Here is a 107,493-nt window from a genome sequence, read left to right on the forward strand (position 1 = left end):
AAGCTTCCTGCTCCGCCGACAACGAACAGACGAGTATCCGGCTTATTCCGCAACGCCTTAATCAGCACATTCCCCGCTTCCACATATTGCTCTTCTTGTCCGATCGGAGCTGCGAATGCGTTAACGACCACATCAAAGCCTTCAAGATCCGCTGTCGTTAATTGAAAGATGTCCTTTTCGATGTAAGCAGTGTCCTTCTCCGCGAGCTTGGACGCATCCCTTACAATCGCAGTAACCTGATGACCTCTTTGCTTTGCTTCTCCCAAAATACGACTTCCAGCCTTTCCGTTCGCTCCAATAACCGCAATCTTTGCCATGTTCTTTATCCTCCTGGGTTTAAATTAATTAATGGGATGAATTACTCATTTCAGAACCACCAGCTCAATCCCGTTGCCGAATGGATCCTTGAGCGCTGCTCCTTGCTGACCTTCAAGCTTTGCAAATGCTATTCCCTCCGCTTCCAGGCGGTTCAGGATTTCCTGCAATGAAGCTTCCTCCGGGATGAGAATGGAATAATATCTTAATCCTGCTGCTTGCTCCGGAGCCGGCGGGGCTCCCTTGCCTGCCCAGGTATTGAGACCAATATGATGATGATATCCGCCTGCGGAAATAAACAGGGCTGCATCTCCATAAGTTGTGATTCGGTCAAATCCAATGATATCGCAGTAGAAATGCTCGGCTATATGTAAATCACCGACATGCAGATGGATATGCCCGATCTTGGTGCCCGCGGGCATGCCTTGCCAGCTAATCCCCTCGGAGATCGCCATGAGGCCGCTGACATCCACCGGATCCGTGGTCATGATGATCCCTCCGTGTTCGTCTCTCTTCCAGGTATCCCTTGGGCGATCCGCATAAATTTCAATCCCGTTGCCGTCAGGATCATCAAGATACAAAGCCTCGCTGACAAGATGATCGCCTTGACCAACCGGAATCTGATGACGGATCAAATTCCGCAGAGCTATACCCAGCGACTGGCGATCCGGCAGTAGAATCGCAAAATGGTATAAGCCTGAGGTTCTGCGGTTGCGCTGCTTCTGGAAGAGTTGATTCTCCTCCAGAACCACCAACGGATGCACGCCGTCGGCACTCAATTCAGCAATAGCTCCCTCCTGGCGAACCAGCTTGAGACCGATCACTTCTTGATAAAATCGGAGCGAGGTTTCCATGTTGCTAATTTTTAATTGTACAAGTCCTATTTCAGATCGAGGATGGATCCTGTTCATCTTTCGCCCTTCCTTTCGAGCTTCTTTTTAATTGTAACTATTTTGGTTACATTTACTTGTAACAAGTATAGTTACAGATAAAGCGCGTTGTCAAGCAAAATTTCAAAGGACCAAAAAAAGCCCCCTTGGCGGGGACTTTATTTAATCTGCTCCGGTGCGTGCTGGTCATCATCGCAGGCAACATGATTCAGCTTGCCGACAATCTCCTCCAGACTCACCTTCGCCAAGGTCTGCTCCATGGCATGCTGAGCAGCGGAAAATACCGGCTCGATGGATTCCTGTATATGCTTGCCAACCGGACAGTTGGGATTCGGCTTCTCATGAATCGCGAACAGAGCATCCTCTTCGACGACTTCAACAGCACGATAAATATCCAGCAGTGTAAGCTCGGAGACGGAACGAGCCAGCCGCGTTCCTGCTACACCCGGACGAACCTGAACAATACCCGCTTTATTTAGCATGCCCAGAATCCGACGGATCACTACAGGATTCGTGTTAACGCTGCTTGCAATATAATCGGAGGTATTTACTCCGTCCTTATTTAGTTCCAGCAAAGAAAGTGCATGTATGGCTACGGCAAACCGGGAACTGATCGTCATGGTTGACCCTCTTTTCCTTTTTTCGATGTAACTATCATAGTTACAAATGCTCGGAAATGTCAATTCCCTTTGTCACTTCTTCACTGAAATTAGCGTTCAAATAAATTGCCAAGACCGCCTAATACACTGCCTTCATCCTTACTGCCGCGACCATACCGTGCAGAGGACAACACGCGATCCGCAAGGCGGCTGAATGGCAAGGACTGAACCCAGACCTTCCCGGGTCCGCGCAAGGTGGCGAAGAATAGCCCTTCTCCCCCAAACAAGGCTGTCTTCACGCCCTTGACCATCTCGATGTTGTAATCCACCGACGCCGTCATGGCAACGAGACAGCCGGTATCCAGGCGCAGCATCTCTCCCGGTGCGAGCGTCCGCTCCAGCACCAGCCCACCGGAATGAACAAAAGCCAGGCCATCACCCTCAAGCTTCTGCATAATGAAGCCTTCGCCTCCGAAGAATCCTGTTCCTAACCGACGCTGAAATTCGATGCCAAGGGACACGCCTTTGGCCGCGCACAGGAAGGAGTCCTTTTGACAGATAATCTTGCCGCCAAGCATGGAAAGATCCATAGGAATGATTTTTCCGGGATAAGGTGAAGCAAAGGTGACGCTCTGCCGTTGATAGCCTTCATTCGTAAAGACGGTCATGAATAGCCCTTCTCCGGTAATCAGGCGCTTCCCCGCTCCCATCAGCTTCCCCATCAAGCCGCTGCCCTGATTGCTGCCGTCGCCGAAGATCGTCTCCATGCGGATATCCTGATCCATCATCATGAAGCTGCCGGCCTCGGCAACTACGCTCTCTCTTTGATCCAGTTGAATTTCCACGCATTGCATTTCTTCCCCGATAATACGGTAATCGATATCATGTGCCGACACGTTATTTCCTCCCCAAATAAATGAATCTTATGTAATATAGTCGCGCTCCTCAGCTCTCATAACTGTTTCAACATAATTAGCATATGTTCAAGCATTTGCGGTAAGTCCTGAATCACTTCTTCACCGAATCTGCGCATGAAATGAACGGAAATTTCGTTGAGCGGAAGTGCGTCAGTTTGGCCGTATATGGTGGAGATTCGTTGTGTCTGTCCCACATGCCGCCCCCAGATTTCTGTGACCAGCTGTTCAATACGCGGACAATCTGTAACGGGATCTCGAACATATTTGAAGAATACAGGCTGCATATGGCATCCCAGCGTGACAGATCCCAATTCCATAATTTCACCAGCCAAATCTTCTGTATCGGCCCATAATCTGAGCTCTGCCCAAGTGTCCTTCTGCTCCGGCAAGATGAATTTGATCGCGTAGAACCTCGACATGGCAGACAATTCGATTCTGTCCGTCCGGCCTATCACTTGCAATTGTCCCTCAGAGTCCATGTCGTAAACGGCCCCTTCAAGCACAACCTTCAGATTGTCGAATACCGTAGGATCAAACATAAGTCCCTCCTTAAGACTTCAATATTGAAGCGATAACAGGATAAGATATGAGCGGGCGAACCTCGGTAACGGCTTGAACCGCATTCGGATGCTCGCCAAGTAATCCGTTTTGCAAATAGGCTGCGCCAAATCCGCGTTCCTTGGCTCCGTTATAAGTGAATGTAACACAATGCTCGGCCGCGAAGCCGCATACAATTACAAAATCAACGCCCTCCTGCCGAAGTACGTCCTCCAGATTTGTCTTCCAGAAGGCATTCGACCATTCCTTGTGAAGTATTAATTCTCCCCCTGTCAGCTCAATTTCAGGAATAACTGCGAAATCCTCCGAGTCAATTCCACCTTCAACCTCAATGTCTTGAATGACAACAATAGGCTTGCCTGCATCCCGAAACAGACTGGATACATAATTAATATACATGCATACCTCTTCCACCTCGCCCCGTTTCCTTGGGCCAGGAATATGTCCTTCCTGCAAATCAATGATTAATAACGCCGGATTCATATACCAACCTCCTTTCAAATAAATGGATTTTCTATGAAGTTGCTTCTATTATACACGTTTCGGGAAGGACATGGGAACCTGCAAACCAAGCGGGCAGCCCCGAGGATCAGGACGGAGCTGCCAAGGCTGCTTATGGCTTCAGGACTACCTTGATACAACTGTCTTTCTTATCATTGAACATGCTGTAAGCATCCTCAGCCTCATCCAGCGAGAGCCGATGCGTGATAATGTCGGTGGGATCGAGCTTGCCGGATACGATTTGCCGGTAAAGCTCAGGGATGAGATGAATAATAGGAGCCTGTCCAGTCCGGATATTAACATTACGCTCAAATAAATCTCCGAACGGGAACATATTGTATTTCAACCCGTAGACACCGGTTACCTGGATGGTCCCGCCTTTACGCACGACCTGCGCTGCTGTATTAAAGGCTTGAAGAGATCCGCCTTGCAGCATCAATGCGGTCTCCACCTTCTCGGCCACGGATTTCTTGGCATCCAGCCCGACACAGTCAATGACTACGTCGGCACCGCCGCGGGTGATCTCCTTCAGATGCGCTTCAAAATCATCAAATTCCTCAAAATTAAAAATTTCCGCCTTGTTTGTAGCTTTCGCGTGAGCAAGCCGATAATCCAGATGGTCTACGGCAATCACTCGCTTCGCGCCTTTCTGCCAGGCGAATTTCTGCACCATCAGGCCGACGGGGCCGCAGCCCAAAATAATGACCGTATCTCCGGGCTTTACCCCTCCATTTATAACGCTCCAATAGGCAGTCGGAATAACGTCGGAGAGGAACAGCAGCTTCTCATCCTCGATCTCCACCTGCTCAGGAACTACAAAAGGAACGAAATTGCCGAACGGAACTCTAAGCAGCTCAGCCTGTCCTCCTGCATAATCACCATACCTCGTTGAATACCCGAAGTAGCCCCCTGTATCCCGTTCAGGGTTGGCCTGGTCGCACTGGCTTTCCAGTTGGTTTTTGCAGAAGAAGCACTCCCCGCACGCCACGTTGAACGGAATGATGACGCGGTCTCCCTTCTTGATTCGCTCTACGGCGGGACCGACATCAGTCACAACCCCCATCGGCTCATGGCCGATCACATAATCATCGTACATACCGGGAACTTCCCCATTATAAATGTGCAGATCGGATCCGCAAATCGCCGTTGAAGTCACCCGAATGAGAATATCATCCTTTTTCTCCAGCTTGGCATCCGGTACCTCCTTCACCCGAACAGCTCTCTTACCTTGATAGGTTAACGCCTTCATCCAATGTGCTCCCTTCGTCCTTATGGCTTCTTTATCAGGCTTTCCTATTTAACATGAATTACACGGAATCTTTATACGTTGAGCTACTGATTGTACGCGGGCATTATGCCTCTTCAACGCAGCCACTTCAACTCAACCTATATAGAAATACAAGAACAAAAAAGCACCTTGTCCCCTAGAAAGGAGACAAAGTGCTTTTGGCTGGAAATGACATGACTATTCGTATACCGTCATTCCCCGAACTTGCTTGGCCAATTCGATGTATGGCCCTTCGGCAAGATTGTTAAAGGCAAGATGCGTTGCTCGCAAGCTCAACAATCGATCCCCGGGCTGAACGCCGAATTGCTCCCAGGTAGGCAGCGGCAGACGGATGTAATGATCTGAGGCCAGATGCGTCCAGCAAAATACACGCTCTTTAAAACTGGTGATATGGCCGGGAGGCACCTGGAAATTCTGAATTTCCGGAACGGCTGCAAAAACCTTCGCGAGGGGAGAATTATCAATCAGTTCCTTGCATACGACGCTAAACCCTTTTGCCGTATTGCGCCCGGACATCAGAATCACATTGGAATTCGTTCGAATTCCGTATTCCTGCAGGGCCTGATCCGGCAGGTAAAACGATCCGTCGGGCAGTATTTTACTCCAAGCGTAAAAGTACTTTCCGTTTTTGGCGGTGACTGCCATTTCCTATCATCCCCCGAGCATTTTTGATTAACCAATTTATTAGATTAATCATCTCGCAAGGAGTGGAACTGGTGATATGATTTTCCTCACCCAAAAAGAGGTTGCGGAAAAGTTTTAGGACTATAGACTGAGCTCTTCTGTTTTCGAATCCATATAAATCCGGTAGATTTTCACGATCACAATTTTTGCGACCATATAGGTCGGAATCGCCAGGATCATGCCGAGAATCCCTGCAAAATCACCTGCAATCAAGAGCAGAATGATCGTAGTCAGAGGATGAATATTAATTGTCTTTCCATAAATGTAAGGCGAAACTAGATTGCCTTCGATCTGCTGGGCTGCTACGACAATGATAATCACCCCGATCACCATGGTCGGTGATACCGTAAAGGCCACGATAACGCAAGGGATTGCTCCCAGCAAAGCCCCGAAATAAGGAATGAAGCTGAATAAGGCTCCCACGATAGCAAGCAGAAGCGGATACGGAAGTCCGATGATCCAAAATCCGACAAAGCTCATGATGGCGAGCACGATGGCGCTTATCATTCTTCCTGCAATAAATCCTTTTAGCATGCCGTCAATTTCGCTAAGTACGGATTGAGCTTCACTGCGGTATGTCTTGGGAACCGTCCGCAACAGCGCCGGTCTGACGCGTTGGTCTTCCTTCAGCATATAATAAAGCATGATCGGTACCGTACCCACCACAATGAAGAAATCATTCAGGAAGGTGACTACATGAGATACATATCCGCTTGCTTGCTTTAGGCCTTGATTGACGTACTCGGTTACCTTTTCCATCAACTGCGTGTTCTCGGTTTGCAGCATGGACATCAATCGATTGTCCCGAATTGCATTGAACTGCGCTTCCAGGCTCGTGACCAGCTTCGGAATATTGTTGCCAAAGTCGATGATCTGCTTCTGGAGAGGCGGCCAGACCAGAATCAGGAACAACGCAACCAAGCCGGCAAACAGGAGATAAATCAACAGGATCGAAAGCATCCGGTTAAGCTTTCTAGCCTCAAGGAACTGAACGATCGGCCTTAGCAAATAGTATAGAAATCCTGAGATCGTGAATGGCACAATCAGAATTTGTACCAGTGTCTCCAGCGGATTAAAAATGAATTTCACTTTGTGAATCAAATAAATGATGGTGAGAATCATAATGGTGCCAAGGGCTCTTCTGTAAAAAGGCTTATCCATCATAGGCATCCTCCCCCTTCACAATTTCCTATGTATTGACCGGCTACGCTCCGAGCGCGGCCTGGGCTGCATCCAGCAGCGCATCAAACCAGTCATCATCCTCTTCGAGTGCGGCATCGACCTCCATAAATTGCGCCTCTAATCCGGATTCATGGGCATAATGAAGGCTGTAGTCCCACTCCTTCCCCCTCTTGCTGAAGAAGGTGATCTCGTAGGCCGCTTTGTGTCCTTCAACCTCAAAGACGGTTTTACCCAAAAATGCTCCTTCGGAATCTTTATGCATGGAGGCTTCCACAATATTAAATTTCATCGGCGCAAACTCCCTTTCTGCGTTTTTGTAGGAAATTGATTTCTTCTACAGTCAAGTTCCACTATAATGGGTGATATTATCGTATCATTTTTTGCGTATATAGCAACAACATGTATGAGGTGAATCTTCTTTGGCTAAAACCATCCCAAAGTCCGGTGCGCTGACTCCGGCGAAAGTATTATCTTACGGCTTCGGCATCATCATTATTCTGGGCACCTTCTTGCTGTCGCTCGGCCCCGCGTCTGCTGACGGCAAGCCGATGGGCTTGATCGATGCCCTGTTTATGGCTACCTCCGCGACCTGTGTCACAGGTCTTGCTGTCGTGGACACCGGCACTCATTTTTCCCTCTTCGGCCAGGTTGTACTGCTGCTCCTGGTCCAAATCGGCGGACTGGGCTTCATGGTCATCGGTACTTTGATCGCGCTCGCCTTCAACCGCCGCATCTCGCTCCGGGACCGGCTGGTGCTCCAGGAGGCAATGAACCATAACTCAATGGAGAATCTCATGACCCTGCTTCGCCGGGTGATTCAGTATTCGCTTGTTATCGAGGTCATCGGAGCCCTTCTGCTCGCTGCTCGCTGGGCGGTCGATATGCCGCTTGGACAGGCTCTCTATTTCGGGTTGTTCCACAGCATTTCTATCTTTAATAATGCGGGCTTCGATCTGTTCGGCTCAGTCCACGGAAAATTCAGCGGCCTGGCTGAATATGCAGGCGATCCCTATGTCAATATCGTTGTCATGGTGCTGATCTTTCTCGGCGGGATTGGCTTTATTGTGATTTCAGACCTGCTGCACTATCGCCATACCCGAAAGCTGACCTTGCACTCCAAGGTCGTCCTTAGTATGTCCGGCATCCTGGTTGTTGCAGGCGCCTTGCTGATCCTGTTGCTGGAAATGAAAAATCCGGCTACACTGCAATCCGAAACCTTCGGCGACAAGCTGATGAGCTCGTTCTTCCATTCCATCAGCTCCAGATCCGGAGGGGTCACAACTCTGAGCGTTGCGGAAATGGAGCATTCAACCCAATTCTTGCTGATTATCTTAATGTTTATCGGCGCAGCGCCCGGATCAACCGGAGGCGGGATCAAGGTTACGGTTTTCGCAGTGCTGCTCGGGGCCATGTACGCTATGCTGCGCGGGCGTGAGGATATTGTATTTTTCCGGAGAAGACTGTCCAAGGAATCCATCATGCGGGCCATTACCCAGACCTGGCTGGCCTTGATCCTTGTTGTCTTAACGGGAATGGTCCTCTCTACGCTGGAGGATCGCGAATTCTTGCCGCTGCTGTTCGAGACGACGTCAGCCTTCGCGACCGCCGGAATGAGTCTGGACTTGACCCCGCGTCTAACGGATATCAGCAAGGTGATCCTTTGCATCGTTATGTTTCTGGGCCGTATCGGACCTGTTACACTGGCATATGCGATCACGCCAAAATCCGAAAAGGAGCTGTACAGGTATCCGGAGGGGAAAATAACCATCGGTTAATTGGAACAAGCTTCTGAATCGTAGTATGATAGTAAAAAACTATTCCATTAGTTGTGGAGGAGACGAACCCATGTCCAATTTTCAAGACAAGCTGCAAAAATACGCCGATCTGGCAGTCCGAATCGGTGTAAATGTCCAACCCGGTCAAAATCTGATCGTGGTTGCAACAGTTGATTCAGCCGAGCTGGTGCGCCTGATCGTGAAGCAAGCATATGAAGCCGGAGCAAGATTCGTTAAGGTGAACTGGACGGATGATACCGTAACGCGTCTCCGTTATGAGAAGGCTGCTGATGAGTCTTTCCTTGATGATCCGAAATGGTACGCAGGCGAAATGCTTGAATATGTTGAGAATGGCGCTGCCGTACTTCATGTCATCTCTTCCGACCCGGATTTGTTGACAGGTATTGATCCGCAGCGGATTACGAATCACCAGAAGACCTACGGCAAGGCGATGAGCAAATACCGCGAGCTGCAAATGGCGGACAAATTCAGCTGGTCCATCGTGGCAGTACCTTCCAAGAGCTGGGCAGCCAAGGTGTTCCCTGAGCTTCCGGAGAATGAGCAAGTCAACGCCCTGTGGGAAGCGATCTTCAAGACCGTGCGTATCGATCAGCCTGATCCGGTTGCCGCCTGGAAAGAGCATATCGCCAACCTCACGCAAAAATCAGAGTATCTCAATAGCAAAAAGTATAAGAAGCTTCATTACATAGCTCCGGGTACGGATCTTACGATCGAGCTTCCAAAAGGACATCTGTGGGTTGCTGCCGAAAGCTTGAACGCACAAGGCAACACCTTCCTGGCCAATCTTCCGACCGAGGAAGTGTTCACCGCTCCGCTGAAGACCGGTGTGAACGGAACTGTGTCCAGCACGAAGCCGCTTAGCTATAACGGCAATATTATCGACGAGTTCCAGCTGACCTTCAAGGACGGACGGATTGTTGACTATTCCGCCAAGGTAGGAGAAGCAACGCTGAAGCAGCTGGTTGAACTGGATGAAGGCTCCCATTATCTTGGCGAGGTTGCCCTGGTTCCTCATGGTTCGCCAATTTCCCAATCGGGCATTTTGTTCTATAATACCTTGTTTGATGAAAATGCCTCGAACCATCTGGCGATCGGAAATGCTTATGCCTTCAACCTGGAAGGCGGCAAATCGATGACCCGCGAGGAATTGAACGAGCATGGCCTGAACGCAAGCTTCGCGCATGAGGACTTTATGGTCGGCTCCGCGGAAATGGACATCTACGGCGTCACTGCTGACGGAACGGAAGAGCCTGTATTTGCTAAGGGAAATTGGGCGTTCTAATTGTACGCCAGGCTCAATCCACATGCTTTAAACCTCCATCACCCTGCTGGAATTATCCGGCAGGGTGATTTGCTGCGTGCGTGAACGGGTAACATGTCTGCAAAGGAGGAATGAGCATGACTCATCTTAGCGATTCACAATTGCGCACGCTGGAGCATGCCCTGCTGGAGGAGCAGCGGGAGCTAGAACATCATTTTGATAGCTCCGGCGAAGACTCCCTAACCGATTCGACCGGCGAGCTCTCTGCTTATGACAACCATCCTGCCGATGCGGGCACCGAACTATTTGAACGCAGCCGGGATCTGGCCCTTGCTGATAATCTGAAGCAGCGAATGAGCGAAATCGGAGAAGCATTAGGCCGAATCCGTAAAGGCACATATGGAAACTGCGTCGTCTGCGGTCAAACAATTCCCTATGAACGATTAACTGTCATGCCATATACCGAATTTTGCACAGAGCACGCCCAAAAGGAAGCTGAGGTACAAGGTCTCATATCACGCATTGTGGAGGAAGACCTCATTACTCCCCCGCCCGCCCGTCCGGATGAGATCGGCTGGCAGCATAGCGGACGATTTGATGATGCAGGCGCTTGGCGTACGGTGGAGCGCTTCGGCAATTCCGATTCACCTGCCATGGCGGCACGCCGTAACGCTGGAAATTATGAATCAATGCTGCCGGACGAAGAAGATCCGTCCTGATAATTAATGGCATGAACAAGAAAGGCTGCTTCGTTCCGCAATTCTGCGGACAAAGCAGCCTTCTATTTTCTTAGGCGCCAGCTTCCTCAATCGGTACGAATTGCCGTTTGAGCAGCTTGACGCGTGAGATTCGTTTATGATCAATTTCTTCTACACTGAACAGATGTCCTTCGGATTCCACGGATTGGCCGACAGTTGGAGGTAATACCTCGATTCGCGAATATAGCCAGCCGCCAATGGTATCGTAATCCTCACAATCCAGCTCGAAGCCGAAACGGTCATTGACCGATTCGATTAGCATCAGCCCGTCAATAGAAAATTCATCCTCGCTCACCTGCTCGATGCCAGGACGCTCTTCATCAAATTCATCCTGAATCTCTCCTACGATCTCTTCGACGATGTCCTCCAGGGTCACCATTCCCGAGGTGCCGCCATATTCATCGATCAGGATGGCAATCTGCGTCTTTCCACGCTGCATTCGCTTCATCAGTTCACTGATTTGAGTCGATTCTGGCACCGCCATGATCGGTCTGACCAGGTCACGGTAATCCTGTGTGCTCGAGCGGATCAGATCCTTGATATGAATGAATCCGATAATATGATCCTTATCAACATCACACACGGGATATCTCGTGCGTGTCCCGTCCAGAGCAATCGTCAGGTTTTCTTCCAGTGAATTTTGCGTATAAAGACATATCATTTCCGTGCGGGGAATCATGATTTCTCTTGCGGTGGTAACTCTGAATTCAAAGATGTTGTCGACCAGTGACATTTCGGTACTGTCAATTAGTCCGCTCTCCGAGCTTTCCTTCATCATCACCCGGATTTCTTCCTCAGTATGCAGATGATTCTGTCCTTCCTGCGGTGTGATGCCTACCAACCGAAGCAGCCCGGAAGACAAGCGGTTCAATAGCCAAACGACGGGATACATGATCCGGTAAAATACAAGCATCGGTCTCGCCCACAACAAGGTTATTTTCTCGTATTTTCGGACGGCCAAAGACTTTGGAGCTAATTCTCCAAGCACGATATGTAGAACTGCGATCAAGATAAAGGATATAGCGAGTGAAGTTACATGGGCAGCACGGTCAGTCAATCCGGCAGCCTCAAACACCGGGTCCAGCAGCCCCGCTACTAATGGCTCTCCGAGCCATCCCAAACCAAGTGAGCAAAGCGTAATTCCCAGCTGACAGGCAGATAAGTATCCGTCCAGATGTTGAAGCAGATTTTTAGCAATGACGGCACTTTTGCGTCCTTCTTCGATTAAGGCATCCATTCGGCTGCTTCTGATCTTGACGATGGCGAACTCCGCAGAGACAAAGAAACCATTCAGCAGCACCAATAGCAGCATTAATCCTAATGAAAAAAGACTCGGTAAAGGGTCAGTCAATTTGTTTCCTATTCCCGCCGTAAATTCGGAGAATAGGAGCACCTCCTTCGCGGTATAGAGTGAACAGCACAGGCTCAGCTCCGTAATATGAATATTTATAATTAATTATATTATTATACACTACACAGTCAAACTTTGGTCTATGACAGATAGCCAGGCTTTCGGTCAAAAATAATCCGTTCGGAGGGCGAGTTAGATGGGGCAACGTGTGAAGTGTGCCTAAGCACCCTTCACACGTTGCCCCAGGCATGCAAAATCAATCTTTAAACGGTTTTATCCTATACTGCCGAGCTCTCGCCGTCTATCCTATCTTGTCGTAGGTATGTTGCCGATGGTTCCAGGATATTGATAGACAAGCGGCTGGTCAAAGGTCGCATAATTCAGATTCACCATCAACAGAATAGTCCGTACGCCGGTTGTAGGATCGCTAATAATAATATGGTCTCTACCTGCCGCTTCAAGCACGCCCTTGAATATTTTTGCATTCCATTCCGAATTGTTCTCGTAGGTCATATAAAATGTACCGACTTTGCCCAAATTCAGCCTTAAAATATTCTCGATGTACGATTGTTCATAGGCGGGAATTTGTACCGGTACTACGGTTCCAGAAGTCGTCATTGGACTACCGCTTGGCACTTTAGGCGGCATGGTCTGGGTCTGCTGGGCGGCATAAGGCATGGTTCCGCTCATCATCGGATAGGGACGGAATCCCGTACCTCCTTGTCCGAATGCCCCTTGCTGATACGTTGAATTGAACATGTGGATAAATCCTCCTTCTATTTACTTGAAGTTAGTAGACCTGCGGACAATCCTCCGCAGTAGGAGCGAAGAAGCAGTGGGCTTTAAAGCGTCCGGTGTTTTGCTGATTGTACCATGTAGACGGGCAGTCTCCTGCCGGTCTGAAGAACCATAAGGCATTGGAAGCGGGGCGGATCTTTTCTCCGTTAATAACTCTTCTGGCCAGATCGATGTCGCGCTCCCTAGCGCCTTGATAAAAGTATCCCTTCTGAGTGGCTTCGAATCCGCCCGGAGATTGGAAGACCATGTCTCTCATGCTACGGATGTCCCGGAAATCCAGGCAATTGCCCAGGATCCGGTTTACGCCGACATTACCTACCATCAGCATGCCTTCCAGCCCTTCTCCTTCCGCCTCGGCCCGGATCAATCTGGCTAACAGCTTAACATCTTCTGAGTTCGTTTGAATTACAGCCAAGTTTCTATTCCCTCCTTCCCTTCTTCTCCAGTGATGTATTTTATGTGCGATAGCCCAAGGAGGTGCAACCCAAGAAAGTTATTTAGGGCTTGTCAAGGGGTAATCATTAAATAGGTCGTGAATGCGATTGCAATTTTGAATATTTAGTGTCTATTTCTATGGACGCGCTTACATGAATAGCATATACTAAGATTGTTAAAGCTTGGTGTCCCTTTGCGTTCTATGCCATGTGCACGATCCAATTTGTTTTCAATAACCTTTTAGGAGGTTCTCACATGAAAATCGCAATTATTGGCGGCGGTCTGGCCGGGTTGACTGCAGCGGCATACTTATCCAAAAACCCGGAGACGGAAGGAACCGTATTTGAACGAAGTCCGCAGCTTGGCGGACGGGCCTTTACTTATGAGAAATCCGGATTCACCTTGAACTTTGGCGCTCACGCTGTGTATGGGTTCGACAGACACACCTTGCAAATGATGGGACAGGAGCTTCAGCTTCGATTTGACAGCAAGCAGGTTGACAAGCGGAAGGTTGTCTATGCCAAGAATGGCGTGCTCACCCCTGCCCCGCTTGATTTCGTGAACATTATGAAGACCGATGTGCTTACGGTAAAAGAAAAACTGAGATTTGTTGCCGAGGTTGCGGCGGTAATCGGAAATGTGCATCATCTGAAAAACTATGCCACACTCGGAGAATATCTCGATCAGGCACATTCCTCGGAAGATGTGAAGGAACTATGGGAGCATCTCGTCTGCTCCAACTTCTTCATTACTCCGGAGGATGCCCGCCAGGTTTCCGGCGAGGTCATCGCAGAATATTACCATAATTTATTTCTCTCCAATCGGCCGGTCAATTACATTATTGGCAGCTGGTCCACCATTACAAATCAATTGGCCGACAAGATCCGCAATAATCGCAGATGGGACATTGCGGTGAAGGAAGCTGTCGAAGCTATCGATTATGTAGATGGACAGTTCAGATTAAAGACCAAAACTCGGGAAGAGCTGATCTTTGATCAAGTTATTTTGGCAATGCCTATTCAACAAGCGGGGAAGCTGCTGGACTCTACGCCGTGGGCGGATAAGCTTGCCGCCTATAATGCTAACAGCTGCACAGAGGTTCTCGTATATGACGTCGGCTTCAATCATGTCGTGGCCCGCCCCTTCCACTATATTAGCGATATGGATCATAAAGTCTTTATCAGTGATGTATCGGCTACCGATCACACGGTGGCTCCAGCCGGGGGCCAACTGCTGCAGGGCATCGCTTATTTGAATGATACCTTTGAGGACGAAGAGCAAAAGAAGCGCTATCTGGATGAAAGACTGCAGCAGATGGAGGCGTTGTTCGATACGCATTACCCGGGCTGGCGGGAACACGCTGAAGTGAAGAGAGTATCGAAGAAGGCCATGGTATCCAGCATTAAGAACATTCATTCCAATCAACTCCTTCCTGTACAGCTTCCCGGTACGCCTCTCTTCTTCTGCGGTGACGGCTGTGAAGGCAAGGGCGAGTTGGCCGAACGCTCCTTCTCAAGCGGGCGAGCGGCTGCGCAGCAGATCCTCGCCGAGAGATTACAGCTGCATGCGGTTGCTCAATAGAAAATGAATGCACACAAAAAGAGCTGTTCCCTCGGAACAGCTCTTGATTTTATCCTTAATAGTTAGTAATGCCTGTACTCCTGCATTCCAGTAGTCCGATAAGCCCTTCTCATTCGCTCAAATCCTAGGTATCGCGTTCCCTGGAACGTCAGCTTGCCCTCATCTCCCTCCGAGCACTGCCCGTATTCGTCTCCGCTCACAATGAACTCCAGCCGGTCTCCGCTCTCCACTTCAAAGGTTATAAAGTATTTAGAATCCGTGCGATTCACCGACAGATCAGGATCGTGGCGATGCGACACCTCTGTACGCTTGCCTACAATGAGGGAATGGACACTGAGCATAGGCTTCCGGCTATTGGATACATGACGATGAATGCCGCTGACTGTAGTAATAGCAAGAATCCCGATCAAGACGACGATGAAGATTGGAAAAGCAGAGTTCATTATATCGAACATTTCGACCCACGATTGCATGCTTCCCCTCCTTATCACGCAAGCATATAAGTTAAACTACTGAAATTTATGTTCTAGGGGCAACGTAGCTTTTATAGTTCAACTTATAGCGCTTTTCGGTCATCCTCCCTTTTCATTCTCATATATATGCTCTTAGATCAAAAACTTGTATTCATGTCCCGGCTAAATTATTCAAGTCTTGTCCTGTTTCTTTGTAAAAAAATAACCCTCGCCAGGATGCGCGAAGGTTACGCTGGGTTCTCGTTCTTTTTATGCATAGTATAATTGCAGCAATTCTCTGGTCTCTTCAGCATTCTCTTCCGGCGAAGCACATAGTCCTTGCTCTGCCCAACAAGCCCGGCAAGTCTCTTCAGTCGTGCACAGGTGAGCATCCTCGCAAGTGTAGCAGAATTGCAGGTAGTTGCGGGTAACATTTTCTGGGTTGACTGTTTTCATCATGACTCACTCCTAAAGGTTTTGTATGTGATCGAACTTGCATTTCTCTCATTTCTTCTTACAAGTTAAATATATCAAAAAGTATTTGGAGTGAACGTGATAAATTTCACAAAATGATGAACTTCATGAGAAAAGTCACATTGTATTTTCATTTTAAAGCACCTGCCAGCTGACTCCTCCGTCCATGGTCTGCATAAGCAACGAACGGTTATTATCGCTTTGTCCTACTAGCAGCCAGCCCAATTGAGAATTGAAAAACTGTACCTTAAGAACATTAGGATACTCAAGAACAATTTCGGAAAGCTTGGCACTCTGAGGCAGCAGCGACCAATTTGCTCCGAGATCGGTTGTATGGTAGACCAAGGATCCGTGGAGCGACCACCCTTCTCTACGATTCAGGAAGGTTGTTGCCAAGGCTGATGAATCATCTTGCTGCCAAGGCACGGAGAAAGGCACGAAGCTCCACGAAGCTCCTCCATCCTCGGTGAAGTATCCCTGATATTTAATTGCATCCTCTTTGACACAACCAAAAGGAACCCATCCATTCCGTGTATTGCCGCGGAAAAATTCCGGGGCATCCACGCTAAAGCGCGAACAGGACACAAACTTCGAATGATCAAACCATCCCTCCACTTTACTCCAGTTCACACCGCTGTTTGTCGTTCTGTAAAGAGATGGCTGGCCGGCTTCCAGCACACTTACTAATCCGTGGTTCTTGTCTGTAAAGCTCATTCCGGAAATAACACCTATTTTGGGCAGCTTGTTAAGCCGTGCCGATGCATCTGCCGCAATGATCGGCGTACTCATGATTTTCTTCCAGGTTGCGCCGCTATCTTTGGTTAAATAGACAGCCTTTGCCTCGCTGCTGGATCGATAATCCCCCTCGGTAACAATCCAGCCTTGCTCTTCGTCCAGAAAGAAGACAGCTACAACCCGGGCTACATCCGGCAAAGAAGCCATTTTCCAGACTAGTCCGCCATTATTTGTCCGCAGAATAATAGCCTCACCAGAGTTGATCGTATTCCGAATGATCCATCCTGTGTCCTTGTTCAAGAAGAAGAAATCCTTCCCAAATTCAGGGCTGCTGGAAAATAAGATTGAAGAGGACGGAGAAATGTTGGTCCAGGTTGCGCCATTGTCCTCAGTACGGTATAGACGGAGCTCATTTCGAGTAGCCCCCCATGCCAGCCCGGTCGTCGAGCTTAACAGATGAAAATCTGTGAGCCGGGTCTGGATTTGATACTTCTTGCCATCTGAGAGTTGTTCCGTTTGCATATTTGAATCGATAGATTCAGGATTAACGATCGTGAGCGTCTGTCCCTCTTCCTGAGTATCCTCAATAGAGACAGGGCTGTTCACAGGAAGTGACGGGTTCGCCGAGCAAGCCGCAAGCAGCGTCGCCATAATCAACAAGGCGCTGATGAAGCGTAGACAGCTGTTCATTACGAAATACCTCATTTCCAGTCGGTCAGACTTAGTAGAATCCGTTGCAATCTATTATACCATCCGGGTCACAAACGATCATCCTTGGCAAAATTTACAGGGAAGTGCATCTCTGGCTTATAGACAGCAAAGGAATATCCCTTCTTCTGCAGATAATCAATGATGTCAGGAAGGGCCTTTATGGTCTGAGACTTCTCATGCATTAATATAACTTCGGTATCCCTGCGAACCTGGCGTTTCACTTCCTGAATGATTTTATCCGGCTTGTCCGTATAGCTCCAGTCCTTGGAATCCACGGTCCAATCCCACATTTTGAAGTTGGCTTCTGCCAGACGGTCGCGAATATCCGCGTTCACTCCCGGCTTGCTCCCATAGGGAGCCCGAATCAACCAAGGTGTCGTTCCTGTAAGCTCATTCACCAGTGCCTGCTCCTGTTGATATTCCTTCAAGAACGGCTCCGCCTTTCCACTGTCATAAAGCTTCTTCTTGTTGTGACTCATACTATGAAGTCCGACATAATTTCCCAACTCGATCGTCCGTTTCACGGATTCCTCATGATCCTTCAATTGACTGCCAATCATAAAAAAAGTAGCATGGATTCCCCGCTTCTGCAGCAGATCCACTATCGTATCGGTATATTTACTCGGTCCGTCGTCAAAGGTTAGATAAACCACCTTCTGCTCAGAAACAGCAGATCGGGTGTTTGTATTCTCTGATGAAGCCGAAGCCGGGCTCTTATCTGGGTTTGCAATACTCTTATCCTCGGAGCCGGGTTTAAAGGCTGAATCTTCAGTTGAAATAGCCTCTTCAGCAGAGCTGTCTCGGGGCTCGGACGTTGGGTTTTGGGGTACAGTGACCGGTGAAGTTGCTGCAGGAGGAGTCTGCATTTTTGCCCCTACAGCCGACTTGGATCCATGGATAATTTGATTGGCCGCATAGGCAGACATAACAATCGATATAGACGATAGAATGAGGGCGACAGTGACTAGCGATTTCATCGTTTTGCCTGATTTGTGCTGTGAACGTGATGTGGTGCGGCTTTCGGAAGTAGGACGGTTTGTCATAGCTATATCAAAATCCTCTCTCTATCTGATGTTATAACTAGAATAATATAAAACAGCCCGCTTCGTCCTTACAGAATAGTTACATCTACGGTTACAAAGTTATTACTTCACTAAAAATAACATAAAATATATTATGTTAACTATAAATATTGAATACATGAATTGACTTACTTTCTTGTATTCACAATTTTGCCTATTAACTTCTGTTTCATGTACAATAATCAGAGTAAATAAGTACATAACCGCTCAAGATGCTGAACAACCTAAGAGTGGTTTTGAATCCAGATGTAGGGAGATGATCTGATGAATACGCAATTACGTTCCAGCAGAGTAGTTATTATCGGAACCGGAGCTGTCGGAACGACTACGGCATACACCCTGTTTCTCCGGGAACGTGTATCCGAGCTGGTTCTGATCGATGCGAATAAAGACAAGGCCTTGGGCGAAGCTCTGGATATGAATCATGGACTTCCTTTTACAGGGGGCGTGAAGATTTGGGCTGGGGATTACAGTGATTGCAAGGATGCGGATGTTATTGTGATTGCCGCTGGTGCTTCACAAAAGCCGGGTGAGACTCGCATCGATCTGCTGAAGCGGAACGCTGGAATCTTCGACAGCATTATCAAAAATATCGTGCAATACAATGATCACGGGATTATTCTGGTGGCGACCAATCCGGTTGATATTTTGAGCTATGTGTCCCTGCGCAAGAGCGGCTTCCCCTCCAACCGGGTCATCGGTTCGGGGACCTTGCTGGACAGTGCGCGATTCCGTTATTTGATCGGTCAAAATAAAGGGATTAATCCTCGCAGCATTCATGCGCATATCGTAGGTGAGCATGGAGATTCGGAGCTGCCTCTGTGGAGCCTCGCGAACGTCGCCGGAATCAGTCTGGAATTCTCCGAACAGGACCGCGAGGAAATCTTCAACAATACCAAAAATGCTGCCTATGAAATCATCAATGCCAAGGGAGCAACTTCTTATGCCATTGCGTTGGCACTTGACCGGATTATTACCTCCATCCTGCAGGACGAAGGCTCTGTCCTCAATGTCTCTACCCTGCTAACCGATTACAACGGCGTATCGGATGTCTATCTGGGCGTTCCATGTATCGTTGATGGTTCCGGGGTTAGACAAGTACTCAACCTCGAACTGGGCGATCAAGAGCTAGCGCAATTCCAGGCCTCAGCCAATAAGCTCAAAGATGAAATCAGCAAGCTGGATTTATAAAAGATTGGCGACAAACACTGCTTCCTTGGGGAGAAAGACTTGTCGCCTTTCTTCTTGGTAATTAATTTATGCGATTAATTTCTTTATTTATCTGATTAATTCTTGTGTATAATGCTGATCATTCGGTTATGTCTTCTTCATTCCTCTTTCATTGGTTGACATAACATTTTATATGTTTCCTATATGATTACTAATTTAGCTCAGGCTCCTTCTTTTTACGAATAGAAGAATGATATAATTACGAGTAAAGAATGGCATTGTGGTGACTGAGCTAGATTCGCTGAAATAAGAATCCTGTTCTGAATTTTTCATATGTTGAAATTTTCATTTTTTGCGATTTGAAATTACCTTGCTAAATCAGGGGGCTGCATAGCGTTATGAGTATTCAAAAGATGATCGACCGTAAAAAGCTGGATGAACGGGTTGTGCGAATGCCCGGCTATGTTCAGCAATTTATAGATTACAAGCTGCCTGACCTGTCCCCCTCGACCCTGCTTGAATATGTGCGGGATTACGAGCAATTCTTCGGCTGGCTAATCGCCGAGGGCTTGACGAGTGCTGCTGTGATCGGGGATATTACACTTTATGATCTCGAAGTGCTTCATATGGAGAGCATCGTAGCTTACCGCTTGCATCTAACCACACGGACAGAAGGAACCAATTCAAAAGTCACGGTATCCCGCAAAATGTCCTCCCTTCGCTCGCTGTTTCATTATTTGAGCCAGATTGCCGAAGACGAGAACTTCTATCCGCTGCTAAAGCGGAACATTATGGCCAAGGTGGAAATCAAGCGGATCCATAAGCCGAAGGATACGGCGGCAAAGCTTAAAGGAAAAATACTCGAGGAAGAAGAAATTACGGAATTTATTACCTACATTGCAGAAGGGTATCGCGAGGATATTCAGGATAATAAACAGGCACTTCATGCTTTTGAGCTTAACCGGGAGCGCGATGCCTGCATTGCAAGCCTTATTCTGAATTCCGGACTCCGGGTATCTGAGATCGTCAATTTAAATGTGAATGATTTGGATTTGGCGAATAAGCTGCTCTATGTGTTCCGCAAGGGACATAATGATGAGACCTTCAAAACGCCGGTCTATTTCCGGGAGCAATCCAAGGACGATTTGACTCATTATCTTGCCCTGCGCCACACACGCTACAAGACCCCGAAGCGGGAGAAAGCCCTGTTTGTAACCATTCCGAACGGAAGCAAGGAAGGCAAGCGCATGACCAAACGGGCCATTCAGGCGATGATCATCAAATACGCCAAACGCTTCGGGAAGCCCTATCTTACCGTGCATAAGCTGCGCCATTCCTTTGCCACGGACTATTATCTGCAAAATGATATCTACAAGACAAAGGAACAGCTAGGACATGCATCTACCGAGACAACCGAGGTCTATGCCCATCTGACGGATAAGACCATGTCCGAAGCGATTGAACGCCGGAACTGACAATACTGTATGTTCCAGACGCGGCCCAGTGAGCAATAGCAGAGAACAGCTAAACATAGAGGCAAGTTAGATGAGGCAACGTGTGAAGTGTACTTTCGATCGCTGTTGTTCACGGATTCCTTCAATTGGACTAAGTTCTAACTAGGTTGAAATCCGCTCACAAAGGCGAACGCTCCGCTCTATGCTTCCGGAGTAGCTTTCTTACAGAAAGCTTTTACCTTCACACTTATGCCTGGCTACTTCGCCCTTTCGATTCAGCTACAATCAATGCAGTTGCAGATAGCTACGCCATAAGCTGCACTTCAATCAACATGCCGCCTGTAGCTCCACGCAAGTACGATACTGCTCACGTGTCCGGTATTACGCCCCAACACCATGATGCTCCGGCCTTGCCTTGCACCGAACGCACCTGTCAGATCAGGCTCCGGCCTTACACCTATATTCGCTTCTCCAACTGACATTCCAGTCTCGCTCCGAACTTCGCTTGTCCAATCGCCATACCATTCTCTACTCTGCACTTCACTCGCCTTACTCGATCAACCTGGATCCGGTCATGCTCCAGTGAACTTTTTTACCTTAAATTCTTCATTCAGCGCTCGAATCTAACTTTAGTGAAAAAACTTACCTTAGATCTCCAGTAACTAGCCAAATCTGCGTTTTAGCCAACTTTAAGCGCAAAAATTTCACTATATCCGCCTTACTGCCAGTTTTTCTGAATTTAAAGTAACTTTTTTCACTAAATTGTGTGAATCCGAATTTGCAGTGCGTAATGCATACTTGCTCGAGCATTTTGCAGAATGCGCTACTACAGTCCCTACTCAGTGCTGCAAGATGATACGTATTAGGGCATCCGCCACCTGATATGCCGGATGACGAGGTTGTATGTACATATCGATGGATTCAAGTGCCTGGCCACCGCAGGGAGAACGTGTGTGAGCTACTAAAGTGAAGCACCAATAAAGCTGAACTAAGAGCCTGCGTAATAAGGGCATAAGTGTGAAGGGTTACAAGCTTTCTGTAAGAAAGCTACTTCGAAAGCATTAAGCGAAAGTGGTCGCCTTTGTGAGCGGATTTCTACCCTACTATTTCAATCAAAGAAATCCGCGAACAACAGCGATCGTAAGCACACTTCACACGTTGCCCCCTGCGCTTACGCAGGTCTTTATATCGCTGCACATTTGCAGGAAACTACGGCAAGTGGAGCGTTAGATTAGCCCGCGACTCCCGGAAGCAGCAGAACTTTAATCCGTTCCCCGGATTGAACCCCTTCGGTTGTCGGCGGAATCACGAGCAAGGCATTGCTATCCTTGATCGTAATCATCACACTGGATTCATCAAGCGCAGCCGGGTAAGCCCGCAGCCGGGCTCCTTCCACAGCGATGCGTCCCCGAACAAACCGCGTGTAGGCATTGATCTTGGGATAATCAGCCGCCAGTGTCGCCTCCACCTCTTTCAGGAAGGGTTGCTCTATCCCCATCATACGGCCAATAGCCGGTCTGACGAACAACTCGAAGCCGACAAAGCAGGCTCCGGGATTGCCTGATAAGGCAAACAAGAGCTTCCCCTGCCTGACCGCGGCTGTCGTTACACTGCCCGGACGCATCATCACCTTGTTGAACAGCATTTCCATCTCATCGCCCAGCACAAGATCGGCCATAATATCGAAGTCACCGACCGAGACGCCGCCTGTGGAAATGACGAGATCGTATTCCTCGATCGCTTCCAGCACTCTGCTTCTCGCCGTGGAAAGATCGTCCGCAATCGCGTTCAGAACAATCGGCTCAGCTCCTGCGTCTTTAATCTGACTTTCAAGCATGTAGGTGTTGCTGTTGCGGATCCGGCCGTCCTGCAGCGGTTCATCAACTGCAAGCAGCTCTGAGCCGGTCGCCATCACGGCTACGCGCGGCTTGCGGATCACGGCGACCTCGGAGATTCCGAACGTAGCCAGCACCGAAATTTCCCCTGCCGAAATGACCTGACCAGCCTCCAGAATCACATCACCTTCGGCAAGCTCCAATCCCACCGGCGTAATATTCGCTCCGGAAGCGATCTCACGCTTCAGCTTCACATAATACCCGGACTCTCCGTCGGTGGCCTCTGTCATTTCAAACATGACTACCGCATCCGCTTCATCCGGCACCTTGGCTCCTGTCATGATTCTTGCAGCAGTTCCGGGAACAAGAGCCACCGAGGGCAGACTGCCGCAAGGGATCTCATCTATCACCTCGAGGTGAACCGGAGTTTGTGCCGAGCAGCCTGCTGTATCGCTGCTAATAATTGCATATCCATCCATGCCCGAGCGGCGGAAATGCGGATACGGATGCGGAGCCTTGACCGTTTCGGCCAACACCCGGCCTTTAGCCTCGGAAAGACTGACGAATTCACTGGTTAATTTTCCGCAGAAGGAAATGACTTTCTCTTGGGCTGCAGCCACCGGCAAGGCCCTCCGCGACATTTTATCCTGTTGATTTTCACCCATGTTGTTCATCTCCGTTTCTTCTCTCTGCCTGCAGCAAATATTGCTCCATTAACTGTTCCGTACGCTTACTGATCTGATCAATTTCAAGCTTGGTCAGATTATCATAGTGAATCCCCATAACAAGGGTAACCGTGCAGTGAAGCTGAGCGGCTGCCCGTTGCGCCAGCTTCACGGTAAGCACATGCTCCTTGTGGCCAGGAACAGCAGCGGTCTGCACGTCCACCCTGCCGTCCGTCCAATAAGCGGTTGAGGCCGCCCCGATATGGACTTCCCCGCCGGTGATCGTCACCAGCAGGTCTCGTCCGAGCGAAGCGGCCTCAAGCTTGATATCTGAAAATGGATCCATCCGCAGTTCCCCCTGTCGACAACCAATCTGCCTCTCATTTTAAAGGATACCGCGGATTTCGTCCAACGACTGGATTCCCTGGTCCTGCATAAAACGTTCCACACCGTCGACCAGGTCAATTCCGGCTCTAATATTAATAAAGTTATAAGTCCCCACTTGAATCACCGCAGCTCCAGCCATAATGAACTCAATGATATCCTCCGGACTGCTGATCCCGCCCATTCCTATGACAGGAATCTCTACCGCCTTGCACACCTGATGGACCATGCGGAGCGCGATCGGTTTGATCGCCGGTCCGGACAGCCCGGCATACAGATTGTTAAAGACGCTGCGGCGCTTGTAAATATCTATCTTCATGGCGGAAAAGGTATTCACCAGGGATATGGCATCCGCTCCCTCTTTTTCGCACATCTCAGCCATGGAGACCAGATCCTCGGCATTCGGAGAGAGCTTAATAATCAGCGGCAGCGTTGTGACCGCGCGAATCTCCCGCACCACCTCTCGGGCAACCTCTGTCTTGATGCCGTACGCCATTCCGCCTGCCTTTACATTCGGACAAGAGATGTTCAGCTCGATCATATCTACTGCAGGCCGTCCTGACCGCTGCCGGGCAATTGCATCCTCTTCAATCAACCGGGCTCCTTCAATGTAATCCTGTAGCGTGTTCCCGCCCAGATTCACGATCCGGGCCAGGTCAAGCGCCTCCCATCGCGGGCATTCCTCCTGGAGAAACGCAGCGACACCCGGATTCTCCAATCCCACACTATTCAGCATGCCGGAAGGCGTCTCGTAGACGCGAAGGCCTGAGTTCCCTTCCTTGGGATGAAGGGTCAGTCCTTTTCCAGAAATACCGCCAAGCCGGTTCAGATCATAGTACGCCCCGTACTCCTTACCGAATCCAAAGGTTCCTGAAGCCATAACGACCGGGTTTTTGGAGGTTACCCCTGCCATCGTGTATGATGTGTTGATCATTCAAAAACAACCTCCTCCGCACGGAATACAGGTCCGTCTGCGCAAGCCTTCTTGTTTTTTTCCTTGCACTTGACGCTGCATACGAGGCAAGCTCCGATCCCGCAAGCCATTCGATTTTCAAGGGATACGTACACATCCGCCGCTGTGCCTGAATCCGCCTGCTTCAGCTGCACAGCCTCAAGCATCTTGTGAGGGCCGCAAGTATAGATCGTATCGTATCGGTTAAAGTCGACCTGGTTCAAAATAATCCCGCCAACATTTGTAATGACCTCGCCTGAAGTTAATGCCTTAAATTCGTCCACCAAATACGCCTCGCGGCTGAAGCCGAGATATACGTCGGCATCCGGCACCTGTTTCAGCGCATAATAAAACGGGGCAATCCCGATTCCCCCGCCAACAAATGCTGTCCGTCCCGCAGGCTTCGAAAATCCATTCCCGAGCGGTCCTTCCAGCGTGATCTCATCCCCTGCCTGCAGCTTCGAGAAGATCGCCGTTCCTTCTCCTGCAACCAGGTACAGAAATTCAATATAGTGATCCTCCACGTTAAATACGCTAAGCGGTCTGGATAGCAGCGGATACATCTCCCATGCCCTTAACATATAGAACTGTCCCATCCGTGCGGCAAAGGAGCCTTCTACGGCAAGACGGTATACACCTTCTGCAATCTGCTCATTATAGATGACTGCTGGCAATGCCCTCTCCCCTCTCTATACATGATGATGCTGAAAATACACTTCTCTATAAGATGCAATTTTTCTAACCGTCAAGTCTGTGACATTTGTCATACTCCGATCAAAATGCTTGTCCTCCGCATACATCTGGCGCATTCAGGACATACCAAGGCATAATGTATGCTTCTGTGAAGGAGGGGTGATGATGCGATCCGGATGGATTAGAATACGGAAGTTTAAGCTATTGATTATTTGTGCGGTATGCATAGGGCTTTCTATGGAGCCTTCCGCAACGCTGGCGGAGCATCAAATGAAACAGCAGCAGCACAGTTCGACGATTCAGAGTCAGGAGTCAACCGCTTGCCAGGCGCAAACCGCAATCAGACAAGATCGCCCAAAGTCATTAAGCGAGCTGCGCCGCAGCTATTCGGAAACCTTCAAGTTTAAAGGCCCTGAGGTTAAGCAAGTGGCCCTCACCTTTGATGATGTGCCTGATCCCCGGTTTACCCCGCAAATCCTGGAGGCGCTTAGCAAGCAGGGCGTGCGCGCGACCTTTTTCGTCGTCGGTCACCGGGTAAAGAAGCATCCGGACCTGCTGCGAAGAATTCACCTTGAGGGACATGTGATCGGCAACCATTCCTACAGCCATCCTCAGTTCAGCAACAAGTCCGTTATCCAGTTCCAGAAGGAAATTCAGCGTACAGAGGATATCATTGCTGAACTTATTGGCTACCGTCCACGGCTGATCCGTCCGCCCTATGGCGAAATCACCGAGAATCAAGTCCGTTGGGCCAAGCAGCATGGCTACAAGCTCGTGAACTGGAATGTAGACTCTCTGGATTGGAAAGGACTTAATAAAGAAAAGGTAAAACAAAACGTGTTGAATGCTGCCGGACCCGGTTCAATTATCCTGATGCACGGCGGCGGCGGAACCGGATCTAATCTGGCCGGCTCCATTGAAGCGCTGCCTGATATTATTCATGAGCTTCAAGCCAAGGGCTATCAATTTGTCACCCTTCCAGAGTTGCTTGATGTATCCCAATCAAAATAAAAGCTGCTTCGGCCAGTCATGCGACAGCCGGAGCAGCTTTTATCTTCATTATTCAAGAATATAGAGCGTAATGTCCTGGAAGCCGAATTGCTTTACGGACTGCTGGCTGCCTGGAATAAAGATATCGATCCGGTTGCCCTTGATGGCACCGCCCTGATCGGATGCTGTAGCGATAAATGCGGCCTTGGGCAGATTAGCGTGACTGTGACCCGTAACCAATACCTTAGTTCCCATCGGAATGACCTTCGGATCAACCGCTATCGTTCCAAGCTCGAGCGGATTTCCAAAATAGTCTACGGCTCCCCACTTCCCGTTCTCGCTTGCAGCAGCTGAATAAGCGGAAGCCTTCACTTGGATTGTCTTTGTATAGTTGAGCGTTTTCCCCCAAGCCTCAACCACATTCTCCGACGAGAATACCTTTAGTGTCGGCTGAACCGTCAGGAACTGATCGGGGCCTTCCGTCCCTGAAGTTGAAAAGGCAGTCAATCCTTCTTCTGCGCCTGGAATGGTTAGCTTCACTCCATTATAGATGTTCTTGGCATCAACTTCAGGATTGGCTTCCATCAGCTTGTCCAGGCTGACATTGTATTGCTTGGCCAGCAGGTAGAAGGTATCGCCATCCTTTGCTGTATGTATCGAATCGGCATACGCCGGCATTCCCTGGAGCATTCCGGCTAAACCTGCGGCAAGGATTATTGTCTTGAAGCTGCGGGACCAAATTCTGTTTTTCCTCATGTTGTTCATTTCCTCCCATAGCATTGCATTGCTGCATTGATTTTGGCTGGTATGAATATATCACAATTTTGTAACCTTGAGTCCATGAAAAACCTGCCAATTCGCCCAACCCCTTGGTGTACAACGATTTTTTTATAGTTTAGGCGCTTGCAAAGGTAACAATTATGTAAAAAGAGGGTGCTCCTATCATCTGAGATGACTTTGGGCATCCTCTGGTCAACTTCCGTTTCATTATAGAACCTTGCTTAAAAACTCCCGGGTACGCGAATGCTTTGGCGCTCCGAATACCTGCTCCGGCGTTCCCTGCTCCAGTAGAACCCCTTGATCCATGAACAGAATCCGGTCTCCTACCTCGCGGGCAAAGCCCATCTCGTGGGTCACGATAACCATCGTCATCCCCTTCTGAGCAAGCTTCTTCATCACATCCAGCACTTCACCGACCATTTCCGGATCCAGGGCTGAAGTAGGCTCATCAAACAGCATCACATGCGGCTCCATCGCGAGCGCACGGGCAATCGCAATACGCTGCTTCTGTCCGCCGGATAACTGGGACGGATAGGCATCGCGTTTGTCCTCCAGCCCGACTGTCCGCAGCAGCTCCATCGCCTGCGCTTCGGCCTTGGCTTTCTCCAGCTTCTTGACACGAATTGGCGCAAGCGTAATATTATCGATCACCTTTTTATGCGGGAACAGGTTGAACTGCTGGAATACCATTCCCATTTTTTCACGTGTCCGATTGATATTATAGCCCTTGGTTGTGATGGATTCACCCTCAAACGTAATCTCGCCGCCGCTCGGCTCCTCCAGCAGATTCAAGCAACGCAGAAGTGTACTCTTACCTGAGCCGCTGGGGCCGATCACAACAACAACCTCGCCCTTACTGATCTCCAGATCGATTCCCTTCAAAATATGGAGCTGTCCGAACTTCTTGTGCAAGCCCTTAACGGTGATCACTGGCCTTCAACCTCCTTTCAAACACGCCCAAAATGCGGGAGAGTGTGAATGTAAGAATAAAGTACATAATTGCGACGACCAGATAAGGCGTCATCCCGTCGTAGGTGATGCCTACCACAGCACCGGATTGGAACATCAGCTCGGTTACACCGATGAAGGAGACAATGGACGACTCCTTAATAATCGTAACAAACTCATTGCCGATCGCCGGCAGTACCGATTTTACGGCTTGCGGGATAATGATGAAGCGCATAGACATCCCCTTCGTCATCCCGAGCGATCTGGCCGCCTCACCTTGTCCTCGGTCTACGCCCTGGATACCCGCACGAAAAATTTCCGCCAAATAGGCTGAGCTGTTCAGCGACAGGGTGATAGCCCCGGATTGTACAGGTGTAAAATTAATGTCGAAGGCGGTCGATAACCCATAGTGGATAATCAATAACTGCACCAGCATCGGGGTGCCCCGCAGAAACTCCACCCAAGCATGTCCTATAAACCGCAGCCACGCCCAAGGAGACATCCTCACCAGCGCCACAACCAGTCCCAGGACAAAGCCGCACAGAACTCCAATCGCCGCTAGCAGGAGCGTATATTGAATCCCGATCAGAAAATAGCTTTTATACTGTATAAATACTGAAAACAACTCCATATAAATATCAGTCCTCCCGTTCTCTTCCCTGCTTCCTACAAAAAAAACGGAAAATAGCGAAGACTGCATCGCTATTTTCCGGAAGGCAGCGCGGTTGATTATTTTTCAGCCAATGCGCTCGCCTCAGCTACGAATTTATCGATCGATCCATCATTGATGAGTCGCTCCAGCGTCTTGTTGACTTGATCGAGCAGCTCTTGATTGCTCTTTTTCACCCCGACCACGTAGCCATCGTCCTCTGTCTCCGGCTTGGCGTCTGTAATCGTGATCCCTTCCACATTCTTGACGAATGCTTCAGCTACCGGACCTTCAAGTACCGCTGCATCCACACGGCCGGATTGAAGCTGCATGATAATGTCATTAATCTTCGCCAGCGAAGTCAGCTTCGCGCCTAGGATGCCTTGGGCAATCTCTTCTTGAATCGAGCTCTTCTGTACACCGATATTCGCGCCTTCCAGCGATTCCATCGTAGCATACTTGTCCTTGTTCTCAGTTAAGGTAACAATCGCTTGCTCAGCCGTATAGTAAATATTGGACAGACCCACTTGCTCCGCTCTGTCCGGGGTCGGGCTTAAGCCCGAGATAACCAGATCCACACGGCCGCTCTCCAGCTCATTCAAGAGAGAATCGAAGTTCATATCCTTAATTTCAAGCTCCTTGCCCAGATCCTTGGCAATTTCCTTGGCGATTTCTACGTCGAATCCGACAATCTCATCTTGACCTTGATCATTTGTAATGTGAAATTCGTAAGGCGGAAAATCCGCGCTCAAGCCGAGCACCAGATTATCGCTCTTCTTCGTTCCGCAAGCCGATAATACGACAGCAGCCATCAATACCGCTGTTAATAACATACCCCATTTTTTCATCTGTCTCTCTCCCGTTCAGCAAAATAATAATGACACTGAGTGAATCACTGGGCTAATTATAAATCAGGATGTATATATATGCAATCACTATTCATACTTTGGTCAATAAATGGTTGGTATTCTAACTAAATATACCAAGATAGCTATCTCATTTGTTTTAAAAATTTTACATTAATATTGAATTTTATTCATGATATACAGTGTTTTTGTGCATAATTGATAAACATACATGCGAAACGATCGGGAATACTGGTTCATAGCAAGCGTATTATGGGTAAAAAGTGCTGAATTAACAACTACGCGCTCTTATAGAGGTTATTCGGAAAGTCGTCTTTTTGAACTCGAGCTATTTATTTTTTACTAGGAGGTGGCCCTATGCTGCTTGAAGCCTTGTATCATGTTCCCCGGGACAAATGGGCCTATGCCTATGATTCTTCGACCATTCACCTGCGAATTAGAACAAAGCGTGATGATGTCGAGCATGTCTATGCCATGACTGGAGATAAGTATAATTGGGACGGTACTTACCATGAGATTGAAATGGAAAAGGCGGCCCACGACCTGATGTTCGATTATTGGGAGGTCGCCGTTAAACCCAAGTTCAAGCGTCTGTCCTACGCCTTCAAATTAACTGCCGGCAGAGAGACCGTCTTTTTGCTCGATACAGGAATACAGCATGAGGCGCCTACACCGCCGGGTGATCACTATGAGTTCCCGTACATTCATGAGGTAGATCTGTTCAAAGTACCGGAATGGGCCAAAAAGGCGATATTCTATCAGATCATGCCAGAGCGCTTCGCGAACGGAGACCCCTCGAATGACCCGGAGAACACAGAAGTCTGGGGCGGTGTTCCCAAAATTGACAACTTTTTCGGCGGGGATTTAAAAGGTGTGCTGGACCATCTGGATGACCTTGTTGCACTTGGTATTAATGCGATTTATTTTACCCCTCTGTTCGTCTCACCCTCCAACCATAAGTACGATACAGTCGATTATAAGCAGGTTGATCCTCACTTCGGAGATAACGCTCTGCTAAAGCAGGTGGTGGAAGCCTGTCACGACAAGGGTATCCGGGTCGTGCTTGACGCCGTGTTCAATCATTGCGGCGAACAGTTCGCTCCCTTCCAGGATGTCATCAAGAACGGGGAAAGCTCCAAATATGCGGACTGGTTCCATATTCATTCCTTCCCTGTTCAGGTTAAAGACGGTGTTCCTACTTACGATACATTCGGCTTCTATGGCAATATGCCAAAATTCAATACTGCCAATCCCGAGGTCAAGGAATATCTGCTTGGCGTTGCCGAGTACTGGATCCGGGAGATCAAGCTGGACGGCTGGCGGCTGGATGTGGCGAATGAGGTGGATCACCACTTCTGGAGAGAGTTCCGCCAGGTGGTCAAGAAGGCCAACCCCGAAGCCTATATTATCGGCGAGGTTTGGAGCGATTCACTGAACTGGTTATTAGGGGATCAGTTTGATTCCGTGATGAATTACCCCTTTGCCGATCAGGTCATGGAATTTTTCAACGGCGGCATGGATGGATACGATTTCTCCAATGAAATGGGCTCGCTGATTATGCGCTATCCGCAGCAGACGAACGAAGTGGTATTCAATATGCTGTGCAGTCATGATACCCCCCGCCTGCTCACCCGAGTCGGCAATGACAAGCGGAAGCTGAAGCTATGCGTCGTGTTCCTGTTTACGTATTACGGGACCCCCTGCATCTTCTATGGAGATGAAATTGGCCTGAATGGCGGCGGAGATCCCGATTGTCGTAAATGCATGGAATGGGATCCGAAGAAGCAAGACCGTGAGCTTTATGATTTCTACCGGATGATGATCGACCTTCGCAAGCGGCATCCTGCATTGCGGCGCGGACGCTTTCGTTTCCTGCAGGCCGCGAAGAATGATCCATGCATCGTGTACGAACGGATCGATGAGCAGATGCACTTTACCATCTGGATGAACAATACCGGCAAACAGCGCATTCTCTCGCACCCGATGGAGACGGAAGACTGGTTCGACGCCTTGACCGGAGACGGCGTTAAGCCAAAGAACGGCACCATGGAAATCGGGCTGGATCCTTACGGCTTCCGCATTCTCTGCCGCAAGCTGAAATAAAGGTCGCTACAGGGACACAAATAGAGGGCTATCCTGGATTATGAATCCGGAGGCCCTCTTTGCGTTTGGTTATGGTGTTTCAGTCAGTCTTGTATAGATCTCCATATATTCTCTTGCCGAGCTGTCCCAGCTATAATCTCCCGCAAATGCGTTGGCTGTAATCCGTTTCCACTCATCGGGCTGATGGTAGAAGGAGACGGCTCGACGAAGCGTATAGAGCAGATCATGCGCGTTGAAGTTCTGGAAGGAAAATCCATCCCCCTCTCCGGAAGCCTCGTTGTAGGGATGGACCGTGTCATTCAGGCCGCCCGTCTCCCGCACAACAGGTATGCTGCCATATCGGAGCGCCAGCAGCTGGCTGATTCCGCATGGCTCAAAGCGCGATGGCATAAGAAACAGATCGCTTCCGGCATAGATCCGGCGGGACAGCTGATCGCTAAAGCGGATCTGCGCCGATAATTTGTCCGGATGGCGTCCGGCAGCCTCTTTGAACCAATCCTCATAAGCTTTGTCTCCGGTCCCCAGCACGACGAACTGCACATCGTCAAAGTGGAGCCATTCATCCATAATCCGGGTGATTAAGTCCAGTCCCTTCGGCTCCACCAGCCGCGTAATCATCCCTACCAACGGAACCTCCGGCTTGACCGGCAGACCGAGCTCTCTCTGCAGGGCCTCTTTATTCTCGCGCTTCTTGGCCAGACTGCTCTGGTAGCGAACCGGAAGAGCGGCATCTGTTGCGGGGTTATACAATTTGACATCAATCCCGTTTACGATGCCCGACAGCCTGTCGCCCAGCGACCTTAACAGGCCGTCCAGACCATAGCCGTAATGAGCTGTGCAAATTTCGCGCGCATAGGTCGGGCTTACGGTGGTTACATGATCGCTGTAGACTAGGCCGGCCTTCATAAAGCTGACATTTCCGTTGTACTCCACTCCCTCTGAAGTGAAATACTTGTCCGGCAGTCCCAGAAGATCGCCAAGAACAATATACGGAAAGATCCCTTGGTACAGCAAATTGTGAATCGTGAATACAGTCCGGATCCGGCTATAATCCTGATTCCACGAGAAATGCTCCTTCAAGAGCAGCGGCACCATCGCCGTGTGCCAGTCATGGCAATGAATCATATCCGGCCAAAAATCCATGATCGGAAGCAAGTCCAGGATCGCACGGTTCAAAAAGGCAAACCGTTCGCCATCATCCCAGTATCCGTAGACCCCATCCCTGCCGAAGTAGGATTCATTATCGAGAAAATAGACAGGAATACCTTCCCATTCCAGCGTTTCCACCCCGCCATATACCCTGCGCCAGCCAACGGCTACTTCACTCGAGCCGAGATGACGCATTTGCTCCTGATAGATCGAGGGAATATCCTTATATTTCGGCATCACGATCCGAACATCATGACCCGCTTGCTTCAATGCTTTGGGCAGCGCCCCAATCACATCAGCCAGACCGCCGGTCTTAATGAATGGAACGACCTCGGCGGCCGCGAACAAGATCTTCATGCTTTCGCCCTCCTTTTTTTAGGTGTCGGCAGGTTGCCCGTTCTCTTCCATACCGTGAAGCTTAATGGAGCAAGCGCAAGCTCCATACTATGCTGCTGCTGATGCCAGGATATCTCTTCGCTGGACTTGGCAACTCTTACCTCACGGCCATGGGCGTCCAGCTCCGGAATCACACTGCTGAAGACTTGCTCATACATTCCCGGCTTGGGCACACCGATACGGTATACGGGACGGGCGACCGGCTGAAAATTAATGATAATCAGCAGGGTGTCCTTTACTCTCTTTCCTTTCCGCAAATAACAAATCACACTCTGGCCGGCATCATCCGGATTAATCCATTCATATCCGTCGCAGCTATGATCAAGCTCCCACAGCGCAGGCTCGCGAAGATAGAACTGATTCAGCGCAGCGGTATATTGCTGGAGTCCATAATGGGAATCATATTCCAGCAGGAACCAGTCCAGCTCCCCTTGGTCCCGCCATTCTATGAATTGACCAAATTCCCCTCCCATAAACACCAGCTTCTTGCCGGGGAAGGTCATTAGATAGCCCAACAGAATGCGCAGCCCCTCAAATTTTTGCTCATAACTGCCAGGCATTTTGTCGAGCAGCGATTTTTTACCGTGAACGACCTCGTCATGGGATAGAGGCAGCGTAAAGTTTTCCGAGTAGGCATACCAGATTGGAAAGGTAAGCAGATTATGGCGCCGGGGCCGCTCAGCAAAGTCCGTCTCCATATAGGCAAGCGTATCGTTCATCCAGCCCATGTTCCATTTGTAATTGAAGCCCAGTCCGCCCTCATGAACCGGCGTTGTTACACCTGGCCAGGAGCTCGACTCCTCCGCCATCATCAGGGTATAGGGATAATGCTGGAATACCGCCTTATTCAAATCCTTGAGGAAGCTGACAGCTTCGAGATTTTCAACGCCTCCATGCTGATTCAGCGCATATTCCCCCTCGCGCTTCTCGAAATCCAGCCTTACCATACTAGTCACCGCATCGACCCGAAGGCCGTCAAAGTGATACAAGTCCAGCCAATACAAGGCACTGGAGATCAGAAATGACCTTACTTCCGGCTTGCCGAAATCAAAGCTCAGCGTTCCCCATCCCGGCTTTTCCGCCTTGGCGGGGTCACTGTACTCGTAAAGCGGGGTCCCGTCAAATCGCCGCAGGCCGTGTGCATCCTTGGTGAAATGTCCGGGCACCCAATCCAGCAATACGCCAATATTCGCCGCATGGCACCGGTCTACAAAGTACATCAGATCCTTCGGCTCACCATAGCGGCTGGTCGGGGCAAAATAACCTGTGGATTGATATCCCCATGACAAATCATAAGGATGCTCCGTAAGGGGCATAATCTCAATATGCGTATAACCCATCTTGACGACATAAGGGATAAGCAGCTCCGCCATTTCGCGGTAGCTGTACAACGATCCGTCTTCTTTTTGTTTCCAGGTCCCGAAATGCAGCTCATATATGTTCACCGGCCGTTGGAACAGATTCCTTCTCTTTCGACGCCAGGCTGCATCTGACCATGCATAGCCTTCTACGCTCTTCACAATGGACGCGGTGGCTGGACGAACTTCAGCATGAAACGCAAACGGATCACTCTTCAATATGCGATTACCGTCTTGATCCGTTATTTCATATTTGTAGATTGTCCCTTCGGTCATGCCTGGGAAAAAGCGGCTCCAGATCCCGGACTCGGAAATCCTTGTGAACCCGCTCTCATGATTTCCTGTCCAACCATACTTATCGCTGGCCAGTGAGACCTGTACCGCATGGGGGGCCCATACCGTAAATCGCACGCCTGATTGTCCTTCTTCCACGGTAAGGTGTGCGCCGAATAACCGGTAGCTTCTATGCAACGTCCCTTCATGAAATAAATAAATATCCCTGTTTGTCAACCGATCACCTGCTTCATGTAATAGTCCCAATTAAATATTTACCCAACTTTAGGGAAAAATGAACCTGAATTTGAAATTGAAAAAAATTAATGTAATATTTTCTTCTGTTTTCCATAATTTTAGTTTCAACAACATTATATCTCGTTTATTTATGTACTACACAGACGAAACCATACGGGAGGGAAACGAAATGAAGAAGAAAGACTGTATTGCAATGCTGCTGGCCGGTGGGGAAGGTAGACGGTTATCGCCGCTTACGTCCAGGCAAGCCAAACCCGCTGTGCCCTTTGGCGGAAATTATCGGATCATCGATTTTCCTCTCAGCAACTGTGTGAATTCTGGAATTGACACCATTGGTGTGCTCACACAATACGAAGCTGAATCCCTGCATGACCATATCGGAGAAGGCGATGCCTGGAATCTTCGCTGCGGCGAGCAGGGTGGCATATCTCTACTGCCATCATACAATGCCGGTGTAGAAGAATATGCAGGAACCGCAGATGCCATCTTTAAAAACCTGGAATTTGTGGATAGCTATGATCCTGAAAATGTACTAATTTTATCCGGTGATCATATTTATCATATGGATTACCGTGAATTGCTGCAATTCCATACCGAATCCAATGCCTCGGCTACCATTTCTGTTATGCCTGTACCTTGGGAGGAGGCCCATCGCTTTGGCGTCATGTCTCTGAATGACAGCAACCAAATTACCGATTTTGTGGAAAAACCGCAAAAGCCGTTGAGTAATATGGCATCCATGGGCATTTATATGTTTAAATGGGATTTCTTGAAGCAGCACTTGCTTGAGGATGCGCTTGATGAGACCTCCAGTCATGACTTCGGGAAGGATATCATTCCGAAAATGCTGTCCAGCGAAAGACCGCTGCATGGGTTCAAATTCCGTGGCTACTGGCGTGATGTCGGTACAGTACAGAGCTTGTGGGATGCCCATATGGACCTCTTAACCAAAAATTCGGACTGGAATATGTTCCGCGAGGAGTGGCCGATGTACACACGCCAGAATCTCACCGAGTCAAGGACCATAAAATCGCGTCCTGTTCAACCGAAGAGCTGCCTTGTCAATGAGGGCTGCAGTCTCGACGGATATGCAGAGCGTTCTGTCCTTTTCGCCGGAAGCGAAATTGGCAAATACTCCCGAATCAAGGACAGCGTTATTATGCCGAATGTAAGAATCGGGCGCAATGTCACGATTGAGCATGCGATAATTGGCGAAGGCGCCGTGATTCATGACGGGGCCATCATTAAAGGTGCCGAGGGTGAAATTGCCGTCATCGCTCCTTTTGAGACCGTTGCCGCCAAGCCGATTATGCGCCCTCAGCCGGCACGTCTCCTGAAAGAGGTTTACGACAAGACCGCACGACTTCGTGCAGAAGGATTATCCTCGTGAGTCCGAATATAAAAGGGTGTCCGTCGACGATATGTTGACAGACACCCTTTTTAGCTATTGACCTTTATACACTTCTATATACATCAGGAGCCATTTGATACAGAATATAGCCCCTTTCCCCGATCGTTCCTTTTCCCTGCGGAACCATGCCAAGCGACTCGTAATAAGGATTCAGCTTGCGGTTTTGATCCCAGCAATCGAACCTTAAGCCCTGCTTGCCTTGTTCCCTGCTGTAACGGGCGGCCCAATAGATCAGCGCCCCGCTGAGCCCTATTCCACGGTACGACGCCCGAACAAGCAGCCGGTGCAGATAATGGAAGCTCTCGTCATTCAGCTCTCCCCAATAATCGGGATCACTGCTTTGCAGCGTGAACATCCCTGCCGGCACATCACCATCCATACACAGAAAAATCTCCCGTTCCCGTAAATAGCTCTGGATCAATTCTTCGGTGAATTGCTGCGGATGCCACTGTTCAATCCCGGCTGCGTTCATCCAGGTAGCCGTCTCCACCAGCAAATCCCTGATCAGAGCCGCATCCTTATCCTCAGCTTGGCCTATCCTAAAATCCATGTGTCCTGCTTGAACACTGCCTGTTACCTTATTTATCTTATTCATGGATGCTTTCTCCTTCGGTCGAAGCGAGGGGTTCTTCGCCGGTCTCTTCCTCCGGCTCAGCCAGCGGGAGCTCCACCAGCACGGTTGTGCCTACACCTAGCTCGCTTTGAAGATCAATATCGCCATGATGCAATTCAACCAGCTGCTGCGTGATCGCAAGGCCCAATCCGGTGCCTCCTCCTTGATGGTTGACCTGGAAGAAGCGGTCCTTCACCTTGTTCAGATGCTCCTCGCTGATCCCGATCCCGGAATCAACGACCTGCACCAGCACGCGATTATCCCCCTTCAAGGATACGACGAGGTGAATCCAGCTATTTTCATGGGAAAACTTGATTGCATTATCGACCAAATTCAGAAATACCTGCTTCAGACGATTCCCGTCCCCCATAACCGTAACCGGCTGCTCCGTTTCATCCTCCAGCTTGATCTGAATCCCCTTCTGCTCGGCCTTGGCCCATACATTCAGCATGGTCTCCTGCAGCAATTCCTTCAGATTCACCCGTGTAATGACCAGCTTCATCTCATTTTGCTGAAGCTTGGAGAAGTCCAGCATCTCCTCGACAAGCCCGATCAGACGATCCGTTTCTTTCGAAATGATGCCGATGCCCAGCCTCGTCTCCTCCGGATCAAAGCCGCCGATTGTCAATGTCTCGCTCCAGCCCTTGATTCCCGTGAGCGGGGTTCTCAGCTCGTGAGAGATCGATGAGATGAAGTCATCCTTGATCTGATTGCTTCGCACGATCTCTTTCGCCATATAGTTCAGGGTCTCTGCCAGTTCGCCAAGCTCATAGGGATATTTCCCCCGGATCCGGATGTCGAACCTCCCCTTCGCCATATGGGCAGACACGGCCCGAATATTATTAATGGGCTTAACAATTGAATTCGCCAGCCCGATGCTAAATAGTGTAACGAGGGCAAGAACCGCCAGACAAACGCCAATCGAAAGCAGCGTCATCTTCATCAGATTAGCATTAATTCGCTCCAGAGAGGTCACGAATCTGACTACAAACCGGTTCTCTCCCCTCTCCATAAGCGGCATGGACACGGCCATGACCATCTCGCCTGTTGAAGGCTGCCGGCCAATCCACTTGCCAACGGAGCCCGAGACGGCCTGAGAGACGTCGCTGGTCTGTACAGCCTTGTCGGCCTGTAATGCGTTGCTGCTGGCCAGCACATCCCCGTTGCGGCTCAGGATCATCAGCTCGGTATTATCCAGCTCGAACGTTTGCAACATTTCCGTGAAATAGCCGGGGTCTCGGTCAGAGCTGATCCGGCCGAATTTCTGGAAGTAGTCGGAGGTCCAGGTGGAGTGGGTATACATATGGTTGTACACCGTATCGTAGTAATATACCCGGATCGCCAGCGAGAAAATAATCTCGACCATGAACAGGGTGACAAACACCACGATGAAATAATGCATTACAATTTGTCGGCCAATGCCTTTTTTGATCATTGTCCCTCGCCTTTCCATTTATAACCGTGACCCCACACGGTCTGCAGAAATGCCGGCTCGGATGGATTATCCTCAATCTTCTGGCGAAGACGGCGAATATTGACATCCACAATCTTCGGATCTCCCATATATTCCTTGCCCCATACATGATCCAGCAGCGAATCCCGGCTCAGCGGTGTATTCTCCTGCTCCAGGAAATATTGGATCAATGAAAACTCAGTCGGCGTCAGCTCAATCAATGCTCCGTTCTTCTTAAACTGCTTGGAGATCAGGTCTAATGTAAACGGACCTGAAGTAAAGGACACCTTCGCACTGCTTTCCCGGTATACATTCACTCTCCGCAGCAGAGACTGAATTCTTGCAATCAGCTCCGTCGGACTGAACGGCTTGCTGACATGATCATCCGCTCCTACAGACAGTGCATATACCTTGTCCTGCTCCTGAACCTTTGCGGTCAGAAAAATAATCCCGATCCGCTCATTCGTCTCACGAATGCGCCGGCATACTTCAAATCCGTCGATTCCCGGCACCATAACGTCAAGAAGCGCTATATCAATATCAGGAATGCTCTGCAGCTTGCTCAGGGCATCGTTGCCTTCCGCCGCTTCAATCACTTCAAATCCGTAGCGCTTCAAGTTAATCACTATGAAGCTGCGAATGGATTCCTCATCCTCCAAGATTAATACTTTGCTCATATACGATCCCTCCCTTAGTTCGTTGAGCCTGTCCGCTTAATTTCTTTTTCTCCCTTGTTCAACTTCACGTCCGTATGGCTCAAGAAGCCGATCACACTATTATTCTCCCTGGACAGCAGCTCCCAGTCCTCTTTGTTCCGCTCCCATTCTGACAAGGAGAAGAAACGGATTTCCGCCACAACCGCACCGTTATCCAGCCTTGTAAACCACAGATGCTCGTTCGCATCCGATTTCGGATCAATCGTTACGGTATCGCGCCATTCGACAGGAAGGCTGAAATAAAATCTTCCTTCAGGGTCCATATACTGCTGCAGGACAAACTTCAACCCGGAGTCCGCATCCCACTGGTAATAAGAGAATAACGGCAGATCATCATAAGGCTTGTCTTCCCAGCCCTTCGGCTTCTCTGATCTCCCCACCTCCAGCATGCCGTCATTGTTAACGTCGCCACTGAAAACCGGGTAATTTTTGAAGGTCGAATCCTGCGAAGGCAGCAGATTTACCCACTTGCCCTCCTGCATCACAAGCATATGCGAATAGGCATAGTGCGAGCCAAACGATGCATCCAGTACAATCCCTTTCAAATCAGGGGTAATATTGCCGCTAACGGCGTTATAGTATTCCTTGATCGGGTCATCCAGCTCAATGTGATCCAGCTCTTTGAAGGTTTCATCGTATTGATATGTCGTCACCACCGCGTTTTGATCCCGCTTGAGTGTAATAACGGTCAGATCCAGCTTGTCATCCTGATTCAGATCGTCAAGCAGGAAATCATAATAAGGCAGGGATAACAGCTTGTTAATCTCTTCTCCGTCATACGTATATACGATGAGTCCCTTCTGCGCGTCCTCTTCTCCACTGGAGAAGCCCGCGATGATATTGGGTCTTCCGTCCCCGGTAATATCCCGGAGCGCAAAGGTCTCGAGCACCTGCCCCTCTCCGTCGAAGGTTGTCTTCGCCGACCAGGTTCCGTTGACATATTCCAGAATCAGCCCATGAATGCGGACAGCCTCATCCGGTGTTTCATAGAACACGATCGCTTCCATGATTCCATCGTTATTGAGGTCAATCGTGCGAATGGAGCTGATATCATTCACATCTCGGGGACGAATTTTCTGAGCGCCCTTGATCTCCGCATTGATTACACTGATCAGGGATTCCTTGTCCGAGGTCAGCTGCGGGGTCTCCATCAGTGATTTGGGATCCTTGATAATATTGCAGCCACTCAGCACAATAAGCAACATACTTCCGGCCAGTATCGTCAGCCAGCCTTTGAACAACCGCTTCACCACATTTCTCATATCAGATCAATCGATCTCTTTTCACTTTCCGTTAACCTCCGGCCGGTTACATCCAGCTCGATTTTTCCGTCCACCAGCCCCCAGATACGAGTGCAGTAGCGCTCGGCGAGCTCGATAGGGAGCGCGGCGATCACGGTTTTCCCTTTATTCTTGCACAATTCCTGCAGCGTCCCCAGCACATTCTCCGCCGATTTCGGGTCCAACCCGATCACCGGTTCATCTGCTGCGATAAAGTCGGCGCCATGCACCAAAGCCCGGCAAATCGCGACACGCTGTCTTTCACCGCCGCTCAGCTTGCCAGCCTTCACATGAGCCTTGTCCAGCAAACCGAATTTTTCCAGCTCATCCATAGCACCCATGTAGTCGTCCGATCTGACCATTCCGGTCATGCGGCGAATCCATGAGGTCTGCCCCACCTGTCCGATCAATACGTTTTTCAGCGCAGATTTTTCAGGGTTTAAAGATGGATTTTGCTCCAGATAAGCACATTTGGAACGGTATTTCTGCGAACCCTTGCCCCCGCCGGAAATTATTTTTTTACCATCCCAGCTATAGTCTCCCCCGGTCCATGGATCGCGCAAAGCCAGGCATCTCAGCAGCGTGCTCTTGCCTCCGCCGCTTGGTCCGACAAGCCCGATCATTTCTCCCTGCTTAAACTGGGTGGTGATTCCGTGCAATACTTCCTTTGTGTTGCCTTCCACACTTAATGTCAAACGCTCGACCTTCATCATAAGTCCGATTCTCCTTTGGTCTGTACAAGCTCTACCTTATAGTTTATTGGAAATAGCCGTGAAAATCCATTACAGCCTATTCATTTTTATGCTTTGATTAAAAAAGACCTGACATAAGAGTAGACAAGCTCTCCATCAAAGGGTGATAATGAATATGAATGCTTGTCCTGTGGGAGGTTAAGTCATGTACTATGACGTGAAAATTGACGTTTCATCGGTGTATGAACTTTTGAGCAGCTTTATCATATACACGACGCGAAAATGGGTAAACAACCTGGATGTAGGCCAGGAGTGGATTGATGAGATTGAATCCCGGCTCAGCAAGGAAGAGCGCACCGCCTTTGCTGAGGCTTCCGAGCTTCCGTTCAGCGACTACGACCTGTTGTATGCTCTTATTCTGGAACGACAGCCGGAAGCTAATGCGGTGCAATTCCTTGATGACTTGGCTGAGTCCACAGAGGAAGCCCTTCTTTTTAAACTGAATTCCTATGTTCTCACTGTGAATAGTAAGGATATTTTGCGGCTTAAAGGGTATGTTCCCCTGCTTCGCATTTGGTATGACCGCTATTTCCGTGAGATTGAACAGCAGTATGAAGCCTTGCTGTTCGAGGATGCCGAAGAGAAGCGCGCGTTATTTCACAAAATGGACCCGGGTGCTCTGGTTGAATATGCATCGGCAGGTCTTGTATTGGAGCCTGGCTTGCCTGTGAACAAGGTTGTGCTTTTACCTTCCATTCATTTTCGGCCGATTAATACTTATTGTTTCTATGAAAGCACACTGGTTATCCAATATCCGCTGGATCTTCCCGAACTTGATGAAGAAGAGCCGCCGATCTGCCTGCTTCGGTTAACAAGAGCGCTCGCGAGCCCGGAACGGCTTCGCCTGCTCAGATACATAGCGGATGAGCCCAAATCCATTTTTGAACTGGCCCAGAGCCTGTCCCAATCCAAGGAATATCTTATGCATCATCTGATGCTGCTCCGTGTTGCGGGGCTGCTGCGGATTCATTTGGTTGAGCGGGATACAGAGAAGTTCACGATCCGTCCGGATGGTGCTTCTGAGCTGCAAATTTTCCTGGAGTCCTATATTCGATTATAATATCCACATACGGATTGATGCATGGAACAAGACAACCTGTCTTAACCCGAAGGAGTGACATTATAATGAGCAAGACACTGACACAACAGATTATATTCGATCTCGACGATACGCTCGTGCATTGCAATATATATTTCGATCAAATCCTGGATGAATTCACGGAGCTGCTGTCCGGTTGGTTCGCCAACACCGGAATTACCGCTGAAGAGATTCGTGCCAAGCAAATCGAGATCGATATTGCCGGCGTTGAACAAATCGGGTTTATCAGTACCCATTTTCCTCAGTCTCTGATCGAGACATACCGCTATTTCTCCCAGCTCCTGGGTCTTGAAGCCGGGGTCGCTCAGGAAGAACAGTTGATGAAGCTCGGAATGAGTGTATACGACCGGGAGATCGAGGCTTATCCGGGAATGACGCAGACGCTAAACCTGCTGCGCAGTCAAGGTCATCAGCTCCATCTTTACACGGGCGGAGAGAGTGTTATTCAGCAGCGCAAAATCGATCAAATGCGGCTGACAGACTATTTCGAGGAACGCATCTATATCCGTCGGCATAAGAACGAGGATGCCCTCGAAGAAATTCTCACTTCGGGTCCCTTCGACCGGAGCCGCACCTGGATGATCGGCAACAGTCTGCGGACAGATATTATGCCTGCCCTGTCGGCTGGGATTCATTCGATTTATATCAAACGCCCGAATGAATGGTCCTTTAACCTGGTCGAACTGAAGCATGACACCAAGTCCGAAATGTACACCATTTCCGCGCTGGAAGAGATTCCATCGGTCATTGCCAACAAATTGTCGTTGTCTTCCTATTCTGGAGTAAAGCACTCCGCCGCCTTCAGCAATTAATACAAAATTTTAGACCTCCTGACTCTTCATGAAGGGTCAAGGAGGTCTCTTATTTTCACTCACTTAGGAATCCGTATTCTGCAGTTCCAATCTGCCGGTGTTCGGATCGTTCAGGACAATTCTTGCTTTGTACGACCGGTCCCCGTCCTTAAAGGCCAACAGCTGCGTCTGCCCCTTCTCCAGCAATGTCTTCAGCATCGCATGGGAGATTTTTTTGCCGGAAAAATCCTTCCAGATAACGAATCCGCAGCCCTGCTTATAATGAGTACAGCCGTAGCCCTTCTTGCCCTCGATCAGCTGCCCGCCGCAGCCCTGCCGCGGGCAGTCCGCGAGCGGCTGCATACTGCCGGAGCCTGAAGAAGAACCCGTCGCTGCTTTCGCTTCGCTTTTCTTTTCCGCTGATGTTCTGCGGCCTCCGCTTCCTGCCGCTTTCCCCCTTGAGCGTCCGGCACCCTTCTCTTCCCCCGGCTCGAACCGGGAGGCCTCCGCTTTCGGCTGAGTTCTAACCTTCTCAATGATGGAGATCGTAAAGCGCTTCACATTATCCATGAACTTCTCACGGGCCGCCTCCCCCTTGGAGATTTGGTGCAGCCTGCGCTCCCACTGGCCGGTCATTTCCGGAGAGGTCAGCAGCTCGACGCCTGCATGCCGGATCAATTCGATCGCTGTCCGCCCCTTTTGCGTGACGGTGATCCGCTTGCCCTGCATCGTGATGTAGCCGACCTTCTTGAGACGCTCGATCGTTGCAGCCCGAGTGGCAGGCGTGCCCAGTCCTGCTTCCTTCATGACCTCGCGCAGCTCCTCATTTTCCAGTTGCTTGCCTGCGCTCTCCATGGCCTTCAGCAACGTCCCTTCGGTGTAAGCCTTAGGAGGCTGAGTCGCCTTCTCCTTTGCTTCAGCAGCGGTACAGATTACCGAAGCTGAGGGATCAACCGCAAATGGCTCGCTGACCAGCTCCTCCGCTTCCTCCTCATCCTCCTGCTTCTTTCCGCGTCCGGAGGATTTCGCACCGCTGTCATCATTCGGCATGCACACCTTCCAGCCAAGAGAGAGCAGTTCCTTCACATTGGTCTTGAACATTTCCGATTCTACCTCGGTCCATACCGTGTGCTGCTTGTACTCGGCCGGCGGGTAGAAGTGGGATAAAAAGCGGCGCACGATCAGATCATAGATTTGCTGCTCCTCCTTACCCAATGCCCCGGCACGGCGAAGTGTCGGCAGAATTGCGTGGTGATCCTCCACCTTGGACGGGTTGCAGACGGATTTGTTACCCGCATGCACAAGAGCAGGCTTTCCTTGCTCGGCGAGCTCCCTGTAGGCTGTTGATTTCAGCATTTGGAGCGCCTTATGCATGCCTTCAATATTTTGCTCATTTACATAGTTCGAGCTGGTACGCGGATAAGTAATGACCTTATGCTTCTCGTAAAGCGCTTGAGCCAAATCCAGCGTTTTCTTGGCGGAGTACCCAAACTTCGCATTTGCATCCCGCTGCAGCAGGGTCAAATCATATAGCTTATAGGGATACTCTCTCGTATCCTTAACCTCATAATCCGTGATTTTCCCCGGTTTGCCGCGGACCTTCTCAGCGATTCCCGCCGCCTTCTCCGCATCGGTTAGACGTTCGCCTTGCCAGGCTCCTGAATACTCGCGGTTATCCTGCTTGAACTCTGCTTTGATCTCGTAGTAAGTCAGCGAGTCAAAGCTCTCAATCTCCCGCTGCCGATCATAGATTAAGGCTAACACAGGCGTCTGCACGCGTCCCACCGATAAAAGCGTCCGGTGCTTGGTCGTAAATGCGCGCGATGCATTCATGCCGACAAGCCAATCGGCTTCACTGCGGGCACTGGCTGCAAGGGTTAAATTTTCGAACTCCCTGCCTTCACGCAGCTCGGCGAAGCCCTTGGCAATACTCTCTGCCGTCAGGTCCGAGATCCACAGACGTTTGACTGGCTGTGTCAGCTTCAGCTGCTGCTGAATCAATGCGAATATGTACTGACCTTCTCTCCCTGCGTCACAGGCATTCACGAGCGCTGAGCATCGTTTGGCCAGCTCGCCGATTATCTTGAGCTGATCCTTGGTGCGCGGGTTCGGAACAATTTTGAATTGCTCAGGAAGGATCGGCAAATCTCCAAAGTTCCATCGTTTGTACTTATCGTCATATGCGTCAGGCTCAGCCAGGCCGAGCAGATGTCCGATGGCCCAAGTTATAATGTACCGCTCGCCCTCCAGATAGGATCGATTATTTTTCGCCTTCGGCTCAATGACCGCCGCAATCGTCCTTCCCATATCCGGCTTTTCGGCAATAACCAGTGTCTTCATGATCTCAAGGCCCCTCTTTCTTGCATTCAAATCCTTGTACGGTCAAGAAAAGGGCCACGCCTCTGGCGCAGCCCTGTAGCTGAATCTATTATATCATATTTTGGAATCAGACGGTAATAGTTGGACTAATGATTCTACTCTGGGGGCAACGTGTGAAGTGTGCTTACGATCGCTGTTGTTCGCGGATTTCTCTGATTGGAATAAGTTCAGGCAAGGGAGAAATCCGCTCACAAAGGCGAACGCTCCGCTTCTTCAGCACACTTCACACTTATGCCTCTCTCCGCAGTCTCATTTAGTTTTTTGACATATCGCTAATGACAGTAATTGAATCAATTTTCCAATTCCACTTACTATAAACAAGGGAGAATAAAAGGCTCCCTGAATATACATTGGTAAGGGTGTAATTATCATTATAATTGGAAATTTCAAAGGTTGCTAAAATGTCTGCTTCATTTATAGTACGGCGGATAGTTTTCAGTGTGACGGTTGGCTCTGGTAAATTATTTTCTTCATTATAGGATAAAAAGTGACTAATACTCTCAGAATAGAAAAATTCATTTTTTGTATAAATATTAATATAGTTGTTGACACTTTTATAAGGAAGGTTATATAAAGATATACCAACAAAAATAAACAAAAAAACAATCAGTATCAATATTATAAACCTTAGTCTCTTCATAAGCGGTACTTCAATCCTTTCTTAATTATAGTGGCACGAATACATTTTGTATTCGTGCCACTATAATTTTTAATATGACATTGTTCCAATAGTACTCCAGTCGTTCCGGTATCCTTCATATGCTAAGTAATCATTGATAGGAACTGAACGGTTTGGCTCAACTCCATATTGATACTGGGTTACTTCTGCAATTTTTGTATTGTCATTAAAATAATGTGAGTATATCCAGTGAATTGGTTTGTAGCTAACTCCACTGGTTTGAGGTATATAGTACATAGTTGAAGCACGTTTTACGCTTCCATCTTTATTATAAGTAATAGTCTCATGTTTCCAGTAAAATTCTTGTTGATATGCTACAAAGTAGCTTTTAAAGCTACCATTATGATAAATCTGTCCAGTCTTTTTAGCAAGTCTAAAGTATGCAGTCGCATCACCTCTACCTTCCAAGCCTCCAATTAAATCGCTAACCATCTCGCTACTGAAGTATCCAATGATATAATTTGATATGAACTTGCCTGACAAAAGAGAAAAGTACTTCTCATAAGTTTTTGCCGCTAAGTTCGAATATAGATTCTTGCTAACTGAGTCGAATTTTGTTTGTTCAACCAAAGGTTCAAAAGTAGTTACAAGTCTGAAGTCTCCCTCTTCATTATTGAATCCCATTGGAGAGATATTACTATTAATTGCTTTATTGCTTGAGATTTGTTCTTGTACTAAACTGGCTTCTTTCGAATCTTTATATTTTACATGGTAATACTCATACTTATTAATAGTTCCGTCTGCTTGCATCTCTTCTTCGGTCTTATAAAGTGTTAATTCCTCAACAATTCTTCCTAAGTATTCCGTATTTATTTTATCTGTACGTTGAAGAGTATTTAAACCATTAACCTCAGAGATCTGTTCTTCAGATAATTTATTAATAAAAACTCCTGGCTCTATTTCATCAAAATCATTTGCACTTGCGCTAACGACTAACATTGGAAAGATTAAAATGAGAGACATTAGAGAAATTGTTATTTTTCTGATCATATCTTACTCCTTTTTCCAAAAATAGTGTATGCTGGCCAGCAATGACTTTAGTATATACCCTTATATATGTAAAATGTGTCGAAAAATATTGTTCGTAAAAATTTAACAAAATAAGGGTTTAGTATAAATATTTTCATTATCATCCTTTTTTATCTTCTTTTTGAATAAATTTGTATTAATCCTTCGGGCACGGGAACAAAATGTGAATCTATGGCTAGCACACGTTATAAATGGATTGGATACCATATGTTACGCCTTTCGTTCAGAAGGACACTTCTGTCAACTAAAAATGAACATCAGGCAATACCTTGTGTAGTTGCTTTCACGAGTAACCCTGCATACCTCTCTCTTTGTTTCATGCCCCAAGAATTGATACGAAGCTATATCAAAACTCATAAGGTTAAATAAATCACCTTATGAGTTTTCTTTTACCCGCTGCACCCTTACGGCACAGCCCTAAATTGTGCAAACCGATACGAGCCTTCAAGATATCTTCATAACCCGTGTCGCGTCTTAGTCGAATTTTGTGAGTGAGTAAGAGATATCCACTTTCTATACAATATGCATTTATTAACTACCATTTGTTGAACAATAAAGTTAGTGTGCCAGGCATAAGTGTGAGGTGTTCTGAAGAAGCGGAGCGTTCGCCTTTGTGAGTAGATTTCTACCTCTAGATGGTTTAAGTTCAATCAAAGAAATCTGCGAACAACAGCGATCGTAAGAACACCTCATACGTTGCCTCCAAATGAACAACCATTAGTTCAACTAACCTTAAAGTAGTTAAGCTAGCAAAGTTGCACCCATCAGATACTTGTCGACCTCCCTGGCTGCTTCGCGGCCTTCGTGAATGGCCCAGACGACGAGGCTCTGCCCGCGTCTCATATCGCCAGCGGCAAACACTTTGTCCACGTTGGTGTTATATTTGCCGTAACGCGCCTTCACATTGCTCCGTCGATCGGTTGCAAGCCCCAACTGCTCGGGCAAGGTCTGCTCCGGTCCGTCGAATCCAATTGCGATCAGTGCCAGCTGAGCCGGGAATACCCGCTCTGTACCCGGAACAGGCTGATAAATCTTCCGTCCGGTCTCATCGACAATCCGCTGAATCTGAATCGTATGCAGCTCCTTCAAATTGCCCTCCTCATCGCCAACGAAACGCGTTGTCATGATCGAGAATTCTCTGGGATCGCTGCCGAATAAAGCCTTGGCTTCCTCTTGGGCATAATCCAGTGTGTAGACATTCGGAAACTGCGGCCATGGATTATTGACCTGATCGCGCTCCAGAGGCGCCATGGCATGGGTGCCAAATTGGGTGATGCTCCGGCAGCCATGACGAAGCGAGGTTGCTACGCAGTCCGATCCGGTATCCCCGCCGCCAATGACGATCACATCCTTGTCCTCGGCAGACAGATATTGGCCATCCTCCAGTCCGGAATCCAGATAGCTCTTGATCGTTGCGTTCAGAAACGGCATCGCATATTGAACCCCGTTCAAGTCACTGCCCTCGATGTTGAACTCCCGAGGCTTGGTAGCTCCTCCGCATAAGACAACTGCATCATAATCTTCGACAAGCTGCTGGGCAGGGATATCTTTTCCGATTTCCGTGTTTGTGACAAAATGAATCCCCTCTGCTGCAAGCAGATCCACTCTGCGTTGAACAACCTGCTTATCCAGCTTCATGGTTGGAATGCCGTACATCAGCAGTCCGCCAATTCGGTCAGCCCGCTCATATACGGTGACCTCGTGACCGGCTTTATTCAGCTGCGCCGCACAGGCAAGGCCAGCAGGCCCTGAGCCTACGACAGCCACCCTGCGCCCGGTCCGCTGCTTTGGCGGCTCCGGTACAATCCAGCCTTCTTCAAATCCACGGTCAACAATCGCCTGCTCAATATTTTTGATCGTCACAGGCTGTCCAATCAGTCCTACCGTACAAGAGCCTTCGCAGGGTGCAGGACATACCCGCCCGGTAAATTCGGGAAAATTATTCGTCTTATGCAGACGCTCCAGCGCATCCTTCCACAATCCTCTATACACAAGGTTATTCCACTCCGGAATGAGGTTGTGCACCGGACAGCCAGATGTTCCGCCCAGCATATCAATGCCTGTGTGGCAATAAGGAGTGCCGCAATCCATGCAGCGCGAGCCTTGCGTCTTCAGCTCTTCTTCAGACATATGTTTGTGAAACTCCTGCCAATCCTGAACCCGTTCGGACGGGCTTCGGTCGCCGGGAAGCTGTCTGTTGTATTCCATAAATCCAGTTGGTGTAGACATCCATTAATCCCCCATCCGTCTATGCAAAAGTCCCCAAACGATCTTGGAAACTCTCACATTTCAATGTATCTTGATGTTAGCATTCGGAGGAGTTGTTATTAATGGATTATTGATACGATATTTTGTACTATTCAGCACTCGAACCCGGGCGTACATAAGTCAAAAAGCGGTAATCATAAGGGTTCTTCTCATCACGAATTCCCACTTCTTCCCCGCTGAGCACATAGTCATCCCATCTAAAATCCGGGAAGTAAGTATCACCTTCTACATCCTCATCTATCAGAGTGACCAGCAGGCGGTCCGCATGCTCCAGAAATTGGCGATACACCGCAGCTCCCCCGATCACCCACAGCTCTTCGTGCCGGGCCAGCTCAAGGGCTTCATTCAAAGAATGCACCACTTCCGCCCCCGTTACCGTATATTCGCGGTTATGTGTCAGAATGATATTTCTGCGGCCAGGCAGCGACTTGCTGCCAATCGATTCCCAGGTGCTTCTTCCCATCAGAATCGTTTTGCCTGTCGTCTGCGCTTTAAAATACTTCAAGTCTGCCGGAAGCCGCCATGGCAGCTCGTTATTACGGCCGATCACTCTATTTCGCGACATGGCCCAAATCAATGTGATTGACAAGCTTATCTCTCCCTTCATACAACAGTTCACTGAACAGATTCCTATACGGAAACTGCAGCCTTGATCGTCGGATGATACTGATAACCGCTGAATTCAAAGTCTTCATATACATAGTCAAAAATGGACGCCGGTTTCCGCTTGATAATTAACTGCGGCAAAGGATACGGTTCACGTGCCAATTGTGTCTTGACCTGCTCCAGATGGTTGTTGTAGATATGCACATCTCCGCCGGACCAGATAAAGTCCCCAACCTCCAGATCACATTGTTGGGCCACCATATGCGTCAGCAGCGCATAGCTTGCAATATTGAACGGAAGGCCCAGGAAGGTGTCGACCGATCTCATCGTCAGCATACAGGACAGCTTGCCGTTCGCTACATAAAATTGAAAGACGAAGTGGCAAGGAGGCAGCTTCATCTTGTCCACCTCGGCCACGTTCCAGGCACTGACCAAATGCCGGCGCGAGTCGGGATTCTTCTTGATCCCCTCGATTAAATTCGTAATCTGGTCAATCGTCCGGCCGTCAGGTGTCTCCCACGAACGCCACTGGGAGCCGTAGACAGGTCCCAAATCTCCGTTCTCATCCGCCCATTCATCCCATATTCTTACGCCATTTTCTTTCAAATAAGTAATATTGGTCTCTCCGCTCAGGAACCACAGCAGCTCGTGAATGACCGATTTCAAATGAATCCGTTTGGTGGTCATCAACGGAAACCCCTGAGACAGATCAAAACGAAGCTGCCGTCCGAATACAGAGATCGTTCCGGTGCCGGTCCGGTCTTCCTTCGGTGTTCCGTGATCCAATACATCCTGCAGCAAGTCCAAATAACTTCTCATATCATATGCCTCCGTATCATTTTAGTGCGAGTTCAAAAAGTCAACTTATAGTTATCTTTATTATGTTCGGAAATAGAGAGCTAATCAATCTATTTTCGCTTCTCTTATTCTTTCTCCCCAAACTGAACGCCCTCATCGAAATAAGGAACGCCTTTCTGCTGCTGAACAAGATGGCTTATCCCCTTCTGATAATAAGGCATCAGCAAATCAGCCCTTGGAAGCTCGATCCATTCCACCTCGGCTACTTCCTCGGGTACGTTCGTCCCGAGCTGCCCGCTGATGATTTTAGCGTAAAATGTGATAAGCAGATAGTGCTTGCTGCTCTCAGGTGCCCGGAGCTCATTAATAGCCGCAACATCCAGCACCTCGATCTCAACACCCGCCTCCTCCTTCACTTCGCGGATTAAGGCCTCCTGCAGCGTCTCCCCCTGCTCCACCGTTCCGCCGGGAAGTGTCCATGTATTCCGGCTGCCTGTGTTGTGCACCATCAGAATCCGGCTTCCATCCTCGCTTGGCAAGAGCGCATAGACAATATCAATCCGATTCATATCGCTGACCTCCTTTACGTGTCGGCTTGCTTCCGACCAAACCGCTCATATGCAAAAAAAGTCGGCCACCCATTATCGGATGACCGGCCTCTGACACGCGCTTGAAATTATCCGAATACTCCGATAATACCCGCTAACAGCACAATAATCGCAAAAATCATACGGTAATATACAAACACCTTCATTGGTTTCTTCTGGAGATAGGAAATAAATTTGTTGATAACAGCCAATGCGACGATAAACGATACCAGAAAACCAACGCCAAGCGAGACAAGCTCCATGGAAGTCATGCTGCCAAACCCGCCGATTTTGATGATCTTAAGCGCACTCATCCCGACCATGACCGGAATCGCAAGGAAGAAGGAAAATTCAGCTGCTGCTACGGTCGTTAATCCGGCAACCCAACCGCCGATGATTGTGGAAGCCGAGCGGGACATTCCCGGAATAATGGCCAGGCATTGAAAAGCGCCGATGATCAGAGCCTGCTTCACGGTCACATTGAGCTCGTCTCCGCCGCCGCCGGGCTTATTGTTGCGGAATTTGTTCTCCGCATACAACATCCACAAACCGCCGAAGAAGAGTGAAAATGCCACAACAACCGGGGTGAAAAGATGCTTGTCAGACCAGTCATTCAGCAGAACGCCGAATACGCCGCCCGGAATGCAGGCAATCGCCAGCATCAGCCAAAACCGAAAGCCTGAACGCTGGAAACCTACCTTTTGAGGGAAGAAATTTACTAGCGTATCTTTGATTTTTTTCCAATAGAGTACAATCACGGCCAGTATGGCCCCTAATTGAATGACATAAGTATACATTTCAACATAAGATGGCGTCGTTCCGCTGAAGCTCAGCAAATTGGTGAAGATGACCAGATGTCCTGTTGAAGACACGGGCAGGAATTCCGTAATCCCTTCGACAATTCCCAGAATAATCGATTTTAATATTGTAAAGATATCTTCCATAGTGTCTAACTCTCCTTTGACCAACTCTTATCCATAGAGTGCGAAATAAACATACCTCATTACTTTAACAGCATCGCTTGCTCAAAATCAACTAACTGGACAATTCCCTACTTTTATCCTATGTAATCAAACCATTCATCCATGACTTAGAATTGACATCAATATCACTATATCGTAATATTACGATATATAAATATAAGTCGGAGGACAACCGAATGGACAATAACATCAAGCGTTATGAAGAAGCTTCCGAGTTACTCAAGGCGCTCGCGCATCCGGTACGGCTATGTATCGTGAAGGGCCTTCTGGAGAAAAAGGAGTGCAATGTGTCCTATATGCAGGAATGCCTTGGCCTGCCGCAATCGACGGTATCCCAGCATTTGCAGAAGCTGCGCAGCCTGGGCATTGTGGAAACGGAGCGCAACGGACTAGAGGTGTTGTACCATGTATCGGATACACGGATCACGCAGCTGGTTGAGTTACTTTTTAAGGAGGAATAGCACATGGGTAAAAAGATACTTATTATCGGCGGGGTTGCCGGAGGAGCTTCGGCTGCCGCCCGATTGCGCCGGCTGGATGAAGAAGCAGAAATTATTATGTTCGAGCGGGGCTCGTATATTTCGTTCGCCAATTGCGGGCTTCCCTATTATATCGGAGGTGCGATTCAGGACCGCTCCAAGCTCTTGGTTCAGACACCCGAAGCGATGCACCAGCGCTTTCGGATCGATGTGCGCATAGACAGCGAGGTTATTGCCGTTCATCCGGAGCAAAAATCGGTCACAGTCAGAAGCAAGAGCCGCGGTGAATACGAAGAGTCCTTCGATTCGCTCATTCTGTCGCCCGGGGCGAGTCCCCTTCGGCCTGCCCTGCCCGGGATCGAGAGCCCGCAAATCATGACGCTCCGCAACATTCCGGATACGGACCGGATCAAGCATCATATCGAGGAAAAGGGCATCCGGTCTGCTGCCGTCATTGGCGGAGGGTTCATCGGGGTGGAGATGGCTGAAAATCTGCGTGAAATCGGGCTGGAGGTTACGCTTATTGAAGGCGGGCCGCAAATTCTTGCCCCTTTCGACGCCGACATGGCCGGAGCTCTGTCCAAGGAGCTGGAGGCTCAGGGCGTCAAGCTTCTGCTCTCTCACAGTGTGCAAGGCTTTCGGGAGCTTGGCGATAGGACGGAGGTCATGCTGTCCGGCGAGTTGACTCTGTCTGCGGAGTTGATCATCCTCGCAATCGGCGTGGCTCCGGATACTAGGTTCCTGCAGGGCAGCGGTATCGAGCTTGGTCCCAAGGGACATATCCTGGTTAACGACAAGCTGCAGACCAACCGGCCGGATATTTTTGCAGTGGGTGATGCTGTCCAGATTACCGACTTTGTCAGCGGTACACAGACTGCAGTTCCGCTTGCGGGCCCGGCCAACAAGCAAGGCAGAATCGCCGCAGACAATGTATGCGGCCTGGGTACGACGTATAAAGGGACGCAAGGGACCTCTATCATCAAAGTGTTCGGCCTGACAGGTGCAGCCACGGGTCTTAATGAGAAGACGTTGCAGCGGCTGGGCATGCCTTACCAGGTGACCTATGTCCATCCGAGCTCACATGCCGCCTATTATCCGGGAGCTGTACCGATGACCATCAAGCTGCTGTTCAATAACGAAGGAACTGTTCTCGGAGCTCAAGCCGTCGGCTATGACGGCGTAGACAAACGGATAGACGTGATCGCAACCGTCATCCGTCTCAAAGGGAGCGTGACCGACTTAACCGAGCTGGAGCTGGCCTATGCCCCTCCCTATTCCTCGGCGAAGGATCCGGTTAATATGGCCGGGTACACCGCTGAGAATATTCTGACAGACAAAACTTCGGTGTTCGTGCCTGCCGAATTGGAAACGCGCGATCCTGCCTCAACACTGCTTCTCGACGTAAGGTCACCGCTTGAGCATGCGAACGGCCATATTCCCGGATCCCTTAACATATCTGTCGACGACCTCCGGCGAAGATTATCTGAACTGGATTCCGGCAAAGAAATATGGGTGTATTGCCAGGTTGGCCTGCGCGGCTATACCGCTTCCAGCATCCTTCGGCAGCATGGCTTCCGCGTCCGCAATCTGACCGGCGGATACAAGACCTATCTCATGAGCCGTTACGCCCCAGAACCGTATTATCCATCCTCTGAAGCTGAGTTGGAGACAGCAGCAGCGGCGGTTGAGCCGGCTTCCGCCTCCACCTCGGACCGCAAAGAGCGTCTGTCTGCGGACACGATTACTGCCGACGCTGTGCTGGATGCCTGCGGATTATGCTGTCCCGGCCCGCTAATTCAGGTCAAGCAAGCGATGGACCCGCTAAACCCGGGTCAAGTGCTGCACGTAACCGCTACCGATCCGGGATTCTATGAGGATATCGCCTCCTGGGCCAAAATGTCGCAGCATCAGGCGCTTCAGATCAACAAATTGCCCGCAGGGAAAATTGAAGCCTATGTGAGAAAGGGCGACCCTGCTGACCAGGGATCCGTTGGTAAACAGACCTCTTCATCCACGGGCGCGGAGGGGACGTCCATGGTCGTATTCAGCGGTGATTTGGACAAAGCGATCGCCTCCTTCATCATTGCGAACGGCGCTGCAGCCAGCGGCAAAAAAGTCACGATGTTCTTCACCTTCTGGGGATTAAACATAATCCGCAAACCGGAGAAGGTACAGGTCCAAAAAAATCTGATCGGAAAAATGTTCGGTAAGATGATGCCGCGCGGCAGCCGCAGGTTAAGCCTCTCAAAAATGAACATGATGGGGATGGGGGCCAAGATGATTCGGGGCGTCATGAAAAGCGGCAATATTGCCTCCTTGGAGGAGCTGATGCAATCCGCGCTTGACCAGGGCGTTGAACTCGTAGCCTGTCAAATGTCGATGGATGTTATGGGTATCCAGCAGGAAGAGCTGATTGAAGGCATCAAAATCGGCGGCGTAGGCTACTATCTCGGTAAAGCCGACCAATCGGGCATTAATCTGTTCATCTAATTATTCCGTGGCAGTTGAACTGAGGATTGACACTGATTTACAACGTGTAAAATGTTCTTATATACAAATATGCGGCAAGCTCAGCACAATACAGAGCTTGCCGCTTTATTCATTTAACCGTCTTGTTATCCGCTTCCGCCAATTCCGTTGATTCAACAGGTTCAAATACCTCTCCGTTAAACCTGAATACTTTCAGCGTTGTTTGCGGCGGTGCGGTACGGGTTACGTCATCATCCGCCAATTTGAATACCGTCTCCCAATGGTACAACCAACCCTCAATGACTTGATAGCTGCCAGCCAACAGGGAATGACTCCCTGCGAGCATCGCATTTCTTCCCTTTAACCAGCCGTTCCAGACTTCCTTGAACTCTCCGTTATCCAGATACCATAAGTGAGCCTCATATACATCCACTCCGGTCCCTCCGGTACGATCGACCGTTTCGAAGATCATCTTCAATTCCACGTCTTTCGCCATGCCGGGATGAAGCTGCTCTACCTTCCAATCTTTCTCTGCGATCAACTTGTATTCTCCGTCCGCACCAGAATCAAAAACAAAAAATTGGCCCAGGTGGACTCCGCCGTCAATACCCGCGATGATTTCCAGTTCGCTGTCCGTATCCAGTTGGACCTCGACATAAGACAATCCTTCCAAATAGTATTCATCTCTTTGGCCCTGCTCAACAATCCACTTTGCTATTTGGTCCCTTAACGGTAATTCTGCTTGCGCCGAGGCAGGCGGATCTTCGTTAACGACCTGCCTCTCTTTAGGGGAATGGGCTTCGGTCGAATTGGCGGTGAAGTGATTGGATACTAGAACTCCCAGCAGCAACAGCATGAGACCAGCAATGAATGTAATCGTCTTCTTTTTCATTGTTCAGGGCACCTCGTATCGGATTTGAGCTCGTATACCCTCATTGTAACAGAACTTGTTTCCAAGAAATGAAAAGTTTGTTAAAAATAAAATGGAGCTTGACAATAAAAGTCTCGACGGAGGCTTATTCTACCGATTTGACAGTGATATGGAGTGAAAGGAAGAGGGTGAAAGCCCCCTCTTCCTTCCGGTTTTTGATGATCGGCCCTAGACCAGCTTCTGTCCGCAATTCGGGCAAAAATTAGCGCCTTCATTCTTTGCGCCGCAGTTCGGACAGAAGTTCGGCTTTTGGCTGCTCCCCTGAGCCGGAGAGCCCGAATTCGCGGACGAATTGCCGGAAGAAGACTGATTCTGGTTCATGTTCTTCATCATCTCGCCTGCGAGATTCATTCCCATCATCATTCCAGCCATATCGCCGGCAACACCGCCGCCCTTTACTTTCCCTGAAGCAATGCCGTCTGTCATGCTGACCTGCTGGTATTTTTGCAGATTGCCGATCATTTCATGCGATGCCGTCTTGGTGATCATGTCCTGGATTTCCTTCGGATAGTTGAAGCTCATCACCTGGAAGCCGGTAATCGAGATCCCGTTATTAAGCACCTCCATATCCAGATCCTCGCGAATTCCCTTGGCAATATCGGAGGCATTTGCCTGAAGATTGAACATATCCTTGCCTTCCCGGCTGATCCACTTCATCAGCAGCTGATCAAGCACCGAAGTGATTCGGATTTTGACATCCTCAACCAGATAGCTGTTGCGAATACCGGCAATTTTATCGATCAGCGTTACATAATCGGTGACCTGGAAGGTAAAGGTGCCGTTAGCCCGAATCGGCATCCCGCCCGGTAGCTGCGGCGTTGGAATCAGCACCGGATTTTGCGTTCCCCATTTCACCGTAAATTCCTTCGTATTCACGAAGAGAACTTCCACTCTCATGCCGCTGTTAAAGCCGAATTTGAAGCCCTTCAGCGTCGACAGGAACGGGATAATATCCGAATCGATATTGTACTCGCCGTCGTCCTTGAAAATCCCTTCGATCTTGCCATTATTCACGAAGATTGCATCCTGACCGGGGCGAATAAGCAGCTTGCTGCCCTTCTTTATTTCACGGTTGCTCCATTTCCAAAAAATCATATCCTCACGGAACTCTTCCCATTCCACTACATTGGCAAACTGATTCTTAAAAAATCCCATGCTCATCCATCCTCTCTAAAATGATCCTCTGCTGCCGCTGTGACTGTGTCCTCCGCCTGTTCTGCCGCCTCCGCCTCCGCCGCCGCTGTTGGTGTTGCGTTCAATTTTACGTTTGGAGACCGTAGTACGGATATATTGATCCTTCCTGGATACCACGCCAGAATTTCTGGAGTCTTCATAAGTAAACCGGTTCACCGTTACGCGTCCTCCCGCATTCGCCGCCATGATGCCTACGGCAATACCGCCCACTGCCAGCGATACAATCAACTGGAACCAGCCGTTGGAAATAATAGATTCCTCATCATCGTCCGAGGCAGGTGTATAGTCTGTCCGCGGGACGCCTGGGCTTGAGATTCCCGAGCTGCCGCTGCCCGGATCGTATTCTGGCGCCGGCTCGATGCCCATGAACTCATTCGCTTTATCTAAAAACTTCGTAAATGCCTGCTCATAGTCCCCTGCTGACAAAGAAGTAGTGATCAAATCACGGATTTGATCAGCCCGTTCATTGGTCACATACTCCTTCCCTTTGTAGAACCCGGCCACATACAATTCACGGTTGTTCATGTCCAACGTCAGCATCACCACACTGACATTGCGCACATCGGAGTTCCGTTCATATTCATCGTAGAAATCACCCATCAATACCTGGACATCCGTTCCAGCAGGGTTATTGGAAGTATAAACAATAAAGTCCGTGTCCCAGCTTTGGCTGTATTCATTAGCACGCTGATTTAGCGTTTCGGCCTGGCTGCTGCTTAACAGCCCTGCTTCATCATAGATTAACTGCTTTGTCTCATCCACGCTCGTTGCGTTAATCGTCTGAAGCGGGAAGAGCAGCAGGATACCGACCCAGATGGAGAGCATCCGGATCACCCATTTGTTGTTCATCACAGGAACCCGCCTCCCATGCTCAAGGAGATCAGCTTCAGGATCAACAGCGTGCCTGCAGAGATGCCGGTGAACCAGGAGAATAACTTAAGCTTGCTAAGTGGCGGTTTGCCGACCACCTTACCGGTCTGCCCATTCATCGCAAACATATGCTCCTGCCGATTGTAATCATAAGTCAGAATCCATACTGGCAGCATCACATATCTCGCGCTTGCATGCGTTGTAGTAATGTGCTGATTCGAGTAATTCATAGTCGTGTATCCCGAGACAGAATCCTGGATGGCTGACCGGATATAACCGGCAACCTTGTCCTTCGCCCGGGGAAGCAGCTGTGTGTCATTCTGACTGTATTTCTCAGCCATATACCCCGATAAGTAAGGCGTCTTGAATTCCTTGAGATGCTCGTAATAAAAGGGTTCGAGTTTATCCATCAGCGTATCGTCCATTTTATCCGCAGCATCCACCGGTACCTTGACATAATTGAGCTTCAGTCTGCGATAGACATCATAGTATTCGGTCTCGGTAATATGATAATCGCCGCGCGTATAGGATCTTACCTTGGTCCCCTCTCCGTAAACCTGAGCATCGTGGTGAAGATCGTACAGCCAGAACGGAACATAGATCCCTGTAATCTCCTTAATCCGGTCCGCGGTCATAAAGCCGCTTGGGGTCAGCAATCCTCGCTTGCACCATTTGCGGAAGGCCTGAATGGCTTCTTGTTCCGTTACCGTAAATGGGATGACCATGGATGGCGCAAGCTGTCCGCTCAATCGGTCGCCCAGCACGACCGGAGAGCCGCAGAAGCTGCATACAGTTGCTGAAGTGTCTTTGTTCGTAATCAATACCGCGCCGCAGCTCGTACATTGATATTCAATAGCTTCATCCTTCTCAAATACCTGCTGCGCTATCGGATCAAGCTTCTCCTCAATATTGTCTTGACGCCCGCAGCTCTCGCAGGTCAGCATCCCGCTGTCACCGTCAAACAACATATTGCCCCCGCAGTTGGGACATTTATACTCAATTACCGGCATTCCACACTCACCCCGCTATGTTCAGCAGCAAGCTGCCTAATTGTTCTGTTTGTCTTTCAGAGCTGCCAGTTCCTCCTGCGGACTGCGTGTCTCAGCATTGCTTAAGCCCATGCTCTCCTCCCAAGCTCTGAACTCCTCATCAAAATCCTTCGGACCCGCCTTTAATTCAGCCAGGGCCAACGCTTCATTCAAGGCCTGATCGGCCTTCGCCTCCAGCTCGTCAAAGGAGGTCCTGCCCTTCTGCTGCTCCCGGTTTAACTTCTCCGCTTCAGACAGCATTTCCTTCAACTCCTGATTTTTAGCTTCCAGCTTCGTAAGATCAGAAGCAAGCTTCAGTTCCATTTGTTTCAGCTTTAATGAATGCTCTGCTGCCTGTCTGTAAGCAGCTTCAAGCTGCGCCAGCTTGCCGCTTTGCAGCTTCTTTTTCTCCAGAAATCCGAGGGCGCGCTGCTCCTCGCCGGCTTCCACGGATTTTTCGGCATAGCGCTGAAGCTTGCTGATCTCGGCTTGGCATTCCTCCAGGGCACGTCTGGAGCGCTGCTCCTCAGCCTCTACAGCTGCTGTCTCAGCCTTAAGTGAACCCAGATCCTTCTGGAGAGTCCGCAGATACTCCTTCACCGCTTGCTCCGGCTGCTTGGACGACTCCAATAAAGAGCGAATATTCACACTCATAATCTCCGCAAATCTTGATATAATTCCGATCGTAATCTCCCCCTGTTCCCCTCCGGATTTTTCACCTATGTAAATAATACTCCATTTTGCAGGTCTGGGTTTCATAAACATTCTGGCGGGTGTCAAAAAAAGAGGGCAAGACCACAGTATCGGTCCTGCCCTATCCATATCCTTAGGAGTAAAACGTAAAGACGGTCATTCAAAGTGAACGAATATTAACGGGAAATGACGTGAATTGGATGACCCTCAACCAATTCAGCAGCTTCCATCACGATTTCGCCAAGTGTAGGATGCGCATGAATCGTAAGGGAGATATCTTCGAGCGTCGCCCCCATCTCGATAGCGAGCCCAAGCTCAGCAATCAGGTTGGATGCTTCGATACCAACGATTTGCGCGCCGAGAACAACCTCGTTCTCTTCATTCGCTACGATCTTGATGAAGCCTTCAGGCTGATTCAAGGACGTTGCACGGCCATTGCCTGCAAATGGGAACTTGCCCGATTTCACCTTGAAGCCTTGCTCTTTTGCTTCCTTCTCGGTAAGACCCACGCTGGAGCATTCAGGATCTGTGAATACAACCGCTGGGATTGCTTTGTAATCCACTACGGATGGCAGGCCGGAAATCACCTCGGCAGCTACCTTGCCTTCGTAAGAAGCTTTATGCGCAAGTGCAAGTCCAGGAACGATGTCGCCGATTGCGAAAATCTTCGGATTGCTTGTGCGGCCTTGATGGTCAACCTTGACCAGACCACGGTCGGTCAATTCCACACCAGCAAGCTCCAGACCCAGATCTCCATCCGTGTTTGGACGGCGTCCAACAGTTACAAGCAGGTAGTCTGCAGTAACTTCCTTGTTCTCACCGTTCACAGAATATTTCACAGTAACACTCTTATCGGTTTGTTCTGCACTTTCCGCTTTTGCATTTGTTACGATTTCAACGCCAGTCTTCTCCATGCTCTTCGCAACCAGGCGAGTCATATCCTTGTCAAAGCCAGGGAGAACCGTGTCCATGCCTTCGATGATCGTCACCTTGGTTCCGAACTTGGAGAACATTTGACCAAGCTCTGCACCGATGTAGCCGCCGCCGATTACAACGAGGCTGCCTGGAACTTCTTGAAGCTCAAGCGCTTCAGTCGAGGACAGGATGCGTCCGCCGAACGGGAATGGCTTCAATTCAATTGGACGGGAGCCAGTAGCCAGGATGCAATGCTTGAAACGGTAACGCGGGGATTCATGATCGTTGAATGCACGCGCTTCGCTCTCATTGATGAACATCACTTCGCCGCTGAATACTTCAATCTTGTTGCCTTTAAGCAGACCCGTTACGCCTTGAGTCATTTTCTTAACGACACCGCTCTTGAATTCCTGGGTCTTCTTGAAGTCAACCTTTACGTTTTCAGCCGTGATCCCGAAGGCTTCGCCATGAAGTGCAGCTTCATATTGGTGAGCAGCAGCGATCAGAGCCTTCGATGGGATACATCCGCGGTTCAAGCATACGCCGCCGAGTTCCGATTTATCGACGATGACAACCTTTTGGCCCAGCTGGGCGGCACGAATGGCCGCCACATATCCGCCGGGACCGGCGCCTACGACTAGAGTATCAATATCTAAAGAAGCGTCTCCTACTACCATGTTGTTATACCTCCATTACGAGCAGCTCTGGGTTGCCGAGCAGCTGTTTGATATAGTTCATGAAGTTTTGTGCCGTTGCGCCGTCGATGAGGCGATGGTCAAAGCTGAGCGACAACGCCATGACAGGAGCCACTACAACCTCGCCGTTTCTCACAACAGGCTTCTCACTAATACGGCCCGTACCAAGGATAGCTACCTCAGGGTAGTTAATGATTGGTGTGAAGAACATGCCGCCGGCAGATCCGATATTCGAGATCGAAATCGTGCTGCCCTTCATTTCATTAGCAGACAGCTTGCCATCGCGGCCGCGTGCAGCCAGATCACTGATGGCTTCGGCGATCATCCAGATGCTCTTGCGGTCTGCCGATTTGATTACCGGAACGATCAGGCCGTTGTCGGTATCCGTAGCAATCCCGATATCATAGTGCTTCTTGTAGACAATTTCGTTGTTCACTTCATCAATCGAAGCGTTAAGCGCAGGGAATTTACGGGATGCAGCTACCAGCGCCTTAACGATAAATGGCAGGTAAGTGACCTTGATGCCCTTCTTCTCGGCAACCGGCTTCATCCGTGTACGGAAGGCTACCAGCTCGGTTACGTCCACTTCGTCCATGATCGTAACGTGAGGAGCTGTATAGGCCGATTTAACCATTGCATTGGAAATCGCCTTGCGGATGCCCTTGAACGGCACGCGTTCTTCTTCCAGATCAGCGCTGCTCGAAGCAGCAGAAGCCGCTGCAGGTGCACTAACCGATTCTTCGGAAGCTTGGGAAGCTGCAGCTGCCGGTGCAGCAGAAGCACCGCCGCTCTTGAATGCATCTACGTCCTCGCGAGTCACCTTGCCAGCTTTACCGCTGCCGGTTACTTGCGCAATATCAATACCTTGCTCACGAGCATATTTGCGTACGCTTGGTGTTGCCAGCACTTCATGATTAGGAGCCGCCGGTGCAGCACCCGCTGCCGCGCCTTCTTTAGCGTCAGCAGGACTGGAAGCCGCAGGCGAAGAAGTCGTATCCGCTCCGCCCTTCGCCGAATCGGCTTCTTGGGCTTGCGCTTCTTCATGTGCCGGCTCTTGCTCAGGGATGTCGCCTTCCGCATCAATTACAGCCACAACTTGGCCTACGCGGAAGATCGCGCCGTCAGTACCGAATACTTCAAGCACTGTACCATTGACTGGGCAAGGCACCTCAACGACAGCCTTGTCGTTTTGAACCTCCATTACGATATCTTCGTCAGTTACTTTGTCGCCGGCTTTGATGTGCATTTTAATAATTTCGCCTTCATGCAATCCTTCGCCGAGCTCAGGGAAGCGATATTCAAATTTAGCCACCTGGAAGACCTCCTGTTTCAATTTAGGATAGTTATAGTACGTGTTCGAAAAGTCAGATTTTCAGCACCGAGAAGGTTGTGAGAACCCGAAGAAGGAGGAACGGAGTGTAGGCAAAACCTACATGAGCAAAATGCTTCTAAAGGAAGCATACCCCGTAAGCATCCGCTCGGACTTCTAGGGTGAGCGCAAGATTCGATGTCGAATTAACCTCATGAATTACTTCGTGATCAAAAGATGACTTTTTGAACAACCTCTTATGATTGTGTCAATTAAAATTCAAGAACCTTGTTGACCCCTTCAATAATCCGGGCCGGAGTTGGAAGCCACTGATCTTCGATTTGTGCAAACGGATATACAGTATCCGGAGGCGTGATACGAAGCACTGGAGCTTCCAGATGCAGAATAGCTCTTTCATTGATCTGAGCGATAATCTCAGCCGCCATACCTGCGGATTTTTGAGCCTCCTGAACCACGATTGCACGATTTGTTTTCTTCACGGAAGCAACGATCGTATCGATATCAAGCGGCACCAGGGTACGAAGATCAATGACTTCAGCCTTGATTCCCTTTGTTTTCTCCAGCTCTTCAGCAGCCTTCACCGCTGTGTGAACCATCATGCCGTAAGCAATAATCGTAACATCGGAGCCTTCGCGCACAATGTTAGCTTTGCCAAGCTCAACCGTATATTCTCCTTCCGGCACTTCCGCACGGAAAGCATGGTACAGATTCAAGTGCTCCATGAAGAACACGGGATCGTTATCACGAATGGCAGAGATCATCAGACCCTTGGCATCATAAGGATTCGACGGAATAACCAGTTTGATCCCCGGAGTTTGGGCAATCAAGCCTTCAAGGGCATCCGTATGAAGTTCAGCCGCTTTAACACCGCCGCCGTATGGCGTACGGAATACAATCGGAGAATGATAGCGTCCGCCGGAACGGTAACGCATGCGCGCTGCCTGAACCAGAATTTGATCGAGCGCTTCGAAAATAAAGCCGACAAATTGAATTTCCGCTACAGGGCGGAAGCCTTGAATCCCGAGGCCGACAGCCATACCGCCAATTGCGGATTCAGCCAGCGGCGTATCAAATACACGCTCTTCTCCGAACTCCTTTTGCAAACCTTCTGTAACGCGGAATACCCCGCCGACATTACCTACGTCCTCTCCGAACAGCAAGACATTCGGATCCCGGTTCAACTCTACGCGCATCGCATCGCGAATTGCTTCTTTCATATTCATTTGTGCCATTGCTTCATATCCTCCTCAATAGAACTTCTTTCAGGCTTATTTAAAATCCGCTTTTTGCTCTTCCAGATGCTTAGGCGTTTGCTCGAACATGCTGTCGATCAAACCAGGAACCGTCATCTTCTCGGTTTGTTCCGCTTTCTTGATCTGTTCGTTCACTTTTGCCTTGGCTTCTTCCTTCACGCGGGCCGTTTCTTCATCGTTCCAAAGTCCTTTTTTCTCCAGGTACTTGGCAAGACGGGCAATCGGATCCTTCTCGCTCCATTGTCCTTCCTCTTCCTTCGTCCGGTACTTACTTGTGTCATCGGACAAGGAATGCGGACGGAAACGGTAAGTCACAGCTTCGATCAACGTTGCTCCTTCGCCGTTGCGCGCACGCTCGGCAGCTTCCTGAACCGCACTGATCACGGCGGATACGTCCATGCCGTCGATCTTGATACCGCGAATCCCAGCCGCTACCGCTTTATGAGCAATGGACAAAGCCGCTGTTTGCTTCGAGAACGGAGTTGTAATGGCGTAACCGTTATTTTGCACGAAGAAAATAACCGGCAGCTTATATACACCTGCATAGTTCAGCGCTTCGTAGAAATCGCCTTCGGACGATCCGCCGTCACCGGTATAAGTAATGGCAACTTGCTTCTGCTTCTTCAACTTGTAGCCCATGGCAATACCCATGGCATGAAGAACCTGTGCGCCGATAATAATCTGAGGCATAAGTACGTTAACACCCTCGGGAATTTCTCCGCCGTGTTGATGGCCGCGGGAATACAGGAAAGCCTGGTACAATGGAAGACCATGCCATACGAGCTGAGGCATATCGCGGTAACCCGGGCAGACAAAGTCATTCTTGTCCAGTGCGAACTCACTGCCGACCATCGTCGCTTCTTGTCCGGATACCGGAGCATAAAATCCGAGACGACCTTGGCGTCCGAGGTTAATGGCGCGTTCGTCCCAAGTACGTGTAAATACCATACGGTACATTAATTCTTTCAACTGATCGTCCGACAAATTCGGGACCATATCTTTGTTAACAATTTCTCCATCCGGCGAAAGCACGGTTAAAGCTTCGACTTCCTCCGTATATACTTCATAAGGAATCTTGCTCATTTTCTTCACCTCGACAAAATATTTGATTATCATGTTCCTCTGTTATAGAATTATTATACAACTGTTTCATCTGATTAGTCAAAGGGATTGCGATAAAATGACTAAACTTTTTATCTTTGTACGTATAACAGTCGATAAATAATTGTATAACAGAAGTCTTGCATTTGGCTTGTATGCGTTTTCTGTACTACTGGATATCTTAGCTTAAAGAGACTCCAAAAGCAAAATCTAAGAAAGCAGGGAGTGTGCCTAACTATGACAGATTCGCGTTATTTAAAGCGGACGATTATTAAGGAAGAGCTCGAAAGCCGGTATCTCGGAGAGAAGCGAAAGCTTCGAATCTACCTGCCGCCTGGCTATAACGAAATCTTAAGTTACCCCGTTGTATATTGTCAGGACGGCGAAGAGTTTTTTAACTTTGGGCGAATCGCCACCCATGCCAATCAGCTGATATTAGATGAAGGCATTGATCCATTCATCATTGTCGGCATTGAAGTCGATACTTCGATCCGAACTGAAGAGTATGCTCCCTTCGGGAATCGCTTTGAAACCTACATGAACTGTATAACTGATGAGATTATTCCCTTCATTGAAAACAAATATCCCGTGCGGCGGGAGAAGCAAGAGCGTATCCTGGCCGGAGACTCGCTTGGCGGCTCCTTCTCTCTTCACCTGGCAATGAAACACAGCGATCTGTTTTGCAACATTATCAGCTTGTCCGGCGCATATTACGAGGCATCATTGAACATCATCGAATCCTACTCGGATCTCTCTTCCCTATCCGTCTTTATGATTGTAGGTCTTCAAGAGCAGGCCTACACGACAGACACGGGAACCTATAACTTTGTCGAATTAAATCGGAGGGCCAAAGCTTTGCTGGAGGAGCGCGGAGCTAAAGTCTCCTATGCGGAGAAGGACGGGAAGCACCTTTGGGGCTTCTGGCAACAGGAATTACCGGATGCGCTTGTTCATTTTTTAGGCTAACTGCAAATAAAAAAAGTTGAGCGAGAAAACGCAAGGTTTCTCTGTTCAACTTTTTTTAATGTGTTTCAGTACTTATTTCGCTGCAGAAGGCTTCCATGTCAGCAATTTTGGCACTTTCAGCTTCGGGATAGCCCTTTCTTTATCTATAAAAGGCTGCTGTGCTCTGAATTCACGTTTTTGTTCGCGGATTTCAGGGAACGGCGCGGCAGCTTCCATTTAAAATGAACAGACAGCATGCGGGCAAAAACGATCAGAACGAACAGGAATAACAAGCCTACTGTATTACTGAAGATGCCCAGTCCAACACTAAGACCACCAATCATTGCCCATACCGCATAAATCTCATCTCTGAGCACAAGCGGCTTCCGTCCGGCAAGACAATCCCGAATCATGCTTCCGCCAATCCCCGTTAGCACGGCAGCAACGACAACCGCAATTAATGGATGGTTCATGTTTGTAGCATATAGAGCCCCTTGGATTGCAAAGGCGGATAAACCAATTGCATCAAACAACGCTTCCGTCTTCTTCCAATGGGGAATCCATTTGATCGGAAGCAAAAAAGCGGCAAGGATCGATAACACCGCCCACAGAATCAATTCTCCCTGTGACCATAAGGTTGTAACAGGAACTCCAATTAATACATTGCGGATGACCCCGCCTCCAAACGCCGTTACTAATCCCAGGACAAGCACACCTAGGATATCATAGTCCTCCTCCATTGCTACGAACGCACCTGACATAGCAAAGGCAGCTGTGCCAATGATGCTGAAAATATCAAATAAATGCATCTTCTGTTCTCTGCTCCCTCTCACATGCAATGTTTCTCCGTCCATTGTATTCCGGGCAGCTTAAATTGTGCAAGCTTAAAAGTTGAATTATACTAATATTTAATATTGATAAGATGAACTACCGGATTGAGACCAAGAAAGGAAGATTTCAGACATGGAAGAGAAACGGGTATATATTTTTGCCGGCGGCCAAATTGACCCCTCCTGTCTTGAGCAAATCGCATTCACTGAAACTGATATGATCATCGGAGCTGATCGCGGCGCTTTATTTCTAATCCAACATGGCCTGTCTCCTGATATTGCAGTCGGTGATTTTGATTCCGTCAGCCCTGAAGAACTGGATTTGATCACCGCAAACAGCAAGCAATTCATTTCTTGTGATGCCATAGACAAAGATTTAACAGATACGGAGTTGGCTTTTGATTTGGCAATCGACAATAAAGCCACCGAAGTGACGATGCTCGGCGTATTGGGAACCCGGTTTGACCACTCTCTGGCCAATGTACACATTATGATGCGCGGGCTGCAGCATCAAATCACAAGCTCCATCTGGGATGCGAATAATTATATTACCCTGACCGGAACGAGCTGCGAGTTGGAAGAACGAGGCTATACATATGTATCTTTGCTTCCTCTAACCACAGAGGTAACAGGAATCACACTGAAAGGCTTCATGTATCCCCTTGAGAACGCAACGATTAAGATGGGACAATCCCTTGGTGTCAGCAATCGCCTGACCCATGGCCGAGGAGTAATCCGAATAGACAGCGGCTTGCTGTTAATTATTCAGAGCAAGGACTGAAACAGAAAAAAACGCCCGTAAAAATGACAGAATCGTAATATTTGTAAGTCTATCTTTATACGAATTAAAAGCACGGAAATCACTTGATCTATCAAGGAATTTCTGTGCTTTTTCTTTTTCTCCCCCACTTAAATTCTTACTATTTTGTAACTTTAATCTGTTTTTAATAATCAGAGGCAATCCCTTGCCCTGCAAGCAATACATCAATTATGGATGATTTTGGGTGAATAAAAAGCTGTTATACTCGGTTTACAAGCTGGTCGACAAAATACAAGAAATTTGGAGGTATACTAACATGAACAGACACACACTATTCCAAAAAGTACTGACAATTGGAATCGCATCGACTATCGGATTCGGCACATTGCTTGCAGGCGGAGCCGAAGCGGCACCGGTACAACAAGCGGAAAGCACTGCAGTATCCAAAGGCACACAGGTTGTTAATTACGGAAAAAAAATTCATGGGTACACCATATAAATTCGGAGCCTCTACGTCTACAACCAGAGTATTTGACTGCTCTTCCTTTATGAAGCATATTTTCAAGAAATACGGCGTGACATTGCCTAGAACTTCTGCTCAACAATCCAAAGTCGGCGTTGCCGTATCCAGATCTAATCCGAAGGCAGGAGATTTAGTATTCTTCTCAAGCGGCAGCCGCTCCACAGGAAAAAATGTTACCCATGTCGCCGTATATATGGGGAATGGCAAAATTCTTCACACGTATGGCAAACCAGGCGTAACTGTATCCAACTTGAATTCTTCTTTCTGGAAAAAGGCTTATGTTAAAGCTCGCAGAGTACTCTAGTAATTGATCTCATAGCATTACCTCGACCGCACAAGGGCTGCTGCCTGGCAAAACTGCCAGAAAGCAGTCCTTTTGTCATCGAAGCACGTATCCCGTTCCCCTTACGGTATGAATCAGCTTATGGCGATGACCTTTATCAATCTTTTTTCGTAAATGCCTGATGTATACATCCACCACATTCGTGCCCGTTGAGAAATCATAGCCCCATACCTCCTGGAGAATAAGTTCTCTCGGGCAAACCTGTTCAGCCCGCTTCACCAGAAAACGCAGCAATTCAAATTCCTTGACAGTTAATCTAATCAACTCTTCGCCCCGAAACACCCGTTTGGCCTTAAGCTCCATCCTCAAGTCAGCATATGCAAGCTCTAAAGGATTGCCGTCCGCAATGCGTCTGAACAACTCAATCCAGTGGCGTACACGAATGGCTAGCTCCTCGGTTGGGATACTTCCCTGCAATACCTCATGCGCTCCAGCAGAATAGGCTTGGGCTAATTGCCCGCTGGTCCAGTCCTCTACAATAAAAATCCAGGGCAAGGATAACCGGATATCCCAGGCTCTCAGCCGATTCCAGGCAATCTCTTCCAGCGATGACGCGAAGATAAGGCATGCTTCCGGGGCGATCCGATCCATGTGCGCCTTCGCTTCATCTATATCCGGATACAGCCAAGGCTCAAAGCCAAGCTGCTCCAGCTCCTCCTTGCGCTCGGAAGCGTCAAAATGATTTGCCTCAACGATTAATATACTGTCCTTCATCTCATCTCTGCCTCCAGCCTTGTTAGATCCGGGTGATTCCAATTACAGTTAAGATGGGCAAAATAAAAGCAAACCATTCCTTAGCGAAATGGTCTGCTCCAAGAATACTGCATGCCGCTGCCCCCCACTAGAGCACTACAGCACAACAGCAGGCGAACACGGGAGCCTTCAGCGGCAATTCCACTCATAGTATCCAGCCTCTGCGGCATCTCGTTTATGGGCATACACTTCCTCCGCTGCAAAAGGCAGATTGCAAATTCCCGATGAGACATAAGGAAGTCCTGATACGGAATCCTTACCGGCCAGAAATCCCTTGGCTCTCACCACTCTCCCTCCCCCCAGGGCATAGTTGTTGAACCGGCTTACTCCTGCAGGAATCCCTTGGAGAAATACCAGCATGCCGGGTTCATCCAGCGTATTGCTCCAATCTTCCTGTGGAATTGTCGGCATCGTGAACAAGTAAGTCCATCCAAGCCGCCGCACGGCTGTATTGTGGCTTTCTATAGCTCGGGAAAGGTCCTGTTCAATGGAGCGCACAATCGTCGATCTTCGCAGCTGGTCGAATTTCTCTGGATCTGAGAGCAAATTCGGAAGCAAGGTATCCGGAAGCTCCCCGCGCTTGCCTTGAATTTGCTCACCTGTCAGGTGGTCAATGACGGTAACCTGATCATCCAGTGTAAATGCGGCACTATAGCCTTGCTTGTCCTCATAGATAAACGGCTTCTTCGGCATCCATTGATGGGAGGACTGGATAACATGGCTCCCGTCCATTTTATCCGCAAGTTCATACATATAGTATCCGTCATAATCAATAACAACCACTGCCGGAATGTACAGCATGAATGCATTCATCGCCGCCGTATCGTCTGCAATGTCAAAATTATAGCCTAGAGAGCTCTGCAGCACGGATAGCGCCTCTTCTTTGTTTACCCTTGATTGCTTGTCCGAAGCATAGCCGTACTCGTCAGCCTGTAAATAGTTGCGAGTCAGAACAACTCCCGCATCCTGCACCGCTGTCCTTAGCGCTGTTGTATACTGAATTTCCAGCACTCGAGTCTGCCGGAGCTGTCCGGTGTCCCATCCCGCCATCACACAGAGCGGCAAGAGAATGATCACGAAGATCAATGACCAATCAGTAATCTTCATTTAGGATCATCCCTCCGTATGTAAGTTTTCCGCTGCTCCCTTCTTTCCCGGTCAGCCCAACCAAGTACCCGGATAAAATCTCATAGGTCGATCGTGAGCGGGGAATAAGTGTCACCACCCAGAAGTCTCCCAGTTCCATCATATACAGATTTCGGTCCAGACTCGCATTCCCGCCGGAGTCGTCAGGATATAACACCTGCATCACATCTTCAGTAAAGTAGGCATCATAGACCACCTTAAATTCATGTTGAAAGGTCGCTGCATCTGCAGGGTCACCGTATTCCGGATGGTATTTCTTGTGTCTATGCTCAAGCTCAATATCGAACACGACACCGCTGCGCGCAAGCTCCCCGCTGAAGTCCTCGACCATCTCTGGCGATACATACCCTTTATTTCTTACCGCATCGGTAAATTGCACCAGACTGTTATAAGCAGCAAGCATGCGCAAATCCTCTTCGCGCTGAGCTGTCTGCATGAACGGGAAAAACAGGATCAGCACAATGGCCAGCAATGCGGCAGTAATTGTTGATAGCGCATTCCCCACCTTCCTCCCCCTAATCTTTGTTAAATTGGATGGTTATCAGACCATCAGCTCTTCCCGTTGTTACCGAAGCCGTATAGGATGCTGACAAATCAATCACACCAAGCAGGCTGCGAAGATCCTGATCGTATAATGCAGCGGGATCATTCAAATCCGGAAGAATCGGCTGGATGACCTCCCCCTCAACCACGATTTCGGCACCTTCGGCCGCCCAGCCGCGCATTCCGTACAAGACCTGCAATCCGCTGTATGCACCCGGACCCGGAATGCCCGACCCATCAATTCTAGGCAGCGCCTCTTTGCCATAGGCAACGGTGTGCTTCTGATTTTGAGTATAGGCTTCGGTATGTTTGAGAACAGCATCCTCCATTTGAGCCTGCTGCAGAACACCCCATAATGCCATGAGGGCGATCGAGGCTCCGGTGCCTGCCCACAGCAATGCTTTAATCGGACTATTCATAGCAAAGTTCTCTTACGGACTAACTGTAGTTTGCGTGAAGACCAGACCGCGCACAACATTGGAATTGTCTTTAATCACCTTGGCCTTGAACTTGCCGCTTGGATTCACGTATTCGTCAAGCTTCTCATTCCAGGTATTGCTGATATTGGCCCCGCTCGCCCCGATAACAGAGCCATACTGCTCATTCGTCAGAGTCCCTGTGATACGCAGCATATCCCCGTACCATTCACCGGCTGCATTTTTACCCGTCTTTACCTGAATTCCAAACTCTACGCGATCCTTGAACTTTCGCAGCGCATTGGTGACCTGGGATCCGCTGACTGTGGTATCGTCATACACCGTAAAGGAAGCTTGCGACAGCTCGGTTTGGATATCCGAGAAATTATTTTGCGCCGTTTTGGTAGCCTCCTGTGCGGATACAAATAAAATGACCACAATCGTAATCAATGCGATTGTCAAAAAGATTCCTGCGGCTACTTTCAAAGCGGAAGACGCATTATTCATAACTATTACCTCCTGTGAATAAGTAAATTGCTTTTTGAACTCACATTATAGGTGCTGAATTTGTTCAAAATAGATGTCCATCTGCCGGAAGCTCATCCAGATTAACGGGATGACCAAGTATCCGAATATCAGGGAATACATCGGTGCGAACCCGAAGATCCGCCCCAGCTCAGCCTTCGTATCCAGCGATTTTTCAAAATGAAGGCGTCTTTGTTCAAATTGAAAGGACATGTCGCTTTCCAGATCATCAAAGGCCGCGTGAATCGTTATTTTCTCATTGGCCAGGATCAGCTTGTCTACAAGCTGGCGAAATTCCTCCAGTCCGGCTTCTTCTTTTAGTTCCAGAAGAGCGGCTTCCGATCCATGCGAGAAATGCAGCAGGCATTTTTGCAGCGGCTGTCTGAAGATGACGGCATAGCTGTACATCCATTCCAAAATCTCTTCTACCGAAATCCTGTCTAATTCCCTCAAAATATAAATCATTGTCTGAAACTGATAGACTTCATTCTTTCTGTCCATCATCCTGATTCTTCGCTTTAGCAACAGCATCAAGTACGGCATGTAATAACCGGCCATACCGATTCCGGCCGCCGCCGGAAGCTCCCACCACTTAAAATACTCCCGATCAAGCCGGTTCAGCTTATCGATAATCCGGGCAGAAGCAGCCTCTGCCTCGAGCTCTGGTGCGGATCGCTTATGGCTCCTTTCTATTGCAGTTCTCATAATCTCGGCCTTTAACTGCTCCCTGTCCATCTCTGAACGAACGGCACTGGAGTGTAGAAGCTGCTTGTCCATGGCAACAGCTCTTTCAGCAGCCTCCCGATCCTGGGAGGAAAGCGAGCCGAAGAAGCTGTATCCGGGAGGAGGCTCATTCTCGATCCACTGCTTGCTTTTCCAGTGCATACTGAATGCTCCGCCCACTGCGAGCGCCGTGCACAGGATAAACAGCAAGATTCGGCGAAGCTGAAACAGCTCCAGGCTCTGTGAATGGTTGGTGTCCTTCAATAGCTGTTGGAGGTGAACCCGTGCTCGGGAGCCCGGGAGCGGGATAAAGCAAAGTGCGACTTTCCTGAACCCGCGAAGCCGGTAGAGCTTCGTCTCCCAGTTCAAGTTGTCTTCCCGGTGACGAGCAGCGTACTCTTCCTCGCCCTTCAGCTTCTGCAGCAGCAATGTACTCATCAATACGATGAGCAAAAGACCCGCCTTCACAAGAAGCCCTGGCTTGCTTAAGTAGAACTGCTCTGTTAAAGGAAAGCTGGAAATGGCCCAGCGTTCGACCAACCGGGTAAAGAATACCGGAAGCAGCGCGATGAAGCTTAGTCCTTTCAGCAGATAATCCAGTCTTTTTCTGCGAAGCACATCCAGCTGAATTTCTCCGGTCAAATTGCCCAGTCCGCGCAAATAGAGCGATCCCTTTCCCTTGTTCTGATCCCCGAACTCCATGATTAACTGGGATATTCCGGCGAATGCCTTCAGAAAGCGATTAGGAGCGGTCTCATAATAATGCTCCAATGCTTCTGCAGGCTTGCTGTCCGTAAGCGCATCATGAATGAATCTTGCATGGCGGCGGATCGGTTCAGCGGCATCTTCCCCCGCTTCTTCAACTGCGTCCGCTGCCATACCATGACGTTGATAAGCATGTCTCACACCCGACAAAAGAGAGAGCATGCCCTCCAGCAGCATGACCTCCATCCGATTCACCTTCAGTTCCAGCAGCAGGCCTTGAATGACCGCGCCGACGATGATCGAGGTAAGGGCGAAGATTACGTCGGGGTTCATGACCAATAGGCCAACTAATATTGCCGCATTTATTCCAGCCAGCACATAGAGCATTTGCATGCTCTGAATCCGGAGTGTTCGTTCCTCATACATTTGCATTACCGACATTCTTGCACGTACCTTCATCAGCAAGTAGCGCATCCACGCCATCCTTACGGCAAGCGAATAAGATCTCAGCAGGAATTGCTGCCAGAGCCCTTTATAGCCTGCTTGGGACTGCATTTCTTCACTTGATCCCGCAGTAACAGCTTCCATCCTTCCCTTGCGCCGGCCAAGCATCATAAGAAGCAGGAAGAGGACGAGGGAACCGCCGGCCGTCAGCCAAAGCAGGGCTCTAAGCTCCAATATTCTCCCTCCAGACCTCATCGGTAAAATCCAGAAATGAGACAGCATCCTGACTTTGCATGGACTTTGCCATTTCTGTACGGCTAATCAAGGATAATGGCTCGACAGCTACATAAGCCCCATCTCTGTATTCCACAATCGTCCGCTCATTGTAGCTCTTTCTCCTTCCGAGGAACCCTCTGCCTGTCTCCTCGTCGCCGGCCTCTCTGCAGCATTCGGTAATCCGCTCAATATACCGATTTCCCTGGGCATCCTTGCACAGGTGAATATCAAAATCGATGACATCGGCTACCTGTTGTTCAGCAATAGTCTCATCACGGAAAACACCGCTTTTCAGCAAAGAATTGCGTAAGGACTCGATGAGATTGCGGAAGGTTTTGGCGTGATGCGTAAATACGGTAAACAAGCTTGCCACTTGTGCTGTCTGAATCATCCAGGAGGCGACCTCATCGGTTGCCACCTCACCGAGGATATGTACTGTCCCGTCCGTCTTCTTCTGTAGATCCAGTCCGGCTTGTCCTGAGACTGTATTTGTCTCTTTAAAGCTGAGAATATTCCGCGAAGAATAGATTCGCCGCAAATTCAACTCGAAGGACATCTCCTGAACCCGCAACGTATAGGTCGGATCGATATGTCTCACCAAAGCCATTAGCAGAGTTGTCTTGCCGGAGCCCTGCGCTCCGGTAATTGCCGTAATTCTTCCGCCCTTCATCAAATATTTCAGTAATGTAATGGGAAGGACGGCGTTTCTGCCCAGAATCAAGTCCGGCAATGTGGCATTTTGAATATCAAATTTCCGGATAAAGAATGCCCAGGTCTCGGCAAATGGCGGCCGCACCACAACAACACGGGAACCGTCCTTCATTTCATTGACCTTATAGCCATTCGCTTCCGACAATTGTCCAGGCAAATTGTACTTATAAATGTTTTGACACACACGCTTTAATTCAGCCTCACTGCCAAAGGTCAGGAATGACAGCCGGATACTTTTCCCCTTATAAAAAATCCAAACACTGTCCCAAGCCGAAGTTACCGGCAACCCGTCCCCATCAAGCCCCTTCCCTTTGTCAGGGGGATCCGATTGATCCAAAATATTTCTTAGCGCAGCACCGGTTACTCCGCTCACCCCGCCGCTCACGCCATCAATCCGCTGCTCCCGAATGGCATCAATGACGGAATAACCTTTATACATTTGATAAATCCGCTGAACGACCAGCTCCAGCTTCTCTTCAAATAACAACCGCCGGCCTTCCCGGTAATAAATGTCGCAGATGTCATCCGCATTGATCTCATAATATCCGCCCAGTTCTCCATCAGTAGGATGTCTCAGCCTGTCCAGCTCATATTCTTCCATTAATGCTGTGAGAGCCCCGTCACCATTCCTCAGCGCATACAGATAAAGTAGGATCTCGAACTGATCCTGGGCGCTTAATCGCTCACGCTCTTCAAAGGGAATAATCCGGTCAATATTATCCGGTTGAACCCCATAGCCATTAAGCAGTAAATCTTTTATAAATGACTTAACGTAGGCCTTGTCCTGCACATCGCCAAATGCGGCTCCTCTAAGCGCCTGTCTCAGCTCTGTCCGCACCCTCACCCTTCGTGCCCAGGCCTCTTCGTTCAAGCTCCATTCGCGCTCGGGGTTTCGGCTTAATTCATGGAGCTCCCGCTTTACGTATTTAATGAGCTCAGGAATTGCATAAGGATCATGGACAGGCAAGATACTTGCCGAGGCCGAATTGTGTGTGCGTATTTTAAACCACAAAAAGGCAAGCATTACGGTAATGATCGAGACCAGGATGAATGTATTCCACCCATGAGAGTTCATCCATCATCTCTCCTCTCCGCCAACGGCTGACAGTGTCCTGCCCATCGGTATTTGCTGCATAATCTGCTCCGACAATCTCTCCAGGCCGGAGAAGAACGGACCTGATGTCCTTTTGCCAAGCGGTTCGGAGGTGTAATAGTACATGAACCTCAATAAGTCCCGATGATTGACCGCATCCCGGAAAGCAGTACAATAATCCAGTGCGATGACCGGAACGCGGGCTTTATACCGGCGCCGGATGTTGTTCACGGTCCAGCGGGAGTTCCTGTCAAAGTCTCTCAACACCAATACCTCACATGATGACCGAATGTCAGATCGATCTGCTCTGTCCTTTTCCTCAAAAAATCTTTCCAGCAGCATTCGATTTTGTGACAATACAGCAACTCGGGGCTCAGAATGGGGCAAGGTCTGAACCTCGCTGGAATATGTAATTGTGAGCTCATAAATCTGCTCGGCTAAACGATAAAGTCCAGCAGCGGGTATCTTGCCATGAACAAATCCGGAGACGACGTCCAGTTGCTCCGCGATCAAGGAGTAGGTATAATCCCTGAAGTTAACCGCAGACAGCCTTTGATTAGCCTGTAATCTGAGCAACGACTCAATACCATGCTCGCGAACCTGGAACCCCGAGGAATCCTGCAAGCCATCGACAAGAAGCTTCAGGCCAGACTCCAAGCCTTCCCCCACTTTATGCTCATTGAGCAGCAGGACCTTTCCGGGCCGTTTTAATCCATGGTAGACAGCAATGGCAGCAGCGATATCAGCAGCCCCGCCATCTCCGTAATCCCAAAATAAAATCCGGCTCATGCGCCTCTCCTTTCTGCATGACGAAATACACCCCTCACCTCAGTGCGCGTCCAGCCCGTAAGCTCCCTTACCAGGTCTATCAAAGCTTGCTTGTAGGCTCTGGTTATTCGTTTCATCCGAATCATGCCAGTATGCTCATTGGAGAAGCGAATCTCTTCATTTCCTTCATTCCACGGAATCGAGATCATCTTCTCCTTCCAGACCAGCGGCAGCTCGGTAAGCAAGTCAAGTGCATAATCGTGATTCCTGATGGCATCCAATGCCCTGATGAGGACTGGCTGAATCTCCCTTCCATGAAACTGCGGATATTGCTTACAGATATTATGGAGCCATTCTTTACTTCGACCTAACTCACAGTGATCAGACGTACTTACCCAGACCAGTCTATCTTCGCCTTCTAATTGCATATCGATAGATTCACGGGCAGTTCCTATGTCATACAGACAATAGTTATACTCTGCTAATTCTGCGTCCTCCGTTGACCAGGTAATATCAAATCCGTTGTACTCTGTTACTGCCAGCTCTTCTATCCCTGTTTTGATCAAATAACGGTACGAATGTCCGTCTGTCCAATCCACCAGCAGCACTTTGCTTCCGCCAAGCGCCATCATTTTGCAGGTATACAGCAAAAGATCCCGCTTATCGCATCCACCCATAAACAGCCATTGCTTCAATTCATTCGCTCCTCTCCCCGCAAGATGTGCATCAATCGGACGAGCCCATCACAAATTGGGCTTCATTGTCGGAAATCCTTCGTTGACCGGATGCTGAACTTAAGCCAGCTGCATAGGCCGCGGATGACTGTCCGTCCATAACGGCTAATTCTCCATCCAGTCTTGCCCGGGCGGAAGCCGCCAGCTCAAGCTCAGCTTGCTTTACAATATTAGGATCCTTCTTCATCAATTGAAGAACGGCTTCATTAGCCGGATAGGTTGGGATGGCCTCAGCCTGAATGCCCGGTTCCACATAAAGCAATGCATAAATAGAAGCTTTATGAAGATACGCATCGACGATGGCACTGGAAAGGGACAACAGTTCCTTCTCATCCAAAGTCATGGTCACAACTCCATCCTGGTCACGAAGCTCGCTGATCTTCTTTTTCGAAAGCAATATGTAATCCTGGCCGGTCGGAAACTGAATACGCACATCGACCATACTTCCATTGCCGGCAGCTTCAGGAAGCTGAATAAAGCCCATCTCCCGGTATCTCAAATCATGAGAGAGCGGTTCATTCTCCCAGAGCAGGTTTTCCGTCAGCGGCATGTTCGCTTGAAGAGACAGCTTGGCGACACGGCCAACAATATCCTCGGAAGAGGTAAGTAACTGGTCCGGAATCCGATCCTTGGGCAGCTCTTGCTGCGTCAAGTCTTCGAGCGTAATCATTTGACCGGTCTCCAGCGGTTTTGAAGGAACCCACACTTTTACGGTGCTGTGCTCCACAGCTTCCTTCAGCGCAGATAGCTCCTGATTCCATTTCACCTCGGCAGCTTGCCGTGCTTCCCTTACCTGCTGCGCATATGCCAGCCATAATGAACCCGCAATAAGAGCAGACAGTATGAAGCCTGCGCCTGCCGCAAAAAGCAGATGGCGCGTCTTTCGTCTCAGCTTAAACATTACATTCTTCCTTTCCAGCGTTGTCTTAATCGGGCAAAGCTACCGAAACGCTTGACAGGCTCCCCTATCGTCGGGAATATCAGCTTGAGCAATTGGCATGCCGCTTCGATTGCCGTTGCTCCGGGTTGAAACGGATTATCTTCGGCCGGCAAGGCATATACGGGGACAGGAGACTTCAGCCTGCGCATCCGCTTGACGGTTGTCTCTGACGCAAAGGGAATTACGCATATTAATCCCCGCCGCCCGGTCGCAGGACAAATCTCATAAAACTCTGCTTCCGCTCTGCGCCAGACCCCCGCCCCTTCGACCCAGATTGCGAGATCTGCACGGGCAAATTCCTCGAGATCCTCTTTGCTCCGGCTTGCCCCTTGATCGAATACAATACATGCTCTATCACTTGTTAGTAGTTCAAGCCGCTCTGCACGTGATGGTGAAGTTAGGTACTCAACTCCTTCCAGACTGAAAGCGCGTGCCGCTTCCGCTTGCTCATCAATCAGACCTTCTTCGATTGCTGCTGCGGCAAGCTTCCGAAAAGCTGAAGCCTTGCTGTCAGTTTCTATTACAGCTGTCTCAAATCCCAGCTTGGCAAGAATATGAGCTAACAGAATCGAAGTATGCGTAGAGCCTGCTCCGGGAAAACCATTCATAATCGCAATCGTAAGCGGTCTATGCGCGCTTGCTGCAACACTGCCGCGATGCTCTCTTCCGCTTCCGGCGGATGGCTGCTGCGAACAGCTCTGCAGGATGCCTCTTAATGCAAAATAAGTCTGATCTGCGGATTCGTATCTTTCTTCCTTCTCTTGCGCCAGCAGCCTGGACAGTACCGGATTCAATGAGGATAATCCTCGTCTCCCCAAAAGCTGCTCCGCCTTTTCGCACCAGAAGCTATACTGGCCCTCCGTCGCCAAATAAAGCAACACGGCTCCAAGCGAATACAGATCACTCCTTCCATCACTCTGGCTTCCGCCATACTGCTCCGGTGCGGCAAAGCCGACAGTGCCAAGCTTTACCGTATCCTCATCACGATGGAAGCTGTACCTTCGCGAAATGCCGAAATCGATGAAGCGAATGTCGCCGCTTGCGTCAACCATTAGATTTGACGGCTTTAAATCCCGATGGATTATAGGCGGATCAAGTCCATGCAAATAAGATAATCCTTCACAGATTTGCATTCCGATGACAGCAAGGCGCTCCACCGTCAGACGCTGCTTCAGATCGCTTGCATATTGGTCAAGATGTCTGCCGTCTACGTAATCCATGACTAAGTAATCGCAACCCGTCAGCGGATCAGTCACAAAATCAATAATGGTCGGCAACCGATGATGATTCAATGCGGTTAAAAGATGCGCCTCCTCTTCAGCATCAACTCCCGCTGTTTCTCCGGCGGCAGTGACCTTGACGGCCCACCGCTTTCCGGACAGCTTCAGATCGGCGGCAAGATACACCTTGCTGATGCCGCCTTCTCCCAGCAGCTTCAATAAGCGATAGCGTCCCGCCAATACATCGCCGCAATCCGGACCACTCATCTTTCTTCACCTCCTTGGGAACGCAAAAAAGGAAAGTCTCCTGCCTTATCCGCAATCAGCGGACGGACAAAGGATACTTTCCCATGCGTCATTTGTATAATTTTGGAACCAGTATAGACCATACCGGCTATCTTTGTAAAGCAATATTTTGCCCTATTTTAATTAATCGCATTAATATTTCACCATATATAGTGTAATTTCATCACGGTTGTGGAAGAGCTGCTTGGCCCGTTGAATCTGGAGTCTGGCATCCTGGAAGGTCGTCATGACCTCCTGAATCAATGCCATTGGTTTCTTGGTCAGCAGCTTTACTGTGATAACTGCACTCCCCCCTGGAACCAAGCAATACAACAGCTCAGTTACCAGCTTAGCAGTCAGCTTCGGACTCCAGCTCATATCGCAGACAAGCAGGTCGAACTGATTATCCTTGAATTGCACTCTCCCGGCATTCTTCTGAATATAAGTCAGTCTAGGAGAAGCGAGCACGGAGGGATGCAGTTTCGCTGGATCCACCGCAGTAACATCAAGACCTCTTTCCAGCAAAAAGGAGGTCCAGCCTCCTGGTGCAGCTCCGATATCCAGAGCTTGATGGAAGGAGGAAAAGTCTATTCCGAACACCTTCTCCGCTTCCAGCAGCTTGAACTTGGCCCGGGAGATTTGGCCCTCTTCCTTTTGAAACCGGACAGCGCCGCCATTCCAGTCCGATATATTATGTTCAGGCTTAGCAATTCCCATATACACGGCATCAACAGCTGCGAACACCGAGATAATCCAGTCCGCATCGCGAACTACAAACTCGGCATTCAATTCATCCAGGCCGCCCTGGATCGCATCCTTTAGCTCTGCCGCTGATGAACTCCATGCGGATTGCTCGCTTTTTCTTGTCTGAATGGCAATCCGGCTTTGCTGCAGCCTATCATCCTTTTTCAGGAGTCCCTGTAATTCAGATATCCAAGCAGGATGAACAGCATCCTCTCTTTCGGCCCCGGACTCTCCTTGGCCAGCGACTTCCCAAGCCTGATCAACGACGAACATATGCCGCAGGAAAATTGGAGGCTGGCTTACCAGTTGCTCTACTACATTCTCCGCCGGCTCTTCCAGCGCAGCCACAAATACTTCTCCCGGCACCAAAAAACGGCTCTTTACAGCACCGAACCGGCGACGCAGCTCTTCCTGTGCATATGGAGCAAACCCGTGATTTGCCGAGCATATTAATCTGGTTGTCAACCTAGTATCCCCCTGCTTTACGTTCAATTTCATCCAGGAGATCAAACGGAATCGGGCCGGTATGCAGAATGACATGGTCCGGCTTATTCTGATGCAATATGTCATACATGCTTCTTCTTCCGTACATGCTGGAGGAATGCAGGTAAATTTCACGGGCATACAGCCCCTCCATTGCAATAGCGGTAGCTACATCATTCCCCGTCTTCTCATTTGGTCCCATATCAAAATCAAGCGACAAAATGTCTACCTCTGCTTGCCTGAGCAGCTCCAGACATTCATCGACCGATCTTGCCAAGGTGAATCCTTCGGGACATCGTCGAAAGTCATCCATATATACATGAATCACATTAATTCTTCCTTTCCGCAATTATTCCGGTTGTTCTGCCTCTATCCATTCAAAAACACGATTAATATCTTCCAAGTAGGTACCGTCTTCTCCCGATTCGCTCTCCATAATCATCGGCTTCGTCCGGATTACAGGATGGCTTAACAGACTGCGAAAGCCTGCCTTGCCAATGAATCCCTGACCGACTCTGGCGTGTCGATCCTTCCTGGACAAGACCGGGTACCTAGAGTCATTCAAATGAATGACTTCGAGCGCAGCCAGGTAACCGAGTTGCTCCGCTCTTGGTATAAAGTCAGCATCATTCTCGCCGCGCCACATTCCGGATGCAAACGCATGGCACGAATCCAGGCAAAAACCAATGCTGTCCGGCGATTGGCACAGGTCTCGAATCTGCACCATTTCTTCCAGTGTCATGCCCATCATGCCATGGTCGCCAGCCTGATTCTCAATCAGAAGCTTGGCAGTACCTCTCCAGCCGGATAGCACTTCATTTATACATTGTATAATATTTTGATATCCTTGTAAGGGGTTTCTTTTCTTATATGTGCCAAAATGAACAACAATTCCCACCGAGCCGCAGCTCTCCGCAATCTCAAGATCATTTCTGAGCGACGACACGACTGCTGCGTATTGCCCTCCATCCTCTTCTTGCCCGATAGCCAGATTTGACGGATAGGGTGTGTGGGCGACCGACACGATTCCATGCTTTAAGCTGATTTCCTTGCAACGGAATGCATCTCTCTTATCATAATCTTTCACTGCCAAACTGCGAGGGTTCTTCGGAAAATACTGAAACGCCCCGGCACAATGCAGTCTCGCTTCTTCTGCTGCCTTCCCGTATCCTCCCCTGATACTGAGATGGCCGCCGATCTTAATTTTATCGGTCATCCTGACAGCCAGGGCTGTAGAATACTTTGCGTCCATTCATTTCTTCCTTCACAATGCTGTCACCGCACCTTGGACAAGGCTCTCCCTCGCGGTCATAGACCTTCAAGCGGTCATTTGCGCCGCCGGTCACGGTATCCCCTTGTGTTAACGGCAGCTCCATATAACCTCCAGCCTCGGTCATTTCAGACAAAGTCTCCCGCATTGCTTCATACAGCCGCTCAAGATCATCCTCCCCGAGACTCTGCACCTTCACAGTAGGTCTCAAACCGGCCGCAAATGCAATCTCATCGGCATAACAGTTGCCAATGCCTGAGATCACATCTTGATTGACCAGCACCGTCTTCAGGCTGCCCCGGCGCTTTTGCAGCAGTTTCTTGAACAGCTCCAGGTTCATTTTCCGTCCAAATGGCTCCGGACCCAGATGGGACAAGGTTTCGTCCGCCTCACGAGCGCTCAATTCATGTAAATATCCTAGCCGCAGCCCGATGAAATAGAGAACCAGCTCAGGACCGAATTCGATTTCGATCTGGGTATTGCGGTTAGGCCGGTCGTCTTTGGCACCTAAATAGATTAAGCCTCCCAGCATAAGATGAAGCAAGAGACGACGCCCGTTATCCAGATGAAACAACAGATGCTTGGCCCGCCGTTCCACGAAAATAATCTTTCTTCCAACTACCCGTTCTTTAAACAGGTCTGCGGTTATATTCAACGATTTTTCCCTGTTAATCTGCACATCCGTAATTTCTTTGTCCAAGAGGTGCTTGGACAGCTCAATTCGGTAATGCTCCATTTCCGGTAATTCCGGCATCCTCATCGTCCTTTCAACTATTTAAGTCGAACTACTGAATTTTACATTTTGGGGCAACGTGTGAAGTGTTCTTACGATCGCTGTTGCTCGCGGATTTCTCTGATTGAACTAAGCCATCACAAGGTAGAAATCCACTCACAAAGGCGAACGCTTACGCTTCTTCAGCACACTTCACACTTAAGCCCTTTCTACGTGGCTCTTATAGCTCAACTTATATAGCGTTGCATTTACATCTACATTGAACCAAATGATTTTAAGTTGGGGCAACGTGTGAAGTGTTCTCAATTCTTAGAATGCACCAGTGATGCTCTGACGCAATTCATGCAAATCACGGTAAATCAGATCCGGCTGTACTCCCGCATCAGCAATAAAGCTCTGGAGATTCGCGTCGGTTGTAAGTCCGGTAAGTACAAGTATGGTTCCGCATCCGGCTTGCACGCCTGCAGATATGTCGGTCAGCATATTATCGCCGACAACCGCAACCTCTGCCGGGCTGAATCCCAAACGATCGATCGCATGCTTCATCAGAATCCCCGAGGGCTTGCCGATGACAACCGGCTTGCAGCCGGCAGCTGCTTGAATCGCGGCTGACAGGGTTCCTGCCCCCGGCATCAGCCCGCCATTCGCAGGGAGCAAGAGATCCGGGTTGGTTAACACATACTTGGCTCCATTTCTGATCCAGCCTGCCGCATTTGCAAGCTTGTTATATGTAAAAGAAAGATCGATCCCTTGCACTACCACTTCAGGATCATCCTCCACAAGCCTCAATCCGGCATCCGCCAGCGCGCTGGACAATCCCTGTTCGCCGATATAAGCGACCCGGCATCCAGGCTGTTCCTCCGCTATATATTCAGCTGCCGCCACAGCCGAGGTGCATACGTGATCCGCCTTGGCAGGAATCCCCATGGAGGATAACCGCTCGGCAACCTCTTCCGGCGTCTTTGAAGAGTTGTTCGTTACAAAGAGATACGGGATCGAAGCCTGCTGAAGTCCCGCTATCAAAATATCTGCTCCATCAATCATACGATTTCCATGATATAAAGTTCCATCAAGATCAATCAGATAAGCTTTCCATCGCATCATGGCCATGTTCATTTATTCGCCCTCTGTTCTCTATTGTACCTATAAATACAAAGAGCAGGCAAATTCCTCCAATTGCTTATTTCCAAAAACTATTTTATTTCCAAAACAATTTAAATCAGCCTAGATTTTGTCGAATGCGCTCAAGAACAGTCCAAATGGCAAATTTAGAGCCTGCCAACCTTGGTAGGAACTGTCATTTCCTGCGCTTTCCCGGAAAATATTTTATTCTCCTCGAAGGACCGGGTACAGCTCATGCTCCTGAGCCAGATAGGAGTCCGGAAAAACTTCTCTTGCCTCAGAAAGCAGTTGTTGCAGTTGATGCTCATATTTGTAACGCGAGCTAAAGTGGGTAAGATACAAGCTTTTACATTCACTTTGCTTGGCAACCTCGGCGGCTTGACGCGCCGTACTGTGATGATAAGTATAAGCTGTCTCAGCCAGATCATGCATGAAGGTCGCTTCATGCACTAATACATCCGCTCTATCTGCAAGCGGTTGCTCGGCCGGACAAGGGCGCGTATCTCCGAGGATGGTCACGATTCTTCCACGCTTCGGTTCTCCTAGCACATCCTCAGGACGCAGAATGGTCCCGTCCGCTGTCTGTATACTCTCCCCTCGCTTCAATTGACCATAGAGAGGCCCCGGTGAGATGCCATGCTTGGCCAGAAGCTCCTGGTTCAGCTTGCCGGGCTGGCTCTTCTCCACGATTCGGTAGCCGTAGCTGTCAATCCGATGATCCAGCTTGGCAGACTCCACCCGGAACGAGGCATCCTCAAATAAGCTGCCCCCTTCATGCTCTACGATCTCCAGTTTGTAATTAATTCTGGATTCGCTGAGCTCGAGCACAGTATTCACAAACCGTTTGACCCCTGGAGGTCCAAACAGTACGAGCGGCGTATCTCCCCCCTGATAGGCCCTGCTGGACAATAATCCGGGCAGGCCAAACAGATGGTCACCGTGCAAATGAGTGATAAAGATAAATTCAAGCTTGCTCAGCTTTAACGGTGACCGCAAAATCTGATGCTGTGTCGCCTCGCCGCAGTCGAATAGCCAGAAGCTTCTCCGCTTATCAAACAATCTTAACGCTAGCGAAGTTACATTTCTCTCCAAAGAAGGCACTCCGGCATTGGTTCCCATAAAGTACAGATCCATAATTCGCCTCCATCTCATTCCCGGGAATCACCCGCATTGTCAAAACCCTCCGAGATCTCGGAGGGTTCCTGGAACGGGGATTCTAAGCTTTGTCGACATTAAAGTACTGCGCTTCAGGATGCGCGAAGACCATCGCCGTGACCGAGGCCTCCGGCTCCATCATGAAGCCGTCAGTAAGCTGTATTCCGATGTCTTCCGGCTTCATCAGCTCAAATAGCGGCTGCTGATATTCCAGATCCGGACAAGCCGGATAGCCGTAAGACACTCGAATACCTTGATATCGGGCACCATGCCGCTGCTTCATCGTCATTTCAGGCGAATCCGGAAAGCCCCAGATATCGCGCATGATATGATGGACCCGTTCTGCAAGCGCCTCTGCCGTCTCCAAAGCAACGGCTTGAAGAGCATGTGATCGCAAGTAATCGCCGTTCTGCTTCCATTGCTCCGACTGCTCGCTGATACCTTGACCTGCTGTAACAACGAGGAAGCCTACGTAATCCATAACCCCGCTCTCAACCGATTTAAGGAAATCCGCAAGACACAGGAAGGGCTCGACCCGTTGTCTTGGGAAGGTAAAGGTGTGAAGCACACGAGAAGGATCTGCAGGGTCATAGACCAGAATATCATCTCCCCGTGACTGTGCAGGGAAGAAACGGTACATCGCTTGTGCCTTTATCGTACCGTGCTGCACGGCCGATTGCAAAATAGAATCGACAGTTTCTTTCAGCTGCGTTGCCTTCTCATCGCCGGAAGCCAGCAGCTGCTCCACGGAGCCTCGCAAGCCGAGGTGATGGCCCAGCAGCATTTGCATATTAATGTACGGAATAATGTGATCAATCGGATAGTCCCGAAGCACGTGGCGATCGAGATCCGGCGGGATATACACCGGGGCATCCGGAGAGATGCTTGATCTCAGCGCACGGGTCAGCGTCGGCAACGGTTGAACAGGCTTCTGGACCGCATCCGCCTCGAGCTCCTTAATCTGTTCCTGCCGGATCAGCTCCCGGCGGGAAGGATCCATCAATTGGTTCGCCAGATCAAGCCCGTCCATTGCATCCTTCGCATACAACACCATGCCTTCATATTCTGGCCGAATTCTTGTTCTAGTAAATTTACGGGTCAGGGCGGCACCGCCAACCAAAATCGGGACATCGATGCCTGCCGTCCGCAAATCTTGTGCGGTTGTAACCATCTGCTGGGCAGACTTCACCAGCAGTCCGGACAAGCCGATTGCATCCGGCTTCTCTTCCCGGCAGGATTCAATGATCCGTTCCGGTGGTACTTTTATACCCAAATTGATGATTCTGTAACCGTTATTGGATAGAATAATCTCCACCAGATTTTTGCCGATGTCATGCACGTCGCCTTTAACGGTAGCCAGCAAAATCTTCCCTTTTACCGAGCTTTCATTCTTCTCCATATGAGGCTCCAGGAAGCCTACCGAGGCCTTCATCACCTCTGCGCTCTGCAGCACTTCGGCCACGATCAGTTCATTCTTATTGAACAACCGGCCTACTTCCTCCATCCCGGCCATCAAGGGACCGTTTATGACCTCCAGCGCAGAGTATTTGCCCAGCGCTTCCTCCAAATCCGGAATCAGGCCTTCCTTCGAGCCTTCAACAACATAAGACGCCAGGCGCTCTTCCAGGCTCAGGAGGACTGCCTTTTCTTTCTTCTCCGTCTTCTTATTGCGGAATGCAGCAACAAAGGCGGCCAATGTCTCATCATTTGTATTGTAGATTAATTCTTCAGCAAGTCTGCGTTCTTCCTCCGGAATCGAGGCATAGCGTTCCAGCTTCTCGGTATTGACGATGGCATAATCAAGACCCGCCTTGGTGCACTCATACAGGAATACAGAGTTAAGCACCTCGCGTCCTGCCTCCGGAAGCCCGAACGAGACATTACTGATCCCAAGCACGGTCTGGCAAGCAGGAAGCTCCTGTTTAATCAGCCTGATTCCTTCAATCGTCTCTTTCGCTGAACCGAGGTATTGCTCATCCCCCGTGCCAACAGGGAAAACAAGCGGATCGAAGATCAGGTTTTCCGCTTGAAGACCATATTTGTGCACAAGCAGATCATGAGACCGCTTGGCAACCTCCAGCTTGTCCATCCGTTTGATTGCTTGTCCCCGCTCATCTATGGTTCCTACGACAACCGAAGCGCCATATTTGTGAATCAGAGGAGTAACATGCTCAAACTTTTCTTCCCCATCTTCAAGATTAATGGAGTTAATAATCGATTTCCCCTGGCTGTAGCTCAAGGCTAAATCCAGCACCTTAGGGTCGGTGGTATCGATCATCAGCGGTACCTTCACTTTTTTAGCAACCAGTTCAAGGAACTTCTTGATGTCTTCGGCTTCATCCCGGTCCGGGTCCTGAACGCATACGTCAATGACCTGTGCGCCGCTCTTTACCTGGGCTCTGGCAATCTCGGAAGCTTCCTCATATTTGCCTTCCACGATTAAGCGTTTGAATTTGCGCGAACCCAGAACATTCGTTCTCTCTCCGACCATATAAGGCCGATTGTCGCTCTCAATATATACCGGATCAATTCCGGATATGGCAGGCAAATGATTGCCGGTTAACGGCCGCGGAGGATACGCCTTCAATTGCTCAGCCATCGCCCGGATATGAGCAGGGGTTGTGCCGCAGCAGCCTCCGGCAATATTCAGCCAGCCCTGCTCGGCAAACCCAGCCATTTTCTTGGCAAGCGAATCCGGAGACTCATGGTAATTTCCGTTTTCATCAGGCAAACCGGCATTTGGATAACAGCTCACCCCTGCCTTCGCCATTTCGGACAAGGTACGTAAATGGTCGCGCATAAATTCCGGCCCAGTCGCACAATTCAAACCTACCGAAATCGGCTTGAGATGCTCAAGCGAAATATAGAAGGCCTCGATATTTTGACCGGCAAGGGTTGTCCCCATCGGCTCAATCGTACCCGAGATCATGAGCGGCAGAGTTTTCCCTGTCTTCGTATACGCATTACGTATCCCGATGCTTCCTGCTTTTACATTCAATGTGTCCTGAGATGTCTCAAGCAACAGTGCATCAACACCCGCATCAATCAGAGCAGTCGCCTGCTCTTCATAGGTGTCGATCAATTCCTGAAACGTAACTCCTCCGGTAACAGACAGTGTCTTTGTCGTAGGTCCCATCGCGCCAACCACATATCTGGGGTGCTCAGGCGTGCTATATTTGTCCGCAGCTGCCACAGCCAATTTAGCTGCCGCAAGGTTAATTTCGCGCGAGCGATCCTGCAGGTCATATTCCGCCAGAACCACCGAGGTTGCCCCGAAGGTATTCGTCTCAATTAGATCAGCGCCCGCCTCAAGGTACTGTTCATGTATGTTCTGAATCAGCTCAGGTCGTGTAAGCACGAGAATTTCATTACATCCGTCCAGCTCTTCACCGCCGAAATCCTCGCTACCCAGATTCTCCTGCTGGATCATGGTACCCATAGCCCCATCAAGTATTAATATTCGTTCTTTCATCATCATTTCCAAGCTAGGTTTACTCATGATCAATCCCTCCCGTAAAACGTTATGTTTTAGTTTAGCAGAAGCAAGCCGTTAAGAAAAGGGATAATCTTCTTGAGCTTAGCAGTTGCTCGTTTCATTAAGTGTAGTAATCCTATTTATTTAGTATAGTTAGATATTTCCGAACATTAATTAAATAGATTCTAAAAATCGTTCGAATGTTTGAAAGCATAAGAAAAGAGCGCTTTGCAGGCGCTCCTCAAACAGCTTATTCATTCACAATGAATGTCTCCGAAGGCATGGAATGCTGATCCAATGCCGTAACATGGGAAGTCACTTCATACTCCCCGGCTTCATCAAGGGATGTCTCCCACACATAAAGGCCCTCTCCCGAACTCGATACCGTTTCCATGACGCTTTCATCAGTCGATCCGTCTGTTCTGACTAATTCAAACATAACCTCTTTCGCATCATCCACAGGCTGATCCTGATACGTCACTTTTGCCTCAAACCTGATGCTTTCCCCGACCTTAACCTCGCCCGGAATGACGGTCAACTCCACCAGAATCGCCTCTGTCACACCGACGGAAGCCTGGTTATACGGATCCTGTTTGTTTCCGCAGCCCCCAAGGAGAAGGATTAAAGCGCATAATGCCGGCAGCAATAATCTCTGTAGACATATTTTCATCCTTCTTTCCCCTCCTTTATTTTGATCATCAAGGTAATATCCTGTTCATGACTTAAGAATGAGACTCAATAATAGTATGCAGTTCTGACAAGTGCTCAATTTCATGGTGCGGAACGATCTCATCGGTGCGCGCCTTATGCTCACGGTTCACCCATACCGTTGTCATTCCGGCCCCAAGTCCGCCGCAAATATCTGTTGTCAGCTTATCTCCGACCATCAGACACTCATCTGCATTCAGCTCCAGTTTCTCCAATGCGTGCTCAAAGATCGTCAGATCCGGTTTTCCTTTTCCGAAAGATCCCGAAATCACAATATGATCAAAATAGGGCGCCAGCTCAGGCACGCCGTTAATCTTCTCTTGCTGCAGCGCCGGACATCCGTTCGTCAACAGAAGCAGCTTAACCTTCCCCTTCAACTCGTCAAGAATGTGGAAGGTCTCTTCGTACACGTGAGGGCGGCTGCGGCGTTCCCGTCCAAACAGGTCAGCGAGTTCTCCGGCAAGCCTCTCATCATCCACACCAAGCGATAACAAACCTCGACGCCACGATTCCTTGCGATAGACCGGGGCCAGCTGCTCCAGCTTGCGAAATTCCGGCTGTTCTCCCGCCGAAAAGGTAGCCCACAAGCCTTCGAACGGATTAATGCCGATCATTTTTGTGAATGGGAATGTCTCATAAGACTCGTACAACTCTCTGGCTTCTCTGCGTACAGCTTCCTCCAGCTTAACCGGATCGGTTCCGGCGGCCTCCTGTGCCTTCAGACAGGTTGCCTCAAAAGCTTCACGGACGCTGCGATCATCCCATAACAATGTATCGTCCAAGTCAAAACATACGGCCTTAATCGTCATTCCACTTGCACTCCTTGCTTAGATCTATTTTTTTATTCCGTTTCAAATGCTACATGGTGTACTTTTGCATATTGCTCCAAGTGAGCAGCCATGGCTTGAGTATCAAACAGATTGCGGCTGCGGGAGAATACCCAGTTTACGTCCTTGCTCTTAGGAACAATCGTGATTTTGCTGCGGTTCTTGCTCACTTTGATCTTGCTGATATTGTTCGCTTCAATGATCTTGTCCCGGTTGTACTTGGAAGTGTAGAGCCAGTTTCTGTCGATTCTCAGATAGGGTCTTCTAAGGAAAATCATCAGAGCCAGCAGCAGGTACAAGACGATCGTCAGCCAGAAAATAGTAGAACTTAGCTCAGCCGTGTTTCCGACCGTTCCGATCACGCCATACAGTACGGCCAAGAGCGCCAATACGACAGGCAGAATAATCTTGCGGCCCTTAAAAATCTCACCATCCCCCTTTGGGCCAAGCGCGGTTCGGGGATCCCTGTTCGATCTGGCCTTTACAGCAGGCCCCTTCCCACTTTTGTACATCTTCTTTTGATTCCGTTCCACTTTCCGGTCAAACGATCCCATTCTTGCTCCTCCTAGTTCAATGATGAAGTCAATGTTGCTTTGCTTTATTTATCCACAATTTCGATGGATTCCAGCTGCTGCCGGAAATTTCTCCGGACATTTTGCAGATAAACCTCACGCAGATGCGCTCTTTCCAGCTTTTCATCTTCCGTTAAGCCCTCGGAATTATTCTTCCGGGCCAGTTCGTTGATTCGTTGAATCAAAGCATCTATATCCATGGTGTCCCTCCTGACATCTAGTAGAAAAAAATAATACAACAATCTTACTTTGACATGAGAAAAAGAGCTTGTCAAGGCAAGTCACCCTTGAGTCAAGCTCTTTCTGGGAAGCAATGAAATTGCTGTAAATCCGAACTCATGATATAGAATAAATGCGTTACCAGTCCATAGGGCTGATCAAGGCATTTTCAAGGTATCGCCAACCCGGATATTACTTGAATGTAAGTCGTTAAACCGCTTGATTCTCTCTACATAGACACGCGTATCCTCGCTTGCAGGCTTATGAGCCAAGGCAATCTCCCAAAGTGTATCCCCTCCATGAACAACAACCACCGTAGCAGATTCCTGTTTATTCGAAGGACTGTCAGATGAAGCAAATGCAGAAACGACCCCGGTTCCCGTGACGCTTAGAAGTAAAAGAAACAGGACCAATTTTACAGCCCCCTTTCCCCATGTCTACATACAGGATTCAAGGAAGGAAGCCGACGGAGCCGATTCGGGTGTCTCATAGATACTTTTATATGTAGTGTATTTTAACATTATTCTCATCCTCCAAACAAATGTTCTCGTTCTTGTTTTTTAATATAACACGAACACTTGTTTGATTCAATACTTTTCAGAACAATTGTTCCCTTTATTTTTATTTTAATTTAGAACTTATGTTTGTACGAACGGCAGTTCTATGTTATAATTTTCCCAAACGTTACTAATGGGGGATATTGAAATGTCCAAGGTGTCCAGCCGTCAACAGGCAATACTAGAATTTATCCGCAACGAGGTCCGTATGAAAGGCTACCCTCCCTCCGTCCGTGAGATCGGGGAAGCTGTTGGACTGGCATCCAGCTCGACCGTTCATGGTCATCTTGACCGCCTGGAGAAGAAAGGTCTGATCCGACGGGATCCTACCAAACCGAGAGCCATTGAAATACTCGGCCAAGAGGATGAGGATGGACTGGCTTTATTCACACATAGCATTGCCCGTGTTCCTGTCGTAGGCAAGGTAACAGCCGGTGTTCCTATCACGGCTACCGAGAATATCGAAGACTACTTCCCGCTTCCGCAGCATTACGGGGAAGAAGGAGAAGTATTTATGTTGTCCGTGGTGGGTGACAGCATGATCGAGGCTGGCATACATAGCGGAGACTTTGTCATCGTCAAGCAACAGCAGACCGCCAACAACGGAGATATTGTCGTTGCCATGAATGAAGATGATGAAGCTACCGTCAAGACCTTCTATAAAGAGAAGGATCATATCCGCCTTCAACCCGAGAACCCGACCATGGAGCCTATTCGCTTGAAGCAGGTTACCATCTTGGGCAAAGTTATCGGCCTGTTCCGGGATTTGCACTGATTGTTGATACTGTATGTAGGAAAAGACGCCTTAGGGCGTCTTTTTGAATGCAGAAAAACTCCTTTTGAGGATGAGGAAGTTTGTCTGTACATGTGGGACCTTGCGCATAGGTTTGGTCGTCTTTGACAATAAAAAGGGGTCTCGGCCCTTTTTTAAGTAACGTTAACTTGTATAAAAACGAATAGAACAAAGTAGATAAACGTAAAAAACCCAATGGGAATCTTTGTTTTCATGCAAATCTTTTTAATAACTCTTCCCAAATACGGGTTCACATACTCATACATTAATACAATTGCGACAAATTGAATCCCTGCGGCAAAAACAACACTATGAACAATACTCATTAAAAAATCATTTAGTTTGCTTTTTAACCAGTAGTTAACTCCTAACTTGATTCCCTTATTCCTATCGTTCCTTCGACAAGTAAGAAACTTATTTGCGAGGATACAAGTAATCCTTTGATTTGGGCCCTATATTGCAGGAGTAATTTCTCACTCTTATCCTCCCTGCAAAAAAACGCAAATGCTTATTTCGTAATCCACTCAAGGGGATCGGCCGGTTCCAATGTTCCGTAATTTATCGGCGTGGCCTCTCCTGTTCTGGATTAGTTGGTTGGTCAATTTGATACAAATATCCGTTTTTTCCGTATCTGCCGTGTTTACTTTGGTCGTAGCGTTCGCTACCCATACAAATATTGACGGCTTTTAATGCAATCGCCGCTTCCTGACTTTCCTCGAAAATCTCATGTTCCCATATAAATTCACATTCGATATTTAAAAAACACTCTTTGATTTGCGGCACATTAACCTTTGAGGCTTTCTCCGCCGTTAAGCCAGAGGCGGTGATTTCATCCGTTTCAAACTGATTGTTGCCAATTGTTTTAATGCAACGGTCATAAATATATTTTGAAGGAAAGTTTAACAAGGAGGAGTATCTTTGGATTTGCTAACGGACATTTTGAACTATTAGCCGACTTTTTCGCACATTTTTGGAGGGTAACGGACATTTTCGGCATTTAGAACGCTCATAAGGCTCTGATTCACGCAACTCACCTATCTTAGCAGCCAAAATGTCCGTTACATTTCTGGCTTCATCCATAGTGGCCTTTAAGGAGACGTAATGTCCGTTAAACCAAGCACTTCTCCGGAGCAAATGTATCGATTGCGATGCTTGCATGCTGACTGCATTGTTGCTTGAATTGCTCTAGTTACAACGCATCAGTCAAGCTCGAAAAAAAGGATATCGTCCTGTTAAGCGTGTTCGTATATTGTTATACTTCGTTGACGGATTGAGTATTCCTAAAATTGCTGAGCTCATAAATGTCACGATGCCTAAATTCAACCATTGTGTGGATAAAGCATTAAAACAAGGTACCCCAGCAGTGCTTCAAAAGGAACAACGTTCAGGTCAACCGTCAAAAAATGTCTGTTTTTTCAGAATGGCTGAGTTTTTTGCGAATCTAACTGCACTCTATACAGCTATTTTTAAATGCAGAGCGAAAGTTCAGAAATTAGGTGGCACCTTTGTTCCCTTTACCCGCATAGCGGCTGGTTTTCTGTTTCACACGCTTCGCGTGCTCAACTAGCTAAAGCCGCAATAAAAAATCCCCCGAAGCCATCGGCCTCGGGGGATTTCTCGATTAATACAAAGTCATATATTGATCTCTTTCCCAGTTGTGAACTTGCGTGCGGAAGATATCCCACTCAATTTCCTTCAATTCGAAGAAGTGGGTCAGGGCATGATCGCCGAGCGCTTCCGTAATGACCTCATTGCGGATCAATTCGTTAATCGCTTCCTTCAGGTCAACCGGCAAGCTAGGGATTCCCTCTTCGATTCTTTCCTCTTCGGACATTACATAGATGTTGCGATCCACCGGATCCACCAGCGGAAGCTTGTTCTTAATGCCGTCCAGGCCTGCCTTCAGCATAACCGCCAAAGCAAGGTAAGGGTTCGCAGCAGGATCCGGATTACGAACCTCAATCCGTGTGCTCAGTCCGCGCGATGCAGGAATACGAATCATTGGGCTGCGGTTGCTGGAGGACCAGGCAACATAGCAAGGTGCTTCATAACCAGGAACCAAACGCTTATAAGAGTTGACGGTCGGATTAGTGATCGCCGCAAATGCACGAGCATGCTTCAGAACACCCGCCATGTAATGGCGAGCCTCTTGACTCAGTCCCAGCGCATCGCTTTCCTCGTAGAATGCATTTACATTGCCGCGGAACAACGACTGGTGACAGTGCATGCCCGAACCGCTAACGCCAAACAGCGGCTTCGGCATAAATGTCGCATGCAGTCCATGCTGACGGGCAATGGTCTTTACAACCAGCTTGAAGGTTTGAATTTGGTCTGCAGCTTTAACCGCATTTGCATATTTAAAATCAATTTCGTGCTGACCAGGGGCAACTTCATGGTGAGACGCTTCGATTTCAAAGCCCATCTCTTCCAGAGTCAATACGATTTCACGACGGCAGTTCTCGCCAAGATCCGTAGGAGCAAGGTCAAAGTACCCGCCCTGGTCATTCAGTTCCATGGTTGGATTGCCTTTTTCATCCGTCTTGAACAGGAAGAATTCCGGCTCAGGACCCACATTCATGGAAGTGTAGCCCATTTCCTCAGCTTCACGCAGTACGCGCTTCAGAATCCCGCGAGGATCGCCGGCAAAGGGAGTGCCGTCCGGCATATACACATCACAGATCAGACGAGCAACGCGGTCTTCTGCTACCCAAGGAAATACAACCCAAGTATCCAGATCCGGGAAAAGATACATATCGGATTCTTCAATGCGTACATACCCTTCAATGGATGAACCGTCAAACATCATCTTGTTATCAAGCGCCTTTTCCAGCTGGCTCACCGGGATTTCAACGTTCTTGATCGTACCGAGCAGATCCGTGAACTGCAAGCGGATAAAGCGAACATTCTCTTCTTTGGCAATACGTATAATATCTTCTCTAGTGTAACCCAAACCAATCTCTCCCCATGTTTATAATTTGAAAAAGCTGGACAGTTCTCCCTGGATCAACGATACCTGACCCGGCCGTGTTCCTCCAGTTAATAACTGCTGCTTTAACATCCGGTACAGTTGGGAATCAGACATTTCCTTCCGCTTCACTTCGGTATCCTTCGTAATTACGGTAGCCTCTTGAGAATCCTTGGTCATCGGGTTCATCACCTGCTTGATGCCGGCAATGTTAACCCCTTTATCAATAAGACCCTTGATCTCCAACAAGCGTTCCACATCGTTAAACGAGAACAATCGCTGATTGCCGGATGTGCGTGCGGGAACGATTAATTGATGCTGCTCGTAATAACGAATTTGCCTAGCCGTTAAATCCGTGAGCTTCATTACAATTCCAATCGGAAACAAGGCCATATTTCTGCGAATTTCGTCACTCATCGCTCTCAACCTTCCAGTTAGATAATCATGTTATTATTCTATGTAAAGTATCCTGACATGTCAATACTTATGTGAGATTAACTTACAAAAAGAAGCACCTCCCGAATTTATCAGAAAGGTACTTCTTTTTCAAATCTATTAGCCGGAAACCTCTAATAACTTACGTTCCAGCATTAATTGCAGCGCGGTTAAAATACCGAATTTCACATGAGAATAGGTGAGTCCGCCTTGCATATAAGCAATATAAGGCTCGCGGATCGGGGCATCTGCCGACAGCTCAAGGCTCCCGCCTTGAATAAAGGTACCGGCGGCCATGATGACCGGATGCTCATAGCCGGGCATATCCCATGCTTCCGGCACCACATGCCCATCCACGGCTGCAGCTCGCTGTATCCCCTGAACGAAGGCAACTAGTTGCTCTTCACGCCCAAAGGAAATGGCCTGAATCAAATCGGTGCGCTTGGCATCCCAAGCCGGACGACTCAAGAACCCCGCCTTGGCAAATACAGCTGCAGCCAAAATGCTTCCCTTCACAGCTTGTCCGACCATCACCGGAGCAAGAAACAGTCCTTGGTAGATGCCGCGGGTCGTGCCCAGCATAGCGCCAACCTCTCCGCCAATTCCAGGCGCCGTCAATCGATAAGCAGCCAATTCTACCAGCTTCGCTTTGCCGCAAATATAACCTCCGGTCTCCGCCAAGCCTCCGCCGGGATTTTTGATTAGTGAGCCTGCGATCAGGTCAGCTCCTACCTGGGTTGGCTCCAGTTCCTCCGTGAACTCGCCGTAGCAGTTATCGACAAACACAATACAATCAGGATGCAGACGCTTTACTCTGGCAACCATTTCCCCGATCTCGGCAACGGAGAAGGAATCCCGCCAATCGTAGCCGCGGGAGCGCTGGATTCCGATGACCTTGGTGCGATCGGTTATCTTGTCACCGACGCTATCCCAATCTACGGTGCCATCGGCAAGCAGCGGAACTTCATCATAATTGATTCCGAAATCCTGAAGCGATCCGGTGCCATCGCCCGGCGTACCAATTACCTTGTGCAAGGTATCATAAGGTGTTCCTGAAATGTACAAGAGTCCGTCACCAGGACGAAGCACCCCGAATAGCGCTGTGGCAATCGTATGCGTCCCGGAAGCAAAATGCGGGCGCACAAGCGCGGCCTCCGCACCGAACACCTCGGCATAGACCAGGTCAAGAACTTCCCTTCCACGGTCATTGTATGCATAACCGGTCGATCCGGCGAAATGAAAGTCGCTGACCTGAAACTTCTGGAAAGCCTCGATCACCTTCCATTGATTCAAATCGGCGACCCGGTCCATCTCGCGAAACCTGTCCGTCACCTGCTCCTCCGCCTCTTGAACCCAGCGGACAATCTCTTCTGAAAATGCTGCCATGTTGATAATCCCTCTCCCATTCAAATTAAAACCAACTAAAAGACTTAATGCTTCATGGGCTCTCCCTGATCCTCTGTAGCAAACGGAGCCAGCAAGTAAGCATATTTATCATATTCCCCCCGGCTGACATCAATCGAATAAATGGTATCCGTTTCATCATACCGGTGATTTACGACTTGTCCAATCCTGTACAAAACCGGCGTCAAATCTCCCCTTGCTGCGGGAATCCGGAAGGTACGGAGCCCGGCTGACAGTGATTCCTGCACCGCTTCACGGATACGGTCCATATCATCCGCATTCAAGGCGCTTACCTTCAGATAGACGCTGCCGCCATGCAGCATCTCCTTCTGCCGTTCTTCACAGAGATCCATTTTATTATAGAGCACAAGCTGCGGCTTTCCTCCCGCTCCCAGCTCATGAAGAATGCGGTCCACTACCTTTTGCTGCTCATCTCGCATAGAGGACGATGCGTCGATGACATGCAGAATCAGATCAGCCTCATTGACCTCCTCCAGCGTCGCCCGGAAGGCTGCCACCAGATCATGCGGAAGATTCTGAATAAAGCCAACGGTATCGGTTAGCACCACTTCTCTGCCCCCGGGCAGTTCCATCGTTCGCGAGGTTGGATCCAGCGTAGCAAACAGCCTGTTCTCAATCAATACATCCGCATCTGTTAACGCTTTTAATAAAGTCGATTTCCCCGCATTGGTGTAGCCCACCAGCGCGACCTGGACAATCCCGGTTTCCTTTCTTCTGGAACGGTGCAGTTGACGATGCCGGGTTACTTCATGAAGCTGCCGCTTCAGTTCCCCGATTCGTCTGCGAATATGCCGTCTGTCGGTCTCCAGTTTGCTCTCACCGGGACCTCGCGTTCCGATACCGCCGCCCAACCGGGACAGATTCTTGCCATGACCGGACAGTCTCGGCAGCAAATAGGTCAACTGAGCCAGCTCTACCTGGATGATCCCCTCCCGGGTTCTGGCACGCTGTGCAAAAATGTCCAGGATCAGCTGAGTACGGTCGATAATCCGCACATCAAGCAGCTGTTCCAGATTGCGCACCTGCGCTCCAGACAGCTCTTGATCGAATATCGCCGTATTCGCTTCCTGCTCCAGAAGCAACTCCTTCAATTCCATGGCCTTGCCTTTCCCCAGCAAAAAACGGGGGTCCGGCCTGTCCCGATACTGAACAATCTGCCCGGTAACCTCTACCCCTGCCGTATCAGCCAGTTGAATCAGTTCCTCCAGTGAATTTTCCGGGGAGATCCCTTCCTTTTTCATATCCGGTGTGATCAGACTGGCTACAACCGCCCGATCGGGTTCCATCGTCCTGGTCTCATAGGTTAGTCTTGACATGACTTGATAAGCCCTCATTTCTTCTCTAGCTTCAAATCCTCAGTTCGAATCGTCATCAGCTCCAGCTTGCCCGGTGATCCGCCGCTGTATTGCTGAAGCAGCCTGACAGCCTGCTGGCGGATAGACCGCTCAATCACATTGCGGACATATCTGGCATTGCTGAATAGATGTTCCGTCTCACTTTTCTCGTGAAGCAAATGCTGCTTAATTTTGAGTATCGCCTGAGGCATCAAAATATAATCCCGTTCCTTAACCATTCCTTCAGCAATTTGAATTAATTGATCGATCGAGTAATCCGGAAAATCCATCTGAATCGGAAAACGGGAGGGCAGACCTGGATTTGTAGCCAGAAAGAAATCCATTTCATCGGAATACCCAGCCAAAATCAAGATGAATTGATTCTTCTGATCCTCCATCGCTTTTACAAGCGTATCTATCGCTTCCTTGCCGAAATCCTTTTCTCCGCCGCGAGCCAGGCTATAGGCTTCATCAATGAACAAAATGCCGCCAAGCGCCTTTTTGACCAGGTCTCTCGTCTTCTGTGCGGTATGTCCGATATATTCGCCGACAAGATCCGCTCTCTCCACCTCGATCAAATGTCCCTTGCTGAGAACTCCCATCCGCTGAAACATTTTGGCCACGATTCTTGCTACCGTAGTCTTTCCTGTTCCCGGGTTCCCCTTAAACACCATATGAAACACCTGAGGATCTGAAAGCAGACCTGCCTCTGAGCGCATTGCCGCAATTTGCAGCAGAGCAAATATCTCAAACATGAATTCCTTAATATGATCCAGACCAACTAGGCCGTCTAATTCCTTTTGAAGCTCGTGAAACAGGTTTTGCTGCTGCGAATTGCCCTTGGCCCCCGCGACCTGCTGCCCCTCACTCTCTTGTGTCTGAGGCTGGGATACAACCGGAGGCTCGGAACTTCGAAGAATGACATTGATCTGTCTTGAAGGTCGCTCTTCAGGAAATCCGTTTCTGGCCACAACACGTCCTGACATCTATGGATCACCTCTAACCAATGGAATAGCTTATAGAGAGTTTGTTCAAAAGGCGATTTTTGAACACGCTTATAGAATGTATTCTCTCTTCTGCTCCGTTATTAGAAGTTTTGCTATTTCCAGCCCAAAGCGAGTCTGATCTGATCCATCTTCCACTTCGTGTAAGCCAAGACCTCCCGCAGGACAGTCTGATTAGGCTTCAGAACCTTCGTCTCCGTTAAGGATAGTCCCGGGCGATCATAATTCAGCACCTCTGCAATCTCATAGGCCCGGTTTCCATGATAGGTATGTGTGATAATGATTGATGATTTCAGGCCATGCTCCTCCATGATCTCCTGGCTGAACAACAAATTCTCATAGGTGCTTGTTGCTTCATTCTCCAGCAACAGCGCGTCCTCGGGGACGCCCTGTGAGATCAGAAAGTTCGCCATACCTTCTGCCTCTGTATACTTGTATTCCGGCTTATCCAGTCCGCCGGTCAGTATGATTTTTTCAAACCTGCCTGCTTCATAATCTGCCAACGCCTGATTGAGACGCTCCTGCAATCCGGGACTCGGCGTATCTCCCCACATAGAGGCTCCAAGCACGATCCCTGCATCGGCTGGCTCCTGGTCATATCTGCTGATTGCCGGATTCCGGTCTATACTGCCGATTTGATACAGGCAAAATACGATCCACAGCAATCCGGCCAGCACACAGCACACAAGAAAAAGCAGGAGACGTCTACGCAACCTGCTTGTCCTCCGCCTAGATCCCCTTGCAACCGGACTAATCCGATAATCCATCTTTACCTCCCGCTCGCGGTGAACCCAACTCAAGAACAAGTCTCTTGAAGTCCTCCAGAGACATCGAAAAATAGGGGAACCGATGAGCGCGGATCTCCCCAAGCAGCTCGCGAGCTGTCTCTGTCGCCAGGTCATAATCTTTCACCGTAATCAAGCCTCTGCCTAAAGCATCGTCAAGCTCATCCTCATCCAGCAGGAAGACCTCTCCATTTCGAAGCACTACAATATCCAGATACAAATCATCGAACCAGGGCACGCCTTGATCCGTAACCCCCTGGGTTTTGCATACATCAATATACCATTCCACAATCTCGCCTTGATTATCAAACATCGCAGTAACGATAAAGTGTGCCCCCTTCGGATAATACTGGAGCCAGGTGTAGCCCTTGTCGGCAATACGGAACGTATGCCCTCCATAGGTTTTCCAGAGGGGGTCTCTCAAGGCATGGATATTATACAGCGTTATGTAGCCTGTAAATGCTTCGCTTTCCACATATTTGGATTTGAACTGGCGCTGGGTTATGCGCCGCCAATTCGCACGGTCTCCGAATTTTCTCTTCATAGGCTGATCCCTTTCAACACAATGTATAATCAGCTTACCATATTTGATAGGGAGTCTCAAAAATGAAATTTGGAATTCATAGGTTGTCATAAAAAAACAGGCATCAGCTTGAAAGCCGATGCCCTGTTCTACTTATGCCTATAGCGAAAGTGATCATCCGCCGGTATTCGGATCTACTTGCACCTGGGCAGCCGGATCATCTCCGCTCTGTCCTTCCTGTACCGGTGCTTCTGCATCTCCACTGCCCGGAGGCTCCTCTGAGCCCCCGTCAGGATTACCACCGCCTTGTTCCTGATCAGGATTCTGGCCGTTCGGATTTCCATTGCCGCCGTTATCGCCATTGCTCGGACCATTTCCATTGCCATGACCGTTGCCATTGCCATTGCCGGGACCACTTCCATTGTTGTTTCCATTCCCTTGTCCCGGTCCAGTACCCTGGCCATTGCCGCCTTCCTGTCCGGTGTCATTCCCCGAACCCGGATCAACAATGGTACCATCGTCAGGGTCGATATCGTCCATTGGCGGATCATCCGCCACAATCAGCACCTGTGCGATATTGGACGGATCGCTCTCCTCGTCATTCGCTGGGTCATAAGCCGTTACATAGTATTCATAACCGGAACCAACCTCTGCTGCAATATCCTCTGCAGACGTTGCTTGGGTCTCGTAATACAATGCAAAATCCATCTCCGTAAGCGCTCTGCGGTACAGGCGATATACCGCCCCCTCGGTGTCCACACCATCCCAGGTCAGGGCAATAATACCTGTATCCTGATTGTAAGAAGCGGACAGGTTAGCAGGATTCAGGACCAGTTCTTCTTCCGGCTCAACCGGCTCCAGATTTGCCGGCACCGGGAAGTCCTTCACAGGCACTCCAGCCAAAGCCTCTTTCATAATCGTTGCGAACAGACTAGCAGCCTGGCCGCTACTGCCGTTGAGCAGATGATTTTTATCAGGCTGATCGTAGCCCATCCAGATCGATGCGGTCCATTCCGGCGTATAGCCTACGAACCAGACATCTCTGTTCTTGCTGCTCTTAAGTCCGCTGATTCCGTGCTGCGTTGTTCCCGTCTTGCCGGCTACAGGACGGTCGATCTTGGCCCGTTTCCCTGTTCCGTCATTGATAACATTCTGCAGCATGCTCGTCATATAGTAAGCGGTCTGTTCGGAAATCACCCGCTTGGTCTTCGGAGCATTGTATTTGTATTTCTCTACACCGTCATGATCCTGAATCGACTTGATGGAGTAAGGCTCATTGTAATTGCCCCCATTAGCAAATACGCTGAAGGCTCCTGCCATCTCAAGGGTATTCGTACCATAGGTAAGTCCGCCCAGCGCAATCGCAAGATTGCGGTCGTCCTTATCCATCGTAATCCCCATATCCGTAGCCATCTTCAAGCCTGCGCCAACGCCCACCTCATTAAGAAGCCAGACCGACGGGATATTTTCCGATTTCGTCAATGCAGTAGTCATATCAATCGTTTTGGAATAACCGTGCAGGTTTTTCGGACAATAGTCTCCGAAGCACTGCTTCTCATTACTGATCAGAGAGTTCGGTTTGAACTTGCCGCTCTCGAGTGCAGGCGCATAGGAGACTATCGGCTTGAACGTGGACCCCGGCTGACGCCGGCTTGTTACCCGGCTGAAGCCCTTCCGTTCATAATCGCGGCCGCCCAGCAGGGCGATCAGACTTCCGTTCTCATGATTCTGAATAACAATGGATGCCTGCACCTGCTGATCGTCGACGCTCTTTTCAAAGAAATCGTCATTGGCAAAGGCCTTCTCTACAGCCTTTTGTGCTTGAATATCCATCGTCGTATAGATTTTATAGCCGCCGCGGTTCAATTGGTCTTCCGTCAACCCGAACTTATCTTCGGCTTCCTTCACCACATAATCCATAAACGCCTGATAGCTGCCGCTTTTGTCCGGTGCTACATAGGTGTAATCCACCGCTTTGGCCTGATCTCGCTCTGCTGCAGTAATATAACCCTCCTGGTACATCAGCTCCAGGACGACAGCGCGCCGCTGCTTGGACTGCTCGGGATTGGAGACCGGGTTATAAATGGACGGGCCTTTAGGAATTGCCGCCAAAGTCGCTATCTCCCACAGCTCAAGCTCGTTCAGATCGCTCTCCCCGAAGTAGCGCTGGGAGGCCGCCTTGATACCGTAGGACTTCTGACCGAAGAAAATCCGGTTTAAATACATCGTCAAGATTTCATCCTTCGTATTGTGCCGCTCCAAGGCCATGGCAATCGACATTTCTGTCGCCTTCCGGAAGAAGGTCTTATCAAAGTCCAGGAACATATTTTTAGCTAATTGCTGGGTGATGGTACTGCCCCCTTCTACAAGCGAGCGCGCCATAATATCCTTGACCGCAGCCCGGCCGATCGCCCACAGATCGATCCCGTTATGCTCGTCGAAGCGGCGGTCCTCAGTCGCCTTGAACGCATCCTTCACTAATTCAGGGATATCTTCCTCCTCCACAGGCTCGCTCCGGTTGACCGACAGCTCACCCATCAATTTGCCGGTTCGGTCATAAACCTTGGAGGTCTCGTAAATAAACAGCTTATCCTGATTCTCGGCCAGAATCTTCTCGCCGCTGACCGTAATGTACATATAGCCTGCAATCGCACAGAAAATCGCAAAGGCAATCGTGAAGAACGAGGTCCACAACAGCTTTTTTGCTGTGATCCGCTTCTTTTTCTTTTTCTGTCCTTTGGAAGCCCCTTGCTTTTGCGCCGGCTTGCTGCTTCTCTCCAGTCTGGAAGTTCTCTTGTCTGGCATGGATTGTTGACTCCCTTCTTACCGATCTTTCGATCTTCTCTCTATTTTACTTAAACTGCGAGCATTACATTGAATTGGCCCCGGAAAGAAAAGAACAACCTCTCTCAGGTTGCTCCACTCTTCTTCCTATACACTTAAACGTCTTGCAATTTAAAAAGTTTCAGATGCCTTATGCATCATTTTGGGATTCTTGCATCAGGGACACGTTGCGCTGCGGCTGGAAAGTCGAAATCGCATGCTTGTACACCATTTGTTGACGGCCGTCACTGTCGATGACGATGATATAGTTGTCAAATGCCTTGATTGTCCCTCTGATCTGGAAACCGTTCGTCAGAAACACCGTAACAGGAATACTCTCTTTGCGCATTTGATTCAGGAATGTATCTTGGATATTAATGGACTTGTTCATTAGCCGTACCCCCAATAGGAATCATTTAGTGTTTAGAATTATATTCAAGATCTGATGAAAACTTTCCTGCTATTATAGCCTGTGCATCCTTGAAAATTGACTGAAAATTTTGGCCGTCCCCCACATCGATCCAGGAAATATCCTTCATATGGCGGAACCAGGATAACTGCCGCTTGGCAAAATGACGGGTATCCCGCTTTAATTTGTACACCGCGGCCTCCAGTGGAACTTCATCCTCCAGATGCTCGACGATTTCCTTGTAGCCAAGACCCTGCATGGATACCGTATCCCGTGGAACGCCTCTCTCCAGAAGCTGGCGAACCTCTTCAACCAGTCCTGAAGCGACCATTTCGTCAATACGCTGTTCAATACGGTTATATAGCATTTGACGGTCCATTGTCAAACCGATGAGGCAGAGCTCATATGGCGATTCCTTCTTCTGTCGCTCCAGACTGGCGGATAACGGTTCGCCTGCAACATGGAATACCTCAAGAGCCCGGATCACCCGCCGGATATCATTCGGATGCAGCCGCTCAGCGGATTTCGGATCGACCTCGGCGAGCTTGGCATGGAGCGCCTCCGGTCCCTCCAGCTCATAAATCTGCTGCTGCCGGGCCCTGAACTCTTCGTCGGCAGAAGCCTCAGTGAACTGAAAGCCATAGCAGACCGACTCAATATACAGGCCTGTACCGCCTACTATAAAGGGCAGGCGGCCTCTGGCATGGATCTCCGGAATCAATTGCCCGCACCATTCCTGAAACAGCGCGACCGAGAAAGGTTCGTCCGGCTCCAGCACATCAATCAGGTGGTGAGGAACTCCCTGCATTTCTTCACGGGTTATTTTGGCGGTTCCGATATCCATTCCCCGGTACACCTGCATGGAATCCCCGGAAATAATCTCACAGGAGAACGCCTTGGCCAGCTCAATGCTCAGCCTTGTCTTGCCTACCGCTGTCGGACCAAGTAAGACCACCAGCTTCGGTTTATCCAATGTTGTCAAGCTCAATCACTCCGTACACAATTTTGGCCTGGGAACGGCGGCAGATCGTGAAGCCCAAACGCTCGAATTCGCCGCTGTCCTTCTTCTCCTTCAGCATGACGACCTTGCGCGCTACCCGGCAAGCCTCCTGAACAGCTTCCTGGCTAAGACAGCTAGTATTCGCAAATGCTCTCAGCGGGGAGATCGCTGACGATTCCGCCACCGGATCCCGGAACATGGGATCAAAGTAGACAACATCGGCGCTCTTGTCCGGCAGCCCCTTTAAGACTCCCAGGTGATCGCTGCGCAGCAGCTTGATCCGCCGAAGCGCCTCATCAAACTCTTTTACCCCGGATACATAGTTAGCAAAACCTTCATGCAGCAAACTCCACAGCGGAAGGGATTGCTCGAGCGCAAGGACCTGTCCGGCAGCTCCGGCTCCCAGCGAAAATATCGCCGAATCCGAGCCTAGCCCGGCAGTGCAATCGACCACGGAATCGCCCGGCAGCAGCTTTGCCGCCTCCAGCATCGGATCGCGCTCCCCGCGCAGGACCCGCTTCGCACGGACAAAAGACATGCTGGGATGAAAGTGCATATCCTCCTCATCCTGCCGATACAGCCTTGCTCCTCCTTCGAGGACCACCAATATGTCCCCATCTCCCGTTTGAAGGCTCATCTTTGCAAGAGAGGTTCTGTTCCTAGGAAGATAGCGAACGCCTGTCTTGGCTGCAAGGCTCTCGGCTCTTCTCACAGTTGCCTGGGCCGGATGGTCTCCTGTTGTTATAATCACTAGCGCTCGTTCCCCCGTTCTCTGTAGGTGATCAAAAGAGGACTTTTTGAACTACCTCTTTACATGCGTGTTCAAAAAGATAGCTTTTCAGCGCCGAGAAGGTTGCGAGAACCCGAAGAAGGAGGAACGGAGTGTAGGCAAAACCTACATGAGCGAAATGCTTCCAAAGGAAGCATACCTCGTAAGCATCCGCTTGGACTTCGAGGGTGAACGCAAGATTCGATGTCGAATCAACCTCTCGTAACACTTCGTGATCAAAAGATAACTTTTTGAACTTCCTTACATGACCCGCTTGAATAATTTTTCCAGATCATAGTTACTGAAGGAAATAACAATCGGCCGCCCGTGAGGGCAGGTATAAGGCTGCTTGCAGCTAGCCAAGCGGGCAAGCAGGGTGACGGCTTCCTCATTTGTCAGCTTTTGATTCGCTTTGATCGAGGCCTTGCAGGAGACCATGATGGATGATTTCTCCCGAAGCTTGGCTAAATCCAATTGCCGTTCATTCAACACCCACTCCGCCATCTCGGTTATGATCGAGGCCTCTTCCCCCTCTGGAAACCAGTAAGGATAGGCTGCGACGCGAAAAGTTCCGCCTCCAAAGGGCTCAAGAATCACACCCGCCTGCTCAAACCAGCTTAGGCGCTCCTTCAGCTTCTCCGCCTCTGCCGGCGTAAATTCAAGCGTCAAAGGCAGCAGCAGCTCCTGGGACGCATCGGCCGGTTTGCCGAATTTCTCGTAGTAATATTCGTAATTCACCCGCTCATGGGCGGCATGCTGATCGATCAAGTACAGCCCCTGCTCATCTTGAGCGATCAGGTAAGTGCCATGGTGCTGCCCGATCAGGGTCAGCTCCGGAAAGGCCGGCAGCTCCGGCGATGCTTCCGGAGCGCTATACAGCGCGTCGGCATCGGCAGGCCGCGCCGGCTGTGCCGCCGCCCCGCGCGAAGCGGGCGGCGCAAAGCCCGGCTGCGCGGCTCCGCCTGCGCTGCCGGCAAAGCTGCCCGG

103 protein-coding genes and 2 pseudogenes are annotated in these 107,493 nt (G+C 49.3%); 18 read left to right on the forward strand and 87 right to left on the reverse strand.

Annotation, left to right across the window (positions count from 1 at the left end; genetic code table 11):
* From TX85_RS27480 to TX85_RS08670, 10 genes are all read right to left on the reverse strand, one after another.
* On the reverse strand, positions 1-317 hold a 317-nt coding region (locus TX85_RS27480), incomplete at its 3' end, for an NAD(P)-dependent oxidoreductase (protein ID WP_044478679.1).
* Between the two features lie 45 nt (positions 318-362).
* Complete coding sequence (locus tag TX85_RS08630; RefSeq protein WP_044478680.1) at positions 363-1,226, reverse strand: VOC family protein; 864 nt, start codon at positions 1,224-1,226, stop codon at positions 363-365.
* Positions 1,227-1,363: 137 nt separating this feature from the next.
* Positions 1,364-1,825: an Rrf2 family transcriptional regulator gene (locus tag TX85_RS08635; protein ID WP_044478682.1), complete on the reverse strand. Its 462-nt coding sequence runs from the start codon at positions 1,823-1,825 to the stop codon at positions 1,364-1,366.
* Positions 1,826-1,914: 89 nt separating this feature from the next.
* Complete coding sequence (locus TX85_RS08640) at positions 1,915-2,700, reverse strand: TIGR00266 family protein (RefSeq protein ID WP_044478683.1); 786 nt, start codon at positions 2,698-2,700, stop codon at positions 1,915-1,917.
* A 56-nt stretch (positions 2,701-2,756) separates the two neighbouring features.
* Complete coding sequence (locus TX85_RS08645) at positions 2,757-3,260, reverse strand: hypothetical protein (protein ID WP_044478684.1); 504 nt, start codon at positions 3,258-3,260, stop codon at positions 2,757-2,759.
* A 10-nt stretch (positions 3,261-3,270) separates the two neighbouring features.
* A complete protein-coding gene (locus tag TX85_RS08650; protein WP_044478686.1) occupies positions 3,271-3,762 on the reverse strand; it encodes an isochorismatase family protein in 492 nt (163 codons plus the stop codon).
* A gap of 130 nt (positions 3,763-3,892) precedes the next feature.
* The gene (locus tag TX85_RS08655; RefSeq protein WP_044478687.1) at positions 3,893-5,029 is read right to left on the reverse strand and encodes a zinc-dependent alcohol dehydrogenase; all 1,137 of its coding nucleotides are present in this window, start codon (positions 5,027-5,029) and stop codon (positions 3,893-3,895) included.
* A gap of 216 nt (positions 5,030-5,245) precedes the next feature.
* The gene (locus tag TX85_RS08660) at positions 5,246-5,713 is read right to left on the reverse strand and encodes a hypothetical protein (RefSeq protein ID WP_044478688.1); all 468 of its coding nucleotides are present in this window, start codon (positions 5,711-5,713) and stop codon (positions 5,246-5,248) included.
* A 120-nt stretch (positions 5,714-5,833) separates the two neighbouring features.
* Complete coding sequence (locus tag TX85_RS08665; protein ID WP_233500664.1) at positions 5,834-6,913, reverse strand: AI-2E family transporter; 1,080 nt, start codon at positions 6,911-6,913, stop codon at positions 5,834-5,836.
* Between the two features lie 43 nt (positions 6,914-6,956).
* Positions 6,957-7,223, reverse strand: coding sequence for a hypothetical protein (locus tag TX85_RS08670; RefSeq protein WP_049894877.1), 267 nt, complete (start codon positions 7,221-7,223; stop codon positions 6,957-6,959).
* Positions 7,224-7,353: 130 nt separating this feature from the next.
* Here TX85_RS08670 and TX85_RS08675 point away from each other — a divergent pair, with 130 nt between their 5' ends.
* From TX85_RS08675 to TX85_RS08685, 3 genes are all read left to right on the forward strand, one after another.
* Positions 7,354-8,709: a TrkH family potassium uptake protein gene (locus tag TX85_RS08675; RefSeq protein WP_081671679.1), complete on the forward strand. Its 1,356-nt coding sequence runs from the start codon at positions 7,354-7,356 to the stop codon at positions 8,707-8,709.
* A gap of 70 nt (positions 8,710-8,779) precedes the next feature.
* Complete coding sequence (locus TX85_RS08680; protein ID WP_044478692.1) at positions 8,780-10,012, forward strand: aminopeptidase; 1,233 nt, start codon at positions 8,780-8,782, stop codon at positions 10,010-10,012.
* A 116-nt stretch (positions 10,013-10,128) separates the two neighbouring features.
* On the forward strand, positions 10,129-10,710 hold the full coding sequence (locus TX85_RS08685) for a TraR/DksA C4-type zinc finger protein (protein ID WP_044478693.1): 582 nt from the start codon (positions 10,129-10,131) through the stop codon (positions 10,708-10,710).
* A 70-nt stretch (positions 10,711-10,780) separates the two neighbouring features.
* On the opposite strand, the gene TX85_RS08690 is transcribed toward TX85_RS08685, so the two are convergent.
* From TX85_RS08690 to TX85_RS08700, 3 genes are all read right to left on the reverse strand, one after another.
* Positions 10,781-12,061, reverse strand: coding sequence for a hemolysin family protein (locus tag TX85_RS08690; RefSeq protein ID WP_187375134.1), 1,281 nt, complete (start codon positions 12,059-12,061; stop codon positions 10,781-10,783).
* 345 nt (positions 12,062-12,406) lie between these two features.
* Positions 12,407-12,793, reverse strand: coding sequence for a spore coat protein GerQ (gene gerQ, locus TX85_RS08695; protein ID WP_233500734.1), 387 nt, complete (start codon positions 12,791-12,793; stop codon positions 12,407-12,409).
* A 97-nt stretch (positions 12,794-12,890) separates the two neighbouring features.
* A complete protein-coding gene (locus TX85_RS08700) occupies positions 12,891-13,313 on the reverse strand; it encodes a cell wall hydrolase (RefSeq protein ID WP_044478695.1) in 423 nt (140 codons plus the stop codon).
* A gap of 275 nt (positions 13,314-13,588) precedes the next feature.
* Here TX85_RS08700 and TX85_RS08705 point away from each other — a divergent pair, with 275 nt between their 5' ends.
* On the forward strand, positions 13,589-14,914 hold the full coding sequence (locus TX85_RS08705) for a protoporphyrinogen/coproporphyrinogen oxidase (protein ID WP_044478696.1): 1,326 nt from the start codon (positions 13,589-13,591) through the stop codon (positions 14,912-14,914).
* Positions 14,915-14,976: 62 nt separating this feature from the next.
* On the opposite strand, the gene TX85_RS08710 is transcribed toward TX85_RS08705, so the two are convergent.
* From TX85_RS08710 to TX85_RS08725, 4 genes are all read right to left on the reverse strand, one after another.
* Positions 14,977-15,387 carry a DUF2500 domain-containing protein gene (locus TX85_RS08710; RefSeq protein ID WP_044478697.1) on the reverse strand — a complete coding sequence of 137 codons (411 nt, stop codon included), beginning with the start codon at positions 15,385-15,387 and terminating at the stop codon, positions 14,977-14,979.
* Positions 15,388-15,636: 249 nt separating this feature from the next.
* Entirely contained in the window at positions 15,637-15,822 is a 186-nt protein-coding gene (locus tag TX85_RS08715; RefSeq protein WP_044478698.1) for a hypothetical protein, read from the reverse strand.
* Positions 15,823-15,975: 153 nt separating this feature from the next.
* The gene (locus TX85_RS08720; RefSeq protein WP_044478699.1) at positions 15,976-17,265 is read right to left on the reverse strand and encodes a WD40/YVTN/BNR-like repeat-containing protein; all 1,290 of its coding nucleotides are present in this window, start codon (positions 17,263-17,265) and stop codon (positions 15,976-15,978) included.
* 68 nt (positions 17,266-17,333) lie between these two features.
* Positions 17,334-18,263, reverse strand: a complete 930-nt coding sequence (locus TX85_RS08725; RefSeq protein WP_158297313.1) for a polysaccharide deacetylase family protein — start codon at positions 18,261-18,263, stop codon at positions 17,334-17,336.
* A gap of 369 nt (positions 18,264-18,632) precedes the next feature.
* On the opposite strand from TX85_RS08725, the gene TX85_RS08730 reads away from it, so the two are divergent.
* Both TX85_RS08730 and xerS read left to right on the forward strand, forming a co-directional pair.
* On the forward strand, positions 18,633-19,559 hold the full coding sequence (locus TX85_RS08730; protein WP_044478701.1) for an L-lactate dehydrogenase: 927 nt from the start codon (positions 18,633-18,635) through the stop codon (positions 19,557-19,559).
* 377 nt (positions 19,560-19,936) lie between these two features.
* Positions 19,937-21,013, forward strand: a complete 1,077-nt coding sequence (gene xerS / locus TX85_RS08735) for a tyrosine recombinase XerS (RefSeq protein ID WP_044478703.1) — start codon at positions 19,937-19,939, stop codon at positions 21,011-21,013.
* 302 nt (positions 21,014-21,315) lie between these two features.
* On the opposite strand, the gene TX85_RS26750 is transcribed toward xerS, so the two are convergent.
* The 5 genes from TX85_RS26750 to TX85_RS08755 form a co-directional block, all read right to left on the reverse strand.
* Positions 21,316-21,531: a hypothetical protein gene (locus TX85_RS26750; protein ID WP_148444352.1), complete on the reverse strand. Its 216-nt coding sequence runs from the start codon at positions 21,529-21,531 to the stop codon at positions 21,316-21,318.
* A 692-nt stretch (positions 21,532-22,223) separates the two neighbouring features.
* Positions 22,224-23,492: a molybdopterin molybdotransferase MoeA gene (locus TX85_RS08740; RefSeq protein ID WP_233500665.1), complete on the reverse strand. Its 1,269-nt coding sequence runs from the start codon at positions 23,490-23,492 to the stop codon at positions 22,224-22,226.
* Positions 23,485-23,838 carry a prenylated flavin chaperone LpdD gene (gene lpdD, locus TX85_RS08745; RefSeq protein WP_044478706.1) on the reverse strand — a complete coding sequence of 118 codons (354 nt, stop codon included), beginning with the start codon at positions 23,836-23,838 and terminating at the stop codon, positions 23,485-23,487. Before lpdD ends, TX85_RS08740 begins: the two co-directional genes overlap by 8 nt.
* A 39-nt stretch (positions 23,839-23,877) precedes the next feature.
* On the reverse strand, positions 23,878-24,810 hold the full coding sequence (locus TX85_RS08750) for a dihydroorotate dehydrogenase (protein ID WP_044478708.1): 933 nt from the start codon (positions 24,808-24,810) through the stop codon (positions 23,878-23,880).
* The gene (locus TX85_RS08755) at positions 24,807-25,502 is read right to left on the reverse strand and encodes a dihydroorotate dehydrogenase electron transfer subunit (RefSeq protein WP_044478709.1); all 696 of its coding nucleotides are present in this window, start codon (positions 25,500-25,502) and stop codon (positions 24,807-24,809) included. The genes TX85_RS08750 and TX85_RS08755 overlap by 4 nt, the downstream gene beginning before the upstream one ends.
* 184 nt (positions 25,503-25,686) lie before the next feature.
* Here TX85_RS08755 and TX85_RS08760 point away from each other — a divergent pair, with 184 nt between their 5' ends.
* Positions 25,687-26,532 (forward strand): polysaccharide deacetylase family protein, encoded by an 846-nt coding sequence (locus tag TX85_RS08760; RefSeq protein WP_044478710.1) that lies wholly within the window; start codon positions 25,687-25,689, stop codon positions 26,530-26,532.
* Between the two features lie 48 nt (positions 26,533-26,580).
* Here TX85_RS08760 and TX85_RS08765 read toward each other — a convergent pair whose 3' ends face one another.
* The 4 genes from TX85_RS08765 to TX85_RS08780 form a co-directional block, all read right to left on the reverse strand.
* Complete coding sequence (locus TX85_RS08765) at positions 26,581-27,267, reverse strand: 3D domain-containing protein (protein ID WP_044478711.1); 687 nt, start codon at positions 27,265-27,267, stop codon at positions 26,581-26,583.
* Positions 27,268-27,498: 231 nt separating this feature from the next.
* Positions 27,499-28,221, reverse strand: a complete 723-nt coding sequence (locus TX85_RS08770) for an amino acid ABC transporter ATP-binding protein (protein ID WP_044478713.1) — start codon at positions 28,219-28,221, stop codon at positions 27,499-27,501.
* Positions 28,208-28,870, reverse strand: a complete 663-nt coding sequence (locus tag TX85_RS08775; RefSeq protein WP_044478714.1) for an amino acid ABC transporter permease — start codon at positions 28,868-28,870, stop codon at positions 28,208-28,210. The genes TX85_RS08770 and TX85_RS08775 overlap by 14 nt, the downstream gene beginning before the upstream one ends.
* A 98-nt stretch (positions 28,871-28,968) precedes the next feature.
* Positions 28,969-29,736 carry a transporter substrate-binding domain-containing protein gene (locus TX85_RS08780; protein WP_044478716.1) on the reverse strand — a complete coding sequence of 256 codons (768 nt, stop codon included), beginning with the start codon at positions 29,734-29,736 and terminating at the stop codon, positions 28,969-28,971.
* Between the two features lie 375 nt (positions 29,737-30,111).
* Between TX85_RS08780 and TX85_RS08785 the strand changes: the two genes are divergently transcribed.
* Entirely contained in the window at positions 30,112-31,857 is a 1,746-nt protein-coding gene (locus TX85_RS08785; protein WP_044478718.1) for an alpha-glycosidase, read from the forward strand.
* Positions 31,858-31,926: 69 nt separating this feature from the next.
* On the opposite strand, the gene glgA is transcribed toward TX85_RS08785, so the two are convergent.
* Together glgA and glgB are read right to left on the reverse strand one after the other, a co-directional pair.
* On the reverse strand, positions 31,927-33,363 hold the full coding sequence (gene glgA / locus TX85_RS08790; protein ID WP_044478719.1) for a glycogen synthase GlgA: 1,437 nt from the start codon (positions 33,361-33,363) through the stop codon (positions 31,927-31,929).
* On the reverse strand, positions 33,360-35,270 hold the full coding sequence (gene glgB / locus TX85_RS08795) for a 1,4-alpha-glucan branching protein GlgB (RefSeq protein ID WP_233500666.1): 1,911 nt from the start codon (positions 35,268-35,270) through the stop codon (positions 33,360-33,362). Before glgB ends, glgA begins: the two co-directional genes overlap by 4 nt.
* A 190-nt stretch (positions 35,271-35,460) precedes the next feature.
* Here glgB and TX85_RS08800 point away from each other — a divergent pair, with 190 nt between their 5' ends.
* Positions 35,461-36,681 carry a glucose-1-phosphate adenylyltransferase gene (locus TX85_RS08800; protein ID WP_044478722.1) on the forward strand — a complete coding sequence of 407 codons (1,221 nt, stop codon included), beginning with the start codon at positions 35,461-35,463 and terminating at the stop codon, positions 36,679-36,681.
* 64 nt (positions 36,682-36,745) lie between these two features.
* On the opposite strand, the gene TX85_RS08805 is transcribed toward TX85_RS08800, so the two are convergent.
* Genes TX85_RS08805 through TX85_RS08825 form a run of 5 tightly spaced genes read right to left on the reverse strand, consistent with a single transcriptional unit; the run spans position 36,746 to position 41,477 of the window.
* Positions 36,746-37,297 (reverse strand): GNAT family N-acetyltransferase, encoded by a 552-nt coding sequence (locus TX85_RS08805; protein ID WP_049894879.1) that lies wholly within the window; start codon positions 37,295-37,297, stop codon positions 36,746-36,748.
* Positions 37,290-38,750, reverse strand: coding sequence for a sensor histidine kinase (locus TX85_RS08810; RefSeq protein ID WP_044478724.1), 1,461 nt, complete (start codon positions 38,748-38,750; stop codon positions 37,290-37,292). The genes TX85_RS08805 and TX85_RS08810 overlap by 8 nt, the downstream gene beginning before the upstream one ends.
* Positions 38,747-39,445: a response regulator transcription factor gene (locus tag TX85_RS08815; RefSeq protein WP_044478726.1), complete on the reverse strand. Its 699-nt coding sequence runs from the start codon at positions 39,443-39,445 to the stop codon at positions 38,747-38,749. Before TX85_RS08815 ends, TX85_RS08810 begins: the two co-directional genes overlap by 4 nt.
* Positions 39,446-39,459: 14 nt before the next feature.
* Positions 39,460-40,746, reverse strand: a complete 1,287-nt coding sequence (locus TX85_RS08820; RefSeq protein WP_044478727.1) for a hypothetical protein — start codon at positions 40,744-40,746, stop codon at positions 39,460-39,462.
* On the reverse strand, positions 40,743-41,477 hold the full coding sequence (locus tag TX85_RS08825) for a phosphonate ABC transporter ATP-binding protein (protein ID WP_044478729.1): 735 nt from the start codon (positions 41,475-41,477) through the stop codon (positions 40,743-40,745). Before TX85_RS08825 ends, TX85_RS08820 begins: the two co-directional genes overlap by 4 nt.
* A 184-nt stretch (positions 41,478-41,661) precedes the next feature.
* Between TX85_RS08825 and TX85_RS08830 the strand changes: the two genes are divergently transcribed.
* Together TX85_RS08830 and TX85_RS08835 are read left to right on the forward strand one after the other, a co-directional pair.
* Positions 41,662-42,576: an ArsR family transcriptional regulator gene (locus TX85_RS08830; RefSeq protein ID WP_044478730.1), complete on the forward strand. Its 915-nt coding sequence runs from the start codon at positions 41,662-41,664 to the stop codon at positions 42,574-42,576.
* Positions 42,577-42,641: 65 nt separating this feature from the next.
* Positions 42,642-43,427 (forward strand): HAD family hydrolase, encoded by a 786-nt coding sequence (locus TX85_RS08835; RefSeq protein ID WP_044478732.1) that lies wholly within the window; start codon positions 42,642-42,644, stop codon positions 43,425-43,427.
* Positions 43,428-43,490: 63 nt separating this feature from the next.
* Here the strand turns inward: TX85_RS08835 and TX85_RS08840 are convergent, their stop codons facing one another.
* The 8 genes from TX85_RS08840 to TX85_RS08875 form a co-directional block, all read right to left on the reverse strand.
* A complete protein-coding gene (locus TX85_RS08840) occupies positions 43,491-45,746 on the reverse strand; it encodes a type IA DNA topoisomerase (protein ID WP_044478733.1) in 2,256 nt (751 codons plus the stop codon).
* Positions 45,747-46,038: 292 nt separating this feature from the next.
* A complete protein-coding gene (locus TX85_RS08845; protein WP_148444353.1) occupies positions 46,039-46,401 on the reverse strand; it encodes a hypothetical protein in 363 nt (120 codons plus the stop codon).
* Between the two features lie 93 nt (positions 46,402-46,494).
* Positions 46,495-47,454, reverse strand: coding sequence for a hypothetical protein (locus TX85_RS08850; RefSeq protein WP_044478737.1), 960 nt, complete (start codon positions 47,452-47,454; stop codon positions 46,495-46,497).
* A 780-nt stretch (positions 47,455-48,234) separates the two neighbouring features.
* Positions 48,235-49,722, reverse strand: coding sequence for a glutamate synthase subunit beta (locus tag TX85_RS08855; RefSeq protein ID WP_044478738.1), 1,488 nt, complete (start codon positions 49,720-49,722; stop codon positions 48,235-48,237).
* A gap of 127 nt (positions 49,723-49,849) precedes the next feature.
* On the reverse strand, positions 49,850-50,350 hold the full coding sequence (locus TX85_RS08860) for a dihydrofolate reductase (protein ID WP_044478739.1): 501 nt from the start codon (positions 50,348-50,350) through the stop codon (positions 49,850-49,852).
* 41 nt (positions 50,351-50,391) lie between these two features.
* The gene (gene thyA, locus TX85_RS08865) at positions 50,392-51,186 is read right to left on the reverse strand and encodes a thymidylate synthase (protein ID WP_044478740.1); all 795 of its coding nucleotides are present in this window, start codon (positions 51,184-51,186) and stop codon (positions 50,392-50,394) included.
* A gap of 104 nt (positions 51,187-51,290) precedes the next feature.
* Entirely contained in the window at positions 51,291-51,734 is a 444-nt protein-coding gene (locus tag TX85_RS08870; RefSeq protein ID WP_044478741.1) for an NUDIX hydrolase, read from the reverse strand.
* 107 nt (positions 51,735-51,841) lie between these two features.
* Positions 51,842-52,696, reverse strand: coding sequence for an undecaprenyl-diphosphate phosphatase (locus TX85_RS08875; RefSeq protein ID WP_044478742.1), 855 nt, complete (start codon positions 52,694-52,696; stop codon positions 51,842-51,844).
* 215 nt (positions 52,697-52,911) lie between these two features.
* Between TX85_RS08875 and TX85_RS08880 the strand changes: the two genes are divergently transcribed.
* Both TX85_RS08880 and TX85_RS08885 read left to right on the forward strand, forming a co-directional pair.
* The gene (locus TX85_RS08880; RefSeq protein ID WP_044478743.1) at positions 52,912-53,196 is read left to right on the forward strand and encodes an ArsR/SmtB family transcription factor; all 285 of its coding nucleotides are present in this window, start codon (positions 52,912-52,914) and stop codon (positions 53,194-53,196) included.
* Positions 53,197-53,199: 3 nt separating this feature from the next.
* Positions 53,200-55,704, forward strand: a complete 2,505-nt coding sequence (locus tag TX85_RS08885; RefSeq protein WP_044478744.1) for a DsrE/DsrF/DrsH-like family protein — start codon at positions 53,200-53,202, stop codon at positions 55,702-55,704.
* 109 nt (positions 55,705-55,813) lie between these two features.
* On the opposite strand, the gene TX85_RS08890 is transcribed toward TX85_RS08885, so the two are convergent.
* From TX85_RS08890 to pdhA, 9 genes are all read right to left on the reverse strand, one after another.
* Positions 55,814-56,575 carry a hypothetical protein gene (locus tag TX85_RS08890; protein WP_049894881.1) on the reverse strand — a complete coding sequence of 254 codons (762 nt, stop codon included), beginning with the start codon at positions 56,573-56,575 and terminating at the stop codon, positions 55,814-55,816.
* A gap of 207 nt (positions 56,576-56,782) precedes the next feature.
* Positions 56,783-57,769, reverse strand: a complete 987-nt coding sequence (locus TX85_RS08895) for an SPFH domain-containing protein (protein ID WP_044478745.1) — start codon at positions 57,767-57,769, stop codon at positions 56,783-56,785.
* Positions 57,770-57,784: 15 nt separating this feature from the next.
* Complete coding sequence (locus tag TX85_RS08900; RefSeq protein WP_044478746.1) at positions 57,785-58,657, reverse strand: TPM domain-containing protein; 873 nt, start codon at positions 58,655-58,657, stop codon at positions 57,785-57,787.
* Complete coding sequence (locus TX85_RS08905) at positions 58,657-59,688, reverse strand: TFIIB-type zinc ribbon-containing protein (protein ID WP_044478747.1); 1,032 nt, start codon at positions 59,686-59,688, stop codon at positions 58,657-58,659. The genes TX85_RS08900 and TX85_RS08905 overlap by 1 nt, the downstream gene beginning before the upstream one ends.
* Before the next feature lie 36 nt (positions 59,689-59,724).
* Positions 59,725-60,465, reverse strand: coding sequence for a PspA/IM30 family protein (locus tag TX85_RS08910; RefSeq protein ID WP_081671682.1), 741 nt, complete (start codon positions 60,463-60,465; stop codon positions 59,725-59,727).
* A gap of 110 nt (positions 60,466-60,575) precedes the next feature.
* Positions 60,576-61,991, reverse strand: coding sequence for a dihydrolipoyl dehydrogenase (gene lpdA / locus TX85_RS08915; RefSeq protein ID WP_044478748.1), 1,416 nt, complete (start codon positions 61,989-61,991; stop codon positions 60,576-60,578).
* A gap of 4 nt (positions 61,992-61,995) precedes the next feature.
* The gene (locus TX85_RS08920) at positions 61,996-63,321 is read right to left on the reverse strand and encodes a dihydrolipoamide acetyltransferase family protein (RefSeq protein WP_044478750.1); all 1,326 of its coding nucleotides are present in this window, start codon (positions 63,319-63,321) and stop codon (positions 61,996-61,998) included.
* A gap of 269 nt (positions 63,322-63,590) precedes the next feature.
* Positions 63,591-64,571, reverse strand: coding sequence for an alpha-ketoacid dehydrogenase subunit beta (locus TX85_RS08925; protein ID WP_044478751.1), 981 nt, complete (start codon positions 64,569-64,571; stop codon positions 63,591-63,593).
* A gap of 36 nt (positions 64,572-64,607) precedes the next feature.
* Positions 64,608-65,675, reverse strand: coding sequence for a pyruvate dehydrogenase (acetyl-transferring) E1 component subunit alpha (gene pdhA, locus TX85_RS08930; RefSeq protein ID WP_044479931.1), 1,068 nt, complete (start codon positions 65,673-65,675; stop codon positions 64,608-64,610).
* 255 nt (positions 65,676-65,930) lie between these two features.
* On the opposite strand from pdhA, the gene TX85_RS08935 reads away from it, so the two are divergent.
* Positions 65,931-66,659: an alpha/beta hydrolase gene (locus TX85_RS08935; protein WP_044478752.1), complete on the forward strand. Its 729-nt coding sequence runs from the start codon at positions 65,931-65,933 to the stop codon at positions 66,657-66,659.
* Between the two features lie 143 nt (positions 66,660-66,802).
* On the opposite strand, the gene TX85_RS08940 is transcribed toward TX85_RS08935, so the two are convergent.
* Entirely contained in the window at positions 66,803-67,447 is a 645-nt protein-coding gene (locus TX85_RS08940) for a trimeric intracellular cation channel family protein (protein WP_044478753.1), read from the reverse strand.
* A 154-nt stretch (positions 67,448-67,601) separates the two neighbouring features.
* Here TX85_RS08940 and TX85_RS08945 point away from each other — a divergent pair, with 154 nt between their 5' ends.
* Positions 67,602-68,249 carry a thiamine diphosphokinase gene (locus TX85_RS08945; RefSeq protein WP_044478754.1) on the forward strand — a complete coding sequence of 216 codons (648 nt, stop codon included), beginning with the start codon at positions 67,602-67,604 and terminating at the stop codon, positions 68,247-68,249.
* A gap of 295 nt (positions 68,250-68,544) precedes the next feature.
* Positions 68,545-69,055, forward strand: a pseudogene (locus TX85_RS08950) (C40 family peptidase).
* A gap of 75 nt (positions 69,056-69,130) precedes the next feature.
* Here the strand turns inward: TX85_RS08950 and TX85_RS08955 are convergent.
* The 23 genes from TX85_RS08955 to TX85_RS09060 form a co-directional block, all read right to left on the reverse strand.
* Positions 69,131-69,808, reverse strand: a complete 678-nt coding sequence (locus TX85_RS08955) for a winged helix-turn-helix transcriptional regulator (RefSeq protein WP_044478755.1) — start codon at positions 69,806-69,808, stop codon at positions 69,131-69,133.
* Between the two features lie 168 nt (positions 69,809-69,976).
* Entirely contained in the window at positions 69,977-70,954 is a 978-nt protein-coding gene (locus tag TX85_RS08960; RefSeq protein WP_044478756.1) for a hypothetical protein, read from the reverse strand.
* Positions 70,941-71,498, reverse strand: coding sequence for a hypothetical protein (locus TX85_RS08965; RefSeq protein ID WP_044478757.1), 558 nt, complete (start codon positions 71,496-71,498; stop codon positions 70,941-70,943). The genes TX85_RS08960 and TX85_RS08965 overlap by 14 nt, the downstream gene beginning before the upstream one ends.
* A gap of 10 nt (positions 71,499-71,508) precedes the next feature.
* A complete protein-coding gene (locus TX85_RS08970) occupies positions 71,509-71,955 on the reverse strand; it encodes a hypothetical protein (RefSeq protein WP_044478758.1) in 447 nt (148 codons plus the stop codon).
* A gap of 12 nt (positions 71,956-71,967) precedes the next feature.
* Positions 71,968-72,459, reverse strand: coding sequence for a hypothetical protein (locus TX85_RS08975; RefSeq protein ID WP_044478759.1), 492 nt, complete (start codon positions 72,457-72,459; stop codon positions 71,968-71,970).
* 45 nt (positions 72,460-72,504) lie between these two features.
* Entirely contained in the window at positions 72,505-74,583 is a 2,079-nt protein-coding gene (locus tag TX85_RS08980; RefSeq protein WP_049894882.1) for a hypothetical protein, read from the reverse strand.
* Complete coding sequence (locus TX85_RS08985; RefSeq protein WP_044478762.1) at positions 74,573-76,411, reverse strand: ATPase, T2SS/T4P/T4SS family; 1,839 nt, start codon at positions 76,409-76,411, stop codon at positions 74,573-74,575. The genes TX85_RS08980 and TX85_RS08985 overlap by 11 nt, the downstream gene beginning before the upstream one ends.
* 3 nt (positions 76,412-76,414) lie before the next feature.
* Positions 76,415-77,218: a hypothetical protein gene (locus TX85_RS08990; RefSeq protein ID WP_044478764.1), complete on the reverse strand. Its 804-nt coding sequence runs from the start codon at positions 77,216-77,218 to the stop codon at positions 76,415-76,417.
* Positions 77,215-77,892, reverse strand: a complete 678-nt coding sequence (locus TX85_RS08995) for a hypothetical protein (RefSeq protein WP_044478765.1) — start codon at positions 77,890-77,892, stop codon at positions 77,215-77,217. The genes TX85_RS08990 and TX85_RS08995 overlap by 4 nt, the downstream gene beginning before the upstream one ends.
* Positions 77,893-77,923: 31 nt before the next feature.
* On the reverse strand, positions 77,924-78,832 hold the full coding sequence (locus TX85_RS09000; RefSeq protein ID WP_044478766.1) for an SAF domain-containing protein: 909 nt from the start codon (positions 78,830-78,832) through the stop codon (positions 77,924-77,926).
* Positions 78,832-80,358, reverse strand: a complete 1,527-nt coding sequence (locus TX85_RS09005) for a serine/threonine protein kinase (RefSeq protein ID WP_049894883.1) — start codon at positions 80,356-80,358, stop codon at positions 78,832-78,834. Before TX85_RS09005 ends, TX85_RS09000 begins: the two co-directional genes overlap by 1 nt.
* A 171-nt stretch (positions 80,359-80,529) precedes the next feature.
* Entirely contained in the window at positions 80,530-81,618 is a 1,089-nt protein-coding gene (locus tag TX85_RS09010; protein ID WP_044478768.1) for an SAM-dependent methyltransferase, read from the reverse strand.
* Complete coding sequence (locus TX85_RS26270) at positions 81,587-81,916, reverse strand: cyclic-phosphate processing receiver domain-containing protein (protein WP_233500667.1); 330 nt, start codon at positions 81,914-81,916, stop codon at positions 81,587-81,589. Before TX85_RS26270 ends, TX85_RS09010 begins: the two co-directional genes overlap by 32 nt.
* Before the next feature lie 36 nt (positions 81,917-81,952).
* A complete protein-coding gene (locus tag TX85_RS09020; protein ID WP_044479934.1) occupies positions 81,953-82,819 on the reverse strand; it encodes a deoxyribonuclease IV in 867 nt (288 codons plus the stop codon).
* Positions 82,809-83,627: an Fpg/Nei family DNA glycosylase gene (locus tag TX85_RS09025; RefSeq protein ID WP_044478769.1), complete on the reverse strand. Its 819-nt coding sequence runs from the start codon at positions 83,625-83,627 to the stop codon at positions 82,809-82,811. The genes TX85_RS09020 and TX85_RS09025 overlap by 11 nt, the downstream gene beginning before the upstream one ends.
* A 288-nt stretch (positions 83,628-83,915) precedes the next feature.
* Positions 83,916-84,710 (reverse strand): TIGR01457 family HAD-type hydrolase, encoded by a 795-nt coding sequence (locus TX85_RS09030; RefSeq protein WP_044479935.1) that lies wholly within the window; start codon positions 84,708-84,710, stop codon positions 83,916-83,918.
* Positions 84,711-84,932: 222 nt separating this feature from the next.
* Positions 84,933-85,862: a ribonuclease Z gene (gene rnz, locus TX85_RS09035; protein ID WP_044478770.1), complete on the reverse strand. Its 930-nt coding sequence runs from the start codon at positions 85,860-85,862 to the stop codon at positions 84,933-84,935.
* Positions 85,863-85,944: 82 nt separating this feature from the next.
* A complete protein-coding gene (metH, locus tag TX85_RS09040) occupies positions 85,945-89,382 on the reverse strand; it encodes a methionine synthase (RefSeq protein ID WP_044478772.1) in 3,438 nt (1,145 codons plus the stop codon).
* A gap of 226 nt (positions 89,383-89,608) precedes the next feature.
* Complete coding sequence (locus TX85_RS09045; protein ID WP_044478773.1) at positions 89,609-90,028, reverse strand: FixH family protein; 420 nt, start codon at positions 90,026-90,028, stop codon at positions 89,609-89,611.
* Positions 90,029-90,080: 52 nt separating this feature from the next.
* Positions 90,081-90,875 carry an HAD family hydrolase gene (locus TX85_RS09050; protein WP_044478775.1) on the reverse strand — a complete coding sequence of 265 codons (795 nt, stop codon included), beginning with the start codon at positions 90,873-90,875 and terminating at the stop codon, positions 90,081-90,083.
* 32 nt (positions 90,876-90,907) lie between these two features.
* Positions 90,908-91,447: a hypothetical protein gene (locus TX85_RS09055; protein ID WP_044478776.1), complete on the reverse strand. Its 540-nt coding sequence runs from the start codon at positions 91,445-91,447 to the stop codon at positions 90,908-90,910.
* Between the two features lie 44 nt (positions 91,448-91,491).
* Positions 91,492-91,665: a DUF896 domain-containing protein gene (locus TX85_RS25820; RefSeq protein ID WP_071784176.1), complete on the reverse strand. Its 174-nt coding sequence runs from the start codon at positions 91,663-91,665 to the stop codon at positions 91,492-91,494.
* Between the two features lie 177 nt (positions 91,666-91,842).
* Positions 91,843-92,097, reverse strand: coding sequence for a LysM peptidoglycan-binding domain-containing protein (locus TX85_RS09060; RefSeq protein WP_049894884.1), 255 nt, complete (start codon positions 92,095-92,097; stop codon positions 91,843-91,845).
* Positions 92,098-92,389: 292 nt separating this feature from the next.
* On the opposite strand from TX85_RS09060, the gene lexA reads away from it, so the two are divergent.
* Entirely contained in the window at positions 92,390-93,016 is a 627-nt protein-coding gene (lexA, locus tag TX85_RS09065; protein ID WP_044478777.1) for a transcriptional repressor LexA, read from the forward strand.
* Between the two features lie 576 nt (positions 93,017-93,592).
* Here the strand turns inward: lexA and TX85_RS09070 are convergent.
* Positions 93,593-93,940 carry a hypothetical protein gene (locus tag TX85_RS09070; RefSeq protein ID WP_199558825.1) on the reverse strand — a complete coding sequence of 116 codons (348 nt, stop codon included), beginning with the start codon at positions 93,938-93,940 and terminating at the stop codon, positions 93,593-93,595.
* A 364-nt stretch (positions 93,941-94,304) separates the two neighbouring features.
* Here TX85_RS09070 and TX85_RS09075 point away from each other — a divergent pair, with 364 nt between their 5' ends.
* Positions 94,305-94,601, forward strand: coding sequence for a hypothetical protein (locus TX85_RS09075; protein ID WP_148444354.1), 297 nt, complete (start codon positions 94,305-94,307; stop codon positions 94,599-94,601).
* Between the two features lie 54 nt (positions 94,602-94,655).
* On the opposite strand, the gene glnA is transcribed toward TX85_RS09075, so the two are convergent.
* The 12 genes and pseudogenes from glnA to TX85_RS27485 all read right to left on the reverse strand — a co-directional run.
* The gene (gene glnA / locus TX85_RS09080) at positions 94,656-95,984 is read right to left on the reverse strand and encodes a type I glutamate--ammonia ligase (protein WP_044478779.1); all 1,329 of its coding nucleotides are present in this window, start codon (positions 95,982-95,984) and stop codon (positions 94,656-94,658) included.
* 18 nt (positions 95,985-96,002) lie between these two features.
* Positions 96,003-96,416 (reverse strand): MerR family transcriptional regulator, encoded by a 414-nt coding sequence (locus tag TX85_RS09085; RefSeq protein ID WP_044478780.1) that lies wholly within the window; start codon positions 96,414-96,416, stop codon positions 96,003-96,005.
* A gap of 138 nt (positions 96,417-96,554) precedes the next feature.
* The gene (locus TX85_RS09090; RefSeq protein WP_044478781.1) at positions 96,555-97,820 is read right to left on the reverse strand and encodes a methionine gamma-lyase family protein; all 1,266 of its coding nucleotides are present in this window, start codon (positions 97,818-97,820) and stop codon (positions 96,555-96,557) included.
* Positions 97,821-97,864: 44 nt separating this feature from the next.
* Positions 97,865-99,175: a GTPase HflX gene (hflX, locus tag TX85_RS09095; RefSeq protein WP_044478783.1), complete on the reverse strand. Its 1,311-nt coding sequence runs from the start codon at positions 99,173-99,175 to the stop codon at positions 97,865-97,867.
* A gap of 14 nt (positions 99,176-99,189) precedes the next feature.
* Positions 99,190-100,179 carry an AAA family ATPase gene (locus TX85_RS09100; protein WP_044478784.1) on the reverse strand — a complete coding sequence of 330 codons (990 nt, stop codon included), beginning with the start codon at positions 100,177-100,179 and terminating at the stop codon, positions 99,190-99,192.
* Positions 100,180-100,292: 113 nt separating this feature from the next.
* Complete coding sequence (locus TX85_RS09105) at positions 100,293-100,910, reverse strand: YdcF family protein (protein ID WP_233500668.1); 618 nt, start codon at positions 100,908-100,910, stop codon at positions 100,293-100,295.
* Between the two features lie 37 nt (positions 100,911-100,947).
* A complete protein-coding gene (locus tag TX85_RS09110; protein ID WP_044478787.1) occupies positions 100,948-101,526 on the reverse strand; it encodes a DUF402 domain-containing protein in 579 nt (192 codons plus the stop codon).
* Positions 101,527-101,679: 153 nt separating this feature from the next.
* Positions 101,680-104,310 carry a transglycosylase domain-containing protein gene (locus TX85_RS09115; RefSeq protein ID WP_044478788.1) on the reverse strand — a complete coding sequence of 877 codons (2,631 nt, stop codon included), beginning with the start codon at positions 104,308-104,310 and terminating at the stop codon, positions 101,680-101,682.
* 169 nt (positions 104,311-104,479) lie between these two features.
* Positions 104,480-104,719, reverse strand: coding sequence for an RNA chaperone Hfq (gene hfq, locus TX85_RS09120; RefSeq protein ID WP_044478789.1), 240 nt, complete (start codon positions 104,717-104,719; stop codon positions 104,480-104,482).
* A gap of 25 nt (positions 104,720-104,744) precedes the next feature.
* Complete coding sequence (gene miaA, locus TX85_RS09125) at positions 104,745-105,719, reverse strand: tRNA (adenosine(37)-N6)-dimethylallyltransferase MiaA (protein WP_044478790.1); 975 nt, start codon at positions 105,717-105,719, stop codon at positions 104,745-104,747.
* Entirely contained in the window at positions 105,703-106,488 is a 786-nt protein-coding gene (locus TX85_RS09130) for a class I SAM-dependent methyltransferase (protein WP_044478792.1), read from the reverse strand. The genes miaA and TX85_RS09130 overlap by 17 nt, the downstream gene beginning before the upstream one ends.
* Before the next feature lie 279 nt (positions 106,489-106,767).
* A pseudogene (locus TX85_RS27485) lies at positions 106,768-107,493 on the reverse strand (DNA mismatch repair endonuclease MutL); the annotation flags it as partial.

This window comes from Paenibacillus antibioticophila (assembly GCF_000455265.1).
GTDB classification, from domain to species: Bacteria; Bacillota; Bacilli; order Paenibacillales; family Paenibacillaceae; genus Fontibacillus; species Fontibacillus antibioticophila.

Bases quoted from the DNA above. Each gene is read 5' to 3' on its own strand.
- TX85_RS08630 (WP_044478680.1), bottom strand. From the start codon at position 1,226: ATGAACAGGATCCATCCTCGATCTGAAATAGGACTTGTACAATTAAAA.
- TX85_RS08635 (WP_044478682.1), bottom strand. From the start codon at position 1,825: ATGACGATCAGTTCCCGGTTTGCCGTAGCCATACATGCACTTTCTTTG.
- TX85_RS08645 (WP_044478684.1), bottom strand. From the start codon at position 3,260: ATGTTTGATCCTACGGTATTCGACAATCTGAAGGTTGTGCTTGAAGGG.
- TX85_RS08650 (WP_044478686.1), bottom strand. From the start codon at position 3,762: ATGAATCCGGCGTTATTAATCATTGATTTGCAGGAAGGACATATTCCT.
- TX85_RS08655 (WP_044478687.1), bottom strand. From the start codon at position 5,029: ATGAAGGCGTTAACCTATCAAGGTAAGAGAGCTGTTCGGGTGAAGGAG.
- TX85_RS08660 (WP_044478688.1), bottom strand. From the start codon at position 5,713: ATGGCAGTCACCGCCAAAAACGGAAAGTACTTTTACGCTTGGAGTAAA.
- TX85_RS08665 (WP_233500664.1), bottom strand. From the start codon at position 6,913: ATGGATAAGCCTTTTTACAGAAGAGCCCTTGGCACCATTATGATTCTC.
- TX85_RS08670 (WP_049894877.1), bottom strand. From the start codon at position 7,223: ATGAAATTTAATATTGTGGAAGCCTCCATGCATAAAGATTCCGAAGGA.
- TX85_RS08680 (WP_044478692.1), top strand. From the start codon at position 8,780: ATGTCCAATTTTCAAGACAAGCTGCAAAAATACGCCGATCTGGCAGTC.
- TX85_RS08685 (WP_044478693.1), top strand. From the start codon at position 10,129: ATGACTCATCTTAGCGATTCACAATTGCGCACGCTGGAGCATGCCCTG.
- TX85_RS08690 (WP_187375134.1), bottom strand. From the start codon at position 12,061: ATGCTGCTATTGGTGCTGCTGAATGGTTTCTTTGTCTCTGCGGAGTTC.
- gerQ (WP_233500734.1), bottom strand. From the start codon at position 12,793: ATGATGAGCGGAACCATGCCTTATGCCGCCCAGCAGACCCAGACCATG.
- TX85_RS08705 (WP_044478696.1), top strand. From the start codon at position 13,589: ATGAAAATCGCAATTATTGGCGGCGGTCTGGCCGGGTTGACTGCAGCG.
- TX85_RS08710 (WP_044478697.1), bottom strand. From the start codon at position 15,387: ATGCAATCGTGGGTCGAAATGTTCGATATAATGAACTCTGCTTTTCCA.
- TX85_RS08715 (WP_044478698.1), bottom strand. From the start codon at position 15,822: ATGAAAACAGTCAACCCAGAAAATGTTACCCGCAACTACCTGCAATTC.
- TX85_RS08720 (WP_044478699.1), bottom strand. From the start codon at position 17,265: ATGAACAGCTGTCTACGCTTCATCAGCGCCTTGTTGATTATGGCGACG.
- TX85_RS08725 (WP_158297313.1), bottom strand. From the start codon at position 18,263: ATGAAATCGCTAGTCACTGTCGCCCTCATTCTATCGTCTATATCGATT.
- TX85_RS08730 (WP_044478701.1), top strand. From the start codon at position 18,633: ATGAATACGCAATTACGTTCCAGCAGAGTAGTTATTATCGGAACCGGA.
- xerS (WP_044478703.1), top strand. From the start codon at position 19,937: ATGAGTATTCAAAAGATGATCGACCGTAAAAAGCTGGATGAACGGGTT.
- TX85_RS08740 (WP_233500665.1), bottom strand. From the start codon at position 23,492: ATGGGTGAAAATCAACAGGATAAAATGTCGCGGAGGGCCTTGCCGGTG.
- lpdD (WP_044478706.1), bottom strand. From the start codon at position 23,838: ATGGATCCATTTTCAGATATCAAGCTTGAGGCCGCTTCGCTCGGACGA.
- TX85_RS08750 (WP_044478708.1), bottom strand. From the start codon at position 24,810: ATGATCAACACATCATACACGATGGCAGGGGTAACCTCCAAAAACCCG.
- TX85_RS08760 (WP_044478710.1), top strand. From the start codon at position 25,687: ATGCGATCCGGATGGATTAGAATACGGAAGTTTAAGCTATTGATTATT.
- TX85_RS08765 (WP_044478711.1), bottom strand. From the start codon at position 27,267: ATGAGGAAAAACAGAATTTGGTCCCGCAGCTTCAAGACAATAATCCTT.
- TX85_RS08775 (WP_044478714.1), bottom strand. From the start codon at position 28,870: ATGGAGTTGTTTTCAGTATTTATACAGTATAAAAGCTATTTTCTGATC.
- TX85_RS08780 (WP_044478716.1), bottom strand. From the start codon at position 29,736: ATGAAAAAATGGGGTATGTTATTAACAGCGGTATTGATGGCTGCTGTC.
- TX85_RS08785 (WP_044478718.1), top strand. From the start codon at position 30,112: ATGCTGCTTGAAGCCTTGTATCATGTTCCCCGGGACAAATGGGCCTAT.
- glgA (WP_044478719.1), bottom strand. From the start codon at position 33,363: ATGAAGATCTTGTTCGCGGCCGCCGAGGTCGTTCCATTCATTAAGACC.
- TX85_RS08800 (WP_044478722.1), top strand. From the start codon at position 35,461: ATGAAGAAGAAAGACTGTATTGCAATGCTGCTGGCCGGTGGGGAAGGT.
- TX85_RS08805 (WP_049894879.1), bottom strand. From the start codon at position 37,297: ATGAATAAGATAAATAAGGTAACAGGCAGTGTTCAAGCAGGACACATG.
- TX85_RS08810 (WP_044478724.1), bottom strand. From the start codon at position 38,750: ATGATCAAAAAAGGCATTGGCCGACAAATTGTAATGCATTATTTCATC.
- TX85_RS08815 (WP_044478726.1), bottom strand. From the start codon at position 39,445: ATGAGCAAAGTATTAATCTTGGAGGATGAGGAATCCATTCGCAGCTTC.
- TX85_RS08820 (WP_044478727.1), bottom strand. From the start codon at position 40,746: ATGAGAAATGTGGTGAAGCGGTTGTTCAAAGGCTGGCTGACGATACTG.
- TX85_RS08825 (WP_044478729.1), bottom strand. From the start codon at position 41,477: ATGATGAAGGTCGAGCGTTTGACATTAAGTGTGGAAGGCAACACAAAG.
- TX85_RS08830 (WP_044478730.1), top strand. From the start codon at position 41,662: ATGTACTATGACGTGAAAATTGACGTTTCATCGGTGTATGAACTTTTG.
- TX85_RS08835 (WP_044478732.1), top strand. From the start codon at position 42,642: ATGAGCAAGACACTGACACAACAGATTATATTCGATCTCGACGATACG.
- TX85_RS08840 (WP_044478733.1), bottom strand. From the start codon at position 45,746: ATGAAGACACTGGTTATTGCCGAAAAGCCGGATATGGGAAGGACGATT.
- TX85_RS08850 (WP_044478737.1), bottom strand. From the start codon at position 47,454: ATGATCAGAAAAATAACAATTTCTCTAATGTCTCTCATTTTAATCTTT.
- TX85_RS08855 (WP_044478738.1), bottom strand. From the start codon at position 49,722: ATGTCTACACCAACTGGATTTATGGAATACAACAGACAGCTTCCCGGC.
- thyA (WP_044478740.1), bottom strand. From the start codon at position 51,186: ATGAGAAGTTATTTGGACTTGCTGCAGGATGTATTGGATCACGGAACA.
- TX85_RS08870 (WP_044478741.1), bottom strand. From the start codon at position 51,734: ATGAATCGGATTGATATTGTCTATGCGCTCTTGCCAAGCGAGGATGGA.
- TX85_RS08875 (WP_044478742.1), bottom strand. From the start codon at position 52,696: ATGGAAGATATCTTTACAATATTAAAATCGATTATTCTGGGAATTGTC.
- TX85_RS08880 (WP_044478743.1), top strand. From the start codon at position 52,912: ATGGACAATAACATCAAGCGTTATGAAGAAGCTTCCGAGTTACTCAAG.
- TX85_RS08885 (WP_044478744.1), top strand. From the start codon at position 53,200: ATGGGTAAAAAGATACTTATTATCGGCGGGGTTGCCGGAGGAGCTTCG.
- TX85_RS08890 (WP_049894881.1), bottom strand. From the start codon at position 56,575: ATGAAAAAGAAGACGATTACATTCATTGCTGGTCTCATGCTGTTGCTG.
- TX85_RS08895 (WP_044478745.1), bottom strand. From the start codon at position 57,769: ATGGGATTTTTTAAGAATCAGTTTGCCAATGTAGTGGAATGGGAAGAG.
- TX85_RS08900 (WP_044478746.1), bottom strand. From the start codon at position 58,657: ATGAACAACAAATGGGTGATCCGGATGCTCTCCATCTGGGTCGGTATC.
- TX85_RS08905 (WP_044478747.1), bottom strand. From the start codon at position 59,688: ATGCCGGTAATTGAGTATAAATGTCCCAACTGCGGGGGCAATATGTTG.
- TX85_RS08910 (WP_081671682.1), bottom strand. From the start codon at position 60,465: ATGAAACCCAGACCTGCAAAATGGAGTATTATTTACATAGGTGAAAAA.
- lpdA (WP_044478748.1), bottom strand. From the start codon at position 61,991: ATGGTAGTAGGAGACGCTTCTTTAGATATTGATACTCTAGTCGTAGGC.
- TX85_RS08925 (WP_044478751.1), bottom strand. From the start codon at position 64,571: ATGGCACAAATGAATATGAAAGAAGCAATTCGCGATGCGATGCGCGTA.
- pdhA (WP_044479931.1), bottom strand. From the start codon at position 65,675: ATGAGCAAGATTCCTTATGAAGTATATACGGAGGAAGTCGAAGCTTTA.
- TX85_RS08935 (WP_044478752.1), top strand. From the start codon at position 65,931: ATGACAGATTCGCGTTATTTAAAGCGGACGATTATTAAGGAAGAGCTC.
- TX85_RS08940 (WP_044478753.1), bottom strand. From the start codon at position 67,447: ATGCATTTATTTGATATTTTCAGCATCATTGGCACAGCTGCCTTTGCT.
- TX85_RS08945 (WP_044478754.1), top strand. From the start codon at position 67,602: ATGGAAGAGAAACGGGTATATATTTTTGCCGGCGGCCAAATTGACCCC.
- TX85_RS08955 (WP_044478755.1), bottom strand. From the start codon at position 69,808: ATGAAGGACAGTATATTAATCGTTGAGGCAAATCATTTTGACGCTTCC.
- TX85_RS08960 (WP_044478756.1), bottom strand. From the start codon at position 70,954: ATGAAGATTACTGATTGGTCATTGATCTTCGTGATCATTCTCTTGCCG.
- TX85_RS08970 (WP_044478758.1), bottom strand. From the start codon at position 71,955: ATGAATAGTCCGATTAAAGCATTGCTGTGGGCAGGCACCGGAGCCTCG.
- TX85_RS08975 (WP_044478759.1), bottom strand. From the start codon at position 72,459: ATGAATAATGCGTCTTCCGCTTTGAAAGTAGCCGCAGGAATCTTTTTG.
- TX85_RS08985 (WP_044478762.1), bottom strand. From the start codon at position 76,411: ATGAACTCTCATGGGTGGAATACATTCATCCTGGTCTCGATCATTACC.
- TX85_RS08990 (WP_044478764.1), bottom strand. From the start codon at position 77,218: ATGAGCCGGATTTTATTTTGGGATTACGGAGATGGCGGGGCTGCTGAT.
- TX85_RS09000 (WP_044478766.1), bottom strand. From the start codon at position 78,832: ATGTTTAAGCTGAGACGAAAGACGCGCCATCTGCTTTTTGCGGCAGGC.
- TX85_RS09005 (WP_049894883.1), bottom strand. From the start codon at position 80,358: ATGAGTGGTCCGGATTGCGGCGATGTATTGGCGGGACGCTATCGCTTA.
- TX85_RS09010 (WP_044478768.1), bottom strand. From the start codon at position 81,618: ATGAAATTGAACGTAAAGCAGGGGGATACTAGGTTGACAACCAGATTA.
- TX85_RS26270 (WP_233500667.1), bottom strand. From the start codon at position 81,916: ATGGATGACTTTCGACGATGTCCCGAAGGATTCACCTTGGCAAGATCG.
- TX85_RS09020 (WP_044479934.1), bottom strand. From the start codon at position 82,819: ATGACCGATAAAATTAAGATCGGCGGCCATCTCAGTATCAGGGGAGGA.
- TX85_RS09025 (WP_044478769.1), bottom strand. From the start codon at position 83,627: ATGCCGGAATTACCGGAAATGGAGCATTACCGAATTGAGCTGTCCAAG.
- TX85_RS09030 (WP_044479935.1), bottom strand. From the start codon at position 84,710: ATGATGCGATGGAAAGCTTATCTGATTGATCTTGATGGAACTTTATAT.
- rnz (WP_044478770.1), bottom strand. From the start codon at position 85,862: ATGGATCTGTACTTTATGGGAACCAATGCCGGAGTGCCTTCTTTGGAG.
- metH (WP_044478772.1), bottom strand. From the start codon at position 89,382: ATGAGTAAACCTAGCTTGGAAATGATGATGAAAGAACGAATATTAATA.
- TX85_RS09045 (WP_044478773.1), bottom strand. From the start codon at position 90,028: ATGAAAATATGTCTACAGAGATTATTGCTGCCGGCATTATGCGCTTTA.
- TX85_RS09050 (WP_044478775.1), bottom strand. From the start codon at position 90,875: ATGACGATTAAGGCCGTATGTTTTGACTTGGACGATACATTGTTATGG.
- TX85_RS09055 (WP_044478776.1), bottom strand. From the start codon at position 91,447: ATGGGATCGTTTGACCGGAAAGTGGAACGGAATCAAAAGAAGATGTAC.
- TX85_RS25820 (WP_071784176.1), bottom strand. From the start codon at position 91,665: ATGGATATAGATGCTTTGATTCAACGAATCAACGAACTGGCCCGGAAG.
- lexA (WP_044478777.1), top strand. From the start codon at position 92,390: ATGTCCAAGGTGTCCAGCCGTCAACAGGCAATACTAGAATTTATCCGC.
- TX85_RS09085 (WP_044478780.1), bottom strand. From the start codon at position 96,416: ATGAGTGACGAAATTCGCAGAAATATGGCCTTGTTTCCGATTGGAATT.
- TX85_RS09090 (WP_044478781.1), bottom strand. From the start codon at position 97,820: ATGGCAGCATTTTCAGAAGAGATTGTCCGCTGGGTTCAAGAGGCGGAG.
- hflX (WP_044478783.1), bottom strand. From the start codon at position 99,175: ATGTCAAGACTAACCTATGAGACCAGGACGATGGAACCCGATCGGGCG.
- TX85_RS09100 (WP_044478784.1), bottom strand. From the start codon at position 100,179: ATGTCAGGACGTGTTGTGGCCAGAAACGGATTTCCTGAAGAGCGACCT.
- TX85_RS09110 (WP_044478787.1), bottom strand. From the start codon at position 101,526: ATGAAGAGAAAATTCGGAGACCGTGCGAATTGGCGGCGCATAACCCAG.
- TX85_RS09115 (WP_044478788.1), bottom strand. From the start codon at position 104,310: ATGCCAGACAAGAGAACTTCCAGACTGGAGAGAAGCAGCAAGCCGGCG.
- hfq (WP_044478789.1), bottom strand. From the start codon at position 104,719: ATGAACAAGTCCATTAATATCCAAGATACATTCCTGAATCAAATGCGC.